105 protein-coding genes and 1 pseudogene (2 of these 106 only partly in view) are annotated in these 115,343 nt (G+C 44.4%); 15 read left to right on the top strand and 91 right to left on the bottom strand.

What is annotated here, in order from left to right:
- The 3 genes from AC58VC_RS18105 to AC58VC_RS18095 all read right to left on the bottom strand — a co-directional run.
- Positions 1-552, bottom strand: the start of a protein-coding gene (locus AC58VC_RS18105; protein WP_497370196.1) for an extracellular solute-binding protein. 1,077 nt of this gene lie to the left of the window's left edge; 552 of the gene's 1,629 nt are visible here — the first part of the coding sequence; its start codon is at positions 550-552; its stop codon lies beyond the left edge, outside the window.
- 324 nt (positions 553-876) lie between these two features.
- Positions 877-3,990 carry an exo-alpha-sialidase gene (locus AC58VC_RS18100; protein WP_497370195.1) on the bottom strand — a complete coding sequence of 1,038 codons (3,114 nt, stop codon included), beginning with the start codon at positions 3,988-3,990 and terminating at the stop codon, positions 877-879.
- A 14-nt stretch (positions 3,991-4,004) separates the two neighbouring features.
- Positions 4,005-5,861 (bottom strand): exo-alpha-sialidase, encoded by a 1,857-nt coding sequence (locus AC58VC_RS18095; RefSeq protein WP_497370584.1) that lies wholly within the window; start codon positions 5,859-5,861, stop codon positions 4,005-4,007.
- Positions 5,862-6,308: 447 nt separating this feature from the next.
- Between AC58VC_RS18095 and AC58VC_RS18090 the strand changes: the two genes are divergently transcribed.
- From AC58VC_RS18090 to AC58VC_RS18075, 4 genes are all read left to right on the top strand, one after another.
- A complete protein-coding gene (locus AC58VC_RS18090; RefSeq protein WP_497370193.1) occupies positions 6,309-6,530 on the top strand; it encodes a sigma factor in 222 nt (73 codons plus the stop codon).
- Positions 6,531-6,543: 13 nt separating this feature from the next.
- Positions 6,544-6,837, top strand: a complete 294-nt coding sequence (locus tag AC58VC_RS18085) for a hypothetical protein (protein ID WP_497370192.1) — start codon at positions 6,544-6,546, stop codon at positions 6,835-6,837.
- A gap of 74 nt (positions 6,838-6,911) precedes the next feature.
- The gene (locus AC58VC_RS18080; protein WP_497370190.1) at positions 6,912-7,355 is read left to right on the top strand and encodes a carboxymuconolactone decarboxylase family protein; all 444 of its coding nucleotides are present in this window, start codon (positions 6,912-6,914) and stop codon (positions 7,353-7,355) included.
- Between the two features lie 117 nt (positions 7,356-7,472).
- Positions 7,473-8,636, top strand: coding sequence for an S-layer homology domain-containing protein (locus tag AC58VC_RS18075; protein ID WP_497370188.1), 1,164 nt, complete (start codon positions 7,473-7,475; stop codon positions 8,634-8,636).
- 74 nt (positions 8,637-8,710) lie between these two features.
- Here the strand turns inward: AC58VC_RS18075 and map are convergent, their stop codons facing one another.
- The 17 genes from map to AC58VC_RS17990 form a co-directional block, all read right to left on the bottom strand.
- Complete coding sequence (map, locus tag AC58VC_RS18070) at positions 8,711-9,457, bottom strand: type I methionyl aminopeptidase (protein WP_497370187.1); 747 nt, start codon at positions 9,455-9,457, stop codon at positions 8,711-8,713.
- Positions 9,458-9,462: 5 nt separating this feature from the next.
- Positions 9,463-10,065 (bottom strand): TetR/AcrR family transcriptional regulator, encoded by a 603-nt coding sequence (locus AC58VC_RS18065; protein ID WP_497370186.1) that lies wholly within the window; start codon positions 10,063-10,065, stop codon positions 9,463-9,465.
- 177 nt (positions 10,066-10,242) lie between these two features.
- Complete coding sequence (locus AC58VC_RS18060) at positions 10,243-10,473, bottom strand: hypothetical protein (protein ID WP_497370185.1); 231 nt, start codon at positions 10,471-10,473, stop codon at positions 10,243-10,245.
- 26 nt (positions 10,474-10,499) lie between these two features.
- The gene (locus tag AC58VC_RS18055) at positions 10,500-11,078 is read right to left on the bottom strand and encodes an LURP-one-related family protein (protein WP_497370184.1); all 579 of its coding nucleotides are present in this window, start codon (positions 11,076-11,078) and stop codon (positions 10,500-10,502) included.
- A gap of 144 nt (positions 11,079-11,222) precedes the next feature.
- Positions 11,223-11,765: a DUF2812 domain-containing protein gene (locus tag AC58VC_RS18050; RefSeq protein ID WP_497370183.1), complete on the bottom strand. Its 543-nt coding sequence runs from the start codon at positions 11,763-11,765 to the stop codon at positions 11,223-11,225.
- Positions 11,758-12,108 (bottom strand): PadR family transcriptional regulator, encoded by a 351-nt coding sequence (locus tag AC58VC_RS18045; protein WP_497370182.1) that lies wholly within the window; start codon positions 12,106-12,108, stop codon positions 11,758-11,760. Before AC58VC_RS18045 ends, AC58VC_RS18050 begins: the two co-directional genes overlap by 8 nt.
- A gap of 196 nt (positions 12,109-12,304) precedes the next feature.
- Positions 12,305-13,039 (bottom strand): ABC transporter ATP-binding protein, encoded by a 735-nt coding sequence (locus AC58VC_RS18040; RefSeq protein WP_497370180.1) that lies wholly within the window; start codon positions 13,037-13,039, stop codon positions 12,305-12,307.
- A gap of 23 nt (positions 13,040-13,062) precedes the next feature.
- Positions 13,063-14,691 (bottom strand): ATP-binding cassette domain-containing protein, encoded by a 1,629-nt coding sequence (locus tag AC58VC_RS18035; protein ID WP_497370179.1) that lies wholly within the window; start codon positions 14,689-14,691, stop codon positions 13,063-13,065.
- Positions 14,688-15,680, bottom strand: a complete 993-nt coding sequence (locus AC58VC_RS18030) for an ABC transporter permease (protein WP_497370178.1) — start codon at positions 15,678-15,680, stop codon at positions 14,688-14,690. Before AC58VC_RS18030 ends, AC58VC_RS18035 begins: the two co-directional genes overlap by 4 nt.
- Positions 15,667-17,307: an ABC transporter substrate-binding protein gene (locus tag AC58VC_RS18025; protein ID WP_497370177.1), complete on the bottom strand. Its 1,641-nt coding sequence runs from the start codon at positions 17,305-17,307 to the stop codon at positions 15,667-15,669. Before AC58VC_RS18025 ends, AC58VC_RS18030 begins: the two co-directional genes overlap by 14 nt.
- Positions 17,308-17,336: 29 nt before the next feature.
- Positions 17,337-17,942 (bottom strand): hypothetical protein, encoded by a 606-nt coding sequence (locus AC58VC_RS18020; protein ID WP_497370175.1) that lies wholly within the window; start codon positions 17,940-17,942, stop codon positions 17,337-17,339.
- Complete coding sequence (locus AC58VC_RS18015) at positions 17,939-18,586, bottom strand: phosphate starvation-inducible protein PhoH (RefSeq protein WP_497370174.1); 648 nt, start codon at positions 18,584-18,586, stop codon at positions 17,939-17,941. Before AC58VC_RS18015 ends, AC58VC_RS18020 begins: the two co-directional genes overlap by 4 nt.
- On the bottom strand, positions 18,583-19,107 hold the full coding sequence (locus tag AC58VC_RS18010; protein WP_497370173.1) for a hypothetical protein: 525 nt from the start codon (positions 19,105-19,107) through the stop codon (positions 18,583-18,585). The genes AC58VC_RS18015 and AC58VC_RS18010 overlap by 4 nt, the downstream gene beginning before the upstream one ends.
- A gap of 482 nt (positions 19,108-19,589) precedes the next feature.
- A complete protein-coding gene (locus AC58VC_RS18005) occupies positions 19,590-21,893 on the bottom strand; it encodes an S-layer homology domain-containing protein (RefSeq protein ID WP_497370172.1) in 2,304 nt (767 codons plus the stop codon).
- 48 nt (positions 21,894-21,941) lie between these two features.
- Positions 21,942-23,507 (bottom strand): DHA2 family efflux MFS transporter permease subunit, encoded by a 1,566-nt coding sequence (locus tag AC58VC_RS18000; protein ID WP_497370170.1) that lies wholly within the window; start codon positions 23,505-23,507, stop codon positions 21,942-21,944.
- 11 nt (positions 23,508-23,518) lie between these two features.
- Entirely contained in the window at positions 23,519-24,835 is a 1,317-nt protein-coding gene (locus AC58VC_RS17995) for an efflux RND transporter periplasmic adaptor subunit (protein WP_497370169.1), read from the bottom strand.
- Positions 24,836-24,855: 20 nt separating this feature from the next.
- Positions 24,856-25,515 carry an HlyD family secretion protein gene (locus AC58VC_RS17990; RefSeq protein ID WP_497370167.1) on the bottom strand — a complete coding sequence of 220 codons (660 nt, stop codon included), beginning with the start codon at positions 25,513-25,515 and terminating at the stop codon, positions 24,856-24,858.
- 273 nt (positions 25,516-25,788) lie between these two features.
- Here AC58VC_RS17990 and AC58VC_RS17985 point away from each other — a divergent pair, with 273 nt between their 5' ends.
- Together AC58VC_RS17985 and AC58VC_RS17980 are read left to right on the top strand one after the other, a co-directional pair.
- Entirely contained in the window at positions 25,789-26,367 is a 579-nt protein-coding gene (locus AC58VC_RS17985; RefSeq protein WP_497370166.1) for a TetR/AcrR family transcriptional regulator, read from the top strand.
- A gap of 168 nt (positions 26,368-26,535) precedes the next feature.
- Complete coding sequence (locus AC58VC_RS17980) at positions 26,536-28,350, top strand: PAS domain S-box protein (RefSeq protein ID WP_497370165.1); 1,815 nt, start codon at positions 26,536-26,538, stop codon at positions 28,348-28,350.
- A 65-nt stretch (positions 28,351-28,415) separates the two neighbouring features.
- Here the strand turns inward: AC58VC_RS17980 and AC58VC_RS17975 are convergent, their stop codons facing one another.
- Together AC58VC_RS17975 and AC58VC_RS17970 are read right to left on the bottom strand one after the other, a co-directional pair.
- Positions 28,416-29,039 (bottom strand): hypothetical protein, encoded by a 624-nt coding sequence (locus tag AC58VC_RS17975; RefSeq protein WP_497370163.1) that lies wholly within the window; start codon positions 29,037-29,039, stop codon positions 28,416-28,418.
- Positions 29,040-29,296: 257 nt separating this feature from the next.
- Positions 29,297-29,890, bottom strand: coding sequence for a CBO0543 family protein (locus tag AC58VC_RS17970; protein WP_497370162.1), 594 nt, complete (start codon positions 29,888-29,890; stop codon positions 29,297-29,299).
- A 795-nt stretch (positions 29,891-30,685) separates the two neighbouring features.
- On the opposite strand from AC58VC_RS17970, the gene AC58VC_RS17965 reads away from it, so the two are divergent.
- Positions 30,686-31,837, top strand: coding sequence for an MFS transporter (locus AC58VC_RS17965; protein WP_497370161.1), 1,152 nt, complete (start codon positions 30,686-30,688; stop codon positions 31,835-31,837).
- A gap of 281 nt (positions 31,838-32,118) precedes the next feature.
- On the opposite strand, the gene AC58VC_RS17960 is transcribed toward AC58VC_RS17965, so the two are convergent.
- The 22 genes and pseudogenes from AC58VC_RS17960 to AC58VC_RS17855 form a co-directional block, all read right to left on the bottom strand.
- Entirely contained in the window at positions 32,119-33,027 is a 909-nt protein-coding gene (locus tag AC58VC_RS17960; protein WP_497370160.1) for an SDR family oxidoreductase, read from the bottom strand.
- A gap of 110 nt (positions 33,028-33,137) precedes the next feature.
- A complete protein-coding gene (gene pbfA, locus AC58VC_RS17955; protein WP_497370158.1) occupies positions 33,138-34,502 on the bottom strand; it encodes a (R)-1-hydroxy-2-aminoethylphosphonate ammonia-lyase in 1,365 nt (454 codons plus the stop codon).
- A gap of 737 nt (positions 34,503-35,239) precedes the next feature.
- Positions 35,240-35,557, bottom strand: coding sequence for an NIPSNAP family protein (locus AC58VC_RS17950; RefSeq protein WP_497370157.1), 318 nt, complete (start codon positions 35,555-35,557; stop codon positions 35,240-35,242).
- Positions 35,558-35,599: 42 nt separating this feature from the next.
- A complete protein-coding gene (locus tag AC58VC_RS17945) occupies positions 35,600-36,553 on the bottom strand; it encodes an aldo/keto reductase (protein WP_497370155.1) in 954 nt (317 codons plus the stop codon).
- A gap of 63 nt (positions 36,554-36,616) precedes the next feature.
- Positions 36,617-37,813 carry an MFS transporter gene (locus tag AC58VC_RS17940; RefSeq protein ID WP_497370154.1) on the bottom strand — a complete coding sequence of 399 codons (1,197 nt, stop codon included), beginning with the start codon at positions 37,811-37,813 and terminating at the stop codon, positions 36,617-36,619.
- Between the two features lie 90 nt (positions 37,814-37,903).
- Entirely contained in the window at positions 37,904-39,787 is a 1,884-nt protein-coding gene (locus AC58VC_RS17935) for a hypothetical protein (RefSeq protein ID WP_497370153.1), read from the bottom strand.
- A gap of 118 nt (positions 39,788-39,905) precedes the next feature.
- Positions 39,906-40,370 carry a RidA family protein gene (locus tag AC58VC_RS17930; RefSeq protein WP_497370151.1) on the bottom strand — a complete coding sequence of 155 codons (465 nt, stop codon included), beginning with the start codon at positions 40,368-40,370 and terminating at the stop codon, positions 39,906-39,908.
- A gap of 87 nt (positions 40,371-40,457) precedes the next feature.
- Positions 40,458-41,495 carry a serine hydrolase domain-containing protein gene (locus AC58VC_RS17925; protein ID WP_497370150.1) on the bottom strand — a complete coding sequence of 346 codons (1,038 nt, stop codon included), beginning with the start codon at positions 41,493-41,495 and terminating at the stop codon, positions 40,458-40,460.
- Between the two features lie 4 nt (positions 41,496-41,499).
- Positions 41,500-42,657 (bottom strand): M20 family metallopeptidase, encoded by a 1,158-nt coding sequence (locus AC58VC_RS17920; protein ID WP_497370148.1) that lies wholly within the window; start codon positions 42,655-42,657, stop codon positions 41,500-41,502.
- 23 nt (positions 42,658-42,680) lie between these two features.
- Positions 42,681-43,934 carry a threonine synthase gene (locus tag AC58VC_RS17915; RefSeq protein WP_497370147.1) on the bottom strand — a complete coding sequence of 418 codons (1,254 nt, stop codon included), beginning with the start codon at positions 43,932-43,934 and terminating at the stop codon, positions 42,681-42,683.
- Between the two features lie 54 nt (positions 43,935-43,988).
- On the bottom strand, positions 43,989-44,825 hold the full coding sequence (locus AC58VC_RS17910) for an ABC transporter permease (RefSeq protein ID WP_497370146.1): 837 nt from the start codon (positions 44,823-44,825) through the stop codon (positions 43,989-43,991).
- A gap of 26 nt (positions 44,826-44,851) precedes the next feature.
- A complete protein-coding gene (locus tag AC58VC_RS17905) occupies positions 44,852-45,769 on the bottom strand; it encodes an ABC transporter permease (RefSeq protein WP_497370144.1) in 918 nt (305 codons plus the stop codon).
- Positions 45,770-45,795: 26 nt separating this feature from the next.
- Positions 45,796-47,337 carry an ABC transporter substrate-binding protein gene (locus AC58VC_RS17900; RefSeq protein WP_497370143.1) on the bottom strand — a complete coding sequence of 514 codons (1,542 nt, stop codon included), beginning with the start codon at positions 47,335-47,337 and terminating at the stop codon, positions 45,796-45,798.
- Between the two features lie 40 nt (positions 47,338-47,377).
- Positions 47,378-48,487, bottom strand: a complete 1,110-nt coding sequence (locus tag AC58VC_RS17895; RefSeq protein WP_497370142.1) for an amidohydrolase/deacetylase family metallohydrolase — start codon at positions 48,485-48,487, stop codon at positions 47,378-47,380.
- Complete coding sequence (locus AC58VC_RS17890) at positions 48,484-49,470, bottom strand: ABC transporter ATP-binding protein (RefSeq protein ID WP_497370140.1); 987 nt, start codon at positions 49,468-49,470, stop codon at positions 48,484-48,486. Before AC58VC_RS17890 ends, AC58VC_RS17895 begins: the two co-directional genes overlap by 4 nt.
- A gap of 17 nt (positions 49,471-49,487) precedes the next feature.
- Positions 49,488-50,453 carry an ABC transporter ATP-binding protein gene (locus AC58VC_RS17885; RefSeq protein ID WP_497370139.1) on the bottom strand — a complete coding sequence of 322 codons (966 nt, stop codon included), beginning with the start codon at positions 50,451-50,453 and terminating at the stop codon, positions 49,488-49,490.
- 367 nt (positions 50,454-50,820) lie between these two features.
- Positions 50,821-51,459: a helix-turn-helix transcriptional regulator gene (locus AC58VC_RS17880; RefSeq protein ID WP_497370138.1), complete on the bottom strand. Its 639-nt coding sequence runs from the start codon at positions 51,457-51,459 to the stop codon at positions 50,821-50,823.
- Positions 51,460-51,879: 420 nt separating this feature from the next.
- Positions 51,880-53,046, bottom strand: coding sequence for a Gfo/Idh/MocA family protein (locus AC58VC_RS17875; protein WP_497370136.1), 1,167 nt, complete (start codon positions 53,044-53,046; stop codon positions 51,880-51,882).
- Between the two features lie 2 nt (positions 53,047-53,048).
- A complete protein-coding gene (locus AC58VC_RS17870) occupies positions 53,049-54,221 on the bottom strand; it encodes a glucose 1-dehydrogenase (RefSeq protein ID WP_497370135.1) in 1,173 nt (390 codons plus the stop codon).
- A gap of 50 nt (positions 54,222-54,271) precedes the next feature.
- Positions 54,272-55,261 carry a Gfo/Idh/MocA family protein gene (locus AC58VC_RS17865; protein WP_497370134.1) on the bottom strand — a complete coding sequence of 330 codons (990 nt, stop codon included), beginning with the start codon at positions 55,259-55,261 and terminating at the stop codon, positions 54,272-54,274.
- Positions 55,262-55,299: 38 nt separating this feature from the next.
- Positions 55,300-56,094 carry a sugar phosphate isomerase/epimerase family protein gene (locus tag AC58VC_RS17860; protein ID WP_497370133.1) on the bottom strand — a complete coding sequence of 265 codons (795 nt, stop codon included), beginning with the start codon at positions 56,092-56,094 and terminating at the stop codon, positions 55,300-55,302.
- A 300-nt stretch (positions 56,095-56,394) separates the two neighbouring features.
- Positions 56,395-56,791 (bottom strand): annotated as a pseudogene (locus AC58VC_RS17855) (VOC family protein).
- 473 nt (positions 56,792-57,264) lie between these two features.
- Here AC58VC_RS17855 and cyoE point away from each other — a divergent pair.
- Both cyoE and AC58VC_RS17845 read left to right on the top strand, forming a co-directional pair.
- Positions 57,265-58,191, top strand: coding sequence for a heme o synthase (gene cyoE, locus AC58VC_RS17850; protein WP_497370131.1), 927 nt, complete (start codon positions 57,265-57,267; stop codon positions 58,189-58,191).
- A gap of 132 nt (positions 58,192-58,323) precedes the next feature.
- On the top strand, positions 58,324-59,316 hold the full coding sequence (locus tag AC58VC_RS17845) for a LysR family transcriptional regulator (RefSeq protein WP_497370130.1): 993 nt from the start codon (positions 58,324-58,326) through the stop codon (positions 59,314-59,316).
- A gap of 228 nt (positions 59,317-59,544) precedes the next feature.
- Here AC58VC_RS17845 and AC58VC_RS17840 read toward each other — a convergent pair whose 3' ends face one another.
- From AC58VC_RS17840 to AC58VC_RS17815, 6 genes are all read right to left on the bottom strand, one after another.
- Positions 59,545-61,008, bottom strand: coding sequence for a sulfatase (locus tag AC58VC_RS17840; RefSeq protein WP_497370128.1), 1,464 nt, complete (start codon positions 61,006-61,008; stop codon positions 59,545-59,547).
- Positions 61,009-61,050: 42 nt separating this feature from the next.
- Positions 61,051-61,917, bottom strand: coding sequence for a carbohydrate ABC transporter permease (locus AC58VC_RS17835; protein ID WP_497370127.1), 867 nt, complete (start codon positions 61,915-61,917; stop codon positions 61,051-61,053).
- A 23-nt stretch (positions 61,918-61,940) separates the two neighbouring features.
- Positions 61,941-62,873, bottom strand: coding sequence for a carbohydrate ABC transporter permease (locus tag AC58VC_RS17830; protein ID WP_497370126.1), 933 nt, complete (start codon positions 62,871-62,873; stop codon positions 61,941-61,943).
- 83 nt (positions 62,874-62,956) lie between these two features.
- Positions 62,957-64,261 (bottom strand): ABC transporter substrate-binding protein, encoded by a 1,305-nt coding sequence (locus AC58VC_RS17825; protein WP_497370125.1) that lies wholly within the window; start codon positions 64,259-64,261, stop codon positions 62,957-62,959.
- Positions 64,262-64,493: 232 nt separating this feature from the next.
- Positions 64,494-66,098 (bottom strand): helix-turn-helix domain-containing protein, encoded by a 1,605-nt coding sequence (locus AC58VC_RS17820; RefSeq protein WP_497370123.1) that lies wholly within the window; start codon positions 66,096-66,098, stop codon positions 64,494-64,496.
- Entirely contained in the window at positions 66,095-67,900 is a 1,806-nt protein-coding gene (locus tag AC58VC_RS17815) for a cache domain-containing sensor histidine kinase (protein ID WP_497370122.1), read from the bottom strand. The genes AC58VC_RS17820 and AC58VC_RS17815 overlap by 4 nt, the downstream gene beginning before the upstream one ends.
- Positions 67,901-68,049: 149 nt before the next feature.
- Between AC58VC_RS17815 and AC58VC_RS17810 the strand changes: the two genes are divergently transcribed.
- A complete protein-coding gene (locus tag AC58VC_RS17810; RefSeq protein ID WP_497370121.1) occupies positions 68,050-68,835 on the top strand; it encodes a hypothetical protein in 786 nt (261 codons plus the stop codon).
- Positions 68,835-69,323, top strand: a complete 489-nt coding sequence (locus AC58VC_RS17805; RefSeq protein WP_497370119.1) for a hypothetical protein — start codon at positions 68,835-68,837, stop codon at positions 69,321-69,323. Before AC58VC_RS17810 ends, AC58VC_RS17805 begins: the two co-directional genes overlap by 1 nt.
- A gap of 90 nt (positions 69,324-69,413) precedes the next feature.
- On the opposite strand, the gene AC58VC_RS17800 is transcribed toward AC58VC_RS17805, so the two are convergent.
- From AC58VC_RS17800 to AC58VC_RS17785, 4 genes are all read right to left on the bottom strand, one after another.
- Positions 69,414-71,357 carry a PAS domain S-box protein gene (locus tag AC58VC_RS17800; RefSeq protein WP_497370118.1) on the bottom strand — a complete coding sequence of 648 codons (1,944 nt, stop codon included), beginning with the start codon at positions 71,355-71,357 and terminating at the stop codon, positions 69,414-69,416.
- A 255-nt stretch (positions 71,358-71,612) separates the two neighbouring features.
- Positions 71,613-71,729 (bottom strand): YjcZ family sporulation protein, encoded by a 117-nt coding sequence (locus AC58VC_RS17795; RefSeq protein WP_497370117.1) that lies wholly within the window; start codon positions 71,727-71,729, stop codon positions 71,613-71,615.
- A gap of 149 nt (positions 71,730-71,878) precedes the next feature.
- On the bottom strand, positions 71,879-72,517 hold the full coding sequence (locus AC58VC_RS17790; RefSeq protein WP_497370116.1) for an HD domain-containing protein: 639 nt from the start codon (positions 72,515-72,517) through the stop codon (positions 71,879-71,881).
- A 100-nt stretch (positions 72,518-72,617) separates the two neighbouring features.
- On the bottom strand, positions 72,618-73,010 hold the full coding sequence (locus AC58VC_RS17785) for a DoxX family protein (protein WP_497370115.1): 393 nt from the start codon (positions 73,008-73,010) through the stop codon (positions 72,618-72,620).
- A 252-nt stretch (positions 73,011-73,262) separates the two neighbouring features.
- Here AC58VC_RS17785 and AC58VC_RS17780 point away from each other — a divergent pair, with 252 nt between their 5' ends.
- Positions 73,263-73,832, top strand: coding sequence for a YdeI/OmpD-associated family protein (locus AC58VC_RS17780; protein WP_497370114.1), 570 nt, complete (start codon positions 73,263-73,265; stop codon positions 73,830-73,832).
- Between the two features lie 218 nt (positions 73,833-74,050).
- Here AC58VC_RS17780 and AC58VC_RS17775 read toward each other — a convergent pair whose 3' ends face one another.
- From AC58VC_RS17775 to AC58VC_RS17710, 14 genes are all read right to left on the bottom strand, one after another.
- Positions 74,051-75,064: an aldo/keto reductase gene (locus AC58VC_RS17775; RefSeq protein WP_497370112.1), complete on the bottom strand. Its 1,014-nt coding sequence runs from the start codon at positions 75,062-75,064 to the stop codon at positions 74,051-74,053.
- Between the two features lie 317 nt (positions 75,065-75,381).
- Positions 75,382-76,554 (bottom strand): YibE/F family protein, encoded by a 1,173-nt coding sequence (locus tag AC58VC_RS17770; RefSeq protein ID WP_497370111.1) that lies wholly within the window; start codon positions 76,552-76,554, stop codon positions 75,382-75,384.
- A gap of 74 nt (positions 76,555-76,628) precedes the next feature.
- Positions 76,629-77,756, bottom strand: coding sequence for a HupE/UreJ family protein (locus AC58VC_RS17765; RefSeq protein ID WP_497370110.1), 1,128 nt, complete (start codon positions 77,754-77,756; stop codon positions 76,629-76,631).
- Positions 77,757-77,842: 86 nt separating this feature from the next.
- The gene (locus tag AC58VC_RS17760) at positions 77,843-79,711 is read right to left on the bottom strand and encodes an S-layer homology domain-containing protein (protein ID WP_497370109.1); all 1,869 of its coding nucleotides are present in this window, start codon (positions 79,709-79,711) and stop codon (positions 77,843-77,845) included.
- A gap of 95 nt (positions 79,712-79,806) precedes the next feature.
- Positions 79,807-81,717, bottom strand: a complete 1,911-nt coding sequence (locus AC58VC_RS17755; RefSeq protein WP_497370108.1) for a metallophosphoesterase — start codon at positions 81,715-81,717, stop codon at positions 79,807-79,809.
- 172 nt (positions 81,718-81,889) lie between these two features.
- Positions 81,890-82,963, bottom strand: coding sequence for a HupE/UreJ family protein (locus AC58VC_RS17750; protein WP_497370106.1), 1,074 nt, complete (start codon positions 82,961-82,963; stop codon positions 81,890-81,892).
- 169 nt (positions 82,964-83,132) lie between these two features.
- Positions 83,133-84,482 (bottom strand): ABC transporter substrate-binding protein, encoded by a 1,350-nt coding sequence (locus tag AC58VC_RS17745; protein ID WP_497370105.1) that lies wholly within the window; start codon positions 84,480-84,482, stop codon positions 83,133-83,135.
- 40 nt (positions 84,483-84,522) lie between these two features.
- Positions 84,523-85,692, bottom strand: coding sequence for an efflux RND transporter periplasmic adaptor subunit (locus tag AC58VC_RS17740; RefSeq protein WP_497370104.1), 1,170 nt, complete (start codon positions 85,690-85,692; stop codon positions 84,523-84,525).
- A gap of 24 nt (positions 85,693-85,716) precedes the next feature.
- Positions 85,717-86,547, bottom strand: a complete 831-nt coding sequence (locus AC58VC_RS17735; RefSeq protein WP_497370583.1) for a carbohydrate ABC transporter permease — start codon at positions 86,545-86,547, stop codon at positions 85,717-85,719.
- Positions 86,548-86,606: 59 nt separating this feature from the next.
- Entirely contained in the window at positions 86,607-87,488 is an 882-nt protein-coding gene (locus tag AC58VC_RS17730; RefSeq protein ID WP_497370103.1) for a carbohydrate ABC transporter permease, read from the bottom strand.
- 21 nt (positions 87,489-87,509) lie between these two features.
- Entirely contained in the window at positions 87,510-88,619 is a 1,110-nt protein-coding gene (locus tag AC58VC_RS17725; protein WP_497370101.1) for a sensor histidine kinase, read from the bottom strand.
- Positions 88,612-89,307: a response regulator transcription factor gene (locus AC58VC_RS17720; RefSeq protein ID WP_497370100.1), complete on the bottom strand. Its 696-nt coding sequence runs from the start codon at positions 89,305-89,307 to the stop codon at positions 88,612-88,614. Before AC58VC_RS17720 ends, AC58VC_RS17725 begins: the two co-directional genes overlap by 8 nt.
- A gap of 14 nt (positions 89,308-89,321) precedes the next feature.
- Complete coding sequence (locus tag AC58VC_RS17715; protein WP_497370099.1) at positions 89,322-90,188, bottom strand: M15 family metallopeptidase; 867 nt, start codon at positions 90,186-90,188, stop codon at positions 89,322-89,324.
- An 82-nt stretch (positions 90,189-90,270) separates the two neighbouring features.
- The gene (locus AC58VC_RS17710) at positions 90,271-91,176 is read right to left on the bottom strand and encodes a helix-turn-helix domain-containing protein (RefSeq protein WP_497370098.1); all 906 of its coding nucleotides are present in this window, start codon (positions 91,174-91,176) and stop codon (positions 90,271-90,273) included.
- Between the two features lie 122 nt (positions 91,177-91,298).
- Here AC58VC_RS17710 and AC58VC_RS17705 point away from each other — a divergent pair, with 122 nt between their 5' ends.
- Both AC58VC_RS17705 and AC58VC_RS17700 read left to right on the top strand, forming a co-directional pair.
- Positions 91,299-94,208 carry a family 78 glycoside hydrolase catalytic domain gene (locus AC58VC_RS17705; RefSeq protein WP_497370097.1) on the top strand — a complete coding sequence of 970 codons (2,910 nt, stop codon included), beginning with the start codon at positions 91,299-91,301 and terminating at the stop codon, positions 94,206-94,208.
- A gap of 198 nt (positions 94,209-94,406) precedes the next feature.
- Positions 94,407-94,964 carry a DUF420 domain-containing protein gene (locus AC58VC_RS17700; RefSeq protein ID WP_497370095.1) on the top strand — a complete coding sequence of 186 codons (558 nt, stop codon included), beginning with the start codon at positions 94,407-94,409 and terminating at the stop codon, positions 94,962-94,964.
- 87 nt (positions 94,965-95,051) lie between these two features.
- Here the strand turns inward: AC58VC_RS17700 and AC58VC_RS17695 are convergent, their stop codons facing one another.
- The 14 genes from AC58VC_RS17695 to AC58VC_RS17630 all read right to left on the bottom strand — a co-directional run bounded on the left by AC58VC_RS17695 (position 95,052) and on the right by AC58VC_RS17630 (position 107,882).
- Positions 95,052-95,273: a hypothetical protein gene (locus tag AC58VC_RS17695; RefSeq protein ID WP_497370094.1), complete on the bottom strand. Its 222-nt coding sequence runs from the start codon at positions 95,271-95,273 to the stop codon at positions 95,052-95,054.
- A complete protein-coding gene (locus tag AC58VC_RS17690; RefSeq protein ID WP_497370093.1) occupies positions 95,266-95,820 on the bottom strand; it encodes an RNA polymerase sigma factor in 555 nt (184 codons plus the stop codon). Before AC58VC_RS17690 ends, AC58VC_RS17695 begins: the two co-directional genes overlap by 8 nt.
- The gene (locus AC58VC_RS17685; protein ID WP_497370091.1) at positions 95,817-96,527 is read right to left on the bottom strand and encodes a hypothetical protein; all 711 of its coding nucleotides are present in this window, start codon (positions 96,525-96,527) and stop codon (positions 95,817-95,819) included. The genes AC58VC_RS17690 and AC58VC_RS17685 overlap by 4 nt, the downstream gene beginning before the upstream one ends.
- A gap of 133 nt (positions 96,528-96,660) precedes the next feature.
- Positions 96,661-96,861 carry a cold-shock protein gene (locus AC58VC_RS17680; RefSeq protein ID WP_497370090.1) on the bottom strand — a complete coding sequence of 67 codons (201 nt, stop codon included), beginning with the start codon at positions 96,859-96,861 and terminating at the stop codon, positions 96,661-96,663.
- A 112-nt stretch (positions 96,862-96,973) separates the two neighbouring features.
- Positions 96,974-97,537: an SF0329 family protein gene (locus AC58VC_RS17675; RefSeq protein WP_497370089.1), complete on the bottom strand. Its 564-nt coding sequence runs from the start codon at positions 97,535-97,537 to the stop codon at positions 96,974-96,976.
- Positions 97,538-97,631: 94 nt separating this feature from the next.
- A complete protein-coding gene (locus AC58VC_RS17670) occupies positions 97,632-98,153 on the bottom strand; it encodes a GrpB family protein (RefSeq protein WP_497370088.1) in 522 nt (173 codons plus the stop codon).
- Between the two features lie 37 nt (positions 98,154-98,190).
- Positions 98,191-98,355 carry an aspartate/glutamate racemase family protein gene (locus AC58VC_RS17665; protein ID WP_497370087.1) on the bottom strand — a complete coding sequence of 55 codons (165 nt, stop codon included), beginning with the start codon at positions 98,353-98,355 and terminating at the stop codon, positions 98,191-98,193.
- 164 nt (positions 98,356-98,519) lie between these two features.
- Entirely contained in the window at positions 98,520-99,371 is an 852-nt protein-coding gene (locus tag AC58VC_RS17660; RefSeq protein WP_497370085.1) for an aldo/keto reductase, read from the bottom strand.
- Positions 99,372-99,476: 105 nt separating this feature from the next.
- Complete coding sequence (locus AC58VC_RS17655) at positions 99,477-101,033, bottom strand: extracellular solute-binding protein (protein ID WP_497370084.1); 1,557 nt, start codon at positions 101,031-101,033, stop codon at positions 99,477-99,479.
- 89 nt (positions 101,034-101,122) lie between these two features.
- Positions 101,123-102,265, bottom strand: a complete 1,143-nt coding sequence (locus AC58VC_RS17650; protein WP_497370082.1) for an enolase C-terminal domain-like protein — start codon at positions 102,263-102,265, stop codon at positions 101,123-101,125.
- Between the two features lie 67 nt (positions 102,266-102,332).
- Positions 102,333-103,214, bottom strand: coding sequence for a carbohydrate ABC transporter permease (locus AC58VC_RS17645; protein WP_497370081.1), 882 nt, complete (start codon positions 103,212-103,214; stop codon positions 102,333-102,335).
- Between the two features lie 15 nt (positions 103,215-103,229).
- Positions 103,230-104,189, bottom strand: coding sequence for an ABC transporter permease (locus AC58VC_RS17640; RefSeq protein WP_497370080.1), 960 nt, complete (start codon positions 104,187-104,189; stop codon positions 103,230-103,232).
- Between the two features lie 187 nt (positions 104,190-104,376).
- Entirely contained in the window at positions 104,377-106,686 is a 2,310-nt protein-coding gene (locus tag AC58VC_RS17635; protein WP_497370079.1) for a helix-turn-helix domain-containing protein, read from the bottom strand.
- A 191-nt stretch (positions 106,687-106,877) separates the two neighbouring features.
- Positions 106,878-107,882: an ABC transporter substrate-binding protein gene (locus AC58VC_RS17630; protein WP_497370078.1), complete on the bottom strand. Its 1,005-nt coding sequence runs from the start codon at positions 107,880-107,882 to the stop codon at positions 106,878-106,880.
- 263 nt (positions 107,883-108,145) lie between these two features.
- Here AC58VC_RS17630 and AC58VC_RS17625 point away from each other — a divergent pair, with 263 nt between their 5' ends.
- A complete protein-coding gene (locus AC58VC_RS17625; RefSeq protein WP_497370076.1) occupies positions 108,146-109,015 on the top strand; it encodes an SDR family oxidoreductase in 870 nt (289 codons plus the stop codon).
- 79 nt (positions 109,016-109,094) lie between these two features.
- Here the strand turns inward: AC58VC_RS17625 and AC58VC_RS17620 are convergent, their stop codons facing one another.
- The 9 genes from AC58VC_RS17620 to AC58VC_RS17580 all read right to left on the bottom strand — a co-directional run.
- Positions 109,095-109,790 (bottom strand): DUF421 domain-containing protein, encoded by a 696-nt coding sequence (locus AC58VC_RS17620; protein ID WP_497370075.1) that lies wholly within the window; start codon positions 109,788-109,790, stop codon positions 109,095-109,097.
- 144 nt (positions 109,791-109,934) lie between these two features.
- Positions 109,935-111,128, bottom strand: coding sequence for an acyl-CoA dehydrogenase family protein (locus tag AC58VC_RS17615; RefSeq protein ID WP_497370074.1), 1,194 nt, complete (start codon positions 111,126-111,128; stop codon positions 109,935-109,937).
- Positions 111,129-111,293: 165 nt separating this feature from the next.
- Positions 111,294-111,581, bottom strand: coding sequence for a hypothetical protein (locus AC58VC_RS17610; RefSeq protein ID WP_497370073.1), 288 nt, complete (start codon positions 111,579-111,581; stop codon positions 111,294-111,296).
- Positions 111,550-111,891: a hypothetical protein gene (locus AC58VC_RS17605; protein WP_497370072.1), complete on the bottom strand. Its 342-nt coding sequence runs from the start codon at positions 111,889-111,891 to the stop codon at positions 111,550-111,552. Before AC58VC_RS17605 ends, AC58VC_RS17610 begins: the two co-directional genes overlap by 32 nt.
- Positions 111,892-112,089: 198 nt before the next feature.
- The gene (locus AC58VC_RS17600; protein ID WP_497370071.1) at positions 112,090-112,428 is read right to left on the bottom strand and encodes a hypothetical protein; all 339 of its coding nucleotides are present in this window, start codon (positions 112,426-112,428) and stop codon (positions 112,090-112,092) included.
- Between the two features lie 61 nt (positions 112,429-112,489).
- Positions 112,490-112,951 (bottom strand): NUDIX domain-containing protein, encoded by a 462-nt coding sequence (locus AC58VC_RS17595; protein ID WP_497370070.1) that lies wholly within the window; start codon positions 112,949-112,951, stop codon positions 112,490-112,492.
- A 167-nt stretch (positions 112,952-113,118) separates the two neighbouring features.
- Positions 113,119-113,577, bottom strand: coding sequence for an NUDIX domain-containing protein (locus AC58VC_RS17590; protein WP_497370069.1), 459 nt, complete (start codon positions 113,575-113,577; stop codon positions 113,119-113,121).
- A 172-nt stretch (positions 113,578-113,749) separates the two neighbouring features.
- Complete coding sequence (locus AC58VC_RS17585) at positions 113,750-114,298, bottom strand: HAD-IIIA family hydrolase (protein WP_497370068.1); 549 nt, start codon at positions 114,296-114,298, stop codon at positions 113,750-113,752.
- Positions 114,299-114,600: 302 nt separating this feature from the next.
- On the bottom strand, positions 114,601-115,343 hold the 3' portion of the coding sequence (locus AC58VC_RS17580; protein ID WP_497370066.1) for a class I SAM-dependent methyltransferase. It continues 64 nt past the right edge of the window; 743 of the gene's 807 nt are visible here — the last part of the coding sequence; the start codon falls outside the window, past its right edge; the stop codon is at positions 114,601-114,603.

The following is a 115,343-nucleotide window of genomic DNA, read 5'->3' as shown; positions in this document are numbered from 1 at the left end:
ACGGATCATCGAAAGCTGGCCGCCAACCCCCTGCCAATTTGCTACAAGCGGGAATCCATAAAGTTTCCCGTCAATTTTGTTTTTATTGATTTCTGGCTGCTGGGAAATGACTTTCTTCAGATTAGGCATTTTGTCCAAATAAGGAGTCAAATCAAGAAAGGTTCCCGTGTCGGCAAAGTTCTGAATATCATCTTGTTTGACGAGCATAACATCAGGCAGTGTATTCGTTGCGATCAACGTTTTCTTCTTATCATCGTAGTTGCTTTGAGGGACACTTTGGAGATTTAGTTTGACATTTTTGCGCTTTGCAATTTCCTGAACGGCTTTGGAATTAGCCACAATAGCTTGCGAAGGGTGTTCGTACCTCATCCAAGTCAGCGATAGTGGTTGGGCCGCTGCTTGTGTGCTTGCCGCACCGGCTGTAGTTGCCGGAGTCGAAGAATTATTAGTTGAAGTCGGTGAAGTGGTTGAACTGCTTCCACAACCGCTAAGCACACTTGATAGCACAAGCAATGAGCCAGTTACTGCCATAATCCCCTTTTTTGATTTCATCGAATAAATCCTCCCATGTAATTGGATTGCCTTACACGAAAGATCATAGCACACCATTTTCGCACAGATGAACGTCCAATTCGGCGTTTAAAGTGCCGTTTTTCCGCTTATGGTGCGATGATTCATTTCTCCGCTATGATGCAAATAGTCGTAAAGCACGGTAAAGGTAGCAAGAGCTCGCGGGCGGGAACAGGACGGCGTCGATTGCGCCCAAGGTGGTTTCCACGGAACGGGTCGGGACAGTCAGTTGCCCACGCATCTCCCGCTGCACAAAAAAAGGATGTCCCCAACCAAGCCTAGGACACCCTCTTGCAAAACTCGATATTATTTCAACATTTTTAAAACTCTATAAACGATGGTTGCCACTTCTGCTCTTGTTGCTTTGCCTTCCGGATTTATCAAGCTGTCACTGCCTTCAATAATACCCGCTTCCACGAGTAAAGCCACGCTTTCTTTGGCGTACTCCGCAATGCTAGAGGCATCCTTAAAGGCATTTAGTTCATCTATGTTACCTTTTGGCAACAACTTGCCTGCCTTTTGGAGAGCTCTGGTAACAAGCACCATCAAATCTTGTCTGCTAATTTCCCCAAGTGGATGAAACGTGTTACCGCCAGCCCCTTCTGCAATCCCCAAAGCTTTACTAATGCCTAGAGCTTCATAATAGTAATCGTCTTTATTCACATCATCAAAGTTACTGCTGATGTCCGCCTTCAGCTTAAGCGCCCTGACAACCATTGTCATAAAGTCGGCTCGCGAAATATTTCTCTCAGGCGAGAAGGTCATCTCTGAGGTGCCGTTGACGATTCCTTTGCTTGACAACTCTTCGATGGCTTCTTGAGCCCATAAATAGTTGTCATTGACATCTTTAAATACAGATTTTGGAGTTGTCTCTGGCTCCTTCGTTGGTGGATTAACAGGAGGCTGCTCAGTTACAGGCGGCACTTGAGGCGGAGTCGTTGAGTTGCTGCTGCCAGTGCCACTCCCGCCACTGTTACTGCTGCCACCGACGCTGCTTCCTAGTACTTTGACGACTGCTGTTCCAGACGCTACGTTGCTTCCGTCAATCACTTTTGCAGTAATAATTGCGTTACCAACACTCAGGGCTGTAACTTCCCCTTTATCATTCACCGAAGCAACTTTCTCATCACTTGAACTCCAATTGATTGATTTAATATTAGAATCATCTGGCGTTATAGCTGCTGTCAAAGCACTTGATTGACCTTTTTGAAGCGTGACTTCGCCCGGTGTGACGATAACGCTTGCCGCAGGTATTCTTACATCTACATTAGCTGCCACAGTAAAGTTACCGTCAAGTGTTTTCGCAGTAATTACAGCAGCTCCTTTATTAACAGCCGTGACAATTCCATTCGTATCCACTGTAGCAATATTGGCATCGCTTGAGCTCCACAGAACCGTCTTATTCGTTGTTTGACTAGGGAACACGGTAGCCATTAATGCTTCAGACTGCCCCTTGAACAGAGCAAGATTTGTTTTATTTAATGCCAAGCTTTGAGCCGCAACCGAGTTTGGATCATGATAGAGATACACTCTCAAAGGTGCTTTGAAAAATGGCAGCATCTCGCTTGTTACACCCAGCGGAAGTTTGGTCTCATCAACAACGCCGGTAAGGTTGCTAATGAAAGTATTCAGTTTATAGTTCGCTTTAATAGCAGCAACATCCCAATTCACTGGCAGATCAACAGAAGGAAGAACACCATTCTCTGCCCCCGGTTTATAGGAGGTATAGGCTTTAATTGTAGCTGGGAAAAGGGCCTTGATCGCACTATCGGATGCCATACTGATGTTGAAAGAGGCAGGAACTGCAATTTCACGATCGATGCTTTCATATTCCCTGATTATGTTTACCGTATCACCTTGCTTAATCCAGTCCTCGGTAACTCTCGCAAATGCAATATTCTTATAACCACCCAAAGATTGGTTGGCAGAGTCCATATCCAACGACGAGAAGAACCGGCTGAAGCTGATCAGAATATCCCCATTATGTGCTTGAGTGATGGCCGGATAATGGTAGCTGCCCACACTGCTTCTTGTATCCAGGGCAAGATGCCTTCTGTATTTCCACGTTTTTCCTTCATCATCCGAAAGTGCGACAGCCAACGTGTTCCGGTTCGATTCCGTATCTACGTGAACGAATGCCCAATTGCCATTCTTAAGCTGCAAAAGGTCGTGCCCTACACCCGGGTCCTGTAGTTCTGGAACATCCTTGACCGTTGACCATGTCAATCCTTTGTCTTTAGACTCCGATGCCACTACACGATAAGGTCTTGGACCATTGTCTCGCATATAAGCCACAATCGTGCCGTCTGTTCTTTGTGCCATCGTGGCCTGAATGTTGGCGACACCTACAATGGGCTCACTCATCTCCCAACGAACTGAGTTATCCGCAAGAGGTTTGGAAGGCTCATACTCTGTGAAAGCCATTATGCTCATTTCCAACATGTCCGAATACAGAGGCAGCAGCAAACGAACTTTCCCGTTGCCTAAATCGACTGCAAACGGCTTATCTTTGGTTTGCCAGCCGAGTCGACGGGCGTATGGATAACCGGAACGAGGTTCAGTAATTGTATCCGCTACTGTCGGAGCATACAGATATTTGGTCGGGTCGCCGCCAATTAACTGCATGGTCTGTGTAACCAAACCATCAAATTCGGCTTCATTTATCTTCCGACTCATACCGGCTCCGCCATCTGCCACTGGTTTGAACAGATACTCTTTTTGCTCATCAAGCTTGGCTTTTACCGTATTCACGAAACCTTTGGCTAACTCCTGGCGCGCTACAAGCGGTGTTGTCGCCCAAGAAGGTCTTGATGCTGCTCCTGCTCTATCATCGATCGACAGACTGATATGATCGTCCGTGCTTTTCGGATCGACTACACCGCCAATGTTTTTACCGAGTTTAATCCCAACATTCTCTGAAAATGTCCAATTCGGCGCTTTGTTTCCAACCTCTTCAAGCTCATAGCTGCCTTTCTCGGCATAAGCATATCTGGGCTGGGAAGTTTGCCATCTGCCCGCCAATACGGGATACCAGAAAAACCACAGACGTTCGCCGGAATCCACGTATACGACAGGATTAATATCAGCGATATCTTGCGCATCAGTTACTTCGAACGGCTTCATCCATGTTTTTCCGCCATCCGTTGAACGTGCTCCCATAATCCGTGTCGTTGTTGCATCGCGTTCGCCATTTCCCTGGAACCATACACACAACAACTCTCCGCTTGGCAATTCTACAATACTGGAGCCGTGTACGTGGTCGCCTGTAGCACCATTATCTTTAATTGGATTAAAAATACTTACCGCTTGCTCGGACATGTTGAATGTTCCCGTACTAGCAGCCAAAGCAGGAATTAGACTTGTTGCAGAAATCGCTATACAAACAGTCATTGAAACTAGTAGCTTGAATTTACTATTCATCTGCATGACTCCTTTCATTGGGTAACATTAACGATGAATTTATAAATGGTTCCGTATTTATTGCTGACCGCAGTTATCATGGCAGTTCCTGGTGCTATTGCATTTACGATACCTGTTGTGGGGTTATTCGTAGCGACAGCAGGCATGTCTGAAGTCAATGTCAGTGTATCGATTGCTGCATTGGACGATTGTCCGCCTATCGTTAGATTGTAAGTCAGTTGTGTAGTGTCTCCTACTTTCAACTCAATAGTTGGCAACATGGTCACACTGTCAAAAGACGGCGAGCTTCCAGCACCGTAAGTTGCTGTTATAACAGAATCAAACAACGTCCCAATCTCGCTGTTTGCAATTTTAGAGAAGCCAATCGTTCTGTCTTCACCACCTGATGCAGGAATTTTATAGGTATAATTCAGCAGAGCATTCCCAGCCCTATCAACGAGAACCGATGGATATTCATAGCTCTCACCATTATTCATGCCATCCTTCATCATGATCGACTTCCAAGTCAATCCTTCATCCGAAGAACGCAATAAACTGAAAGAATTTCTATTGCCATCTTGCTTTGGCTTAACAACACTGCGTGCGGTTTCTTGATTCGACGCTAACAACCAGTCGCCATTTGGCAGCTTGGAAAGTTCAAAGCCACCGTCATTTTTCAAATAAGGATCGACTTTTGGAACAGTCCACGTAACTCCGTAATCCGTTGACTCCGAGTATGTCGTGTGCCACGCCATGCGTCCGTTTCTGCCATCTAACTTACCGCTTCTAAAGTAACCGCGAATCGTGCCATCATTTTTTTGAATCAGCGAGCCTTGAATTGTACCTGATCCTACAATAGGGTCGCTAAACTTCCAAGTGATGCCGTGATCATCGGTGTACGCGCAAACCGAATTCGCTAATGAATCTGAATACAAAGGCAAAATTAATCTTTTGGTGACGCCATCTGCAAGTGTGACTTCAATCGGTTTATTTTTAGTTTGCCATCCAAGTCTGCGGTAGATAGGTCCCCATGTATTGACATCATTGTCTGCTCCAGAAGAACGTTCAATTGAATTTTTAATAATTGACGGCTCTTTTACGGAGACTCCCGTGGTAAGCATGGTGACGATTTCATCTGTTCTGCCCGCATACACATCGTCGTAAGGCTTCGCAGCATTCAAGTATGAAACGTACTCCTTATACTTATTTCTCATTTGGACAACAAAACGATCTGTTATAAAACGAGTCCCGCCGCCAAACCTTGTAGTGACTGGTACATACTGTGACGGGTCCAGGTACGTTGCAGCAGTCACAGAACTTGGATTTACAAACTTAATGTCAGCACCCTTAATCCCATAGGTCCACTGTCCATTTGAGTATTTGCCCTCGCCAAACATACCTTCACCAACATTGGTGTACATGGGCTGTGGATAGTGCCACTTCGCGTTGCCGCCACTACGAACGGCATATTCATAGTTGCCCATGTCGGCGTACATAAATTTAGTTTGCGTAGATACCCATTGGCCATTGTAAATAACACCGTAGAACAACCATAACCTTTGTTGACTATCTACGAATAGAACCGGGTTGTTATCTGGGAAATCCCAAGTATCATACACAACGAATGGTTCAGTCCAGGTTTTCCCGCCGTCTTTCGAGCGAGAACCGATTAGTTTGGTTAAATTTCCATCTCTTTCTCCATTTCCGTTAAACCATACAGAGAAGAGTGTGCCATCTGGCAGTTCTACCATCGTGGAACCGTGATTCGCAATCTTGTCGACGGGCATCATTGCAGAATGACTAATGCCCTGAGGCGCTGCCGCATCCGCAACTACTGCATTAAACATGCTGAAAATTAACACGAAAACTAATAGTAGGGTTACATGTTTCATCTTCTTCAAACGGGGTCACGTCCTTTCATATTGTTAATAAAAGCTACCCTTTAATGCTTCTTTTTCACTTTTGTATGCGTTTATATAATTAATCTGTCAATCAACTTCCCCAATTTTCATTTCATAGAATAAAGCCTCCCATGTCATTGGTTTGTCTTACATGAGGAGCATAGCACACCGTTTTCGACCATTTGAATAGCCAAATTGGCGTTAAAAGTTCCGTTTCTCCGCTATTTGGACCATGATTCATTTCTCCGCTATGATGCAAAAAGTCGCTATAGTGTTATAGGCGTCCTTTTGCATACCAGTCTTTACAGGTTTAAGAGCGTTATGGTATGAATAAATCATAGATGCAGTTACTAAAAATACGGAGCAAGGGACAAACACCTGCCAATGGAACAATATTATTGGACTTAAAAAAAACTGCTGTTTTCAGTTGCCTACCGGATGCTTGGCTCTGTTTCCGATGCGGAAGACATGATGCAGGATATGTTTATTTCACTGCAAACAATGGACACTGAGCACATTATTAATATGAAATCGTATTTAGTTAAAATGGTGACCAACCGCTGTTTAAACGAACTGCAATCTGCGTGCAAACAGAGGGAGCTCTATATTGGCCCCTGGCTGCCGGAACCGCAGATTCAGGGCTTCGGCCAAGGATTTTAACGCGTTCGTTACTATGTTAAGGGAAGATGCTGTGCTAGTTTCAGATGGTGGAGGAAAACGAAGGGCGGCTATTCGGCCAATTCTGGGCAAAGAGCGAATCTTTGCTTTCTTCACGGGTATAGTGGCCAAAGGATCGCTGCGTGGAGAGTGGCGTCCGCTGACTATCAACGGTCAAGCCGGTCTTTTACTTAAGCAGCAGGGGAAACCTGCCTATCTCATATGTTTTAATTGGCATGCAGAAAGTGAGCAAGCACAGGAAGTTTATCTGTATGTGAATCCGGAAAAACTGGAGAAATTAAATTTTTAATCCATGTGTCACAAAAGTCCCTCTTTATTTGTCCTATGTGCGATCGACAATTTACTGATATGGAGGAGATACAGATGGAAGTAAGATTTCATCATAGCAAAGCTAACCCAGAAGCTATGCAAACCATGTATAAACTGGAAGGTTTCATCAAAGAAAGCGGCCTGGATCCTGTCTTATACGAATTCATCAAAATCAGAGCATCGCAAATCAATGGCTGCGCGTATTGCCTTGACATGCATACCCAGAAAATGAGCAGTCTAGGGGAAACGGATCAGCGTATCCATTTGATTAGCGTATGGCGCGAATCTCCGATCTATTCGGACCGCGAACGCGCAGCATTGGAACTTACCGAACTTGTAACGACCATTTCCGTGCAGGGAGTTCCTGATGGCACATATGAGCGTGTTCGGGAGCATTTTAATGAGCAGGAGTATGTGACTCTCATTATGGCAATTAATACGATTAATGCCTGGAACCGGATTGCAATTGCTACGGGTATGTTCCCTGGTTGTGTGTAAAAGACTGCGAGACGTCCATTAGGACGTCTCGTTTGTTTCTATTGTAAACCATGCAACAATTCCAGCCTGTCAATCGTCTGAGATATTGAAGGTAAAAACTCAACGAGGTGATAGAACTTGAATTCCCTAAAAAAGCTTATAAGCTTATCCGCAGCTGCCGTTTTGTCCCTTTCCTTAGCCGGTCAAAGTTTTGCAGCAGCCTCAACGTTCACCGATTTGGAGCAGGTTGCTGCCAAAGATAAAATTATTTCTCTGCAATCGCAAGGTCTCGTATCAGGAGTCAGCAGCGATCTGTTTCAGCCCAATGCACCATTAACCGCCTCCCAAGGTGTTCAATTGATCGTTAAGGCGCTAGGTCTGAACCTAAGCGCTATAAGTTTTTTTAAAGCGCCCCTAGCAACCGACTATTTTGCGAAAGCAGACAATGATGCTTGGTATGCGCAAAGCCTAATTATTGCGGCAAATAATGGGTTGGATCTTCATGCTGACCTTGATCCAAACCAGAAATGGACGAAGGAAACCTTTACGAAAGAATTGCTCCTTGCGCTCGAAGGCCACACTATTATGCACATGATGAAGCTCCCGCCAATCGAGATCAAAGACAAGGCCGAAATTACCCTGGACGCTCTCGGATCGATCCAAGCCGCTATTTACAAAGGCATTACAGCGCTTGACTCTGATGGCAATTTCCATCCACAAGCGGATATTACACGCGCGCAAGCCGCTGAGATGATTTATAATTCGCTCAAGTACGTCCACTCTGCTTCGAATCAGAATCCGACACCTCCGGCATCCGGTTCAACTGGCGATGCGCCAAGAGATGGAAACAGCCAACCGATGATACCAGTCGTTGATCCAACGGGTCAAGTTAAAGCCAATTCGATTGTATATGAGAATACCGAATACGGTTTCCGTTTCACGCTTCCTGACAGCTGGAAGGGTTACACGACTGTAACCGACAAGTGGGAAGGTCTTTCCATTGCGGATTCGCAAGTTGAGACCATGGTGGAAAGCGGTGCGAAGATTAGCATCCGCCATCCCGAATGGACATCCGAACAACCGAGACAAGATATCCCTATTCTCGTCTTTACCATCGACCAATGGAATGAGCTCCAGCAGGAAAAATTCCATATCGGCGCAGCTCCAATCGGACCTAGCGAGCTAGTCCGCAATGACAAATACGTATTTGCGCTTCCGGCGCGTTATAATTTTGCCTACCCGGAAGGCTACCAAGAAGTAGAAGATATTCTAAAGAGTAACCCGATTCAACCGATTTCTTAATCAAAAATCTATATGTAAACAGACACAAGGCTGCCGTATGCAACATCAATCGGCAGCCTTGCTGTGTTTGAATGCTATTGTTCGGTCAATATGATCGGGCCATCCGCCGTAATGGCGAGCGTATGCTCGTACTGTGCGGAAAGCGAGCCGTCAGCGGTTCTGGCGGTCCATCCGTCGGCATCAATCGTCATTAATGCTTTTCCGGCATTTAGCATCGGCTCGATTGTAAAAACCATCCCTTCCTTCAAGCGGAATCCTTTGCCCGGATTCCCGACGTGGGTATAATTAGGTTCCTCGTGCATCTCTCTTCCTACGCCATGACCGAGCAGATCGCGCACTACCGAGAATCCATTGCGCTCGGCATGGGTTTGAACCGCGTGCATCACATCGCCGATTCGGTTGCCGACAACAGCTTTTTCAATACCAAGATATAAGCATTCCTTCGTTACCCGCATCAGTTTACGGGCTTCTTCCGACACCTCGCCGACCGCATAACACCATGCGGAATCACCGATCCAGCCATCCGCTTCCGCGACGATGTCGATTTTGACGATATCGCCTTCCTTGAGTGGCTTCTGGTTCGGAAAACCATGTGCAATGACGTCGTTGACAGACGCACATGTCGCAAATGGATAGCCGTTGTAGCCTATCGTATAAGCCTTGGCGCCATTCTCCTTCAGGAACTGCACCGCGAACGCCTCGATATCGAGCGTCGTGATACCTGGCCGGATCATGCCTGCGATTGCTTGATGAAAAGCGGCGACGATTCGGCCGGCTTTTCTCATTTCTTCAATTTCTGCTCTCGATTTCAGGATAACCATACCATTCATCTCCCCTTTGACTGTATGCCTGAAAAAATCATATCGACGATTCCATCCACATCCATCTCGCTGCGCATATTGTGGTGGATGTTCAATGCTGTGTAGCCAACAAGCGAGCCAAAGATCAGATTAGCTGTTTTCTCCGCCGATTTGGAACCGATTCCTTCACGAATCATTTCCACAAACGGCATATAGATCCGTTCCTGAAAGTCGCCAAACAGCTTGCTGAACCGGTTTCCCGGGAAGTGATGAAAATTATCCGCAACCGTTTTAAGCAAAATAAATACAGAAGGATCCTGGATGCACTTCGTGAGGAGCAGCCTGGAGAACGACTCTGCTTTAAGCAAACTGCCGCAGTCCCCCGTCATAGCGGGTAGTACAGCTGACTCCGTTCGATTCAAGGCATCCCACAGTAAATCTTCCAAAAGCATGTGCTTACTTTTGTAGTAATGATACACGGTTCCGTAGCCGAGTTCTGCTTTGACCGCAACATCACGTATTTCCAATTGAATGCCCTTCTCCAAATAAACTTCTGCAGCCGCTTGCATAATTTGGTCCATCCGCATCTCTCGGATCGCATCATTTTGTTCTTTGGTACGTGGTGACATGGCGCCCCTCCTTTTTTAGACCTACTGTCATGTCAATATAAAAATAATATACATCATTTCGAAGTAACGATCAAGTGCTTCAATCGCCTGTTGTTCAGATATAGCTTTATCCCGTAGTGCGAAAAAGCCGCGATTTACGCGGCCTTTAATGAGATCATGTTTTTGTCAGTCTAGAACTTAACTCAAGTTCTTCATGCCCCGAAGCCAATCATAGAAACCATCATCGAAAAAGAGATCAGGGATATATGTCTGAGTATACGTGCAATTAGGGCAAAGTAGAACCAACCCTTGTTCAAGCACTTTGGGGTATAACTTCTCGTGTTTACTGTTGTTTCCGCAAGTAAGAGGATGCACTCCTACTGCCTGCTGGTAATCCTTAATACGTTGCTTCACGTCTTCTTCGTTCATTTTAATCCCCTTTAACTATAACACTTCTATCCCTGATTGCCCTCGACGGCGATCAGTAACACCGCGGCGGCAAGGCCCAAGCGGCGATCCAGTTTGTCGCTCTGGTCAGCCGAGAAATCAAGGTTTAGTTTTTGGACGAACGGGTTGAAATTTTGTTTGAACTCGGCCACTTTGGTTCCGTTCATCTCTACATGGTAATGCTGAGGAATCAAATTCGTCAGGAATCTTCGCAAAAGAGCAAGCAGCACGTTATCTTCCTTAATCAATCCGATTACCGATTCACTTGGGTTCAAGATCGCCCATTCATCCTTGAGGATCGACTTCATCCCTTTGCGTCGCAATGAGCCTAACTTGATCCCAGTTTCAACATCAACTACGTCGAAGACTGAGGAAAAATCAATGACGCTACGAGCTTGCATGCTGATCAAACAATCTTGCATGGTTTCATCTCCGTATATTCGGATGTCTTCCTTCAGCTTGAAGGCTTTCATCTTCGAGAAGAGAATTGGCTTTTCATTCACATCGAAAATATCGATTTTAGCGCCAACTAAAGATAGGATCTGTTTTCTAACCACGAAATTATGATGATTGAATTTCGGATTCAAATCTTCGCCCCCTATACTCTGAACTCTACTGACTCTTTATTCATTAAAATTCGACAGAATTAGGCAAAACTCCTTTTGTCCACGGGGACGAATCGAAAAAGCTACCGATCGCTCGGCAGCTCCCTTTTTTGCTGTCATCGAATTTTACCGGATCCGCCTGGACCTCCAAAGAAAAGCGCCATAAGTCATAAGGACCGGGACAAGTAAGACGACACTCATGGCACAAATTGCCATGAAAATATTGGAGATCACACCACTCCAGGCGAGCATTTTGGACGTATATTGAATGATCCACGAAGCTACGGCAACTATTGCCAGTACGATGAACATAGACTTCAGAGGCTTTGCTCCACCGCGATATTTCTCGTATAATGTCTCGTTATCCGAATGGATCGGTTTTGTACCTAACTTGGCTTTAAATATATGAATGGTATTGCCAGATGAGCAAACCGGCTCCCAGCCCCCGGCTCGGAACATGTCATAATAATCCTCTTGATCGGCTTTATTCAAATCCTGAATATCCATGGAATATTGAAGAGACTGCGGTTCCCCTTTACGCAGCGTGTACCCGAGGAATGCAAATGATTCGAGCAGCCAACCTTTCTCAGCCCATTGGCTTAATTTCCTCATATCCTTCTCCTCCGTAAATGCCAAACCGCCTGACAGGACATATCGCGTTTTACTCATTCGTCTTCGCCTCCCATACAGATTCTAGTGCGATCTTGCCATGGTGCGCCATTCGTGCCCTTCGCTCTATCTCGTTAAGCGTGATCGCTTTTCCTTTCTCTGTTGCGGTATACGTCTTTCTACGTTCCGTGTCGCTCTCATCGAGCAAAATATAGTCGGCTTCCTGCAATTTCTTGATTAACGTATACATGGTTGCAGAGCCGATCGTCACTTCCCCATTCGTAAGTTCTTCTTCAATGTACTTCATAATCCCGTAACCATGCCTGGGCGTTAACAAGGAAAGCATGATGTAGTACGCAGAGTCGGTCAACTGCTCAGCTGTTAGTGAATTGTTTCTAGACAAAGCATCACATCCGTTCTTTATGTCCATTACTAATATATCCATTATAGATATATCCATTAATGATATAGTACTCATTTTATTTTCTATTGTCAATGGGCGTTTCCCAGTAAGCGATAGCAGGCAAAATGAAACGGCCTCAGTCCCGTGAAATCCAGGGCTAAGGCCGTCTAATTCAACTTTATTTATTCGTATTATACTATCCGTAAATCCCAGCTCTAAGCAGCGCTCGTGTATACGCCGTCTTCGGCTCATCGAGTAGCAGCCGTGTCTCCCCCATCTCCTGAATGACGCCGTCTTTCATGACGGCGACCCGGTCGGCGAAGCCAGCAATCGTCTCCAGCCGATGCGTAATATACAGGATCGTCATCCCTTCCGATTGCTTTAACAACAGCAAAAGCTGCTGCAGCTCATGCTCCGTAGAAGGATCAAGCGCCGATGTGATTTCATCGGCCACAAGCAGCTGCGGCGACATGGAGAGCGCTCTCGCCACAGCGATTCGCTGCTTTTGCCCGCCGGAGCATTCGAACGGGTACCGCTCGAGAAAATTAGCGGAGAGCTTCACCTTGTCGAGCAGCGCCTCGGCTCGACTGTAGGCTTGCTTACGCGGTAATCCGCTCAAGCGCAGCGGTTCGGCGATAATGTCTTTGTTACGCCAGTAAGGATTCATGGAGCGGTCCGGATTCTGAAAGACGATCTGCATGCGTGAGCTTGGCACGTTCTTCTGGTCATTCTCCCACTTGATCGAACCGGTAGTCGGCTGCTGCAGACCCACGATCAACTCGGCCAAAGTCGACTTGCCCGAGCCGCTTTCTCCGATCAAGGCGAAAATTTCGTTCTCCTGTATGGTGCATGTTACGTCATCTACCGCCTTGACAATCTGATCCTTTCGGCTACCTCCATAATGTTTGGACACCCTCTCTAAGTGTAACATTGTGCTCCCCTCCCGCCAGTTGATTAAACCGAAACAGCTTGCTGAAATAACGGCTTCCCGTTATGTAAATAGCGCTGCTTCTGCTCGCCCTGAAGCTGAACACCGTCTTGCAGCACGATGATTTGATCCGAAATATGCAGCGCCGCAGGCAAATCATGCGTGATGAGCAGCAGCGTTAGCTGATGCTCTTTCACCTTGCTCACAAGCAAATCGAACACTTCCCGCTTCACAATCGGGTCCAAAGCGCCCGTCGGCTCATCGGCAATGAGCACCTTCGGTTTATTTACAAGCGCCAGCGCAATCAGGGCTCTGCTTAGCATACCGCCGCTTAATTGATGCGGATATAAAGCTAAGACATGCTCACCGAGCTGCACTTCAGCCAAAGCTGCAACAGCAGCCGCACGCTTCTCTCCTAAGCTCATCTGCAGCCGCATCGTTTCATAGAACTGCGAGCCGAGCGTCATAATCGGATTAAAGCTGCTTCTCGGATCCTGGAAAATATAAGCAGCATCTCCCCATCGCTGCAGGGTACTTGGCTCACCATCAGACTGATAAATGGCATGCCCATTCACCACGATACTTCCGCTCACCGATTCGGTAGGCGTTAAGCCATAAAGGGTGCGCGCCATCGTTGTTTTACCGGAGCCAGACTCCCCCACCAAGGAAGTGATTTGACCCTTTTTCACCTCAAAGGAGATTGGATAAATGATCGTTTTCGCGCCATAAGCTACTTTCAAATCACGAACGACTACAGCGTGTGGTTGATCTTCCTCGGGCCGCTGCGGCAATGACGTCCTTCGCTTAACCCGGCGTTCTTTGCCAGGAAGCTCAACTCCGCTGAGATTCACCGTCACTGCTTTTTCCCCAATCAGCGCAAGCGCAATGGTCACAAATAGAATAACCAAAGCAGGAGGCACAATCATCCACTGCCACGCATCGTTCAAAAAGGTTTGCGTACGCGAGAAAGCGTCCTGAAGCATTTTACCTAGAGAGACCGTGCTCGGATTCCCAACACCCAGAAATGACAAGCTGGCTTCCATCGCCACCGCCGATTGGAAAGCGATAATAAACTTCGTACGTACCAACGGCCAAATGAAAGGCAGCAGATGATTGTAAAGCACATACCAAGTCTTTCCCTGATAGAGCTGGGCGGCTTTGACAAATTCTCGCTCTTTTAACGAAAGCACCGAAGCTCGAATCAGCTTCATATATCCCGGCCAAGTAAGCAAACTTAGGGTTAAAATGAGCTGCCATGTCCCCCCTCCAGTAAAAGAAGCGACAATGAGAATAAGAAGCAGCGATGGCAGCACTAGCATCATATTCGCCAAACCGTTGATCGCCAGCCCCAGTTTGTTGGAATAACCAGCTAGCAACCCCAGACTGGCACTCAAGAAGGTGCTGATGATGGCGACCATGAGGCCTATATAGAGCGTAGTTCTTGTCCCATGCAGAAGCTGGCTAAAAATATCCTGACCGATGGCATTCGTTCCCAGCCAGTACGATTTGGACGGCGGCAGCAGCCGCTCTGCATCAATGGCAAAAGGTGAAACTGTGTGGATCAGAGGCCCAGCAAGGGCAAACACGACAAACAAACCGAACAACAGCATGCCCACGCGCTGTGACGCCGTAAGTTTGGTCAGCCATGACTTCATCTCTGCACACCTCTATTCCCAGCAATTCGCGGATCCAGATAAGGGTATATCAGATCAGCGATCCAATTAAGTAAAAGTACAATTAGCGTCATCATCAAAAATAAGCCATGCAGCAGTGGATAGTCACGCCCTAGAATGGCTTCCTGCAGCAGCTTACCAACACCTGGGTAAGCAAACACCGTTTCCACCAGAATGGACCCGGCCATCAGCGCACCCATCCGAATGATAATCAGGGTGACAAGCGGCAAAGCGGCATTGCGGGCGATATGCCGGAATAGGATGCCAGTGGTTCCTATACCTTTTGCCGAGGCAAATTCAATATAAGGTTCATGGCGGACACGCACCGCCTCATTGCGCATAAGCAAATAAATGCTCGCTACACTGCCAAGTGTCAGGGTAAAAGCTGGCAGCACGGCATGCCGAGCGATGTCCAGCGCATGATCGAGCCATAGATCAGACCGCATAAAGGCGGTTTTGGCACCGCTCAGCGGGAACCATTTTACTTTGACGGCCATCGCGATAAGCAGCACCATTCCGATGAGAAACTCGGGAATCGTGCTTAGGCCCAGCATCGACAAGAACAAACTGCGGTCAGCCTTTCCGGGATAACGCCAAGCCGAATACAGCCCTGCCAGCAGCCCGATGACGATTGAACATAAGCTGGCGATCCCTAGAATAAACAACGTCCACGGCAAACGTTCCAGAATAATGTCATACACAGGCGCCTTATATAGAATCGAGGAACCGAAATCAAACGTAAAAAGGCCTTTCAAATAGGCTAGAAACTGAGAGCCTAGTGAAGCGTCCAAATGATAATACTGCTGCATCGCTGCCTTTTGCGCTTCCGTCAAAAATACAGCGCCTTCTTCGCCGCCGCCCGTAATAGACTCAATGGGCCCCCCCGGCAGGAGCCGAGGAAGCCAGAAATTGAGTACGATCACAAATACCAGAACCAAAAGGTACGAACCGGATTTGTTATTTTTTGGCATGGATTAAGAACGCCTTATTTTCCCACAGCGGCATGCCGTCCGCGATTCCGCCGTACGTATTTTTCCAACCGTCGAACTTATCTGCTTTATGAATCTCATAGAACGGGCGGTGATACAGGACAAGCGTAGGCAGCTCTTCCGCTAAAATATCCTGCATTTGATTCACGATCTCATGACGTTTGGTTTCATTCATTTCTTGCATTTGTTGATCCGCAAGCTTGTGGAACTCATCCAGCTTCAAGCTTTTCCCGCGCGATGAATAGGCATTAGCTGCTTTACCGGAGAACCACAAGCGCAGATAATCGGGGTCTCCGCTCGCGCCGACATGACCTGTTATCGCAATATCATACTTATTCTCACCCAGCGCCGTAGTGAATGCGGCCGTATCCAGCTGCACCAGAGTTAATTCGATACCTACTTTCTTCAGCATCTCCTTCATCATCGTCGCATCCGGCATCGCCGAGGAAGTCATCAATTTCAGCTTCAGATCCTCACGAACCCCGCTCGCATTTTTCTTGTAGCCAAGCTCATCCAGTATTTTCTCTGCTTGGGCCGTGTCATAGCCGTACTGCTTCACTTTGGCGTTATACCAAGGAGAATCGGTCGGCACCACACCAGCGCTGCCTACCATCGGCTTCCCACCTGTAACTTTGGCGGAAATTTCTTCACGGTTAAGCGCATACGCCAGTGCTTGACGCAAGCGTTTGTCACCCAGCTGAGGATGCTCTAAATTGAATGAAATACGCACTACGCTGCCAGTCGGTTCACTCTTAATCGTCTTGAGTCCCGCTTTCTCAGCGGTTTGAACGTCGGCATAGCTAGCACTATAGGTCTCATCAATTTCACCGTTTTGAAGCGCCAACAATTTATTCGATACAGTGACATAAGCGATTTCCTTCACCAACACCTGACCTTTGAAAAAGGTATCGTTGGCCGTGTACAAATACTGACCGGAAGCAGAGTCATACTTGGTCAATTTGTACGGACCTGTTCCAATCAATGCGGCGGGATCGCGGTATTCTGCTGGCTTCGTAACCTTTTCCCAGACATGTTTCGGTATGATTGGCACAATACCGACTAAGTCGCTAAGGAATGGGGCGTATTTATTATTGAGTGTAAATTTCACAGTCAAATCGTTTACTTTTTCAACGCTTTTAATTTGTCCAATGTCGCCGTTCCAATTAAACGGATACGTTCGGTAGTAGCTGAAGCTGAACACGACATCGTCCGCAGTGAACGGCTGATCGTCATGCCACTTCACATTCTCCTCCAATTTAAACGTGTACGTTAGGCCATCGCTGGATACTTCCCACGATTTGCCCAGCCAAGGGATGACGCCTTTGTCATCTTTCCAGGTTAACGTATCGAAAATAAACGAGTTGCGCAGGTACCCGAAAGGACCTGACGAGCTAAAAGCAAACGGAGACGGATAGCCGCTATTGCCGCCTGAGATTTTGAGCAGATCCACCGTCTTTGCCGCTGGAGCCGCAGCGCTAGCTGCCGGAGTTGCTTGGGCCGGGGAACTGCTCGCTGCAGCACCCTCCTGTTTGCCTGACGTACATCCAGTCAGGAATGCAAGTAAACTTGCCATCGTTAACGCTGTAAGTTTAATTTTTGTATGCAACATGCTTCTATTCTCCTCATCTTAAGTTCTTGTTAAATGCGGCCGTTTGCTAGCCATGGCAAAAAGCCATCTAAAAATCGTTCCGTAGCCGGCATAAAATATGAACCGTAATGATACTCCGGATCTAGCGTCGTCATCACGAGGGTTCCCGGTGTGCTTTGCTTGTCCACGTAAAGGATGGAACCGTCATGATCGATATCAATCAGCGACTCGACCGTATGCTCGGGAAAGAAAGCGCCGTGATAATGCCAGGTTGCATCCTCCAGCTCAATATGGCTGAACAGATCATGACCCGGACTGCTCACAACCAGCCCGCTTTTGGCTTCGGGTTCCAGCCACCACCAGAAATTGGTAGGTCGATGCTCCCAGCGGTGACCACTGAACCAATCGTGAGGCTGTGCGCCCAAGGCCACCACAACCTTACCACTATTCAGAAATTCATGAATTTGCGGCATATGATGCGCCACCAATCCTTGATGAATCTGCGAAGGAATGATGAGCACGTCGAAATCATGAAGGTTGATCTCAGTCAGCTTTGGCAAATACAACAACTCCGTAATGTACTGGCGATATTTCGGTTCTGTAAAAGAACGATGCTGATGCGAGCTGCCTGTATAAAGTACCGCGATTTTTCTCATAGGTAGGCCCTCCTTAGCTGCAGCCTCTCATGCTCTTCATACAGGAAGCGATGGAACTGCTCCCCGATTCGGCTGGCACTTGTATGCGACTGGCGATAATTGAGAAGATTGCGGCCGGCATGGACGATGATGGTACCTTTACTACTTTGGCGGTCGATATACGTAATCGGCTCTTCTCCGGCGAGCCTTAGCAGGATTTCTGCCCCTTCCGGCACCGGATGGTGACCACGGCTGAAAAAACCCGCAACCCCTTTGTTATACGTAATGTCTTCGGAAAGCACGCCTTCAAAAATCGGATGATCCCCCACTGTAATCTGATAGTCATGGTGGCTATGTATGGTTTTCGGGACAAAAGACGATGCCCCCGGAATCCAGGAGCGGAACAAGTGCCCGCCGAAGAACAAAATATTCCCATGGTCTAAAAAAGCGCGAATCCGAGCTTGTTGCTCAACCATGAGCTCTTGATCGATAAACTCGTCGATGATGAGGAACTTGTGCCCCGCTCCAAGCAAGTCGTACGAAGGCAGGTCATATTGGTCCAGCACCTTGGCCCCAGGATTACTTTCTCCTACGCGAACCGTCGTCTCACTGAAGATGGCACCCGAATCTAGTAATAAGAAGTCAATTGCTGCAAGCTTGGTCATGACAGGCGTTTAACCTCTAACAGCTCATCTTGCGGCAGTGCAAGGGCCTTCTCACACAAGTCAGCCTTTAGTTTTTCATTGGCTGCTTTGTCCTCCGGAGTCATCGTGCCTTCTCTTCCCTTTTTCAAATAATCATAGAAGACCCCCGGCAGGAAGTTCTCTTTCAATGCCACTTCTACGGAAGACCCATGCGTATCGGAAATGACAAATGCATACGACTGTGCCCGATGCGGATCATATTGGGCTACTGGATAATCGACATCGACGAGGTATGCGCCTCGTGTTGCAGCACGTGTCGTATATTCGAAGGCATCTCGAAAGCCCGGTCCAGCATGACCGGAGCGTACGGTGAGCGAGCTCCGCTCCGGAGACTCTTCCCCGTATAATTCTTGCAATGCTGCTTGTACAACACGGAAACCTACCCCAATAGCCATCAAAGCCAAATTCCCGTGATAATTGCGAAGCTCAACAAATTTCAGGGTTAAAGCTTCCCCACGATCTTTAATTACTAACGATGACATGCTCTCATCCACCCTTTTCTTTATATTGATAATGATTATCATTATTACAATGTCTTTATTATACTACAGTGAAAATGATTATCAACGTCATTTAAAGGCAATTCTTTTGATTTATATGTCGTTTCTATGAAGACATAAATTGGGTTATATGCAATTGTCAACCTTGTGGACAACCTCTTTTGCGTGAAGGATGATTGGGGAGGGGAACTACGGGGCGCTATTTTGCCGAAAACAACCATTTGAGTGGAAAAAGGGGAACTATGATCCTCTATTTCGCCAGCATGAGTGGAAATTGTGGGAATCCGGGAGGAATAAGACCCTGTAGTTCCCCACGGCCGCAGAATAGTCGACTTTTTCCTAAATAAGGGAATAGAGTTTCCCTAAATTTAGAGCGCAGCATCAATGAGTTCGTCCAGCTAAACACAAAAAGAGGCAATCCATTCGTCATTTCCATGACTTAGGAGACTGCCTCTTCTGTAAGCTTATTTCAATTCTGCTATGAGCCTATCCACTTCACCAGTTGGTGTAGTGATGGTTTCATACACTTTAATGGATATATGGGACTGAATCTGATCTTGAGTGAGATTGCTGAAGGTCAGCATTTGGTTACCACTTACCAAACGGTTTGACCCGGTAAAAGGAAAAGAACTCGAGCCCAAAGTTCGTCCTAAAGAATCAACTAACTCAAACTTCAACTTGGAAAAAGCATTGTCGAGAACCACTTCAGATTCCCGCTGCATGTCCATATCCAAACTTAATTTATACGTGTATGAGAAGCCAGTCGTCCCCATCGCAGTCAGCTGCGATAAAGTCCAGTTTTTCAGATTGAGTTTGAATGGATACAATGAAATGTTGTTATGATCGTTATCCGTCTGAACACTTACAGGATAACTGGCAATCGTAGATTTGAAAGCTGAATTGGATAACACTTCTTGCACATGCAATTGGAATAGCTCACTCTGGTCCGTGGCTGGAAGTGTGAACCCGTAGCTGACGACGATCCCTGTTCCTGGAGCTATATCTGCTGCGCTTACAGTCTGACGATTTCCTGCGTAGGCATTGCCCTCTTTACCCGCTATTTCCGCTCCAAAAGCCGGAACCGGAATTGGCTTATCACTTTTATTAAAGAGTTTAAATTTAGCTACTCCCGTTCTATTTCCTGTTTCTTGATTATCTGTTACGTGCAGTTCTTCCAGCGAAATAGTCAGATTCGGACTAATAAAATCATTCCTTGGCGTAAATGCCATCGGTGTACCAAAATCATAACGGCTTACGCCAGATCCTGTAACAGTACCTTCGTTCTCAGGGAGTCGGAATCCTATGCGACCTGTGAAATATTGAATCGGTGCCGTCTGCCCTTGTTTCAAGAAGTTCTCCGGTGAAAGAATATAGAGAGCTTCTAGTATCGTATTCGTATCCGTTGTAATCGCAAAATGAATGGACTTCTTGCCTCCTGCATCAAGGCTAATTGGAGCCTCCTCCACTCGCTTGCCGATAAAGGATTGCCCCTCCGATTTCCCGCTCAAGGTAAAGTCCGGTATTGTTTCTGCATAGCTTCCTTGGTTTTCCGCTTGAATTTCAATGATATAGCTAGGTGTTTGACCTGTAAACTGCTTAGATACCTTTACCGCTGAATATTTCAAGCTGGAATTGATGCCAGGAAGAGCGAAACGGGTTCCCCAATCACCTAATCGGGTTGGATCTTCTATTTTGGCGTCTTTACCACGCCATACGATGGAGCTGATATTAGCGTCTGCTAATGGCGTTTCTAGCTTAGGATATACTTTTTGATCAACTTTTACCCAAAGAAGATTCGTCAGCTGCACATCCTTATTCACTCCAATATCTGTCATATAACTTAAAGTCACACTACCCTGAGGAAGTATGGAGGGAGAATTGCTTGCGCTCGCTTGGAGGGTATAAACTGTGCCTTCCGTAGTTTGGATGCGCAGATCATAATCTGGCATTCGAGTTGTAGATCCTGATGTGTTATTTAATGTAATAACAACTCCTACTCTCCAACCGTCTGACGATTTTTCTTGGGTAACACTTTTGATTTGAGCCTGCGTATTTTCTGTCAGATCGTAAGCTGTTAGTGCTTCTACCGGGAGGTCTTTTATAGCCGGAGCCGGTGTCACAGGTACATACTGACGTTTCGCTTCATAAGAAGAAGTAACCAGCAGCTCTCGGGTTGCTGGAGAACTGCCACCGAATGTACCATCAATTTGGTTCCCCAGCAAATTCATTTGTAGAGCCAGGTCGGCATACCCCTTGGCCCAGCTGGATATCGTGCTGTCATTCATCCCTGCATTCGACTTCACTTCAGCCTCTTTATTCAAACCTCGGATCAAGAATGCGGCTAATTGTTCTTTGGTTACCTCACCTGCAGGATTAAAGGTGCCAGCGCCAAAACCATCTGTCAGATTAGCTGTTTTCAATGCTTCAATATATGGAAGTGCATAGCCATTGGCAGGATCAGCAGCGCTCACATCGCTGAAGCTGGAGACGCTACGTGAAGTGTCCACCTTCAAATTGAAAATCAAAGCAGCGGCCTTCGCGAACTGGGCGCGGTTCATTTTATCATGAAGACCAAACACACCCTCGCCCACCCCATCAAAAATCCCAGCGGCAATCATTGCATCAAATTTGGCTCTCGTTCCAGCATCCAATTGACTCAAATCGTTGAAGTCTACTGAGGATTTAGGAGAAACGGCGCCTTGTGCTACCGCAGATAACAGGGTAGAGGCCATACACGTGCTGATAATAACAGATAAATACTTCTTCATTGTCTAGTGCCTCCCCAAAAATTCGATCTTCCACCTCATGCGTGGCTGCTACTCTTTTACTTCAACTGGCCTTTGTTTTCGCTTTATAAAAAAGAGAACAAAAGGAATACATAGGAAAGCCGGTAGGGCTGAGATATAAAAAGTATCTGCGATAGACCTAACGAAGGCTTCCTTCTGCATGAAACCGGCCAGGTAGGAAGTCGCTGCGCCTGTGGCCGTGGCCCTATCTACCGCCCAAGCATAAATCTCCCCCGTGATTGCGGATACGGTGTTGTTTGCCATAACGGAATCCACAGGTACGCTTTCGGAAATGTGCTGGTAATGTACGATCTGTCGATTGCTCATAATAGCAGTAAATATCGCAATTCCAAGCGATCCCGCCACCTGACGAAGAACATTGGAAAGCGGCGAGGCGTTACTGATTTGTTCCGGAGCCACCGCGTTCATTCCCGCCGAGGTTAACGGCATCAGGCAAACGCCAATGCCAATTCCCCGAATGGTTAATAAGGCATTCAGCCAATGATTCGGCGTATCCGTCGTCAAAAGATGCAACTCCGCGGTAGTTATACCTAGAATAGCAAGGCCTGCAATACAAATTGAGACAACCCCGAATTTCTCTACCAGCTTTCCGCTGATCGCCATCATCACCGCCATTGCAATCGATTGTGGCATCAAGAGAATTCCCGTCTGCATCGCATTAAGCCCTTGAATGCTCTGCAAATACACAGGGGCTAAGAAAGTTCCGCCCATCATTGCCATCATAACCAGACTGCCCGAAATGACACTAATCGTAAATTTAACATTTTTGAATAAGTTCAAGTCCAGAACAGGCTGTTTGGCTCCAAGCTCCACCCAGATCAAGAGCAATAAACTGCAGAGAGCAATAAATAACAGGCTGACAATGAACAACGAAGTCCAGCCTTGGGACTGCCCTTTGCTTAAAGCCAGCAGCAGACTGCCGAAGAAAGTCATGGACAAGATGGCCCCGGGCGTATCAAATTTCAATCCTGTTGTGCGAGGTGACTCTTTCATAAGAATCTTGCCTAGCACGACAGCCAGTATTCCAATCGGCACATTAATGAAGAATAGGAGCCGCCAGCTGAAATTCTGAATCAAATAACCTCCGAATGTCGGTCCTAGCGCGGGGGCCACCATGGCTGCAATCCCCCATAACCCCATGGCCGTGCCTGTTTTTTCCTTCGGAAAGGTTGTGAAAATAATGGACATTCCGACGGGCATGATGAACCCGCCGGCGAACCCTTGAATGATCCGAAATATAATCATGGTATTGGCGCTCCACGCCAAGCCACATAGCACAGAGAATATAGTAAACCCGGCTACTGAGTAGATAAATAAATTCTTATTCCCGAATCTAGCACCTAGATATCCGCTCATAGGAATAACCATTGCGGAAGCCAGCGTATACCCCGTAATAATCCACTGCATGGTTGTGAGATCCGAGCCGAATACGGCAACGAACTTATTCATCGCCACGTTCATTAAGCTGCTATTCAATACAGCAACAAAGGTACCTGTAACGATAGCAATAAGCGACAACCACATCTGGCCATTGCCTTCTGATTTCTGCTTTGTAACCACCGATTCATCGGCCATCGGAGCGCCTCCTATTCGGCTTTTACCTTCGTGCCCTCAGCCAAGTTATCTGCAGGCTTCACGATGATTTGTTGACTTGCTTTGATGTTGCCGTTAGGCATTACATAGAGCCAATCCTGGTTTTTCTCTTCTGTTTTCACTTCAACGAGATGCGCTGTGCTATTGTCTGCGGTGAACAGATACTCTTTTTGATCCTTTTTGATCACTGCACTTTTCGGCACTTCAAGACGACTTTGCTGTGAAGCATTCAGTTTGACCTCCGCCACCATCCCGGCAAACAACAAGCCATCTTTGTTATCGACTTTGACCTTAACAGGAAATGAGTTGCTGTTTGTGTTCGCTACCGGACTGACGAATGAGATTACGCCCTGAAAACTCTTATCCGGCACGTTTTGTACGCTAACGTCTACGGTCATGCCTTCTTTTACTTGTGTAATTTGGCTATCCACCACACTAAGCTCTACTTGGACTTGATCCATATTAACAAGCGAGAGGATCTGCACCCCGGCTTGTGCCAACTCACCTGGCGAAATGCCTTTCTTTACAATAACGCCGTCGATAGGAGCCGTAATTGTAGCATTGCTCAGCCCACTGTTCGCAAGCTCAAGAGTCGCATTCAGTCGCTCAACATCCGCTTGGAGCGCTTTAATCGTGTTTTCTGTCGGGCCGACTTTGGCAAGCTCCAGCTTGGCTTCGGCTCCTCTCAATTGTGCTTCGGCAGCTTTCTGCGCGCCTAAAGCCTGCTCGTAACCTGCTTTGGCCTTTTCATATTCGAGCGTTCCTTTATCCAAGTCATCTTGAGATACACTAGAGCTGCTCTCGAATGAATTGCGAAGACGATTGTAGGCGCTAGTAGCAAGCTCCAAACCTGCTTTAGCCTGCTCTACGGCCGCTGTCGTCTGCTGGTAGGCACCACCTGCTGCATGAATTGAACTCTGAAGTCCTGTAATCTCTTGCTGACGGGCACCCGCTTGCGTATCGGCCAATTTCGCCTGAGCTGCGCTGGTTGAGAATTCGGCTTGTTTGACCTGTTGAGTTAATTCGCTGGTCTCTAACTGTACAAGCACATCCCCTTTTTTCACCTTGCTGCCCTCTTGCACACGAACTTCAGCCACTTTACCGGATGCCTTCGAAACGATATTAATGCTCTGATCAGGAATTATTTTGCCATTCAGGCCCGCTGCTGCGCTTTGCCCCAACGTGATTACTTGAACAGGAACGACCGACGCTGCTGATTCTTCTGCTTCTATAGCCCCGCATGCGGGTAGAATTGCAAGGGTAGCAAGCATAAACACAGCGGGAACTATTAATTGGTTTAATCGATTCATTTGAACTGGCTCCTCTTTATTTAATTGCTCTTCAAGTGAATTTTGATATTTGTGCTGATTCCCGGCAATAGTTCAAGGCCTTGATGGTCTTCAATCGATATTTTGATAGGAACACGCTGGGTTACCTTGGTGAAATTACCGCTTGTGTTCGTTGAAGGGAGCAACGAGAAGGTGGACGCTGTAGCCCTGCTTATTTCTTTTACCTTCCCCGTCAACATCTTGCCTGGAAAATTATCCAATTTAATATCAACTTTTTGCCCTTCATGAATCTTGTTGATGGCGGTTTCCTCTATATTGGCTGACACAAACAGCTTATTGGGATCTACAATCATCGCTACTGCTTGGCCAACCGACGCCACTTCGCCAGTCTTGACCAAAGTCTTGATAACCGTGCCTTCTATAGGAGATCTTAATGCCGCTTGGTCCATGCTGCTTGTGGCCAAATTGTTACTATCCTGTTGCCCGACAATCTGATCGGCAAGAACATGCGCACCTTCGTCGACCTGCAGGGAGGTCACCTTGCCGGTAATACGTGGCATCACTTTGTAGATATCGCCAGCCAGTCGGGAATCCTCGGTAGAGATGAAGTTCTGACCTTCATACCAGAAATATCCGGCAATACTGCCTCCACCAAGAACGATAACGGTTAAAATCACATACAACATAAGTTTTCGTTTCATGTTTTCTCCTCTTTCTTCTTTTCCATATGTCTTTTAACATTTGTTCTTAACAATCGTTTTTAACGATCGTTAAACTCTATGGAGGTTATTATATGACCTCATTATTAGAGCCGTCAATGAAAATTTTTCCGACAACCGATTCCACAAAAATGAAATGGCCCGCGATCCTTTTTGAGGAATCGCAGGCGTTTGACTAAAGTGATATTCTCCTTTAAAATTCGTTAGAACAGGTGTTGCTAACAACTGTTAAACGGAGGTGCAGTTGATTCCTATATGAACAAACAAGAAATCGATGTTAAACACAAAATTATCATATCTGCTAAAAAGCTGTTCTCCGAACAAGGCTACGAAGGGACGAGCGTCAGAAAGATTTGTGACGAGGCCGGTGTTTCATTGCCGCTGATTTCGTATCATTTCGGAGGTAAGGAAAACGTATTTCTCGCCATTCTTGAACCGCTTGAGAAACTGCCCTTTTCTGCCGAGACCGGAGATCCCAAGCAAGATTTGCAGAATTATATCGAGGTTATGATTGCTTTTTATCGGCAAGAACGGGAAATTTCACAGATCATTAGACAAGAACTAGCCATGAATAGTACAAGAGCGGACAAAATCATTACGTTTATTCAAAACTCTACAAATAAATTAAAGAGTATTCTGGAGAACGGACGGGATCAAGGCATTTTTCAATATGAATCCATCTCCAATGCTTTGCGTTTCATCCTTGGATGCATGAGCATGATCTCAGTCTCCAATACAGGGATGCTCGAAGTGATCATTGGAGAAAAAGACGTCGGCGACTATCCGATTGAGAAAGAAGTTGTTGCATTTATCTACAAGGGAATTAGGAGTTAGCAGCTGCCCCCTTATACAAAGAGCCTCTACCACTTGGGTAAGGGGTTCTTTGAGCACGATTAAACTTTTCTCCATGATGAATAGAATCTATTTCTCAAAAGGAAAAACACCTCTCTTTGTCCAATTATTTTAATATGAATCTTACGTGGATTAGGAGGATTTATGGCAATGAAACTAAATATTTCACAGCCCGAACTGTTCTCTCAAGTATTTGAATATTCTCCAATTGGTATGGCATTACTCTCAGCTCAAGGAAATTGGCTGCAAGTGAATTCATCCTTATGCCGAATTACTGGTTATTTGGAATCAGACTTCCTTGGCATGACCATTCAAGACATCACTCATCCAGAGGATTTAGAGACAACACGGCAGGTAAGTAATCAATTTCTAGATGGCAAGATCGATAGCTTCCAGATGGAGAAACGTTTTATCCACAAAAATGGTTCCACCGTATGGGTATTACTGGCCATCAATTGCATGAGAGACAATAATAGACTGCCCTTACTTTTTATTACTCAAATAAAGGACATTACGGAAAGAAAGCTAGCTGAAGAAGATCTTAAAGCGAAAACAGAACAATTGGAATCCTTTATTGAAAATAATGCAGATGCCATTTGGATGATCGATGGAGAGGATACACTTTTAGAAGTGAACCCTGCCTTTGAAACGCTATTTGGTTGGTCCGCTGAAGAAGTTAAAGGCAACAAGCTGCCTATCATTCCTGACTTTCTCAAGGATTCCATAGACAGAATTCACCAAGGAATTAAAGCGGGAGAAACTGTTGTGGGTTTGGAGACAACCCGCCAACGCAAAGACGGCATATTAATCCATGTGGAGGCAACACTATCCCCCCTTCGGGATCGTGGTGGAATGATCATAGGAATCACAGGGATTTGTCGAGACGTTACAGCTAAAAAGCTTGCCGAAGAGGAACTTAAAGCTAAAACAGAGCAGTTGGAGTCGTTCATCGAAAATAACGCGGATTCCATTTTAATTTTCAATAACGAAGGTTTTGTTCAAAGAGTAAATGAAGCTTTTGAACATATTTTCGGATGGTCTAAGGAAGAAGTTACTGGCGTTCAATTACATCTCCTTCCTTTCATTCCTGCTGAATGCTTAGAGGAGTTCAAGCATAGTCGTGAACAAGTGCTAACTGGACAGTCTGTAAATGGCATCGAAACGAAGCGATTACATAAAAATGGGGATTTGTTGAACGTGGTCTTAACCGCTTCACCTATTTTTGATGGTAAAGGAAATCAGATTGGTTGGTCCGTTATCTTTAGGGATATTACGAAGTGGAAAATTGCGCAAGAACACCTTCAGAATTCAGAGAAACTATCGGTAGCTGGGCAATTAGCCGCTGGAATCGCTCATGAGATCAGGAATCCTATTACCTCTATCAAAGGATTCATTCAATTAATGAAATCAGGATTTGGAGATAAGCCCATCTATTTCGATATTATAACCTCCGAAATCGAACGGATTGAATTGATTCTTAGCGAACTATTAATACTGGCGAAGCCGCAATCCATTAAATTTGAGAGAACAGATATACGCGTGTTGTTAAGACAAGTTATGACGCTTTTGGACTCACAAGCGATCCTAAACAATGTTGAATTTTTGGCTGAGTTCAAGCCGGGAGTTACCCATCTTTACGGCGATGAAAATCAATTGAAGCAAGTTTTTATCAATTTCATCAAAAACGCCATTGAATCCATGCCGAGTGGCGGTAAAATAACGATTGAAGTCAATAGCGATAATGAGCAAGAGATGATCATTCGTCTGGCTGACCAAGGCTGCGGGATTCCCAAAGAAGTTCTCTCCAAATTAGGGCAACCTTTTTATACAACCAAAGAAAATGGAACAGGGCTAGGTTTTATGGTGAGCAAAAAAATCATTGAGAATCACTCCGGCACAATCAATGTTGAAAGTGAAGTAAATGTAGGCACAATCATTGAAATAACACTACCTTTTTCCTGTTAACTACCATGCCAGCTCGTAGCAATCCGAAGACCGACTCAACCACTTGAGCCGGTCTTTTCACAACCTTATTTCTGATCTTCTGATCGTAAGAATCGCTGCGTAACCTTCATCAAAATTAGCCCGACCCATAACCCTATTGGAGCACAAATCATAGGAAGCCATATCGGACCAAGCAGCACATTTTTTATACGAAACGTTGAGGAATACATCACACCGACCGTAACCAAGTAGGCTGAGAAAGCGAATGGCATACACATTAATGGCCTTTTTTCACCCATCGCCTCTCGGTAAGCATCCCACATAGCAAAAAAGTAGAGACAAGGATAAAACATTAACCACTGATAATTGGTTAGTTGCGTTGCTTTCTCCGTATTCCCTTGAAAACTTAACATAATAGCTGTATTAAAGTTAGATTGGACATTGATTAATATTTCTAATCCAATGAAAAGAACACCTTTTGCAATCTTCCCATCCAAAAGTTGAGGGAATCCTGGCAGTGCGATGCTCCATAAAATTTTCTCAAGTTCATCTTTTGTCATAGGGGTCTCTTCTTTATTTGATTTTACTGCTTTATTAGTTGTTTGCGGTCCTCCATTTGCATATTCAGTTGATCTTTTATAGATGTTTTGAGTAACGACGGTTAATCCCTCATAAATATCCATCACTTCGCCTTGCTTTGTTAAAACCAACAGGTAACAATCCCTTGTTTTTCAAACAAATCAATAATTTTACTCACATAATGATCAAGATCCTGCCATAAGCCCCCCCCTAATATTTCTTGCTTCATGATCTTCCGTTTTCGCTATGAAGTAATCCAACACCCGAAGAATAAGCGTTTTTGCTGATAAGTAAGCCACAGCGTCCCTAGCTCTGATGAGCTTATTAAGTCTGCTTTCTTGATCATACATTCATCTCCATTTCCAGTGCAGCCCTCCGGAGCTCTCCATCATCTTATTTTCTTCTTGTTTCTGTGATTAAAATTTATGACCAATTCCCGATCGACATCAAAGTGGAGCACGTTGCTCTGCGTTAGGTCAACGAACCCTTTCACAAGAATTGCAATGGCAACTAATACGATTAACGACTTCCAATAAGACCATCTCACCAAATCATACATGTCAAGTGACACAAAGATGGGCTCACCGACATACGCAATAACTAGCGAAACCACTACATCAGCAATCAGGAAAGATTTCCAGGTAGCAAACTTCTGATACATATACGCAACAATAGAAGGAACAACAAAAAAGTCGACGGCATTTAAGTTCTCAGTAAATGGTATCAGCTGATGCGGGTATCGCCACAAGTCGAAAAACTTGCCGACTTGGTCCACCGCCCCAACGATGAATAATCCGGTCATGAAGGCCAGTACGGTGCTGAGTGTCCTTTTTCGATCCATAAAGACGAGTAGCAACGCAACAAAAAGCACATTCACAATGACGATGATCCACCACTGAAATGAAAATACATCATGCTGCTGCCACCAATCGAACTCCATTCGGCTCTCTTTAATGTTTAATTCATCTATTTCATTTGGCATATCTTTCTCCCTATACATTTCAAACTTAAATCCATGTTCCTTATTATTAAACAGGAAGACAAAAATATGTATAGTTGGGAAATATTATTTTCATTTGTGCTACCCAGAACAAAAAAAGAGTCCCGCAGCAGCAGGCTGGGGATCTCAGGTTTATATTCATTTAATCGGAACTTACGGAATAGAGCATGGTCCAACCGTTGAAATGTTTTATCGACTCTGTAAACAAATATATCATCTCAATTAAGGAATAAATGACCACCCATAATCCAATAAACCGAGGTATATCAACATAGTAGAGAAATACAACATTGTTGAGTGATATTTTTGCCAGTTTCTCCAATCTCCCAAACGCCATGCCGCAACAATAAATACGATAGCCAAAGTAATGAATAGCATTGGATTACCTCATAACTTTGAAATCTTTTAGTTTTTTCTGTTAGGGTTCCCCAACCCATTTTTACGTATACACTTTCCATACTTATCTATGACAGCCAATTTGTACTGACAGCCGCGGGCCCCATACCTCCATTACGTACCGATAGGTATTTTATAATATTATTTTGCTAGGACTGTTTTGTCAACGTTCTTAATCCATTCAGCCTACCTTATCAAGAAAATCCTTGACAGTCCTCTTTTTTGAAAGTTATATTAAGTGGGTATCATTTCATACTCATCGGTATGTTATACACCTAATTTGCTACCGTGGACCAAGGAGGCGTTATTACACTGGATTCTACAGGAAAAAAGATTGAAACAGCACAAAAAGCGCTTATAGCATCAGCACCTGCATCTTTAATGTCTCGCAATGTTACCCTTTTATTTGCAATCGCCTGCGGACTGGCAGTCGCCAACATCTACTACGCACAACCCTTGCTAGACGATATTTCGAACGAGTTCGGTATTACTCATTCAACCGTCGGCCTTGTTATTACAATCACCCAAGTTTGTTACGCACTTGGACTGCTATTGCTTGTGCCTCTCGGCGATCTCTTAAATCGACGTTGGCTGATCACTGGACAGATGCTAGTATCCGTTCTGGCGTTGATAGCGGTTGGTACCGCCCCTACCAGCCTATTATTATTCATAGGCATTGCTGCTGTTGGATTGCTTGCCGTACTAACACAGACACTCGTTGCGTTTGCGGCTACTTTGGCTGCACCTTCCGAACGTGGGCGTGTCGTCGGTGTTGTGACAAGTGGAATCGTAATTGGCATTCTACTGGCGCGAACTTTCGCTGGCGTATTAACGGATTTAGCCGGTTGGCGTTCTGTCTACCTTGTTTCCGCGATATTAACGTTCATCATGGCATGTGTATTGTTCCGGATATTGCCGCATTATGTGCAGAAGATAGAATCAATTTCCTACCTGCAGTTGCTTCGTTCTATGCTCATGTTGTTCGCACAAGAACGAGTCCTACGAATCCGTGCTGCACTAGCCCTACTGATTTTTACCGCTTTCAGTATATTGTGGACTTCTCTGGTATTGCCTCTCAGCGCTCCGCCGTTTTCTCTTTCACATACAGCGATTGGAGCATTTGGTCTCGCTGGAGTTGCTGGGGCGTTAGCAGCAGCGCGAGCAGGTCATCTTGCCGATCGAGGGTTAGGGCAGAGGACCACCGGCATGGCACTTACGCTGTTACTTATCTCGTGGTTGCCAATAAGTTATACGCAACATTCGCTTCTCGCATTAATCGTTGGTATTGTCCTTCTTGACCTGGCCGTACAAGCCGTACATGTCACCAACCAGAGCATGATCCTAACTTTGCGCCCCGAGGCACGCAGTAGGCTTACTGCCGCTTACATGATTTTCTATTCCATTGGCAGCGCTGCCGGTTCAATCGCATCTACCACAATCTATGCTTACTCAGGCTGGAATGGAGTGTGCTTGTTAGGTGCAATTGTTAGTGCCTTGGCTCTTCTATTCTGGGCATTGACTCGTCGCCCTTAACCAAACATTTTCCGCATAAAAACAATCCACTTTCGAACCGCGAAAGACATATAGCTATCCCTCCACCTGATCATGGCCAAGTGCCACGGGATTACCGGCTCCTATCATCCAACTATCGAATCTCTCTAATGCATGGAAGACACCTATGAACATCGAGCTTCTGGGACAGGCATCGATTGCACTCAGAATCTATGCCTTAAGAGTAAACATGTAAAACCGGGCCCACAAGGGTCCCGGTCCTTATCCACTTAGCCGCCGTACCCGTTATCACTTAGTTGGGGTCACGAATATCGGATCAAACCTCCATTCACATGAACGACTTGCCCTGTGACATACATAGATTCATTAGCTGCAAGGTATACGTAGGCTGGTGCTATTTCGAAAGGTTGTCCTGCACGGCCGAGCGGGCTATCAGTACCTAAAGTGGCTACACGTTCTTTTGAGTAGGTGCTAACACTCAGTGGCGTCCATGACGGACCAGGAGCGACTGCATTGACCCGAATCCCTTTCTCAGCCAAAGACAGTGACATGCTGCGAGTAAAACTTACTATTGCGCCTTTCGTTGCAGAGTAATCAATGACATCCTTGTTTCCTTCGTAGGCGACTCTTGAAGTTGTATTGATGATGGAACTGCCTCTTGTCAAATAGGGTAAAGCCGCTTTAGTCAAATAAAATAAGGGGAATATATTAGTCCGAAATGTATTTTCAAGTTGTTCGTCGGAAATGTCCATTATACTGCCTGTAAAAGGATGAACCGCGGCATTATTGATCAAGATATCCAGTTTATTATAATGACTCAGCGTTTGAGCTATTATATCTGGTGAACTGGCTGGAGCACGAAGATCTCGTGCCAAAAGCAGACAGCGAACACCAAATTGCTCCACATAATTTTTGGTCTCTTCCGCATCTATATGTTCATTCAAATAGACGATAACTAGGTCGGCTCCTTCTTTCGCATATGCGGTTGCAACCGCACGTCCAAATCCGCTGTCGCCTCCAGTAATGATGGCTACCTTCCCTTTCAGTTTGCAGCTTCCCACATACCCAGGGTAATCAAATATAGGACGCGGCACCATGAGATATTCGAGACCAGGCACCTGATCCTGATGCTGTGGTGGAAAGGCTATTGGCTCCTGTATGACCTTCGTTTGATAACCAAGGAAGGGGTACACAGGATAGGAGAATTGCATGGTTAACCACCTCCGAATAATTGTATGCGAGCTGAGCCACATCTAAATCTATTCATGAGGGTTAAGAGATATGTGATTAATAGTCACAAATTATAGTTACCATTCGGGAGTTATGCCAGCTCGGCAATGCTCATTTCCAGAATATCCAGAGCTTCCTTTAGTTGATTTTCCGTAATAATCAAAGGAGGTGAAAGCGTAAGGACATTTCCCTTGGAAACTTTGAAATTAAGCCCTCTTGCCAAGCAGTTATACATAACGCGCTCTGCCTCTTGCACGGCAGGTTCCTTACTCACACGATCGGTTACGAGTTCAACAGCAACAAGTAAACCGATTTGACGAATATCTCCGATAATGGGATACATCTCCATCATGCCTTCCAAACGTTTCGCCATGAGCTCTGCGAGATGGTTGGCATGCTCCAGAAGATTCTCTTCCTCGATGACTCGGATGGTCGCAAGCCCTGCAGCTGCTCCTACCGGCGATTTCTCATGCGTGTAATGCCCGATCGACATTTGCTGCGCTTTGTTCAATTCTTCCTTCATGAGCAAAGCCGCCATAGGGAATACGCCGCCGCCCAAGCCTTTACCCAGCACCATCATGTCCGGTTCAATCCCGTAATGCTGGTAGGCGAACATTCTCCCTGTTCGACCAAACGCCGTTGCCGTCTCATCGACGATCAACAAAGCGCCATAACGATCGCAGAGTTCTCGAAGCTTCTTATAATAAGCGACAGGTGGAATTTGCACATCCGTGTTTCGAATGGTTTCAATGACTACGGCACCGATCTCTCCATCCTGTTCAAGCACATACTCAATAGGCTTCAAACATAAGGAGTGCGCTTCATCTTGACAGCCAAACACACAGCGATATGAGTTAAAAGGGATCACATGCTCAGCGCCAGGAAGTAATGGTCCTAAGCCGCGGCGGAAAGTTCCCTCTCCGCCTACTGATATCGCATCTAGCGATGCTCCGTGAAAGGCCCCCCACATCGATAATGTTTTGTATTTACCTGTTACTGCGCGTGCAAGCTTAAGCGCCATGCCGATGGCGGATGTTGCTCCTGGCGCGAAGAGAACTCTTTGCAAGGCTCCGTCTGTTAAAGCAACTAATTTATTAGCAAGCTCAATAGCAGGCAAATTCGTATATCTTCTCGTGCAAAAAGATAGCTGGTCCAACTGCTGTTTAACAGCTTCAATAACAGCCGGATGGCCAAAACCAAGCTGATGCACGTTATTTCCATGGAAATCCATTATTCTGCGTCCTTGACTATCTTCTACATAAATCCCTTCACACGAAGTGAGCACATTCAGACAAGGTGTAGACAACGTTTGGTGCAAAAAGACATCCTCGTCCTCTTGCAAGCTAGCTCGTGCTGCTTCATCAATATGAGCTGTCCACCATTCGCTCCTTGCTTCCGTTAAATTAATATCGCCTTCCGTTTTCATGAATGCGAGATGCTGTTGTTTGGTTGGCATATGTCACCTCAAGTTGGATTTGGTTGTTTCTATCCATATATCTTACACTGCGTTTGTTATCTCAATATTAAATACAAGTAATAATACGTGTTTTACATTTGTTTTATTTTGTTTTAATTGCGAAGTTGAGAAATAAAAAATGAGGTAATCGCCGCTTGGCAGCAAAGCTTTTTTTTGTTACAGGCTGTTGTGGCGTTGCCGTCACCGCCTCTCTAGTTACATCAGTACTGGGCTTCCGCGGCTGTGAGAGGAAGAGAATAAGTCGCTACTCCTACATCGTTCTATGTTGTACTTTGTGCAACCATTTAGCTGTAATTGGGCCTCAGCAAGCCTCTATATTGTACATTGTGCAGCCATTTAGGCACTAAACCGCTTACATCTCACCTTTTCGCAATAAATGGTTGTATTTTGTGCAATGAAAGACTGCATTCGCGGTCAGACCACACCATTATGTTGTATAAAATACAACGCAAGCCTTCGACTTTGCTGATCTGCCGTCCCTTTGCCTAATTCCTCACGTTTCGCATAAAATCGGCAGCATCGGCTGAATTAACTGGAGAAACTCCAGTAAATCTACCCGCACCCTGGTAGCCATATTTAACTGGAGAATTTCCCGTTATTCCCCCCACCAACCTGCATTAAATAAAGGGTAAGCTTCGCTTGTCCCAAACCATATAAATTCATATATGTAAAAAAAAACCGCCCAGTTCTCCTCGCGGAAGCCGGGCGGCATTCATCTATCCTTTAAAATAATCCGCTCTTTTCATAAAAATCTGTTCGACGGATTCAACAATTTTTCCGTCCAGCTCGGATATTCGTTTCACTTCGTTCCACTCCTTGTCCTGCGAGAAAGCTTCCCATTGTCTTGTCCGTTCTTCCATGCTTTCGTATTTCATCGTGTAATATAGCTTAGGCTGCTCCTCTAAATCCTCCCAGAAATCACACACCTGCATGCCAAGTCTGGCAAAAATACCAAGCGTATGTTCAGAAAAGCGCTTACGAATCGCATCGATTCTTCCTGGATGAATGGTATAGATTCTTAATTCGTAAATCATTCGTCATTCACCTCCGATCGCCTAACATTTTTTTACTCTATTTTAAAACGGAGGTGAATAGATAAAATCTTTACTTATAGCATCAAGCGATTTCAGAACGTCCTCCGTAAGTTCAAGGTTAACCGCCTTCACATTCTCATCAATTTGGTATTCGCGGGTCGCTCCGGCGATAACGGTGCTTACCGCAGGTTGGTGCAACAACCAAGCCAGCGAGAGGGCCGTGGCTGATGTACCGATCTCCGCAGCAATTTTGGCCACCTGTTCACCTAGCTCCACTCGGGCGGAGTTCACACGCCGCACAAAATTAGGGTTCATGTCCAATTGGGATCCGCTTGGTACAGAACCTCCAGAATATTTCCCTGTTAGAATCCCTCCTGCCAGTGGAAAATATGGAATGATTCCGATCCCCTGATCCACACAGAATGGAATCAGCTCCCTTTCCACACCACGATCAGCCAGTGAATATCCGGGTTGAACCGAAACATACTTGATCAGATGCTGACTTTCGCTTATGGCTAAGGATTTCATCATTTGCCACGCTGCATAATTCGAGGCCCCCACGTACCTCACTTTTCCGGATGTCACCAGATCATCCAATGTACGGAGAGTCTCGTCAAGCGATGTCATCGGATCAAAAACATGAATCTGGTACAGGTCAATGTAGTCCGTTCGCAAGCGGCGCAAACTACTTTCCAGTTCCTTCAGAATGTGCTGACGCGAGGAACCTCTAGTGTTAGGACCTTCTCCTAGCTTAATACCCACTTTTGTCGCAAAGAGCACTTCATGCCGTCGTCCTTCAAACGCTTCTCCAATGATCTCTTCCGATTTCGTGCCTGTATACACATTGGCAGTGTCAATGAACGTGATCCCATTGTCAACAGCGTGATGCAGGACTCGAATCGATGTGTTTTTATCTGCACGTCCACCGAATGCATTTGTACCCAAACCTAGCACCGAAACTTCCAATCCGCTTGTCCCTAAATTCCGATATCGCATAACAAATCCCTCCAGGTAATCGTTTTTATAAACTTTTTATAGCAGGATATATTTAGGTCTTTATCATTGCTCGATGACTATCGAATTCCTCATATTAGACCGTCTTTCCCTGTACAACACCATTCCGATGATAAGTAACGATAGCGCAACAAGAACGCTTGGGATAAAGAATATTCTGGGCGTTATCCCCTGAATGAATAGAGGTAAGAAATACCCGATTAAAGAAGCCGTCTGCGATATGAACACGTATAAGCTTGCCCCAAAACCGGTTCGGCTTAAAAACATCCGCTGCACATACCCCATAGCAACTCCGTAAAGAATCGAAACAAAGAAAGAATACAACGGCTGGACGACAAAGAAAACGGGAAGCGAGGTACTGCTCGTATAAGTTAAATAAGTGGCGAGCGCGAAACAACCGCCAAGAAAAATAATCCTCTTACTCCCGTACCGTGCCGCCAAATATCCGCCCATTGTCATGAAAAACAGCTCGAATACCGCCTGCGCGCTCCATATATAAGACATAATCTCTGGCTTGCCGAACAGCTTTAATACGACAAGCTGTAAATATAATCCTCGAATAGCATCGGCACAAGAGAGCATAAGCAGTGCAACCAGCATAACAAGGGAGAACGGTTCTCCTTTGACCACTTGCTTTGCTCCCAGTTCCCCCGTTGATTCCTTATACAACAGTAAGAGAACCACCAAACACACATAACCTGCCATATTGCCCCATAGTACACCTTTAAACGTTGCAATGAGGAAGATGTTCGCTCCAAGCAGCAGCCCCGCAAAAAATCCAATACTATAGGAGGCACGAAGCCATATTTGGGCCATCTCCACAATGTCACCGGCGCTACGGGCAAAATGATTTCTAGCCATGCCAAACAGTTGCCCCATAATCAATCCAGACGGTGCAACGGTGATCGTCATTCCAATGAGTGCACTCTGAAAACCAGTGGCATTCATATAGATGAACAAACCCATTATGCAAAGTAAGGCCGCAAATACCGGTAGTTGCTTCTTCTTTTTCAAACTGTCGCTGATCCAACCAACTGTAATCGTAATGACGATATTGCAGAACAGTGATACCGCGAAAACAACAACAATCTGTCCTTTTGAAAGCCCAATGCTCTCGTTGAGATATACAGCGTTCATAGGTGCTAAAATGCCTGTTCCTATACCGTATAGAAATAACATAGTAAGCAGCGTTCTTGCTCCGGGGATGGAAACAAACTTGCGAACATCACGAATAATTGGCATGAACACCTCTTGGCGATCCCTAATTAGTTCTAACATTAATTATAAGTAGTCATTCCTGTTATGAGAAGGAGTGAATATTTGTAAAGTAAGTTACCTTATTGTTACTTGCAAATGGCGTAGTACTTCCAAACGAAATGCGGTGGGCCAAGCTACAAGCCACTGGGAAACATCAAATGCGTCATGCCCCCATCTCGTGTGAAAGTAACCCTCGTCCTGACTTCCGGCGGGACGTCGTTTCTCCATTATGATGGTGTCACCATCGGAGATGCCAATTATTGCATTGGCCCATACTGCTTTTGCCCGCTCTCGCCATGTAGGATTATTCGTTAACTCAGCTAGTGTCAGCCAATCTTCCACAAAAGAAAGCGCATAGGGATCGATATGATGATGCTGTGTCGAAACGGAAGTCCCGCCGAAGGTATCATACTCTAATCGCCCCAACTCGCTATCTTTGTCGTAACCAACCGTGTGGTGCCACTGCCACGTAGCAAGATACCACGCAGCATGTTCCGCCCACGTCAGATAAGTTCGATTTGCAGTCGCCTTGAAGAGGCACAATCCGGATTTCAATAGCGGGATGGCCGATTCCTTGTCAATACAGGAAGTGTCAAGCGCTCCAGCCGTTGTATATCCGTTCTCCAGCAGCTCATTCATGTAGAATCGGCAGCCGGATTCAGCCGCTTCCAAGTAGGCCAGTTCACCCGTTAACTCATACGCCTTAACCAGAGGCGGCACGAGAAAACATCCAACCGTTCCTTCCGGATCGGCTAACGTTCCGTCATTCCGCCATGATTTGCCGATTCTCCCCTCTGGTGCTTGAACGCTTACAACGAAATCACAGATACCTAACGCTACCTCTCGATAGATGGGGCGATTCACTCCGCACCTTGCGGCTAACTGTTCCGCCTCAAATAGGTTCAGTGCCGCTGTACCCAAATTACAAGCATCCTGAACTTCCGCCTCTCCTCTCTTGTGGAGTAAATAATCATAATGACAATGGATCAAACCGTTGTCCAAACGGCCTTGTTCTACCCACTGGTCTAATACCGCAAGTCCGCGGCCTAAGGAATCGTGATTCCCGGATCGCAGGTAATCGCTAATAAAAGAGTTAGCCAGCGAAGCATTTTGCCCACACCAACCAATCTCATAATGCCTTACCTGCTGCCAGTCCCCATCTTTCCATGTTCGACCAATTGTAAATCCGCTGAAATCTCCATCTATTTTCCACAGACCATTCCGAGCATAATCTATGGAAAGCTCCCAGATCCTCTGCGCATCCATTCCTCGTTTAAGTGGTTCATCGTGTAGACGCCAAGCAAAGTCAAGCATTCGACGCCACGATACACGCGGGCGTTCACAGCGTTCAACCACTAAGTAAGCAGTGGCTTCGAACGTCTCCCCAGGTGACAGATGTAAAGTGCCACGATATGCTTCTGAGTAAGTGTCCCTGTAGGAATAAGTGAACGGCGATTCTTCCTCAGGCCAAAGCAGTCGATGAATAACTTGTCCAGATACTCGCTCAATCGAACATGAAAACCCTTTCATATCTTTAGGAGGCTCCCCGAAAAGTGCAATAGACCAGCCGTTGCCTTCTGAATAAGTCGCTCCCGGTACCGAAGTCCGATGCCAAGCGAATGTCCAGGGTTGTCCATTCTTGCTTAGCCCTTTGGGTTCCAAGCCTCTTCCCCATTCATTTCCATTGTAAGAGACAGCCGGAATCATATAATACTCGGGTTCGTAAGCCGTACCAAAGTCCATGCTTAATCGGCATGTCCGGGATGCCTTCCCTTGATTTACAAAAGTTCGACTCCAGCGAAATACACCTTCTTCGATCTCTTCCAAAGCATCCTTCACTTCCAAAGTAGCATCTCGAATTGGTAGTATCGTACCAATGACTTGCCCTTTAGAAGTTAAACACATGACTTGATCTTCTTCTCTTAATTGCCATTCATAATGAGCTCGCATAATGACCATCATCTCCCTTTGTCATTGCCGCTTCCAATAACATCGTAATGTTTATGCCACATAGAATGCAAGCAAAAAGAGGAGCCGCTACGCGACCCCTCAGTTATCTTTTTCCAGCCGTCTCAACCTAGGATTTGATTTGAACGATCATCTCAATTTCCACAGGGGTGTTAAAAGGTAAATCCGACGTGCCTATGGCTGATCTTGCATGTTTACCCTTTTCGCCAAAAACCAACTCCAACAGTTCCGATGCCCCATTAATGACATACGGTTGGTCCGTAAATCCATCGGCACTATTGACAAATGCCAATAACTTCACAATTTTATCTACTCGATCCAAATCACCCAAATGGGCTTGTAATACACCTAGAAGGTTAATCATTGTTTGCCGGGCTGCTTGTTGTCCCTGTTCGATCGTCAGATCCCTGCCTAGTTTTCCTTCAAAAATAAGTTTTCCATGATCACGGCAATCATTACCTGACGTATAGACCAGATTGTTAACCGTTACTGCTGGAACATACATGGCTACAGGAACACCTGGAACTGGCAGCTCAATACCTAATTCTTTTAATCTGTTTGAAATTACACTCATGGTTGTCCTCCGTAAATTTCTATATTATTTTATCTTAATCCAAATAATTTATTACATAAATGTATAATTATATAAATAATATGTTAACTACGACAGAAAAACTAAGTTGTGGAAAATGGAGCGAATCCTTTTGATAGCCGTGTTGGAACGAGTTGGATGTACGCGATTCGTCAAAAGTACGGCAAACACATCATTTTCTGGGTCCATCCATATACTGGTCCCCGTAAAACCGGTATGCCCATACGAGGACATGGAGAACAAATCACCCGCAGGAGAATCATGACTGTCCTTACCTTGCCATCCGAGCCCTCTGGCCAATCTTAAAGATGACGTCTGATTGTTAGTCATCAGTCGAACCGTCTCTGGCTGTAAAAAACGGCCTTGTGCCGTTTCTCCTAACCGGAGCATCGTTTGGCATAGCCGACTCATATCCTGGGCTGTGCTGAACAAGCCGGCATGACCTGCAATTCCTCCCAATACAACAGCATTCTCGTCATGAACTTCTCCGATGACGGTCGTACGGCGCCATTCGCAATATTCAGTTGCAGCAATGCGAGGGTGCAAATGTACGCCCGGATTAAACAGGGTTTGGTTCAACCCTAATGGCTCCAATACCATCTGCTTAAGCACGACATCCAGACTGGCTCCAGCAATCGCTTCAATGATTTCCCCCAATATCATGTAACCTTGCGAGGAATATTCCACATCGGTGCCAGGCGCGTATCGCAGCGGAAGGTTCCTCACAGCAGCCAACAGCTCCTCTTTCGTAGGCGATTTCTGATATAAGGGCTGCTGTCCAGGTATCCCGCTAGTATGCGAGAGCAATTGACGGAGCGTAAGGTTGGCTTTATCCGTGTCTTTGTAGCCGGGCAAAAAATGAGCAATCCCATCATCCAAATAACATTCACCCTGCTCTAGCATGACCATTAAAGGCAGCACGGCGATTGGTTTGGTCACGGAAGCCAAATCCCATATACTATCGGGTTGTACCGCTGGTCCATTCCAAAAGAGCGTTCCTACCGTGCCCTGCTCTGTCACGCTGGTTGAACTTCCAAAGGCATATGCTGCACCGGAAAATGCTTCCTCATCACGGGCCTTCTGCAATAACTGAGTTATTCTGCTCATTCCATCACCTACCTATAAATTGTCGGGCAATGCGTTCATATATTTGTACCGCCTGTTCAACTTGAGCAATCTCGACAAATTCATCAGGCGCATGTGCCTGATCCAAACTGCCGGGTCCCAGTATGATCGTTGGAATGCCGGCAATTGTGACTAGCTTGCTCATATCGCAGCCCGCCCTGAAACCATGCGGTGTTTGTGGTTTCCCCACTACATGTTCAACCGCTTCAAGGCCGGTACCAACAATCCTGTGCGTTGCCAATGTTTCGGAAGGAATGGTCGCCACCACAACTTCAATAGGGTCCAGCGTAAGCTCGGGTATTGATATTTTCAACGCATTCAGGATATCTTCTAGCTCGCTATCCGCATCCGCATGTGTTTCACCAGGAATCAACCGACGGTCAATGATGATTTCTGAATAGTTAGGAATCGTATTTTGACGAGTTCCACCGTGTATCATCGTTACTACCGCACTGCCTGGTCCAAGCCGTGCATGGGGAGTAAGCGATAGTTTATCGTTCAGTTTCTCATACGCCACAATAAATTTTGATGAATGGATGATTGCATTGATGCCAAGCTCCGGCTGTCCTGAATGTGCAGCACGTCCACGGAAACGTAACTTCCGCATATAGGTGCCTTTATGCGCAATGGCAACATCCAACCCAGTAGGCTCGCCTACAACCGCACCATTCGCTTGAATTCCTTGCTGAACCAAGTGGAGCGAACCGAGACCCCCGGATTCTTCCCCCATCACTGCGGTAAGAACTAACTTGCCGTTCAGGTTACTCGGATCGTTTGCGATGTTTTCCAAAGCGGCCATCATACTAACTAGACTTCCTTTGGCATCACTAGCCCCCACGCCATAGAGCTTGCCTTCATCCAGACTTAACCTCGGCTCAAAAGGCGGACTTGACCACACTTGTCCCTTGGGAGAATTAACATCCATATGGGTATTGAAAACGAGACATGGACCAGGACCGTAATCCAGTGTAATGATCACATTGTCCTTTCCAGGTTCGACCGTTTGCCGTACGACTTGTGCACCGAAGCTCTTCGCCCATTCCTCCAACCAATCAGCTACCTCAGCAACTTCGCCAGGCGGATTCGGGGTAGGATGCGATATGCATGTCATTAATGCTTTAATTACAGGGCTTGGTTGCTGCACGATATCATCTCCACCCTTGTAGTCTACTTCCATAAATCGGTCAAAAGCTTGTTTAAATCATCGAAGTTCGCGTTCAATTTTAATTCCGATTCCGCTATTGCCTGTTGAATGACTGACGGCTGCTTCAAGCCGCTTCCGGTAATGACGCATACGACACAATCATCCGGCTTAACAAGGCCATTGGACACAGCCCTCTTTAACGCCGCAAGCGAGGCGGCAGAAGCAGGTTCAGCACATATCCCTTCGTTGCCCAGCCACTGCACTGCTTCGATAATCTCCTCATTGGTCACAGCCACCGCAAACCCGCCTGAATCATAAACAGCATTCAGCACCCGGCGCCCTCCTTGAATCGGAGCATCGGCCGCAATACTCTGAGCAATCGTTTGGGTAGGATCACCATGTTTCTCTGCATGTCTTGCTCCGTGCTTGAACGCTTGGACAATCGGCCCCGTAGCACTCGGCTGCACAGCAACCATCTTGGGGAGTGAATCGATCCACCCCAATTGCTTCAACTCACTAAATCCTTTCCAAGCTCCCCAAATACCTCCGCCTGTACCAACGGGGTGAATCATCACGTCTGGAGCCTTCCAGCCCAATGCCTGACTGATTTCGTAAGCATAGCTCTTCATTGCTTCGTGCCTTGTCGGATTAATAAAGTTCACAAACTGATATAAACCTAGATCCCTCACCGCTTGCTCAAGCATGGCTGAAATATCCTCCATACTTTCAAAATGTAAAGTAGCCGTATGAGCTCCATACAAACCGATTATCGCTTTCTTGATCGGGTTGGCTAAATATTCAACCAGAACAGTTGCATCTAGTCCCGCTCGACTTGCGTACGCCGCAAACGAAGCTCCCGCATTGCCGGAGCTGTAAGTCAGTCCCCGTGATATTCCTAATTCCTTGGCAAAACTAACTGCCAAACTAAAACCACGATCCTTAAAGCTGCCTGTAGGCATCAACGCATCATTTTTAAAATACAGCTTGGACAGTCCCAGCTTACTTCCGGCGTATACAGATGGTAGCAGCGGTGTGCCGCCTTCACCCATTGTTACAACATTAGCACCATCCTGCAGGGGGTAAAATTCATGCCAACGCCACATGGAGGGCTCGCGAGAATCAAATAGCTTCGGCTGCAGTTCACGCTTCATACGGTCCAAATCATACTGAATTTCCAGCAGCCCGCCGCAGCTTGGGCATGTATTTAAAGGTTGCAGCAATTCAAATATCTCTGTGCAATTATCACAGGCATAATGGGTTGCATAAGACCAAGTCATCTGCTTTCTTCCTCCTTAAAGCTTTCTCTCCGAAAGCGCTGCTTAACTTCTTCTTTAACGCCCTTTGGCTTTCGGATTCAGTTTATCTCTCCAAATATCACCCAAGATATTAATGGATAACACAATTAGCATAATGGACACGCCCGGAAATACAGAAATCCACCAAGCTGATTCCATATACAGCTGCCCTTGATTTAGCATGTTACCCCAGCTGGGTACACTGACAGGAACACCAAGTCCAAGGAAGCTCAGTGAAGATTCCGCAATAATAGCAGACGCCACTTGGAACGTAGCAATGGTAATAACAGGCGAAAAAATATTCGGAAGTATATGCCGAAAGAGCAAACGGAAGTCACTAACGCCAATCGTTTGCGCTGCGACGACGAAATCACTGGATCGTATGCTCAAAACCTCTGAACGAATAACCCTTGCGTAGGGCACCCAGCCCGTAATACCAAGTACAATGATCAAATTATTCAAGCCGCCACCTATGACTGCTACGATAGCAAGCGCCAATAAAATCGTAGGAAAAGCCAATTGGATGTCTGCGATCCTCATCATGACGTGATCCAATGCGTTGTAGAATCCAGATAACAAGCCTATGATCGTTCCCAACACACCTGATATTACGACCGCTGCCACACCTACCAGGATTGAAACTTGACTACCATAAATAATTCGGCTTAATAAGTCCCGTCCCATATTATCCGTGCCCAGCCAATAGCCATCTTCGGAGCCGCTGAGCCAAAACGGCGGTTTGAAACGCATTAATAAGTCCTGTACATTCGGATCATGCGGCGACAATTTTGTTGCCGTCACCGCCATAATTAGAAAGCCTCCAAGCACACACATCGATAACCAATTAAACAGACTGCCATATTTCCCGTTCACGATTCGTTTTAACGTAAGTATCCCCCCTATTTATATTGGATACGAGGATCAACAAGCGAATAACAGATATCAACAATCAAATTAACCAGTACAAAAATAGCAGCCAAAATGATGATTGCTCCCTGAACCAAAGGATAATCGCGGTTATAAATGGATTGCACCAGCAGTTGTCCGACACCTGGCCAAGCAAACACAGTCTCTGTTACTACGGATCCTCCCAATAATGCTCCAATCTCCAAACCGACAATTGTAATGATCGGTAGCAGACAATTGCGTAAAGCATGTTTCGAAATGACAACTACTGCAACCAACCCTTTGGCTCTGGCTGTACGAATATAATCAGAATCGAGAGCTTCAATTAACGATGCCCTTAATAATCTAGCAACCAGTGCCAATAGATGAATGCCAAGTGCAAAGGCAGGCAGCACGATGTGACTGAACCCGCCAATACCTCCAGTCGGGAATATTCTCCAATGCACGGAGAACAGTAAGACCAGCAGAATCCCTACCCAGAAAACAGGCATGGATTGACCAAATACAATTAACGACATAATGCCTTTTTCGATCACGGTCCCCCGTTTAATGGCCGAAATAATACCGGCAGGAATAGCAACGACAAGAGAGAATAGCAAGGCTGCTCCGGCGAGTTGTATCGTCGCCGGCATCCTTTCAATAATAAGTTGTAACGTATGTTCACCATAACGCAGCGAAACTCCAAAATTTAAATGCAGCAGGTTCATCAGATAAATGCCATACTGCTCAATGACTGGTTTATCCATGCCTAGCGAATGCCGTAGTGCTTGCGCCTGTTCAACCGTAGCATCAGGAGTCAGCATAATGGCTACCGGATCACCGGTTAACCTAGTAATTAGAAATACGACCGTCGCTACCCCGAATAACACGAATATGGCGTAAAAGCAGCGACGCAGTATATAAGATAGCAATAGATATCACCTCCGCAGCAGACAAATCATTTAATGGACGCTTTGTACATGGACAAGATGCCGACCGGATTCGGTTTCCATTCGATATTGTTGCGGATTCCGTAAAGGCCATTTGTTTGATATAAATAGACGAATGGAGCATCTTCTTTCAAAATCGTTTGCAACTTCGTGAAAGCCGCTTGTCGCTTTTGTGGGTCGATGGTTTGCTCTTCTTCATCGATCAGCTTATCAATCTCAGGGTTAGGATATCTGTTGTAACGTCTGTCACTCTTAAGATACGATTGAAAATTACTCATCGCGTCCATGGTCCAGCCTGTATTACCGATAAAATACATAGGTGAAGTCTTTTTAGCTACCAAATTAGCCGTCAAGGTTTTGCTGTCCATTAAGTTGAGCTGCACCTTAACCCCTATTTTCTCCAGCTGGGCCGCAATAACTTGAACGTTGTTTGCTTCCAGATTATCTGCATCCAGCGTGATAGCGAATCCTTGTGGATAACCAGCTGTCGCCAGCAACTGCTTGGCTTTCTCAATGTTGTATTCGTATGGAGTGATAGCCGGGTCATATCCGAAGTTTTCCTTAGGAATTAGCGTAGAGGCGCGTGCAGCATTACCGTCCAATACGGTTTTAATGATCGTATTCACATCGATGGCATAATTGAGTGCCTGACGAACTTCCTTCTTAGCCAAAGGTCCTGCTTTTGTATCCAACGAAATATAGAATGTTCGAATACCAGGACTCGAAACAACTTTAAGTTCTGTTTGACTTTTCAGCTGTGTAGCCACATCGGGCTTGATGCCTGATGCAATATCCACTTCACCGGCTCTTATTGCAGCCGCCATATTGGAAGGATTCGGAATTATTTTGAAGACTAGTTTTTTGAATTTGGCAGCTCCCTGCCAGTAGTCGGCATTGGCTTCCATCGTGATTTGACTATCTTTTTGCCAAGAAACAAATTTGAATGGACCTGTACCCACAGGATTTTTCGCGAAATTCTCATCGCCTTTTTCCTTAATGTACTGCGGAGGGACCATCGTTCCGCCGAACAATGTCATCTTGTTAGGGAGTATCGGATCGGGACCATCGGTAATAATTTTGACAGTTTTGGCATCAACAACGATAACCTCTTTAACGGTTTTCAGCTCAACAATCGGTGATTTCGTTTCGGGATTATTAAGACGATCAATACTGAATTTCACAGCATCTGCATTGAACGGCTCCCCATTATGAAATTTCACACCTTCTCTAAGCTTAAATTCCCAAGTCGTATCGTTCAGTGCCTTCCATTCGGTAGCTAGTGCTGGAGCCAATTTGTTATTCTCATCACGTGTTACTAGCGTATCAAACATGTTAATAAGAATGCCCATATCCGGTATTTTACCTTGCTTTTGAGGGTCCAGTGTTCCCGCGTCAATTTCTTGCGCAACCGTTAACGTATCCTTAGCTGGTTTGGATGATACGCTACCAGCTCCTTTGTCAGCAGGAGCAGAGGAGCTGCCATTTGAGTTCGTACAAGCCGATAAAACGATTATCAAACACATGGCTGCCAGTAAAAGCTTTATTTTCACAATAATTCCTCCCCGAATGGTCTTACTGAATTTGCTGATCCTACTGCGTCTTACATGCCGTATATATACCTGCAGTTATCACTGCGGAAGGCTTAATGAATTGTTCAGGTACAAGTATATTTCCTTGTGAATCGCGATAATCGCGCCCATCCGGCCGCTGACCATCAACCCGAAATAAAGTAGCTCGATCCAAACTTCCATTAAGATTACACCAATCGTTCAGCTGTAGAATCTGTGATGGTGCAGTCGTTACTGAGGCAATGACCTTCTCGAGCGGCATTCCGCAAGCCAGCAATTTGGTCATTGTTGTTGACAGGTCATAAACTGGACCTCGGATATTGCGAATATGTACATCTGTGCTAATCGTATCCGGAGCGAATCCGGCAGCTATGGCATTACGGCATACCTCATTATTGAAGCTTGCCGCACCATGACCCACATCCAGCTTAACGCCTCGATCGATGGCTCTCAGGAGCGCCTTTCCCGGCTTGCCATCTTTAAGCCATGGATTTCCTATTTTTGCATGAAAGCAATGGGTAATAACATCTCCTTCGTCCAAAAGATCCAATACACCATCAATGAGAGGCGGCGCTTCACCGATATGTACCATAACCGGCACGCCAGCCTCGAGAGCTGCAAGCTTGGCCAGTTGAAGCGGTTGAAGTCCCATCGATCCAACAATAGCACCGCTTGAACGAACTTTGACACCACAGACGAAGTCTCGATTATCGATGATAGCTTTTACCGTTTTATCTACATGGATATAGTCTAAAGTCGCAACTTCTCTGAGGTGAACCAGACCAATTGAGCTGATGTTGAGCCACGCTTTAACTTCCGTCTGGAAGGCAGGAGCTACATACTTCTGCAGCCCAGGCAAAGTCGCTTCGCCAGCACTCCCTGCATCAACAACCAAATGAACGCCGGTCTCAATTCCTACTTCATCAGCTGTTACACTGAGGTTAGCGACACCATCATATACGTGTGCATGGAGATCGATCCATCCGGGACTCAAATAAAATTCAGGCTCCTGTGAGGAAAGGTCAGGGATCGAACGATCTAGTCGATAGCCTTCAGCCGTCTTCTTCAGCAATGCCATGTATGTCTGTTGGTGCAAAGGGTCTATAACTTTTACAAGAATCTGATCTTTCATGACTGTACACCTGCCGTCTCATATAAATGACAAGCTGCGGAATGTCCTGGGACTATTTCTTGCAGCTGTGGCCTTACTGATTGACAAACCTCCATAACCTGCGGGCAGCGTGTATGAAAGGGACAACCTTGCGGGGGATTAGCGGGACTCGGCACTTCGCCTTGTAAGATTATTTTCTCCCGTTTAACTCCTCTCTTCGTATTTGGCGAAGAAGATAACAGCGCCTTCGTATACGGATGGAGCGGCCCTTGGTACAAGCTATCCTTGTCTCCGATCTCCACCAAATGCCCTAGATACATGACACCCACACGATTGCTAATGTGCTTGACTACAGATAGATTATGAGAAATAAACATATAAGAAAGGTTAAATTCTTTCTTCAATTCGGTCATTAGATTAAGAATCTGCGCCTGAATGGATACATCCAGAGCCGAGACCGCTTCATCTGCCACAATTAGCTTAGGGCTTAGTGACAATGCCCGTGCAATGCCGATCCGCTGCCGCTGCCCACCAGAAAACTCATGCGGATATTTATGTAAATCCTTCTGACGTAAACCAACCAGATCAATTAATTGATTGACCTTCTCGGAAGCTTCACTCCTGTTCATTATGCCGTTTATAAGCAGTGGCTCTGCTATAATGTCGGCAACGTTCATCTTAGGATTCAAGGATGCATAAGGATCCTGAAATACCATTTGGAAGTTTCGACGCGTGCGGCGAAGATTCTTACCGTGCATCTTGGTGATGTCCTGCTGATCGAATAAAATGGTTCCTTCCGTCGGTTCAAGAACACGCATAATCATTCGACCCAAGGTCGATTTCCCACAGCCTGATTCCCCAACAATACCAAGCGTTTCGCCATATCCGATTTGAAATGAAACGTCATCTATCGCCTTCACATGTCCGATTGTTCGGCGTATGAGTCCAGCTTGGATCGGATAATATTTTTTGAGATTAGAAACTTCTAATAGCTGATCGCTCATTATATCTATCCTTTCTGTTAGATTAAATCACACCTAGCAAACTGGCCGGGCTTCACTTCGCGAAGCTCAGGCATTTTTTGTATACAGGAAGGCTGTGTCCATTCGCATCGTTCCGCGAATCGGCATCCTGCTGGATACTTGGATGAATCCGGTACCGTACCCGGAATTGAATACAGCATCTCTGTTTCTTCATCCAGCGAGGGAATGGATTTCAACAGTGCTTGGGAATACGGATGAAGCGGATCCTCAAACAATGAATCGGCTGATGCACTTTCAACCACTTGGCCCGCATACATAACAACTACGTGATCCGCGATTTCAGCTACTACACCCAAATCATGGGTGATCATCATCACCGAGGTATCGAATTCATCACGCATGCGCTTCATTAGCTCAAGCACCTGGGCTTGAATCGTCACATCAAGAGCCGTTGTAGGCTCGTCTGCGATCAATAGCTTAGGCTCGCATATCATCGCCATGCCGATCATTACACGTTGGCGCATGCCACCGGAGAATTGATGCGGGTATTCCTTCACAATATCCGCCGCCCTTGCTACACCAACGAATTCAAGCATTTTGATGACTAATTCCAGCGCTTGCTGCTTCGTTATTTTACGGTGTCTGAGAAGAACCTCGGACATCTGATCGCCAATTGTTAACACCGGGTTCAGCGATGTCATCGGTTCCTGGAAAATCATCGAAATATCATTTCCCCTAATCGACGATAGTTGATTCTCCGTCAACTCAAGTAAATTTTGACCACCAAACCAAATTTCCCCGTTTACCACACGTCCATGCGGTCTTGGAACCAACCCCATAATGGATAAAGACGTCATACTCTTCCCGCAACCAGATTCCCCGACGATACAAACAATTTGCTTCGGATAAATCGTGAGATCAATACCATCAACAGCATGTACCTCGACCTCACCCTTGACAAAATAGGTTTTTAAATTCTCAACCGATAGTAGTGGCTGAACCATCAAGTGCCTCCTTTATCCATCATTCACCATAATCCTTACCGAACCTCATCCACCTCGGCGATATTAAGATGCCGTGTAAACGGCATTCGTGCAATTAAATGAAAAATTTTTAGATCATCTAATTTTTTTTCTTTTTCATTACTATAGACAAAAAAAATATAACCGTCAATGGTTTTTTCTGAAGAAAGCCCTTCCATTCTTATTTAATCTAACACAAACATCACATAAAGTTCACTTAGATAATGATCAATACTAGAATGATTGTTTTTTGCCTTAATTATGTTAGGTTTCATGCCATTTATTTTCGAATTAACTATAAAACCCCAACCAACTTATGTGAAGTTGATTGGGGTTCATCATTTAAAACTTATTTTACACGGACCTCATCGAGTAAGTTGTACAGTGTAAATTTAGAGATATCCAAAAACTGGCACACCTTATCTCCGGCCTTCTTAATAAGGAAAGCTCCTCGTTTATCCAGAAATTGAACAGCTTTCTTCTTATCCTCTTTTCCCATGTGGGAAACTGGTATTCCTATTTCGTTATGGCACTGCTGAAGCAAGTATTCCAGTAAATCACTTACATCGTTGACGAATACTTCTTCTGTTTCTTGATCTATGCTGTGCATTGTAATCGATTTAAGTGCTTTTTCAGCCATAATCAAATCAGAAATATCCATATTTATGCAAATAGCCCCGATGGTCTGCTCATCTTTATTTTTGAGGTAAATAGATGTTGATCGCAGGATTTTGCCATCTTTCGTCTGCGTGACATAGTTGTAGCGATCACCGTCTTTGTCAGTGCCTCGCAGCACCTCCAGCCCAAGATTGCTCCCACAGTCGCCGACTCTTCTTCCGGTAATGTGAGAGTTCTCTATACCTACAATCGTATGCTCGTAATCACCAGTCAAATCATGAAGCACCACTTCACATTTATCCCCAAATTGAGTTGCAATTCCTTTGATGATTTGCTTCAAGAACCCTAGTTCATCGTTTATGTGTTCCAATCCTATCACTCACCTTAAAAAAAATAATATGTCATGAAAAATTTTTATTTATGCATATTCTAAACGCATTCTTGCCATTTAGCAATATCATTCCTGCAAACAAAGAAATATTTCATGAAATGCCAACTGAGGATAGGAACATTCTCCCCGTCTTTTTACTTCTTATACGACACCTTCTCCGTAAAAGGCTTTATTTCATCCACTTCAAAATTGTTTCCAACTCATCAGTAAGATAGAATTCCAAGCAATTCAGAGGGTTTTGTAAGTTTTTTGAAGTCTTTCATTCTTTCACTTATGTTTGTAGGAACAAACCATGTAGCCTGGTAAGCCAACATTCCGGCCTTGGTAGCACCATCCAAAAGTAAAGAGCATAGCAAAAAATCGCTATGCTCTTATATAGGGATATCTACTACTATGAAATTAATTCATGTCGGCTATAGATACCCAACGCCCTGTCTGAGCGGATTTCTGCACAGCTTCGAGCACAATTTGATTTTTTAGACCATCTTCAAAATTGGGGGTAGGATTCGTGTTATTGGCGATGCCATTCATCAGTTCTGTGAACAGATTTATAAACGTATGCTCATAGCCGATAATATGGGCAGGTGGCCAGTAAGCTCCCGCATACGGATGAATCTCTTCCTGGCAATTAATGTAACGGAAGCCTTGCATGCCAGGTTCGTCTTCGGCGGAATAATATTGCAGCGTATTCATCTGCTCCATATCCCAACGGATCGAACCCTTCTCGCCATTGATCTCGAAGCGGTTCCCGTTGCGGTTTCCACCAGCAAACCTCGTAGCTTCAAATACGCCGACAGCTCCATTCTCAAAGCGGGCCATGAAGATGGATGCATCGTCCACATCAACAACGCCAAGCTCTCCTCCCTTGACATTAGCACTTAAGCCGCCACTCATTTCTCCAATCGGCCGCTCCTTGATGAAGGTTTCCATCATCCCGTTCACTTCCTTGAATTCCCCTACCAGAAAGCGAGCAAGGTCAAGCGAGTGGGCAGCGAGATCTCCATGCGAACCGGAACCACAAATCTCTTTTTTCAAACGCCAAACCAAAGGGAATTTCGGGTCCATAATCCAGTCTTGCAGGTAATTCGCTCTAATGTGATGGATTTTCCCTAGTCTTCCTTCATCAATCAGCTTCTTCGCGTACTGAACCGCCGGAACAAAACGATAATTGTGGCAAATCATATGAATGACTCCCGCTTTATTCACTGCCTCCAGCATCGTTTTCGCTTCTTCCACACTCATGGCAAGCGGTTTCTCGCACAAAATATGCTTACCGGCTTGTGCAGCGGCTATTGCGATTTCCGCATGAGCATTATTCGGAGCGCCGATATCGATCAAATCAATATCATCTCGTTCGATCAGTTTGCGCCAATCCGTTTCGTAGGATGCCCAGCCTAGCTTCTGCGCTGCCGACTTCACACCTGCCTCGTCGCGTCCGCAGATCGCCTGCATCACCGGCACCCCGTCAGTGTCAAAATAAAAAGGGACATCCCTGTAGGCGTGTGAATGGGCCTTGCCCATGAATTTATAGCCGATCATACCAATACGAATTCGCTTTTTTTCCATCGTCATACATCCTCCTCGGATAGTCTGATAGGAATACGATTGTTTGTTAATTTAGAAGTCCACTCAGAAGGAGGAATCAGATCAACAACTGCTTTAATTGTTATATTGTCAAAATCAATATTCGGCACTTCTTCAATAGACAGCCGGTTTGTTTGAAGCATCCCGAGCATGCCGGGATATTGCTTTTCAATGTCACGAAGACGATTGATCGCCGTTTCAAAATCGTGATGCGACGCGTTAACAGATCCGATGACACATTTATTTTTAATAACCATTTCTCGATAAATATGATCACTAGGAAGCTCTAGACGACCGTTGCCCGGGGTAACGCCAAGAAGCGCCAGGATCCCGTTATTGTTTAGCAGGGGAATTGCTTCATACCCAAGAGGGGCGTGCCCACTACATTCCCAAATCATATCGAAGCTTTTGCCCAATTGCTTCAAGTACTCCGTCAGTCCGGAAAAAAAAGTTCCGTCAGTGGAGGAATCGGCTTGCTGGTAATGCCCGCCGATGCTACGGATGATAGTCGCGTTCATGCTCTCAGTGTCCGATTTGGACCATACATACGTATCAAGTCCCATAGCTCTGCATGTCAAAGCCGCCAAAATGCCGAGCGGACCAGAGCCCGTAATTAGCACGGTTCGCGGCTGCCAAATCATGCGCTTTTGAATCATCATCGTCTGGTTCCATACCTTCTCCACAATACTTTGCGGTTCTACCAAAACGCCATATGACATGCACTCATTGGGAACTCTGACGATGTATTTAGCATTCTCTACAACATACTCACATAGAAAGCCATCAGCCCTAGCAATTCCACGCTCTGTATAATTGCCGGTTTGACAAAAGTCCTGCCGTTCATTACGACAATTAGCGCATTCTTCTTCACCGCATGGTCTTCTTACCAACGCCGTTACAAGATCTCCCGGGGAAAATCCAGATTCCACGCTTGATTCCGCGACAATACCTAGCAGTTCGTGCCCGATAACCATTTCCGACTTGCCGTTAGGGTATCTCGCAAAGTTGTCAACGATGATTTCCCGGTCAGTTCCATCGATTCCAACGCAGAGCACCCGTATGACTACGTCCTCAGGGCCAGTCACACTAGGCCTTGGGACATTCTCCATGGCAACTTTCACTCGGGATTCTTCATCTCTAATTGTAATCGCTCTCAAAACCATCACTCCTTAAGTCCCATTATATATGGAGTTAAAATGATTATTGATTATAGATGGATCACTTGACCGCCATTCGCCGCGCTCTTCCAGGCTGCTTCCGTTAAACGCGCAATCTTCAAACCACAGCTAGAGGGCGCAGCAGCTTCATTGACTCTTCCGAGAATGAGATCAACAAAATCTCGATTGGGATCACTGGAAGCCGGAAGAACTTCTGATACTTCGACAAGCTCTCTTTGGCCCTCTTTGGCGACGAATAGGCTATTATTGCGGAACAATACGGTACCCTTTGCGCAGTGAATAGATACGTCCTCATGCCAACCTATACTGGCGCTTCCGACAACATTGAATGTCGCAATGGCACCTTCCCGAAAGCGAACAGTGACGGCTGAGTCGATATCGACTTGTGTGCCACGGTTGTCAATGAAAGCAGTCACACTTTCCGGTTCGAGACCTGTCACCCAAAGCACAACGTCAAGAAGATGGCTTCCGGAGTCATTCAACTGCCCGCCGCACGATAATGCAGGGTTTTGCCTCCACGTACCTGTCGTACCCTTTAGCCAACTTTGTGCCTGATAGGCGCAAATGAAATTGATTTCCCCAAGTTCTCCGCTTTGGATCAAGTCGTGCATATAGATGTACGGCCCCATCAGGTGACGCTGGTAGGCAACTGCTAGATGCTTGTTGACATTAGCTGCATGGGCAATGATAGATTCCGCGTTTTCGGAGCCGTCGACAAAGGGCTTTTCCATCAGTACATGCAGTCCACCGTCCAAGCATGCTATCCCTTGTTCATAGTGCATGCTATGAGGAGAAACAATAATGGCAGCATCGGCATTTGCCTGTGAGATAGCCTCCCGGTAGTCCGAATACACCGATATGCTCTTCAACTCGGGAAATCTCTCCTTCACTTGTTCGACTGCTGCAACTGATGGATCTGCCAACGCGACAATTTCAGCTTCCGGTAATTGAAGTAATCTTCGAATGTGCTCTCTTCCCATTCCACCTACGCCAATCATTAAGAAACGAACTTTTTCCATGTCATATCCCTCCACAAAAATATAGTAAAAGTCTTTCATTAATTGCTAATTTGATAAGTATGGGTTATCGATTTCAATCCGATCTTAGCGACTTCCAATGGGCTCTTCGTACCCCAATCTTCCACAAACAATTCCAACGACAAATGCCCTCTATATCCGATATCGTATAGTGTGCGTGCAAGTTGTTGCGAAGGCGCACAGCCAGCGCCAGGAAGGACGCGATCCTGATCGGATATCACATCTCTTGCCAGCACTTCGGGATAATCGTTCACATGCACGATGCCTATCCGCTCCCCGTTCAAGCAGGAGAGGCTTTCTATGCTGCTTCCGCCCGTATACATATGAAACGGATCCAGCAAAATTTGCGCATCAGGCACGCCGCTTTCCATCGCCACATACACCGCTTCGCTTAAACGGGACAATTTGGGCGCCCTGCCCCAGAATTCCAAATACGGCTTGATCCCGATCTGGCGGGCTAATTCCGCAAGCTTGGCAAAACTTTCTGCCATGCTTTCAAGAGAAACATGCTGCACATGACCGAAAGGAGGAGTGGCTACTGCCACACAGCCAAGTTCCGCTAGCATCGCCATTTCCTTCTCCGCTTGCACGAACGCCAGTTTTCTTACCTCTTCGTTTTCATCTGGCCATGCAATAAAAGAGATCGCATTAACAACCGTTATACCTGTGTCCGAGATGTACCTCTTCAATTGTTGGATCGTACTTCCGTTTGCCAAATAGACCTCCAGATCTCTGACCCACAATTCCACGCCGTCATAGCCGGATTCGGCAGCAATTTGAACCTGATCTTTAACGTCTAGATTGAAAGGAAACAAGGTTGACGCATTAAGCGCTGTTTTAAATGGAAATATCGTAACTTTTCCCCTCCTGTGATGAAAATTACTCGTTAAGTACAAGGTATTATAAATACTGATCCGACAGACCCCTTATCTTGAAAAAATATTGTGCATTTGGGGGGTTGTACAAAAAGAAGGAGAGCAAGCTTCCACCCTCCCCCTCATATTCTAACGATAACACTGTAATAGAAACCAGTTGCTCTCATTGTATCCGTTTTCATTTATATCCCGAAAGAAGGTAATTTTTGTTTTTAGTGTGTTATTTTTGTATGTTTAGATCTAGATAAAATTTATTTGCCATGAGACTCCGAAACGGTCATTCAGCCAACCAAACTTTTTACTGAACCCATAATTACTTAATGACATTAGCGCTTGTCCACCTTCGAGAAGTTTCCCATAAAGCTCATCAATTTCTTCCTCCGTATGACAAGAAACGTAGATCGAGAACGAAGGTGTAAATGTAAATTTATGTTTGACATAACTATCAATACACATAAACTCTTGCTTTTTTAATGTGAAAGTAGCCTGCATGACGGTTCCTTCTTCTCCAATGTTCATTAGCTCCATACCGAACAATGCTTGTGATTTCAGAATCCTCAATAAGCGAAGTATACCAGTTCATCGCTTCTTCAGCCTTGCCATCTTGAAACATTAAGAAAGGAATTACCTTGTCCATGATATGCTCCTCCTTTTAATTTTTCACTTTATATTATATCCTATCCTTAATCAAACAGCCTTATATAACAGAAGACCTAACTACTTTGGTATTTTTTTCACCAGCAGAACACTCAAATAAATAACCGCTGGAACTCGGATCGCCTATAGTATTGGAAAAAAACCTTGGGGACATGGCCCCAAGGCAATACGCGAAACTAACTCAATTAGAGGTTACTTATTTCTTCCCTGTCGACATCGACGCTACAATTTGCATAAGAGATGCGTTATCGACATCTTGTTCCGCATACAACTCATACGTAACAGCGGCTCGTCTCTCGTTTTCCTTTTTCACCATGAAAATAACTAATTCACGAAAGCGACAAAGATTTATGACAGAATCATGAGTGTTTGTTGAAGCTAGGCACATGAGCGCCACCTATATGATAACCTAAACCTATAGAAGGTAATTACCTGAAAGGGTGTGTTAGCGACATGCAAATACAAGGCAATACGGTTAGCATCCAAAGTGCTCCAATTTCGATCACGAAGGTATTATTCGAAACGATTAAGATTGGGATTATTAAGTCAAACCTCATCGCAATGATCGCAGGGCTTAGTATGGCGTTGTTCGTACATCGAATACCGCTATTCGATAAAATCGGTAACATGACATTAGCACTAATCGGATCTTCTTTGGTGATTGGAGCGGCCGGTATCTTTAATAATTTATACGACCGGGATATCGACCGCCTTATGGAACGGACGAAAAACAGGCCAACGGTTTCTGGCATAATAGATATTAGGAGCGGACTGATCATTGGTATTTGGATCGCGATCGGCGGCCTAGTGGCACTCTATATTGCATCGCCGCTATCTGCTTTCGTAGGCTTTCTGGGGCTATTCTTATATGTCGTGCCTTATACCATGTGGACAAAACGTAGAACAATCTATAATACGGAGGTTGGGAGCTTATCTGGAGCGATTCCTCCGCTCATCGGTTGGTCTGCAATCTCACCGGATATTCTACATCCCCATGCTGTTGCGCTGTTTCTCTTGATGCTTATTTGGCAGATGCCTCATTTCTACGCAATCGGGATTAGGCGCATGGAGGAATACCGGGCGGCTAACATACCGATGCTGCCGGTCGTCAAGGGTATTCGTCGAACTTATGTGCAGATGAACGTGTATCTGGTTGCACTGTTCCTAGTCAGCTTCTTGTTCTGGTCCTTTAATCCGTACATCGCCGTAGCTAATGCGCTACTGAGCCTGGTCTGGTTGATTCTGAGCATCAGCGGATATCAACGGAAGCAGGAGAACAAGTGGGCCCGTTCGATGTTCATTTTCTCGCTTAATCACATCACAGTGCTTCTAATGATGATTGTCTGCTACTCCCTAGGTGCTCCATTGTTAGGGTATTGATAACAGGATGGCTGGGGGAACACCGGCCATTCTTCTCCCCAACAAAATACAAGAGCTCAGCGTTACCCATTCGTTGGTAATGCTGAGCTCTATTTGTTTGCAGATTTTCTCTTCTATTTACGCTTCCTCCTGATGTTTAATCATATTGCATGCTATCTATTAGGATGCCGTGTGACAAAGTCACGGTTTGATAGTATCGAACCTGCTATTATAGTAGCTGTATATACAACAGAAATTTCGCAAGAAGGAGTAACTATGGTTGATTTTGAATGGTATCGAAGTTTTATCTGCATATTTAAACATAATTCCGTTTCGTTAGCCGCTAAAGCACGGATTATGACGCAACCGGCGTTAAGCCAGCATCTCGCCTCCCTTGAAGCCGAAGTTGGTGAACAGCTATTCACTCGTACAACGCGAAAGCTCATTCCAACTGAACGAGGAAAACAACTGTATTCACTTCTCGCGCCTTATATCGATATGTTAGAAGAAAAGACGCAGGAATTAAGAATAAATCCTTCCTCTACAACAAAAACCATTAAGATTGGTACAACTCAGGAATTGTTTACTGAGAAAATTATGGCACATCTATCTAAAATGAATTTGAATACGATCACCTATTTTCGCGATGCTGATGAATTATTGGAACTTCTGAGAGAAGATCGTGTAGATATCATCCTAACGAACATAAAGTCCACGACACCTGGTATTGAATATTTACCGCTTAAGGAAGAGGAGTTTGTTGTTGTTGCTCCATTCAAAACCGTTGTTCCTGATTTTACGCATTTAAAAGATATGGAGCAATGGCTGCTGCAACAACGTTGGATCAGCTATGATCTCGAACTTCCCCTTATTCGAAAGTATTGGAAAGAATTTTTCAAGGCAAGTCCCCAGATCATTCCGGTTCATGTCATTCCTAACCTGCATTTAATTTTGAGCGCGATTGTAGAAGGTGAAGGACTAAGTGTGCTTCCAACCTACATGCTGAATGATAATGAAGTGACAGAACCAAAATGGCGAATAGTTAGCGAACAGATGATTGTTCGTAACGAATTATTGGTTGGATTCAAATACAAGCATAAGCATCAGTCTTTCATCAATGAATTCTTACATTATATAAATGATTAAACTTAACGAGTGGTCTCTCAAAATGAATTGTATAACTGTTTATATTGTTTACCCCGAAGCCGCTATTCACTCATACAAATTACCCCCTCCAAAGGTACAAGAGAAATGCATAAACTTTATTAACAGGGATAGCATAAGACTAGTAGCTGTTAAGAAGATAAAAAGAGCAATAAAAAAGCGAAAGCCTTGAGATGCCAGGCTTTCGCTTTTTTCTAGGTTCAACTGCATCTACAATCCGAGTCGCTCGAATTGTTCTAACGGCGTATCCGCTTCGCGCATACTCTCTTTCAGCAGTCTAATCATACGCGCCTCCAATTCGGCGTCCTGAATCGAATGCTGCTGCTGATAATCTTTGGATAGATCATAAAGCTTCGTCTCCATGACTTGACTGTTCGTCGCATAAGACTCACCTTGCCGGCTCACGGGCACTTTAAACAAAGGAAATCGCGTATATGGCAAGAAACGGCCCGTTTCAATCAACTCTTGCACCTGATTGCCCAAATAAGAACGGAAGGTTGTCGGCATTGCCGTATACGTAAAACACGGATGATTATCTGCTGCTCGTGGAGCTCTCATATAGGTATAGTTGCCGTCTGTTACATTCACCGCCATGCCGTGATAACCATAGATCGCCGCATTGCGGACCTTGTCCATTCGGCCCTCAAGAAGTCCCCTTAATGAATGACCCTTCACTTGATCCGGAATCGCCACATTCATGTAATCAAGGATCGTTGGCATTACATCGATGTTTTGCGTGAGCGCACGGATTCGTGTACCGTTATGCTCGCTGCCAGGGACGTGAATCATCATGGGAATATGTGCGAGCTCGTTGAACACATGCATCTGGTTTTTACCCATTTTCTTGTGCTCACCCAATAAGAAGCCGTGATCCGTTGTGAAAATAAGCAGGGTATCCTCCCATAACGCCAAACGGTCCATCGTGTCCAGCAGCTTGCCAAGCCAATGATCAATCATGGTAAGATTAGCTGCATATCGTTTGCGTACATGCGCAACCGCCTCTTCCGGCACATCTACATCCCCGTAATTAGGCCAATTATAAAGAGGCCCCTTGTAATCATCTTGATACAGATCCAGATAATGCTTCGGGCAATCGAAAGGTTCATGGGGATCGAAGGCTTCTACCATCAGGAAATAATTGTCCTCCTCGCTATTGCGCTCCAGCCAGTCGCAAGCAGCTCGCATCGTTCGCGGACCAGCATAATCCTCCTCTTGCAGGAACCTCTTCCGGTTTCGTTCATACTGAGTTCTGACCCTACCGTAATGCTCTTCCGGTACTTCCGGCTCGCTTACGGTTGAATGCCAAGGATCGTCCTCCTGTCCGCGATGAAAGTCCCATGTCGTAAAGGATTGGCAGTAATTTTCCCCGCCGGTAGCGAAATAATGGTAGTGATCGGTTACGATATGGCTGAAAACCCCGCCTTTCCGCAGGACATTTGGCAACGTTTCATCGAACGGCTCAATACCACCCCAACCTTTTTCCAGAAAAGCAGTTCTTCCCGTCAAGAGGTCTCTTCGCGCTGGCATGCAGGGCAGTGATCCTGACCAATGCTGATCGAAAACAACGGATTTCTCTGCAAGTCGTTCGATATTCGGGGTCTTGACCCAATCCCCTCCATACGTTGGCAGCAGATGCCGATTGAGCGTATCCAAAAGCACGACAATTGTATTCATAGCAACCTCCCCTCCAAGATTCCTTTAGATAAATTCGTCATTTTAAGCTTTAAGACCTGTGGTTACAATACCTTGTACGAAATATTTTTGGGCAAACAGGAACAGAAGCATAAGCGGGAGTACAACAAGCGTCGTTGCCGCCATTAATAAATTCCACTCCACACTGGTTTCCCCGCGAAACATCGTCAAGCCCAGCTGTACGGTTCTCATCTGCTCCGAGTTCGTCATAATAAGCGGCCACATATAATCATTCCAGGTCGCCGTTGTTTTGAAAATGCCCAGTGTAGCTAGTACCGGCTTACTTAAAGGCAGATAGATTTGGTAAAACACCCGCAAGGTGGATGCTCCATCAATTTGTGCTGCCTCATCCAAGGCCCTTGGAAACGTAAGGAAAAACTGACGGCATAGAAAGATACCGAACGAGCCTGCCACAAACGGAAAAATCAATCCGGCATAACTGTTTATTAATCCGATGCCTCCCGCTCCGAATAGATCGTTGCCTCCGGCTAACGGAAACATTTTCATCATAAGGAAGGTTGGAATCATGGTTACTTGCGAAGGCACCATAATACCGATTAGTACGGAAAAGAACAGGATGTCTCTTCCAGGAAACCGCAGTCTAGCAAAAGCGTAGCCAGCCATCGAGTTTAGTACAAGACTAGCAATCACCGTAATCACTGTCACAACAAAAGAATTATAGAAATAACGGAGCCACTCCCCTTTGGACATGGCAAGCACATAATTCTGAAACATCCATTTATGTGGAATAAATGAGAATGTAGGTGATTGTATTTCTCCCATTGTCTTGAAGGAGGTAACCACCATGAGCATGAATGGAAAAAGCATCAGCAGAGCAACCGCAAGCATAATGGTCGATAGTAGGATTGTGATGCCCATCTTACTTTTCAAGCGAAATCCCTCCTTTCCTTCTCTTAGTCCACATCTAGATCATCACCTTGATTACCGTATTTGAAATTGACGATTGTAATCACAAGCGTAATGGCAAACAGCACCATAGCCATCGCCGATGCATACCCCATCTGGAAATCTTGGAAACCACGCAAATAAATTTGGTGCACAACGGTAGTCGTCGAACCCATTGGCCCGCCGTTCGTCAGAATATTCACTTGCTCGAAAACCATGAAGGAGTTAATACACGTCATAACAAGGATAAAAAAGGTCGTAGGCTTGAGCATCGGAAAGGTAACCGACCAGAACTGCCTTAGTTTGGAGGCTCCATCCATATGTGCCGCCTCATATAAACTAGAGGGAATCGATTGCAATCCCGCCAAATAAATAATCATCGTATATCCAAGTGATTTCCAGATGCTCATGATCACAATAGCGAGCATGGCTGTTTTGGGATCATACAACCACTGGACCGGATCGAGGCCAACTGTTTTGAACACGCGGTTCATAATCCCCAGTGAAGGGTCATAAATCCAGAGCCAAATCATAGACACAGCCACCATGGATGTTACGTTAGGCACATAGATACTGGCTCTAGCAAATACCTTGCCGAAGATTCCTCCATTCAGCAGAACAGCCAGAACGAGTCCAAGCGCAATTTGAGGCAGTATCGTCCAGAATGCGTACACTAGGGTGTTCGCCATAGCTTTGGCGAACATGCCGTCATGCAGCAATCGCGAATAATTTTGCAGACCAATAAAAGAAGGGCTGCTATAGAAGTTATAATTTGTAAAACTATAATAGAAGCTAATCAATAGTGGAATAAAAATAAAGGCAAAGTAAATGACATACCCAGGAGCAATCATGGCATATCCGGCATAATCGTAACGCAATCTGCGGAGCGATTTATATCGGCCTAAGCCTCCTTGGGCACCTGTCGTTGCAGTCGGCTTCATGGGAAACCACCTCGTTTCATCAGGTTGAACGTAAATCGCCTGCCCGTAGACTGCAAGCAATCTTCACGCAGGCGATTCAGATCCTATTTGGAAATTAGATTTGGAAGCTCCTTGGTCAACTGAGCCGCAGCATCCTTCATCGCTTGCTCCCCTGTTTTCTTCCCATAATAGGCTTCTTCTAGATTTAGGCTAATAAACTCATACATCTTGCCGGAATACGTCACTTTCGCAGCGCCTTGTCCATACGTCACGGCATCGAAGATTGCACCATTCATGACTGGATTTTCTTTAATATAATCGTCTTTCAAAGACTTCCTGACGACAGGAGTCCCCAATTCCTTATATCTGGCCCATGTCTCTTCCTTGGCCATGACAGTCTGCATAAATTCAAAGGCCAGGTCTTTCTGTTTGCTTTGTGAGCTCATGAACAACAAACGCATGCCAGCGAAGGTAGACTTCATTTTCCGAGAAATCGGACCTGATACACCAATTTGCCCATTGAGCTCAGGATGATCCTTCTGTAAATTCGTGAACGCAGCAGGGCTATCATAGGCTATCGCCGCTTTTCCGTTCGGGAACAGATTCTCATTGGATTTCGTTGAATCGTTCGGAATCGTAATTCCCTTTTTCACCATATCGATTAAGTATTGTGTAGCCTCAATGGATTCTGGGGAATCAAATAATGGTGTGTTATTCTCCGCATCAATAATTTTGCCGCCATTTTGCAGAACAAAGGATTGCCATAACGTCCATCCGGTCGCCGTCGGAATACCGAAACCCGCCATCGTTGTTGTCGCTCCATCCTTCTTTGTCAGCTTTTCCGCATATTGGGTCAGTTCATCCCAATTGGCCGGCGGCTTCTCAGGGTCCAGTCCCGCTGCTTTGAAAAGATCCTTACGCCACAGCAGAACCCTTGGATCTGGGATGAAACCTATGCCGTACAGCTTCCCTTTGTAGGTACCCGTATCTACGACACTTTCCAGCATATCGCTTTTATCAGCCCATTTGCTTGTGTAAGCATCCAATGGCTCATATTGTCCCAAATTAGCCCGCTGCGCCAAGGATGCCAGTGTGTAAGACAACACATCCGGCGACGTTCCGCTAGCATAAGCGGCATTCAGTTTCGTTTCCATATCTGAACCGAAAGGAACTTCGCTATACGCCACTTTCACCCCTTGATGTTTCGTCTCAAAATCGCTGATCACACGTTTCCAATACGCATTTTCCGCAGGATCCGTACCGGCTCTCCAGAAAGTGAGCGTTTTGCTTCCGCCGCCTGCTCCATCGCTCTTCTTGTTTAGCTGCTCCGTACTGCTGCTGCAACCGCTGAGCAGGATACTGGCCGACAGGATAAGCCCGATCCCCCCGGCAACCCATTGCTTTTTCATAATCGAAAGCCTCCCCTTGTGGTTCATCTATCTAACAACTTCATTATAAGAAATCGGGAATGGGTGATAGTGAAACTGGTTTCCGTTCTTTTGGAACAAATGCATGCTTCTCGAATCAGTCGTACTGAGCTTCACAGATCTTATACAAAATTATTCCTTTGATATGCAAAAATAATCCGATAGGAACTTAGGTGCACAAAAAAACACCGCATTCAAGCGATGTCCAGCGAGCTTAAGCTCTATTATGTAGCTCCATGTATTCAGATGGGGAGATTCCTGTGTATTTTTTAAACAACTTGATAAAATAACTAGCGTTCGCGTAGCCCACTTGCACGGCTGTCTCCGAAACTTTCAGCGTTTTTGTACGCAATAAGTTCATAGCCTGCTCTAACCTTACTTGCATCAAGTACTCGTTGAAATTCATCCCCGTTTCTTTTTTGAAAAGCTCACTGAAATAGTTGCGGCTCAGGTGAACATGGTCGGCCACTTGCTGAAGCGAGAGCTCCTCTGAAAAGTGTCTTTGAATAAAATCACAAGCATTCTGTACAGCCTCTCCATATTTGCGCCGATGCAGTTCAATCCACTGCACAATCGTATCCACCATTTGCTCCGTCCAACCTCTGAGCTCCCGAAAAGTTTTCAGCCTCAGCACCTCCATGTGCGCTTCGCTATACAACAGATCAAGTTTCGTCGCTGGCACCTGATAGGCTCTTGCTTTATTTACCATGGCATAAGTTAGCTCAAGCGATAGCGCCCTGGCCTGTTTAGCGTTCAGTGCTTTTTGCTCCGTCATGTCGTTCATGAATTGCTTGCAAGCTTCCGAAACCTCTCGAATTTGGCCCAAATCCAAGAAACGATGAAAGGTATCAGGCACAGGGATTGTATCAGCTTGACCATTAGAAATCGGAGGCTGAGCATACACAATGCTGCGATCCTCATAAAATAAAGGCAAATGTAGCGCCTCTAATGCCTCTCTTGCTTGCTCCGGCAGGAAGGAAAGTCGGCTGTAAGTCGTACTGATGCTTATCGCCGAATGTAAACCAATGAATTTCCGCAAATTTTCCGCTACACGATTAGCCAACAGCAGTAAAGACTCCCTTTGAGATTTCATACTCGTGCTCTTGATATTAACCAGGAGCATCACCACATTTTCCTCATAGAGAAAAGAGCATCCATTGCCAGCTTCATTCATCAATGTCTCATTGACAATATTGGTTACCGCGAGAATTCGCAAATCTTCCTCTTGAATTTTCAGCTCCGAGCTCTGAAGATCGCCTAACGCAAGTACCGTCAAGTTCCTCTCTGTCAGTCCAGTGCCGAACAGCACCATTTTATCGTGAAAATCATTCAACTCCTGTTGATTTCCTTGCAGAAGCTCCTTGAAATATGCTGTGCGAAGTGCCAGTTGGTTTTGATTCAACAGACTGCGCAGGGAGTTGATTTCGACCAGCTTGCTGTGGTCCAGTTCAATATCCTTCCCAATCTTTTGCAGCACCTCGCCTAGGCCCTGAAGCGTAATTTCTGCTTTAAGAATGTATTCGCTTGCTCCGAATTTGAGCGCCTCGGCGGCGAACTGAAACTCATTATAGGAGCTGAAAATAACGGCCCGAATTCTCGGCATTTCCTGCTTCAAACTCTTAATCAGTTCAATACCGTTCATACCTGGCATTTTGACATCCGTCACGACCAAATCAACGGTATGCGACCAGCAAAAATCTATCGCTTCTAGACCATTTGCGGCTTCTCCGGCAATGCGGTTAGGCTCGCCTAGCTTGGCAACGGTCATTTGAAACCACTCCCGAAAAATCGGTTCGTCATCAACAATGAGAATATTCATCTTGCATTCGTCTCCTTCCACTTATACCACGCTGGTATAAGAACCATTACCTTCGTTCCTACTCCCACTTCTGATTCCACCGTTAGTCCATATTTCGAGCCGTAGTACAGCTGGATTCGTTCATGTACATTCCGCAAGCCCCCACGATGGGCTGCTTGTCCATCCCCAGCATACTCATCTAAGAACACGCCAGCTTTACTGGTTGATTCCATTCCTACACCGTCATCCCTGATTTCAAACAGGATATCTCCATCTTGCATGTCCCCTTTGATCCAAAGCGTTCTCTTCCCGAGCTTCGGCTCCAGCCCATGAAAAATCGCGTTCTCGACAAGCGGCTGCAGGATTAACTTGATCGTTTTGAACGGCATAATCTCGTCATGAAATTCATACTGAACCTCCAGCTTTTCACCCTGCCGGATTTGCTGGATGTACATATAATTGTGCAGCATACTGATTTCCTCTTCGATCGGTATTAACTCATCATGCTTGGAGATCGATTGCTTCAGCAGCTTAACCAAAGCCACTATAACGGAATCGACTTTGTCAATGCTGTGCTTATGAAGCATGAATCGTATCGAGGTTAGCGTGTTATACAGAAAATGCGGATTAATTTGCGATTGCAGCGCCTGAAGCTCGGCATGCCTCTTTTGCTGCTGCTCAACCGTAATCCCTTGCATCAACTCATTCAATCTAGCGACCATCTGATTAAACTTACGCGTTAACAAACCAATTTCATCTTCCTGATGAATCGGAGTACGAACGGACAGATCCCCAGTCTCTACGCGAGTGAAATCGCGATACAGCCGTTTGATCGGTATAGCGAGTCGTTTGGCCATCACATAAGAGGCCCCGATGGCAAGTAGGACAACGATAATAAAAACAATAGAGACTATTAGTTGTATTCGATTTAAGCTGCTAAGAACAACTTTTGTCGGTGTATAAGAAACAAGTTTCCAACCGGTTTTGCCGATTGTCTGGAAAGAAATCAATTGCTCCGTATCATTCTCGCGGTCTACGAAATAACCCGACTCATACTGCTGAATTTTCCAGTAATAGGAACGGTCCTTTACATTCGTCAAGATCTTCCCGTCTGCCTGGGAGGAGATCACACGACCATCGTCACCGATGATCACAATCTCCCGCTGCTCGCCCAAAGCACTTTCATATAAACTCCTTATTGTGGTTGCGTTTACACTAATCATGACGAGACCCGTAGGAGCGCCAGTTTCAAAACGATTACTGATTCTTACGGCGTGAAAGGTGCTACGACCGTCCTCTGTCGCCATAAGTCCAGGGATCGGCTCCGTAATCCAGAGAATACGTCCCTTTGCCTCAGCAGCCATTCGGAACCAAGGTTCGTTTACAATATCTCGGATTCGGATATTCTTATTTAGCGGATTCGTGGACTGTTCCAGTCCGTTCAGGCCAAGAAGCGTAACATGATATTGGAGCTTTCCGAAGGAATAAATCGAATTCGTAAGCAGCCTGTCAAAAGCAGCACGAAGATGCGCTTCTTCATAGCTGTTTTCCGTAATTTCCGTCGTAAACGCATGGTTAATTTCGTCATTGAGATAGAACGTGTTAGAAACCGCGATCACATCATCCAGCAGCATATCTGTCTTCTCGGCAATTTGACCAAGTGTTTTGAGATTCGACTGACTCACTTGCGATTCTATCGAATTTTTGGAAATTTGCAGCGTAATGAACCCAAAGACACCGAGCGGAATAAGGATGAGGCATATTGTCGATATGAGAAACTTATTTTGAATGCTGCTTCGATGGATAAACCATTTTCTTAGCATCGGCGACCCCCTCGTACATAACCTACACATTATTACCTGATGATACACGATAAGACGAGCGTATCAAATACTTTTATCCGAATTGATATTAAGAATTAGGAAATAATAACAATTGCATACTCTCTTGAAATGGCAAAGGGGCAACAACGATGAATAACTTCAGGAACAAATATAGAAATCGCTATTATCAAGCCAACGTTACTGCTTTCGGTACAATTCAACTCCACCAGCGAAATCCCCTTATCGTCGGATTATGGTCCGTCGCTTTCCCTGGATTCGGCCATTTTTTGGTCCACAAATTTATAACTGGCTTCGCCATGTTTTTTTGGGAATTTTTTATCAACCAAATCACCCATCTGAATACGGCAATCATGTATACGTTTAACGGCGAGCTAGCCCAAGCAAAGGATATTTTAGACGAAAGGTACATCTACCTCTATATTCCTGTTTATTTATTTGCTATATGGGATAGCTACCGGGTTGCAATCGATGAAAATAAGATACACCTGTTGGCACAAAGAGAAAACGCTAAGTACACGACTTTCACCATGAACCCTTTCGGAAATAACTTTCTAGACAAAAAAGAACCATGGATCGCTTTGGCTTGGTCAATGGCCTTGCCAAGTCTTGGACAACTCTATATTCATCGACTCCTAGGCGCTTTTTTGCAAATGATTACGACTATTATTGTATACCTTAATTCAAATCTGGTCGAAAGCATTCACTATTGTTTACTAGGGGACTTTTTGAAAGCCAGAGAAGTAGTCGATCCTCAGTGGTCCCTCTATTTTCCGTCGATCTATTTCTATGGCTTATATGACGCCTACTCAAATACGGTTGAATTAGTAAAACTTTTTAATCGGGAACAAGCAGACTTTTTGAAAAGACATCATCAATCAGAGCATTTTGTATTACATAAAGGAGAAAAAGTGTAATGGACATCCAGTTCTTCTCTACCTTTCAGCATACACATTTCGTCGAGCTTGCCATTAGCAAACTAAAAGAAAATGAAATCGATGATATCTATGCAGTTCCACTAGATAATCGTCAGGTAGATACCAAACTGCTTGATACGATGCACGGTATGGATGGAACCTCATTGATTGATATTGGGCTCATACTTGCCATGATGTGTGGGACGATAGGGGTAGCTAGGGGATTTGTTCTGGACTGGGGACCCGTGGTTTGGGGACTAATTGGAGCGGTTGGTGGTTTTATTATTGGTTTTGTATTCGATGTAATCAAGACCCACCATAGACGTAAGAAGATAAGAACTGCGAAAACTAAGCTTAGTGAAGTGATCATCATTGTTCAGTGTACGAATGAACAGTCCCAGTTTGTAGAGATGACCTTATGGAACAACATGGCACTTGGGGTTGCCAAAACACGCATGCAAAGTCTTGAGCGGACACAAGAAAGCTAATAAGTACGGAATCATCGCCCTAAAAAAACAAAGAGCAATTACCACGTGGTAACCGCTCTCTGATCATGGAGCTATCGCTCAACGTTAGACCTATGCCTTCCTCTTTTCAAATCTTTCAATGATTTCTGATATCGCGTTAATGCTGATCGGCTTGCTGATGTAAGCATCCATGCCTTCAGCTAGATATTTCTCACTATCGCCCTTAATTGCGTGAGCTGTCACTGCCACTATGTACGGGCTTTTCTTACCCTTTAACAGTTCATTGATTAACTTCGTGGCCGTTAACCCATCCATCCAAGGCATTTGAATATCCATAAAAATGATATCATACGGATAACGTTTGACAGCATCTACTGCTTCTTTGCCGTTATGTACTAAGGTTGCTTTGTACCCGAGTTTCTCTATCATTTTCTTTATTACAAGTTGATTCACTTCATTGTCTTCTGCAATTAGAATTTTCAAGGATTGTTCCTTTGAATTTTCGACCATGTCATCCTGTTCACACTGCCTATCATTTTGCGATGAGTCAGAATGATCCGATGGAATCCGAAAGCTGGCTGTGAACAAGAAAGTTGATCCTGTTTGTTCAGTGGAAGCTTCATGCCAGATTTGACCATCCATAAGCTCAACTAGCTTCTTACAAATAGCTAATCCTAAGCCCGTGCCTTCTGTTTTCCGAGTCATAAAATGATCTACTTGATAAAAGGGTTCAAATAAATGATCGACCTGATCTTTCGGTACACCGATACCTGTATCCCGGATTGCGAATTGAAGGCGCACCGTATTCCGTTCTTGCGACAACGTTTCAACGCTAATCGAGATCGCTCCGTTAGGCGTGAATTTTATGGCATTGCTGACTAAATTCATCAGGACTTGTCTTAACTTCGTCATATCTCCATGAACCAGGTTAGGAACCTTAGGAGAGACTGATGTAGTGATCTCTAGATTTTTCTCAAGAGCTTTGGACATTACCATGTAAAGCGTTTCTGTTAACATAATTCTCACATTCAGGGGTTCTTCCATTAATTCCGTCTTACCGGATTCAATTTTGGAGAAGTCCAGAATGTCGTTAATAATCGTGAGCAGCGTGTCGCCACTTTTTTTAATAATTTGTACATATTCAATCTGCTCTTCATCCAATTCCGTCTCCAAGAGTACATCCGTCATACCGATAACGCCGTTCATAGGCGTACGGATTTCATGACTCATCATGGCTAAAAACTCACTTTTAGCTTTATTCGTCTTTTCAGCAGCTTCTTTTTCAATGATCAATTTCTTCTGTTCTGTCATGTCTTTCGCTATGATATAAAAGCCCTTAGTCTGAGCATGGATGATGATTGGAGCTAGTGTTACCAACACTTCAACGGAATGGCCATCTTTGTGCTGAATGAAAGTGATGTCTTTTTCAACTTTTTCGATATCTCCATAGTCGTTTAAAGCCAAAAGCAAATTGATTGAATTTAATTCGCCAATTAATTTAGACATTCTACTGCCTATTAACTCTTCAATGAGATATCCGGTCATCTGCTGAACCATCTTATTGCCATTTATAATAATGCCGTCCAAACCGAAAGAAATAATCGCATCGTGGTTGTATTTCTTTAACGACGTATACCGTTCGATACTTTCCTGCAGCTTGAGTTCTGCTAGCTTATTCTTGGTTACATCGATGAATTGGGCAATAAAATATAAGGGCTTCCCGTCATGATCATCACGAACCAATGAAACATGTACAGAAGTCCAAACGATACTTCCAGTTTTATGAAAGTACCGATTTTCTAATTCAAATGAAGGAATGGTGCCATCGAGTAGTTCTGTTACTAATCTACTGGTGTTGTTTTTATCATCAGGATGTCGGATATCTTCTAGCGTAAAATTCTTGAAATCTTCTTCCGAATAGCCGAAAATCCTGCAAACTGCCGGGTTAACGTTCATCCATTTTCGATCCAGAGAGATCAAAGCGATCCCAATCGGAGCATTGATATATATATGTCCAAATAACGCTTGGGGGTCAAAAAACTTCAAATCCTGCATCCATCCATACCTCCTTTTGTATTAACGCGATAGCTACTCATATTTTACCATAGAATTGGTACCTGTCCGTTAGCGTAATCCTGTTCCATGAAAAAAACCGCGAATTTCGCGGCTTTTCATGGGTCAATGTCTTGTCTACACGTTTACCATACAAATGTCATAGTAACAATAACCAAAAGAATGAAGAGAACCAAAATTGCGGCTGCGCTTGTGCTACCTGCTTCATACCCCATAGTTCATATCCTCCTTTCTGCCTTACAAGCTAACTGACGTCAGAATGATAACCAATAAGATGAAAAGGACAAGGATGGTTGCTGTCGACGTATACCCTCCACCACAGTTTCCAGTAGATGACAACGCGGTGTAACCCATAAAGAGCTCCTCCTCTTGTTAAGAAAAATGTAACGACTGTATAGAGTACGAATTAATTAGAACAATTGCTTGGACGGATTCGTCGGGTGCCTACTACAAAGAAAAGACAGCCGCGCAATCTGGCGGGCTGCCTAGTGGAATAGATTGATTTACTCATCCCATTTGGAATGCAGGACGTGATGGCAAAAGTTGGGGCGTTTATATCCCGGAAGCAGCAGTTCGCACACGTCAGCGTTAATCGTGCCGTATGTCGTTTCAGGCTTGTGTTTGAAGCCTTCCATGAATGCATGTAGGATGTTTTGTTTGAACTGGTTTCGAGGAAAAGCCTCGACGACTTGCTGCCGCACTTCATCTGAGATGAGGTCGAAGTTTTTCCCAACCACATCATAACCGACACCAAAATTCATAAGTGCCACTTCTGGTTCCTTATATTCGGCGATTCCGATGGATGTATGCAGGGCAACAGCATCCCATACAAGCCGAATGGAATCTTCTGGAACACCGCGACTTTTAAGAAAATCACGGGCAGCATTAGCTCCATCGACCTCAAAGCGTTTGTCCGCGCTTCGGAATGCGGGAGTAAGCCCGATATCGTGGAATAGCGAACTAATATAAAGCAATTCTGGATCGTATTTAATTTGATTCAGGTTAGCCTTCATCACAGCAAACAGATAGACTCGGTTCGAGTGGTTCCACAGAAGGTCGTCGCCATGCTCGCGCAATAGTTCAGCAGCTTGGGCAGCTAGTTTACTATCGGGAATCTTGATGTTAGCGACTAAATTCGTCATCGATAACTTTCCTCCTATTCGTTCGTTAATCTTCCTTTCCATATTTCTCAATTGTCGGAACAAATATGCAGAGCAATTCACGCTTCTATCTACACCCGATCTATTTTTGCAATAATAACAATTTATGCACTTGCTCATTCCTCAACCAAATGCCTCCCCAAACCAACACTGCCAAATAAACAGGAAAAAGGATGGTAGAAAAAAGTGGGGCATCCAGACGTACCTGTGTCGCAATCACACCGCCAAAATAACCGGTCAATAACATCGCACCTATGATCGCTGTACGAGGTAATGTATAAAGAATAGTTGCAAGAAGTCCGAGTATGCCAATTAAATAAATATGATGCTCTTGAAAACCAAGTGATACGGTAGAATCAACAACAAATGCAGGTTTAAATAATTTCATGATACTGTCTAACAGCATAAACAGAATGGCTATCCCACTCATCACTCTTCCTGTCCATAGACGGCCTTTAGAACTTGTTCTTGTCATCGTCAATCTCTCCCTTATAGTTAGTTACCTATTGATTCTAAAACTTTAGTACATGAGTGATACATACAATCCTCGTTCGAAAGTTACTGAAATTGCCCACCTATGAATAACGACGAGTGAACAATCATGAAATCGACAAAGGACGTATTTTTTTATTGTGCTTTTATAAAAAGTGACATACACCTGTCACCTTTAATAAATTATACTACATTTGAAGTGTACGCAATCAAAGTGGGGGGCCATGTTTCATCTATGGAAATTGAACATCTAATTCCAACAAAATCGAGAGAAGATTTGAGGATTTGGCTTCATGAAAATTGTAAGACTGAGAAATTTTGCTGGGTTCTGGTTAGTATGAAGCCCCGCCCTGATAGGTTGTTATATTTGGACGCGGTCGAGGAAGCTTTGTGCGTTGGATGGATCGATGGAGTCAAAAAGAAAGTATCTGAAACTGAGATGGCTCAGAGACTATCTCCTAGAAGCAAAAAAAGCTCATGGACTGAATTGAATAAAGAACGCGTCTGCCGCCTCGAAAAGTTGGGGTTAATGAGAGACGAAGGAAGAGTAGTTCTTCCTGATAGGGATCACTATTCTTTTAGAATAGATAGAGATATAGAGCAAAGGCTACAAGAGGAAAAGCAAGTATATGATAATTATATGGCATTTCCGGATCTTTATAAAAGAGTTCGGATCGACACGATACAAAGCATTAAGAATCAGCCAGAGTTATTTAAGAGCAGATTAGACAAATTCATAGCAAATACTAGAGAAAACAAAATCTATGGTCAATGGAATGATAATGGGCGTCTACTAGATTATTAAGATACTCTGGGCAACTTTTTCAGTGGCCATACCCCTATAGACTATTAATAATATACCAAACAAATGTTCCCCTTGGCGAGGGGAACCACATCTTTTTATTATGCAAATCTGACCGTTACTTTAATAAAAAGAAGGAGCAGCTATCGCTTTGCGATCTGCTCCTTGTATGATTTAACTTGCGTTTTCCGTTAGTGAAACAGGTAACTTTGGTTACAGACTTAGCGATTGTACCTTAGTGGCAGCGGCGCGTTATGCGATACCAATTCTTGTTCACGCATTTCCTGCCAAAATTCATCCGGAATAACAGCGTTCAATGCTAAATTGTCCTCTACGATTCGTTCAGGTCGGCTAGCTCCAGGGATTACAGCCGCAACTGCCGGATTGGCCAAAGAAAATTGCAAGGCGGCGGACTTGATACTAATTTGGTGGCGATTCGCAATACTTTTGATTCGCTCAACTTTCGAAATGATTTCCGGCGAAGCTTTCTGATACTCGAAGTGGGTACCTCCAGCCAAGATGCCGGAGCTGTACGGGCCTCCAACAATAATATCCACACCTTTTTTAGCGGCGGTTGGCATCAATCGTTGCAAAGCATACTCATGATCCAGCAACGTGTAGCGGCCAGCTAGCAAGCTAACGTCCGGGTTCGCTTCTTCCAGTTCCAGAGTGATTTCAATCGGCTCTACGCGGTTCACTCCAAGTCCCCAAGACTTAATGACCCCTTCTTCACGCAGACGCGTTAGCACGCGAAACGCCCCAGTTCTGGCGATTTCATATTGTGAAAGCCACTCATCACCATAGAAGTCCTGAGCGATATCATGAACGTAGACGATATCCAGGCGATCGGTTTTCAATCGTTCTAAGCTCTGCTCGATAGATCGCAGGGTAGCGTCTGCACTGTAGTCGTTGACGAGCTTATTCTTGCGTCCGAATTCGAACAGTCCCCCCTTCTCACCTAAGTCGCGCGAAGCTGGCTCTTCCAATTCGTCTAAAATGACGCGCCCCACTTTTGTACTTAATACATATTCGTCGCGGCGGCGTTTCGACAGCGCTTCACCAAGACGGATTTCAGCCAAACCGGCGCCATAGAATGGAGCCGTGTCGAAATAACGAATGCCCTGCTCCCAAGCAGCATCCACTGTTGCTATTGCTTCTTCTTCCGGGATGTTGCGAAACATATTGCCAAGCGGCGCAGTACCAAATCCCAGTTTCCCCTCCAGATAACTTAACATATTATAATTCCTCCTTTTAAAATCAATGTGATCTGATCTTTATTCTAGCTTGACTCTATCTTGCTTATTTCTATGTGAGTTAATACTCACGGTAGCTGCTAGTAAACATGGTCTATCCGTTTGTTATTATGTCGCATATTAAATTCTAATGGAAGTACGTACTTTTAAGTATTATAGGAACCTTGAAGTATCATAGGTACTTGCAAGTAGCTATGATACACGCGCATGTTTTTGAGGAAAAGCGCAAAGAAACCAGCAAACCCAAGGGTTCGCTGGCTATTTCTTGATGACTCTTTGTCCATTGCTCGGACCTTCGTCTATTCAACTACTGGAGCAAGCTTTTCCTTCTTTTCAAAATTAGGAATGATCCGTGAGGAAATAAAGGCGACAATTGGTACAGTAAGCACAACCCCAAAACATCCGGTTATTCCTTGGATTACTTCAACGGTGATCATATTCATGTTCAGCAATTGATTACTGGACACCTGTGAAACATATATGATCATCAGAGAAGCTAGTGTGGTTCCTGTGAAGGCAAGAATCAGGGTATTGGCCATGGTTCCCATCATATCTCGTCCGACATTAATACCGGACATAAACAGTTCCTTTTTGCTAAGATTAGGATTAGTTACATATACTTCATAAACGGATGAAGCAATAGCTATGCCTACGTCAATAATGGCACCAAGCGAAGAAAGTAAAATCCCCGCGAACAGCAACCCCTTAAGCTGCATACCGGTTTGATCGGCAACAACGATTAAAATCTCGACTTCCGGTGTGCTATACCCTGAAATATGGGCTAAATTACCGGCTATATAAGCAACGAGTCCCGCGATGATCATCCCAACTGTCGTTCCTATGATGGCAGCGACAGACTTCGAGCTCCAACCGTTCAATAATAGCAAGGTAACGCAGGTTGTTAGGATAACAATCAGTACAGATGCAAGTATGGGAGAATACCCTCTATATAGCATAGGGATGAACAAGTAAATAATACAAGCAAAAGTAAATACGATGCCAGCCACCGACATTAAGCCTCTCTTTCCGCCAAGCCACCACAAAGTAGCAAAAAAGAGTAAAGTTAATGTTAATAAAAGTGGAGCTCGATAATAGCTGTACACGCTGACCAGATAGTTTTGAGCATCCGCCGTGTCGACACTCACGATAAGCGTTTGTCCTGCTTTTGCAATAACGTTTAAGTAGACACTTACGTTGTTGGTAATGGTATGAACGGTACCTTTATGCTCTCCGGAAAGAATTTTAACCTCGAGTTCCTGAGACCCCGAATATAAATCCCCTCTTGAAGAATCTTTGACCAACTCCTCGCTAAGTACCTTCACTACCTTTGCTTTTTCATATTTGGTATAGGATGTATCACCATGTTCATTGTACTTGGCTTCGGGACTATGATTAAAGAAATACATAAATAGACTAACGAGTACTAGAAACAATACAAAAAGAACAACTCTTACTTTCTTTGATTTAAGCATTTGAAACCTCCAAATTAGTAGCTCTGTAGTTGGATACCGATTCTAGCCTATGTTTGCCCCAGAGGTTTCCTTCATTAAATAGTCATTACCCGCTCCAGCAGCCAAATGGCTCCTAAAATAAGAGCGACACTTGAGCAGGCGACAACGATGCGTCTTGCATATTTATAACGGTGCATGAGGTAGAGCAGCGGCACAAGCAATCCGACGATTAAGATCTGAACGGTTTCAATTCCCAGGTTAAAGCTGATCAAATCAACGGCCAGTTCACTTCTCGGAATGTTCATTTCCTTCAATATATCGGCGAATCCCATTCCGTGAATAAGCCCGAACAAGAAGGTGAGCACCCAGCGATGGCTAACCGTGGGACGCCTGATATTATCAATGGCGACATAACAAATACTAAGCGCAATTGCAGGCTCAACAATCATAGGAGGTACATTAATGATGCCCAGAACCGTTAAAGTTAGGGTGCAGCTATGAGCAATTGTAAAAGCAGTAATCATAGTCGCATACTGCTTAAGTGTTTGGCGTGCAATCAGCAGGGAAAACAAGAAGAGCAAGTGGTCATAACCACCCAATATATGGCTCATACCCAGTTTAAAAAAGGAAAACCAGCCGTTCATTGAATTTGGTTGTTCGGATTCAAAATCCTTGTCCGTCACGGCCATGTTCCATGTTCGGAAATTACCGGATAAGGCTTGTGTACTTTTTTGATCACCATGATTGATCGTTAACAGGTTAACGTAATTCGTTTTCGCATCATTCGTATAAAGATTATCGATTAAAGATACAGTCATCGAAGGTGATGCCGGAGGATAAACGGCTTTCAACACCAGCTTGGTTACGTCACCTTGCTGTTCAAGACCGAAGCTCTCCACTTGTGTCCAAGCCTTTGGTTCCCCGTTCATGTTAAAGGTTAGATTCTCTTTTAAGGTGGCTTCCATGCGTTCTTTCACTGCGCTGAACTCTTCTTGATCCAGCTTGTTATCCGAGTTAGTATCACCATTCATTAGCTCTATGACAGATAGTTCGTCCAGGGTATAGATCATCTCGGTTTGTGATTGGGTCAGCGTCAGCGTCGTGTACCCAGCACTATAGGCATGGGCATAAGCGGCTTGCGTGAAAGGAAACACCAGCAGCACTGATACTAGCGCCAATAAGCACACTATTGTACGCCTAACAGGAGCATTAATCTTGATCATATATTTTCCCTCCAGAATTTTCATAATAAAGACAAAACCCTCCCCTATCTGCATTTAGAGGAGGATTCTGTCATTCCGTTTGCTGCTTATTTAGTTAAAAGTCTCTCAATCACAACGGCTGCTTGAGCACGTGTCGATGAATCATTGGGTGCAAAGTTATCATTGTAACCAACTACGATGTCTAGACTTGCGGCTAATGCAACACCAGCGGCAAGAGAGGAATTAATTGAGCTGCTATCTTTAAATTTACTTAATAACGCGTTAATGTCTGTCTCATGCTTGTAGCCTTTGACAGCCACGAGTGCATTCGACGCAATTGTTGCCATTTCCGCACGGCTAATTTTTTCATTTGGTGCAAATTGCTCATCCGAACGCCCATGGATGATTCCAGCTTTGGCAGCAGAAGCAACTACGGACTTAAACCAATCTCCATCGTTTACATCATTAAAGGATTCGGTAGCTGTTTCATCGTCCAAGTGAAAAGCTTTTACAATCATCGCAGCGAATTCTGCGCGTGTAACTTCAGCATTTGGCGCAAATTCGCCTTCGCTTCGGCCTTGTACGATTCCTTGAGCAGCTGCGATTCCAATTGATTTACCTGCCCATGCTTGAACGTCAGCAATATCTTTAAATTCTACTTTGTTCTCAAAGATGGCATAAGTAGAAAATGATTTGCGTTCACCCTCGGAGTAATTGCCTTCTGCGTCATAACGACCGCCATAAAACTCCAATTTACCGTCAACGATTTTGGCTAGAGAGAATAAGTCCGAATTCAATCCTTGCACCGTAATCGGTAATCTGATGATAACAGGTTTCGTAAAGGTCGCGTTTGTGCCTGAGCTATTCATAAACTCAAAATTGTATATATCTGATGCCATTTTTAAGTTTGTAACTAAGTTTGCTGCTGGTTGTTTTTTAATAGTCAGCGTAGTAATCCCCGTAAATTGATCTACATCAACGGCTAAGGAAACGCCATTTATTTTAAACGAGATCGCATCAATTCCAGCTTCCTTGGCTTTCGTTACTAGATCAGCAATAATTGGGATCTCTGCATTATTTACAGTTTGTGTACCTAAATCAAGGGTTGCAGTTACTTTAACTTCAGCATTTGGATCAAATGCTTTTAATTTATCACGCATAATCGCTGCTTGATCCTTCATTGTTTTGAACAAATCAGTGTACGCGTTGGCATTTAATTCAACCTTGGCGGTATCACCATCCAGTTTAACCGAACCGGAAATATTCAATGTCGATTGTTGTTCTATCGCCTTTTCAACCACATCGATTGCCTGTTTAAGTGCTGTTTGTGCATTGCCCCCATTGTTTTTGGCGGTTAATAGCTCGTTCAGTTTTTGGTCCGCATTTTGAGTAATTAAAGCGAGTTCTTGTGGGGTAATCGTTGTTACAGGAGTAGCGGATGGCGCTGATGCCCAAGAACCTCCTCCTCCTGAGGTGTTAGGTGGGTTGCCAACACTTTCCCTGTTCACATTTAGAACAAGACCAGGTGTTATACTTTCCTTTGTTGCCCCGCCGCTTTCGGTCGTTGTTGTTACATTGGTTTCTTTCATCGTTACTTTCGCAGGATCATTGCCCGTATAAGTAAATGTCACATTACAGATGTTTACTTTTCCGTTGTATATATTTTTGGTATCAAAGAAGCCAAAATAATGAACTCCGTCTTTTTCTGTGTCCACTTTATTTTCGCTAGTAATGGTACTTGTGTAATCTACTGATTTAATTTGGATATTACCTTCAAGTCCTAAACCAAATTCAGCGCCGCTAAACAACGCATTGTTCGTAACAATGATGCCCACTGAAAATTCGTTTGCATTGGTGCCGACAGTAACACTTGGCTGTGAAAACTCTACACTTTGAAGACTAGTAGCAGCAAATGCAGCTGTTTGTAAGGATAGGATGCATATAAGAACGAAGACTGCCATCAATTTCATTTTCATTTTCTACAAGGCACCTCTCTAGTTTAAAATCCAGGAAAAGGCATAAAGCCTTTTCCTGTGAAGGTCTATCAATGAATATCTAGGGGTATCAATGATTATTCAAGAATCTGCCTTAAGATTAATGTGAAGTCCGTAATATCAACAACATTATCCGTATTGATATCTGCAAACTTAACAGCATTCCAGTTTGCATCAGTTGAAGTAGCTCTGTAATACTGTAGGGCTTTGGACAAGTCGGAAGCCGTTAATAGACCGTCGTTATTAAAATCGTAATAGCTGATAACGGAGCCTGTCTTCCCAGTGATCGTAGATTTCGTATCTTTATTTAATCCAACCGAAGAAGTAATTGAGCTGAGAAGATTTAAATCTGCTGACGCCACTTTCTGCGGTCCTTGAACTAGCTCAAAGGTAAGTTTAACAACATCTGTGGGTGCAATTGTCGAGATAGCTGTTGTTAAGCCAGCCACAACCCTAACGGAGTTACCTTCTAATTTGCTGTCAATGACTCCAGCGTTAGGAGATACTAGCTCAGCTTTCTTAAATTTGATTCTTGTGCTGTCAAAGCCGAAAGTTGCATCTACGGTGTTTACATTATTACCATTTGTAAGGGCATAGTAGTATTCAAAAGTAGACGGATGAACATCTTGTGTTTGTTTAGAATATACTTTAGCTTCTGTATCCTTAACCAATCCATAGGAATCAACGACTTCCATTGTATCGGTTCTAAACGTTTTAACCGTAACGCTTGTTGGACTTACATCAATCATAGAGAAGGTCGGAACACGAAGCTGACTTCTAACTGCGGAGTAAACTTCTGGTGTTGTTTGCAAGGAATAATATTTACTACCACTTGATGAGTTGGCCGTGATGTACGTAGAACCTGTAGGGTTTACATCTCTTCCTTGGCTGTCAACAAGCTGATTTTTTTGCGGTTTGTCACCTTTCATAACGAACGTTCTAACATAAGAGTGGTCATGCCCCATGAAGATCATGTCGATATTCAGCTCATCAAACGTTGGGAAAAGGCCTGCTCTCAAATTTGTAATAGAAGACTCTATTGAGTGAGTACCCGCTCCATAAATATCATGGTGGAAAGAGACAAACTTCCATTTGGCATTTGGAACAGCAGCCACGGTTTCTTTCATAAACTGTACATGTGCCGCTGCGCTGCTATTGTTTGTATTCAATACCATAAACAAAGTGTCGCCTTTGGTGTAATAATAGTCGCCTGGGCTAACCGTCGTGGCACCTAAAGTAGACTGGTTCGGCTGGTTGAAGTGATAAGAATAATTCGCACTGCCATCGTGGTTACCAACAACCGTTGCTATAGGTAAACTTTTTAGGAGACTTGGACTTAGGAAAGCATCATACTGGGCTTCACTGTTATTCGTTTCCACCTGATCACCAGCGGACATAATAAAACTTGTTTTAGGGAACATAGCATTCGCTTTATTCAGAGTGTTAGTCCAACCATATGTATCATTGGTTACACTACCTGACGAACCGATTTGCGGATCTCCTACAAACATAACGCTGTAGTTGTATGGATCTTGTGATGAAAAGTAGTAAATCGGACTCCAGTTGGTGCCGTCTCCTACTCGGTACGCAAACTCGGTATTAGGTGTAATACTTGTAATCGTTACTTTGTTGGAATAATAAACATTCGATGAAACTGTCGCTGCTTCGGAAGTCGTTCCTGTGAAGGTAACAGCGTTAGAACCGCTAGGGAAATTACCGCCTACCACGAGAGCCTTATAAGTTACTTGGACTTTGGCAGCGATCGGATTTACGTTCGTATAATACGTTACATTCATTTCGGATTCATTTTTCCCCGGATTGAGTACAACGTCTGAGATAGCATAACTGCTTGCATCTGCACTGACGACTGAATTCAGCTTAAATTTATCTGCAAATCCAGACGGCAGAAGAGAAATGACTAATAGAAGGGCTAAGACTAGTACAGTAATTGTGGTAAGTCGTCTTTTGGAATCAAATAAACTAAACATATATGAACCACTCCTATAAGATGATAGTGCCTCACCGCGCGGTTAATATTTGAAGGCACTCCTTATACTGTAACTTAGAACTGTAAAGAGAAATATATTTTTACGTGTGTTAATTGTAAACGTAAAGTATACAGTTTATGGTAACAATGAAAATTTTCACGGCTTAGCGAATTTACGCTAGATAGCTCCTAATAAACGCTATTAATCCGAGTAATGCGAGTACAATTAAAATAGCAGGAATCGCCCACTTGATTTTGCGGATCGCAGAAATCAGTGGATACAGAATCAGCACAATTACAGCTAAACTGATAACAATCCCTGCACTATAGGCAATTAATGAGAATGCAACGTGTTGTCCATGGCTGCTCATTCTACGCAATACCTCAGCAAAACCAAAACCATGAATCAAGCTAAAGCAGGTTATTAACCACAAATTTTGTTCCTTGTTCTTGTTGAACAGCATGTTCAGAGCGACATATAGAATACTAAGTGCAATGCCAGAATCTACAAATTTAACCGGAAGCGTCGGGATAGGTAGACTAGCCAAAATCAAAGTCAGTAGCTGAGCAGCTGCAAAAATACCTGCAAATACTAGTAGCTGCTTCCTAGATTTCACGCCGATAAGCAGACCCAATAGAAACAACAGATGCTCAAAACCTAGCAACAAGCTTTCATAACCAAGTTGAAAAAATTCACTGATGGCATGTCCAAAGCTCAATTGACCTACTTGAACCTCACGTAGATCTTTCACTAACACAGCATTATGTTTAAACTCACCGAGCGCTAAGGTTACATAATTGACATGCCACTCATCCATATCAAAAACCAAGTCATAATCCAATTTAAAATGTTGAGGATTAGTTTTCACTGGGTACTCCAGGATCGCTTCGGCAAACGGCTGATTGTCCTTATCGAAATAGGTAAGCTGTGTCAGCTTTCCATCGAGCTGCAAATTATCAGCAAATAATTTGATTTGGGAAAGCAGATAAGCTTCCACTTCCTTTTGCGAATTGGCAACGAATTGATTTAACACTTCAGGGGTCGTGAACTGTCTGTTCGGATCATTTTGTGTTGCTCCTGCACGCATATCGTACATATCGAGTTGCAATTTGTACGTTATGACGCCATCTTTCATTGAAATATCCGAATAGGCCACGCTGTCACCGTCATGAGCAAAGGTAAGAGGAACCCATAGCATGAATAATACGAACGATAATGTAAATAAACTAAACCACTTTCTCACCATTTCTATACCCTCCTGATCTGCTGCTGAAATACCTATGCTAACGTCTGCTTATCAATATAAGCCCATTATGTTAGAGGAGAGTCTCGATCATATATATTTATTGTGAAGGTGAATCATTGTTAGGTAAAAAAAAGCCTGCAGCTTTTTCGCCGCAGACTTCATTTTTTTGCTACTCGTTTAAAAAGGTTGTCACCTTGTTCTGGATTAGCTTGGCTACTTCCTCCGCAGACTTTTGTCCGTTAAAGAAGGATGAGACCTCTGCATTTAAAATGGCATACACTTCCATGTCTGGTGACTGATAGCTACGTGCTGTATCAATCATTTGTTTGAACTGCGTAAATTGTTCGTCCGACACCTTGGGTACTTTCCCGCTTGAAAGCTTGTACGTTCCACTTTTAACTTGCTTCTGAATCTCGTTCAGCTGCTTCTCATTCACGGATTTAAGCAGTGAAAATCCTGTTCTTCCTGGCAAGGTTTGCACTTCATCGGATAATAAGAAGGCAATAACCTTCCAAGCCTCCTCTTTAGCCGAGGAATTGACTTGTACGGCAAACTGGGATGCAGAGCTAACCCTCGCTCCGCCCGTTTGTTCTGGTTGTTGCAGCAGTTTCGGATTGGAGAAGATTTCATACAGACTCATTAAACCTTCTGGCTTTGAGATACCATTTGAGGAATAGAAAATAGAAGCTCCCTCATCCCCCGTCATGATTTTATCATCATACATTTTCTTAACTTGGTTCATCAATCCGACGAATACAGGAGAGTCGATCTTTGCCGTTTTCGTTGAAATATCAACGAACTCTGAGTATCTTCCCACAAACAAATCTATAAAGACGCTTTCTGCTGGATAAAACGCTAAACCGTAGCGCCGCTCTTTGCTGCCCTCTCCCAGTTTCTTCACCGTATTCTCAAAATCCTTCCAGGTCCACTTCTTATCGTCAACATTCGTGTTCTTAAGAATGTCCCCATCTCCTGCAAAAACACGTAAGTTGAACCCTAAAGGCATGGCATACAGACTACCACTGCGCTTCAATACATCCAAAATGTTCGTTTGCAAATCGTTTTTATTTAGCGTTTTGTCTTGCTCTATGGCCCCATCCATGTTCAGGAGAAGCTTTTTGCTCACATAATCTTCGATAGGCAAACTGCTTATTTCGAAAATATCCGGACCTTTCCCTGATAGCAAGGCTGTATTTGTCGTGGTTTTATATTTTTGATTATCTTCTGTAAACTGAAATGCCAGATCAATATCCGGATACTTTTCTTCAAACTTTTTCTCTACCGTCTGAAAAAATCCGTATTCTCCCGACTGTACAAAATAATTCGAAGGATCAAGCGATCCTGACATCGCCATAGTCACGATCGTTTTCCCCTCTTTGCTTACCGGCTTCTTCGTATTTGACAACGCCTCGCTTGCCGGCTCCTTCGTATTTGACAAACCTTTGTTGTCTCCCGTACTGCACGCGGTCATTGAAATTGTTAAAATACCAATAAAAATCATATACATACATTTTTTCATCGAATGATTCCTCCTATAATGATCTTTTTTACTTGCTTAACTATTGCAAACGAACACGGTTTCCGTCTTGTAAAGGCTCGCTACTTTCCATAATAATCAGGTCATCCATATAGAGATTATCCGCTTGAATCATTGTTTTTTTGCCATTCGCTTCACTGGATCGAATTCGGACTTTACGGGCTATATAGCTATTGCCCAAAGTCCCCCTCATCTCTTCAATTTTATATACAAATGTGCCTTCAGAGTCCTCATGAATTGCCTCATTAGATAGGACCAATCCTTCTTGCTGTGAGCGCTTCTCCAATTTGACCTCGACCTTCTCACCCCCTCTCAGCTCGGAATCAGCAATCCTTATGCGAAGAGACTTCTGCGGAATTGGTGGGGTAAGTCCTGTTTCTCCACGTGGGCTCCCGATAAGAGGTTCTGCAGGGGTCATTTCATCAATCGTGCCGTCGATCATACGGATTTGTTGAGCTTGTTCTGTGTCTGCACTGGTATGTACCTTGACCTCAACCTTATCTCCGACCGAAACCCCCAGGCTCGAAAGCAGCGTTGCATCGGCAGAAATATCCAAGCGATATCCTAGACTGCTATTCGAGATAAGAGCATCCGGATCTCCCGTTGACGCTACCCCTTCAATAGCATTCAATTTATTAATAATCCCATCGTACGGAGCGATCATCTCCCGTTGGTTAGTCAGACGATCTCTCAACTCGTTAATTTTACGTTCCTGGACGCCCTGATCCAGTTTAAGCGTTTCAATATTACGTCTTGCATTCCGGATCTTGAATTCATCCCCTTCCGTGTTCAACTGAATGAACTGATCTTGAACATTTTGCAGCTCGATTTTCTGCTTTTCTAAGTAGGCAAGTTGATCTTCCAATTCTCGTTCGGCAGTTGTACTGTCATAAATGATTAGCTGTTGCCCCTTCATCACGCGATCCCCTTCTTTCACGAGAATCTTCCTAACTTTCCAATCGGCAGGGTTCGATAATCTCATTTCGGCAAATGGTTGCAATATACCACTACTTTCAATCGTAAACATAAGACTCCCGTTAACCGCCTTTTCTGTTCGCACTTTCGGCAAGGTCAATGATTGCAACGTGTTACTGAATAGCGTAAAAAACAGTAACATTCCCATAAAAACAATGAATACAATTTGAATGATTCGGGTGCGCCTGCGATCACCCCGCTCTTTTTCTAACTCCATCTGACGTCTTTCACCTCCTATTCATCACCCCTTAATGCCCGACAATTGAACACCTTTAATGAAATACGTTTCCGCATACAGAAACAACAGTACCATCGGAGCCATGTAAAGCATCGACGCGGCGAAAGCAATCCCCTTTTCAGCAGTCACATTGGATAAATAAACCGATAGCGGCTGCTTGAATGGGTCGTCCAAAAAAATAAGCGGCTGCTCCACCATGTTCCAATAATCGACGAACAAGAGGATAACCAGTGCAGCCAAACCCGGTTTGATCATCGGAATAATAATCTTGTAAAAAATTCGCAAATGCCCAGCTCCATCCATCTTTGCCGCTTCGATATAGGCATATGGAATACCCAGCATGAACTGCCTAAGCATAAATACACCGAAAGCTGCGAAAATACCAGGTAAAATAATCGCATTCCTACTGTTCAGCAGCCCAAGCTTATCCGCCATAATGTAATTTGGCACTAGCGTCACTTGGAATGGCATGAGCATCGTCAAGACATAGACGAGGAATAAGGGTTCTCGGCCACGAAATTGCAGTTTGGAGAATGCATACGCAGCAAGTGCTGCTACGAGGGCTTGCCCTATGATGATCGGCACTACCAAAAATACCGAATTCCAGAACATCGTCAAATATCTCGGGCTGCTTACCAACACCTTGCCGTACTGCTTCAAGGTCACTTGATCCGGCAGCAATTTTGTATTCACAAACGGATTTGCTTTCCCTGCAACTACTTTGTTCATCTGTCCTATCGGTCCATAATTGGTACCAAGTTCTTGATCTGACATCAGTGAATTCGTGAAAGTAATCACAATTGGCATTATTAACAGGACTGCAATCGCGACCATGACGGCCGTTAACGCACTTTTTTTCAATATGTTAGTAAATAACACAACCTGCTCCTCTCCTATTCCATGAACTGCCGATAGCGGCGTTCAAGCGCAAGCAATCCAATGACGATCAGAATAATACAGCCAGCCATCATGGTCGCCGCCGCAGTCAGCTTCTGAATATTCAACGTCGTGAACATGTTATTCATATAGTGCTGCATCATGTATATACTGTCATGCGGATAATCACCTGCAATCAAATACGTTTCCCGGAATACTTTAAACGAATTAATAATCGACATGATAACTACAAAGATTATTGTGGTTGTTAAATAAACCATTGTAATACTGCCAAACTGTCTTAAGCGCCCTGCGCCTTCCATATTGGCGGTTTCGTAATAATCCTTCGGGATTTGCTGCAGTCCCGCCAGAAATAAAATCACGTTATAGCCGATGTTCTTCCATAAATAAACGATAATGATGACATTTCGGGCTGCATCGGTCTTCATCCAATCTACACGCTCAAATCCGAAGCTGCTCAGCCAGGCGTTCAGCGAGCCGTTCCAATCGAACATCATTTGCCAGATCAGAATAATGGAAGCGACAGGAACAACCAGTGGCAGCACATAGGCAGTTCGCAGCCATTTGCGCAGATAGATATTCTTACTCAGAAGCATCGCCAACCCTAGCGACAGCACAAGGATAAGCGGTACGCTGATCGCACTAAAATAAAACGTATTGGATGCCGCCTTACGGAAGGATTGACTAGCAAGCAGCTCACGGTAATTATTTAAACCTACAAAATGCTTGTCTGCCGTACCGCTCGTAAAAGAATAGAACACTCCCATGGCGAACGGGATCAGATAAAATAACGCGAATCCGAAAACACTCGGCATGAGAAATAGCAAAGCCGCTGAACCATCCTTTCGAATCCATCTTTTCAATAAATCCTGGTTCATCTTCGCAACCTCCTCCCATTATTACTCCAGACCTTCGGATACTAAATTTTGCGGAAAGCGGACTTCGAAAAGCGTGCAAATTAAATTGCTTTGAGCCAAAATTGTGCCTCGATGCTGCGTGACAATATTTTTCGCAATCGATAAGCCAAGGCCGGAGCTCCCCTCTTGATGCGTGCGTGCTCGATCGCCAGTAAAAAACATATCGAAGATGTACGGCAGCTCTTCCGGAGGAATGCAATCTCCGTAATTAATGACTTGAATCACAACATCTTCTACGTCCATATGGCAGTTAATATCTATAAATTGGCCATCATTTCCATAGCGAATAGCATTCGTCAACAGATTTTCAAATACGCGTGCCAATAGCTCTCCATCACCCCAAACAGTCAAATGCGGCATCACATTCAAGCGGGTTGTTAGGTTGTTTTTCTCAAATGCAGGGTATAATTCCTCGTTTAATTGAATGAGAAGCTCGCTTAGATCAATTGGTTTTTTTTCAATGGTAAGCTTCCCGTAGTTCATTCGAGTTATTTCAAACAGCTCATCAATAAGCTTTTCTAAACGTTGAGCCTTCGTAAATGCAATACTCGTATAGTGTTTGATTCGCTCTGCTGCCAGTTGATCGTCCTGCAGAATGAAATCCAAATAACCTAATACGGAAGTTAGCGGCGTACGCAAATCATGAGCCAGATTCAAGACTAATTGTTCTTTGCTGGTTTCAGCAAAGTCCCCTCTCTCCAACGCTTGCTGCAATTTCTCACTTGCCAGATTGATATCCCTTGCAATATCCCCAAACTCATCTTTGGATGGAATACCTATACGACTGTTGAAGTTGCCATTCGCAAGCTGATTAATTCCACTGGATATTTCATTGAAATAGGCCGCATATCGTTTGGTGAACAGAAAGAAAAACAAATATGAAAGAGGGATGAAAATAAGCAAAAAGAAGTTGATGTCCCCAATATCTCTTATGAAATAACGAATAGTCGTCAACGGATTTTCGAACTTGGTCGTATAATAATAGATCTGCAGAGCTTTATAGAGTAAATAGGTAATAGTAGCGGAAACTAGCATACTCAAGCCAAAAAGTTGGATCATTTTAAAGCGAAAGCTTTGGAACATTTTAGCCATTAAAGGTATACCCCACGCCCCAAACTGTTTTTATCAGTTTATTCCTATGCAGATCTTCGCCAAGCTTCTTCCGCAAAGTACGAATATGTACCATAACCGTATTGCTGCCTTCATAGTAGGTATCACCCCACACCTGTTGAAAGATGTTTTCCGCACTATAGATTTTCTTTGGATAACTGACTAACAGATACAAAATATCAAATTCTTTTGGCGTTAATTCAATAAGCTTGTCGTAAAGGATTACCGTGCGTTCTTGGGGATAGATGACCAGTCCGCCTGCCTCTAACATAACTCTGTCCGGTTGCGTTGATTGATTAAACAGCTTGGAACGCCTCAACTGAGCATTAACACGAGCAACCAATTCCATGGGGTTGAACGGTTTGGTCACATAATCATCTGCTCCTCTAATTAGTCCGGTAATTTTATCGAGGTCGGTCGCTTTGGCACTTAAGAAAATGATTGGCAAGTGATGTTGCTCTCGAATCAGCCTTGTAACTTCATAACCATCCAGCTCAGGCATCATAATATCTAAAATCGCCAAATCAATAGAATGAGTCAGAACAGCAGAAACAGCTTGCTGACCATCAGATACTTTCAAGCTGCGATAGCCCTCTTTTTCCAAATGCAACTCAATCAGATCGGCAATCTCTGTCTCATCATCCGCTATCAGAATTGTGATCGACTTCATTCTTCCCACCCCAATCAGGAATGCGTGGTCACAATGACCCCATCCATATTGTTGCCTGATATCTCGTAGCGACCATCCGTCGGCACAAGGATCATTGTGTTATTAGCAGAGACAGGATAATAAGAAATCTCATAGGTTTGATTATTTATAGTAGTCGTGATGGACTTCTGTTCTTTCAAGTAATCCAGATACTCTTCCAGGACCAAATTCTTTTCCTGCATAATTGCGCTGTGCGGCAAACCAACATATCGAAAATGCCAGGGCTCAGACTGGATACCTGTGATTGCCGTTTTGTCACTCGGATAACGCAAGATAAATCCGTAGTCCCCTGCGTTTTTTTTCAACCACTTGCCTTCGGGGGCTCGGCTCATCTCCGCTTCCGTTGACCCAATATCAAGCGATAAGCCTAAATTATGCTCGCTATAACCTGCGGGCAAGGCATATTCAGGACCCATTTGTTGATAGAGCTTATTTTGTTCTTTATTGTCCCGATATCCGCTGCTGATTAAAAATCGGCTAACTCCATCATTTGCTGCGGCTCCAATCATTGTTGTGAATTTTTGCACTAAGCTTGGTGATAGCTGAATCGTTTTGTCCAGCACAATGAATCCATTCATCAACTCCTTATTTTGAAACAGATTGACCGCATCGGTCGCTTCACCTCCTGAAGGTACAGGATGATCTTTATTGATCAATAACAAATTACCTTTATAAATCTGAGCTTTAGCTACTTTGATAGCATGATTGTTCTTTTGAGAAGTCACCTCTTTCGTTTGACTATCTACTTCCTGAGATTCCGCGTTAAAAACTTTCGCTTTTAGCTGAGCAACTCCACAGCCAAGCACGACAAGTATGACAAGACAAAAAACCCATTTCTTCATCCTTAGTTCCTCCTAACCCTTCATGCACTTTAGGATAAGGAAAACTAATTAAGAAAAAATGGGGTTAAAAATAAAATTTTTCTTAAACTTCTACTTTGTAGTAATTGTTAGACGAATAATAGCTCCTGTATTGCGTCGGTGTCATCCCCGTCTTTTTCTTGAACAGCTGATTAAAATATTTAATATCCTGGTACCCAACCTTCTGAGCGATTGAAGACACCGTGCAGTCTGTTGAAACTAGCAGACGGCAACTTAATTCAACACGTAGTTTATGTACGAAATCCGTAAAGTTCATTCCGGTCCGTTTGACGAATCTACGCCGAAACTGTCTTTCGCTTAGACCCACCATAAGGGCAAATTTACCTATTTGAAGTGGCTCGGCGACCCGATCGCGTATCATGTCGATGACATGATCTAGCTCTACATCCGTGCTGTCGGATAAAGACAAATCTGAATCACCACTTTCACACCTCCGAATATGCATAAGAATTCTAAGCAATTCCAGCTGCATCATCTGCAAATAATCTGGCCGTTTCCGCACAAACTCTTCGAATAACGTATTGAACATAGACTGGATTGAACCATCTCGATCTTTCCAATGAACCCACGTCTGCTCTGGATACGGCGCTGTAAGTAAGTGAATCATGTCTCGATCACCAGCAAAAAAATCAGCAAGTTTGCAAACAAACGTCGAACCAAACAAACAGTTGTAAACGATCAATTGATTGTTTCTGGACTGTGCGCTTGCCGGACGGAACACATGTGATACCCCGATCGGCAGGAAGAATAAATCTCCCTTTGCTACGGGCAGTGTCTGTCCTTCGATATAATGAAATCCGCTGCCTTCGCTAACGTAATTGATTTCGACAAACTCATGGTTATGCTCCGCAAGCTCGAACGACTCCGATACTCTGTTAACGAAAATCGGTGCATCTGGTGTCAAATACATGCTCGATGGTGTTGTTTCTATATGTCTTTTTGCACGCATGGCGCCATCTCCTTTCCAATGTCCGAATACCCCCTATATTTCGTCCTCTTCGACACCTGTTTGATGTTGATTCCTAGTTTATACTACATATAAGAAAATTGCATCTGGAGGTTATTTCATTAATGGCAAACAACAAGCAGTGGCAAGCCCAATGGATCTGGTCTGGAGGAGAAGAAAGTCCACGGAACGAATGGCGGTGCTTTCGCAAGCAATTTCAACTTCGTGGAGAACCTATCCAGGGAGAAGTCCGTATCAAAATTACAGCAGATTCCCGGTATGTTTTATTTGTTAATGGGGCCCAAATCGGACGCGGTCCTGTTCGTTCTTGGCCGTTTGAACTCGCGTACGACGAATACGAAATCGGTCATCTGCTTCATACAGAATCAGACAACACAATCGCAGTGATGGTCATGCATTATGGGGTCCCCACGTTTCAATATTTACGCGGCCGCGGGGGCGTTCTGGCTCAAGTTGAACAGACCGCTCGAAACGAGCACAACGTCATTCTTGCAACCGATTCCACTTGGTCAACGGCTATTCATGCCGGTTACGACACCTGCTCCTCCCGAATTTCCTGTCAGCTTCCGTTTACCGAAGTAATGGATGCAAGGAATTGGGATGATTCCTGGACGAGTTCGGGCTTGGAAGGCGCGGGCTGGGAGCCCTCATCTGTTATCGGCTCGGCAGGCATGTTGCCATGGACTCAGCTTGTTGAACGTGATATTCCCCCGTTGACCGAAGAACGCATATATCCTGTCCGTATCGAACGTTTGAGCAGGGTGAAGCCAAGATCATGGGGAGTGGCACTCGACCTGCGCAATCATTTCGTTCCTGACAGCGAAAACCACGCCAACAATGTACGGTTTTGCGGGTATTTATCCACCGTGATCCGTACGAAGAATCCGATTCGCGCTACAATCGGAATCGTCGACAACGGACGTCTGTTCGGGCCCTGCAGCCTTAACGGAGTTTGGTATGGCGAAGAAGCATTTCATGGTAGTAGCCCTGAACGGTACTTGGACATTCAATTGGCTCAAGGGGACAACTTTTTCATGATGGATGTACAAGGAACGACTCACGGACATGCTTTCCATTTTGCAATCGATAGCGACGATTGGTTTGAAGTTGTCTCCCCGCTTGAACATCGACCTGACAGTGCGGGCTCTCGGTCGACATTTGCAACCATTGGCCCTTTCGATCATATCGAAATCATTGATCACAAGCCCGAACGCCAGATCAATTCGTCCCATCCGGACTACTTACGAGCCAAAGGCATCGCACGTGCAGCCGAACTCAGCGAATTCGAAGCTTGGGTCAAAGAGGTCGATAACAGATACGTCAGCAGTGATGATGTTTTCAGTGGGTGCGTATGGAAAAAACATTCGGTACAGCTGCCGGTTCCATATGCCCTGCAAAATGCGGTCATCGCCAACCAAACAGCCGCTACCGTTCCCATTTATCCAGGTGAGCACACTGAACTGATTATCGATTTTGGTAAGGAGTATTCCGGGTACATTGAATTCGAGGCGGAAGCAACGGCAAATACCATCATCGACTTTTACGGCTTCGAGTACATGAGAGACGGATGGATCCAGCATACTTACGAACTTGATAACACGATGCGCTACGTATGCCGGGAAGGCCGTCAGACGTATTCGTCCCCGATTCGGAGAGGATTCCGCTATTTAATGGTCGTGATTCGGAATGCCGACGCGCCAGTCAAGCTTCATTACGTCTCTGTGCTGCAGAGCAACTACGCCGTTGCGGAAATCGGCCGCTTTCAATGCTCCGACCCGCTGCTAGGCGAAATTTGGGAAATCAGTAAACATACGACGCGTCTTTGCATGGAAGATACGTTTGTCGATTGCCCTGCATTTGAACAAGCCTTTTGGGTAGGCGATGCCCGTAATGAAGCGCTTGTGAACTATTATGTGTTCGGCGACGATGCGATCGTAAAACGGTGTTTGCGTCTCGTCCCCGGCTCGCAATTTCAATCTCCCTTGTATGCGGACCAGGTCCCAAGCGGATGGAACAGCGTCATTCCGAACTGGACCTTCTTCTGGGCGATCGCCTGTCTCGAACTTTACCAATACACGGGTGACAAACAATTCGCCGAACAAATATGGCCTCATGTCCGTAATACGCTTGATCATTACCTGGAAAGGCTTGATGCAAATGGCCTATTAAATATGAAAGGTTGGAACTTGCTTGACTGGGCTCCAATTGATCAACCTCGTGATGGCGTTGTCACCCATCAAAACATGTTTTTCGTCCAGGCGTTGCGCTCTGCTGCGCTGCTTACGGAGGGGTTCGATGTGAAAATCGCCGAACGGTACACGTCCTGCGCCGACCGTTTGAAAGAGGCTATCAATGCATTTCTTTGGTCAGAAGATCGCCAAGCCTATTTAGACTGCATCCATAGCGATGGCGAAGTGTCGAAGATATTCAGCATGCAGACGCAAACAGTCGCTTATTTGTGCGGCATTGCGGACGGAGACCGCTTAAGCCGACTGAAAGCATATATTGCTGCTCCACCTTGTGATTTCGTGCAAATCGGCAGCGCATTCATGTCATTCTTTTATTATGAGGCGCTCGCTAAACTCGGCAGATTCGACATTATGCTGGAGGATATGCGTTTGCAGTATGGACAAATGATTGACAACGATGCAACGACATGCTGGGAAATGTATCCCAAACCGCCGGAAGAACGTCCCCATCCGAATATGCTGACGCGCAGCCATTGCCATGCCTGGTCAGCTGGTCCCGGATATTTCCTCGGCGCTTTCGTCCTAGGAGTCCGAGGTCTGAACGAAGGCTGGTCAAAAGTCATGATTGAGCCGCAAATCGCAGACCTTTCATGGGCAAGAGGAACAGTCCCGCTCCCTCGAGGCGGCAGAGTCGACGTTTCATGGCGTGCGGATCGGCTAAATAATAAGCTGCACATCAGAATCGAGGCGCCAAAGGATTTGGATCTCTCCATCGTCCCACCTCCCGGTTATGAGGCAGTTGTAGAATTAATTGAACTTGGATGACACTAAATTTACATCAATGATTGATAAGATCAGCCCTAGCGATTAGATCGTTAGGGCTTGTTTCTGATAGTTTATTTGAAGACGATAAATCGTCAATAAGATTTCGCTATTTGGACATCAACGTCTGATTGCTGTTGGACAAAACTCGCTTATAATGAAGCCATTACCATGTGTTAGGAAAGGAGATCTTCGATTTAAATGAGCGAAAACTACCATACACCACGGCAAGCTGGCAACAAAAATTATACAGCTGCCATCCTCACCATCTCATTGGTCGCAAATATCGTTATTTTACTCTTGTTCTTCTCACCGATTGGCTACAAGGGGGAGATCGAGTTCGACCTTACCATCTTTCCAAGAATCAATGGGTTGTTGAACAGCTTCACCTTCATCTTCCTGCTAGCCGCGTTGATCGCGATCCTACGGAAGAACGTAAAGCTTCACAAAGGGTTCATTCTCGCTGCTTTCTCTTCTACACTTTTGTTCCTTGTCTCCTACTTAACGTTCCATTACATGTCTTCGGAGACGGCGAAGTTCGGTGGCGAAGGCATTATCCGGCCGATTTATTTCTTCATTCTGATCTCTCACAGCATTCTGGCCGCTATCATCGTGCCGCTCGCCTTGTTCTCTCTCGTATGGGGATGGACTAACCAGTTGCATAAACATCGTAGAATTGTCCGTTGGACGATGCCAATCTGGCTATATGTCAGCTTAACCGGGGTTGTCGTGTTCCTAATCATGGAACCGTATTATTAAGGGGAATCGAAGACCGATAACAAAAAAGAGACCCACAGCAACGGGCTGCGGGTCTCAAGTTTATATGTTAAAGGGGGTCAAGTTTTATTAGATTGCCCGAAAGGTATTCCATAGTTGGAAGGAGCTGCCCACGGCTAATTGACGCCACCAGTCATATCCCAATTCATCGGAAATGACGAAGATTCTCTCGTACAGCTCATCCGCTTCTTTTTGGGACAATTGGACCTCGAGCGACCACTCCGTTAGCAGCTGATTTAACCAGTCATCTGTATCAGTGGAAAGAATCAAATCCTTGAACTCCTCATTCATTCGATTTACTCCCTTCCACCGCAGCCAATTCGTTCTTTTGAAGTCCCATCCTTGTGGCAAGAAGTGCCCGAGCCTGTGATATTTTATAGCGTACCGTACCTGCTGGCATCCCGAGCGCTTCTCCAATCAGTCTGCTGTTCATCTCCCCGACGACTTTCATCAGCAGGATGTAGCGAAGCTCCTCCGGAAGCCCGGCTAGGGCCGACTCAAGCTCGCGATACCGCTCGCGGCCAGCAATCAGCTGAGAGAGATCCCCAATCACAGCACTTTTCCCATTGTTCTGGACGCGCAGCCCTTCCTCCGCTTTCTTCTGGTTCGAAGACTTCCGGTAGTAATCTTTCACCCGATTGGCCGCAATGGAGAAGATCCAGTAGATACGCTGCGCTTCGGGGATTCGTTCAAGAGCCTCCATCCGGTTCCATATCCGCAGGTATATGTCCTGCAGCAGATCCGCAGCGGCATCTCTACTCCCAGTGCGTCCCAGCAGATACGAATAGACCTGCCGAGAATAGGCGACGTATACATCGTGAAACAAGTCCTTCCTCATCGCTCACTTTGGGCTGCTGCATCCTCTATCCCCACAATGTCACCTAATTTAACGACAGCTAGGAGTTGAAGCAGCGGAACGAGCTCCTTCGGAGCTCTCAGTTCGCCTATCACGACTAGTTCAGGAACTTTCTGTTTAAGTATGGTCATATCGATATCCGAGCCGAATTCAAAATTCCCGATAAGGATCATCGTCATCGGGTAGTCGATAAGTTCAAAGAAAGCCTTCGAGAACGTATCATTCCCAATGAACAGTCTGGGCGTTTCCCCCGTATAATACACGATTTGGCCGTTGAGTCGTGATACCGCACCTACCAATGCACTCTCCACTTTTTTGGGAGCGACAATTTGTCCGGCTACAATCACCTCTTTGAATCCGACTTCTTTGATCTCGGAGGTGATGATGATCTGGCCGGCAATGACGAGCGTGTCTTCGGGAGAACCCGAGCGGTTTGCAAACGCTTCACCATCCACTGTCAGTTGCCCGGTCAGCTGTTTAATTTTCCCTGATGTCGGCGGAATTGTCACCGTCATTCCGACGTTTCTCTGCGGAATTCTCATCAAGGTTCCAATCAACGCTTCTGGAGCGATAATAACACCGATGTTTTGAATCCGCATCACGGCTGCCAAATCATCCGGCTTCATATCGATTAAATTTAACATACCCAAATTCTCGATCTTGGTCCCCATTCCTTTTACCTCATCCATTGCATGCTCCTCCAATCGCTAGCGAATTGTTCTACATCTAGATAAACGCACGACTTCTTCAAGTGTTGGGATCTCGTGCAAAATAAAAAGCCTGCTCTTGACATATAGTCAAGAACAGGCTTGGATGTCCGTATTACAGTTTTACGACATTCTCCGCTTGAGGTCCACGTTGGCCTTTAACAACATTGAATTCAACGCGTTGCCCTTCGTCCAAAGATTTGAAGCCATCACCTTGAATAGCAGAAAAATGAACGAATACATCATCGCCCGTTTCCCTTTGAATGAAGCCAAAACCTTTTTCCGCATTAAACCATTTGACAGTACCTGTTTCCATTTGTATATAACCTCCAAAGTTTAAATGCCCCAACAAATCCGGACTATTTCGCTAGTATATCTCAAATAAGACGCAAAATCTGTTGGAATTTGTCTTATAAAATAGTTATTTTTCATAATGTACGAAGTCGTAGTTCGAAAAAATACTGTACAATTGGATGCTTTAACTTCATCTTCTCGGTCATGTTTAGAATTCGTTTTTTTCCAACTCGCCTGTCAATCAAAGCTAGAATATTCAATAAGATATCATTACTCTCTAGGCTTTCCTCTATAGAAATGGATAAAAACTTGGTAGCTATAACGATAAAATTTGATTTACTTAATGATGATTGTGCTGACAAAAGCTCCTTTGCATATTCCGCTATTTTTCTACTTCTTGCTATTACTTTTAAACGATCCTCCGGAACACTGCCTTTGGTACCTTTTCTGACCGCTTCAATTTCATCATTGTTGATAGGAATCTGGATATCTGGATCATTCTTAATTTCCAACTCGTTTTGATACCATCTGATTAAGGTATCACTCATATTGAGTATGTTCTTTTTATCTACAGCAATATAACAAAGTCCTGCTTTATCTGGTAAATAGCGGTAGCTGCTTGAAAGGTATTCAACCCTTCCATACAGCGCAGGACTGAGGAAACTTTCCAGATTTTGTTTCAATTTGCTCCAGGCCATTTCATTCTCCTATGTTTTATAATATAAAACCCCCGTTGAGGCACTCGTTCTTCTATCCATAATACAATAACCTCCACATTGATCAAAAACAACCTTAAACCCATTCCTTATTTTGAACTATCGCACGTTGTAGTATCTCTTTCACAAAAGCGCCCTTAGCATTCGTGTAGGCAAGACGGTCATTTGGGAATCGTTGTGCGAGTTCCAACTTTAAGTCGCCATATTTTTTGGCATCCTCTGGATGATTTCTTAAATAATCTCGAAAGAGGATATGACGCTTATATTCGGAGTTATCCATGGTACAGACGTATAGGTGATGCCAAGTTACATCAGTTGGAGGAATAAAAGCCTCTCGTCCCGCAGTTCCTAAATCGCCTTCATGAACATAGCCAATGGTGGCTAGCCTTTGAATAGCCTTAAGGACATCCGATTGCGTAGACACCACCACGTCGATATCTACAATCGGCTTCGCTGCTAATCCTGGAACGGATGTACTGCCAACGTGATCTATTGTGACTACAAAATCGCTTAAAACAGGATGAACAAATTCTCGTAACTGTTGAAACATTTGAATCCAACTAGGGTCATATTCAGTTACTATTAGACTGGTACCCATCCTAATCCTCCTGAAAGTAACAACATGTTATTACTGACTATATTTCTCTTAAAGCGTAATCAACAGCATATTCTGCATGAATCCTTGTTGTATCATAGACTGGGATACTACTATCATCTTGTGATAGGAGTATCGTAATCTCTGTACATCCAAGAATAACGGCTTCTGCCCCTAATTCTTTAAGACCTTTAATAACTCCCAACTCATTCCACCAATAAGACCTATTGTTTTCATCGAATTAAGCACCTCTAATTGTTATTTAATCTATTTTCGCACATACTGCATTCAATTGCAGCGATAGGCCGACTTTACTAGAAGACGGCAGCCACGGCTGCCGTCAATGATTTTCCAAGATTAATAAAGATCTCAATAGTAAGTGAACATTTGCCTAATATCGACCCTTCCCGAAAGATTCTCGCAAATGGCAGCATTCTTCTTGACTTCCTCGGCATTTCGCATACCGATTAAGGCGACATCGACATGAGGATTAGATAGCACAAACTGGATTAACGCTTGGGTATAATCAAAATTGTTTTCTGGATGAACCATCGCCATCCAACGTTGAAAAACCCCCGAAGTAAACGCTCGCATAACAGCAATACCCAGACCCGCTTTCTCCGCTTCAAGTAGGCTTCCAAAGGGTCTGTTCGGATCATACGGATGCTGCATGAATACATTGTAACAAATCTGCATGATATCAAACTGCCCACACGCGATGAAATCATAAACAGCTCGGTTCGAATCTTCACTGGTAAAGCCGATAAAACGAACCAAGCCCTCAGCTTTGAATTGCATCATTTGCTCCAATACCCCGCCATGAAAAACTTGCTGTACATCTTGATCCGTATAACTGGTACCGTGAAGCTGAAAAAAGTCCAAGTGGTCTGTCTGCAGACGCTTCAAACTCTGTTCTAGGGATCGCCGCAGTTCATCGGGATGACAAATTTTGGCCTTGCTTGCCAAAAAAACAGAATTTCGGCTGCCCTTCAAGGCGCATCCAATCAGCTCTTCGCTTTTACCGCTTCCATATCCAGGTGCTGTATCGAAATAATTAATGCCTGCTTCTAGAGCGGCGTCGATTGCTCCAATAATTTGGTTATTGTTCTCCGGCAAATCCGGATTGTATTCCCCCAAATAATTCCTTAATCCCGCTGGAGCACCGCCAAAGCCTATCCGACTTACCATTACTCCCGTTTTTCCAAATTCTACATATTCCATGTGTTTCACACTCCTTTGAAATGTTTATTCCCAACGTTTGTTAAAAAATAAAGAGGCAAGGAAATCCCTTACCTCTAGTACATATAAAATTCTTTTGGTTACATTTTACTTTTGAGCTAGCCGATTTTGGTACTCGACATTGAATTCTTCCGTAATCTTTTGGTAGTTTGCATCCTTCTTAAGCGTTTCAATATATTTATCCCAATCTTCCATTGTAATTTTCCCAATGATGACTTGTGTTTTCATGTCAGCGATTTTTTTCTTGTAGTCGGCACCCATCTTGATATCTGTATTAGAAACAAGACCAATCGCTGGATTACCAATGGAAATCTTTGCTCTTTCTTCTGTGATTTTCATGTTTCTCTGATAAATCTCTTTGGGCATGCCAGCCGCATACTGCCACAAATCAACGACAGGCGTACTGAACATTTTCCCCCACGTTGCAGTTCCTACGCTGTCCGCCACCGCTTTATCATTAGACACTTTTAAACCATCCGTAAGCGTATAATGAACATCTTTAATACCGTACAATGTTAAATCCAGCCCTTCACCGCCGGAACCGTAATTAACGAATTTTAAAATGGCCTTCATCTTCTCTTCCGGTACAGATTTCGGTATAGCCAGTACACCATTCATACCTGTACTTTGGGGCACGTAAGCTTTGCCTCCCGCTTTTGGAGCTAGGGAGATCATCGGCGTCCACTCTACCTTCGGGTCTTTCTTCCATTGGTCCATTGTATATCTAAATAGCGCCTCCGGAGTTTCATTCGTGATCCCGGCTCTACCACTTGTAGCGAGTTCCCAATATTGATTTTCTTTCAAAACCGGAAAGTCCTGCGGAATTAATCCTTCTTGGTACAATTTGCGTTGGTAGAGGAGTGACTCTTTCATTTCCGGTTCAAGATACATATTAACCAGCTTACCGTCAACGGCTTTCCACATGCCAACTGTCCCTAAGAATACTTCGTCTATGGTTGCTGATCCTCGCATCGTGTACCCGATCGTATCCTTCTTACCATCCGGCGCATTATCCTTAAACGCTTTCATCACCGTATAAAGCTCATCCATATTGGTCGGCATCTTAAGCCCAAGCTTATCTAGCCAATCTTTACGAATGTCGAAGAATCCGCCTCCATCCAAAGGCCGCCCAGCAGGAATTGCATAACTTTTGCCATCAATTTTGGTATTGCTCCACGTTTTTGGATTAATGGCCACAAGGTTCGGATAATCTTTGATATAAGGCGTCAAATCCCAGAATGCTCCCTGCTTCACCATTTGACGGAATAAAGCTGTAGTGATATCCGGAATTTTAATCAAATCCGCAATATCGCCGGCAGCCAGTGCCACATTAACGCGGTCCGCATAATCACTCCCCGGAATCCATTGCACTGTCAGCTTCGTATTCGTTCTTTTCTCGAATTCTTTCAGAACCGGATTATCCGCTCCCGGAGGCTGGGTTATCGTGAAGTCCGTCATGATTTTAATCTCGGTAGGCTTCGCTGGCGCTTTGGTCTCTTCGTTCGCAGTCGTTACTCCATCCTTCGCCGGGGCCGAAGAGGGCGATGAGGAGCAGGCTGCTGTAAGGGAAAAGGATACAACGATCGTAGATAAAACGAGAAGCGCTTTTTGTTTCTTTAACAATTTGGTTTCACCGTTTTTCATTTTTTAACTCATCTCCCATAAATTTAGTGGTTAGACCGGTTCACCTTGCCTAGATTGCGCTTACATAATCGGAGCTTTCATACCGTGCGTTACACTGTCCAGCCACTTTCACTAACTTTGCTTTCATAATAAGCATCGTCAATATGTAAACCGAAGCCAGGGGTCGAAGGCACAGAGATTTTACCCTCCTTAATGATATAACCTGAAGTGTCGATACCCGGAATTTGTGCCTCATCCCATTCAACAAACATGAACCCTTCGATGGCCGGATATACCTGAGCTGAAGCGAAGTTACCGTAAAAACCACCGTAATTGTGTGGTGCTGCTTTTACGCCGCTTTTCGCCAATCTTTTGGCTAATTTCAACCAATTCACAATGCCATAGTCCTTCAAATCATACTGAATAGCATCGATCAAGCCTTGTTCCGCCCACTCCACAATCGGACCGGCAGCTAACCCTTCACCGTCTGTGATCAGCACATTCAATTTCTCCTCGCGCAGCCACTCCTTCAAATTGCGGTAGAGCCTATCATCTTCGTGAAAAGCTTCCTCTATCCACAACAAATTAGACTGTGCTGTTTCTTTCAATACATGTTTGGTCAAGTTCAAATTGTACCCATTGTTCGCGTCAATCGAAATGTTACATTGGGAACCAACTGCATCCCTAATCCCGTTAACAATAGCAATATCTCTTTTGGTGCCTTCCATTAAATCCATATGCATGGCGCCACGGCCTACTTTAATTTTGAAACCGCGGAAACCTTCGTTATATCCTTCCATGGCTTCTTCCTGAAGCAGTTTGACCGCGTCCTGTTCAGAACTTAGATGCAGATCGTCGAAATACAAGGATGTGTCGTAGCAAGGAACAGTTAATGGAGATGTCCACTTTTTATCGCTCAATAGTTTATACACTGGAATTTCTCTTACCTTTGCAAGCCAATCAAACAGTGGGAATTGAATGCTTTCAAAACGGTCTTTAATCCATTGTTCCTCACAAAATATATCGCTTACCGAAGCTCCGATCATGGCTTCGGCTGCTTCCCGAGAGATGCGTGACCAACTGTAACCCACGATGCCCCCAATCGTAATTCGAACCAGAGGAAAGCTTACTTCTTTTCCATGTACACCAAGCCTTGCATTGCAGCCAGCCAGTCTCCTGCGTTCACCTTTCATAATCACCTGCTCGATTTTCTCAATACGCCAATTTTTTTCCAAGTCAGAAAAGTTAATCATTCTACTCTAGTCTCCTTTACGATCCTATTTATTTGTTTGACAAGCCTGCTGGATGAATCAGTTCTGATTATCCTTTAACAGAGCCTAACATAACACCTTTTGTAAAATGCTTTTGCAAAAATGGGTATACCATCAAAATGGGAATCGTTGACACGACAACTGCGGCCATCTTGATCGTTTGAGTAGGCAGCTGCTTATCCGAAGCCATCTCTACCGCTACTGCTCCGCCGACTGAAGTATCGGAGTCAATGAGCATGTTGCGCAGTACAATTTGTAAAGGCACCTTTGTAAAATCATTAATATACAGTACGGCACTAAAGAACGTATTCCAGTAGGCCACTGCATAAAATAACCCGAATGCGGCGAGCGATGCGACAGAAAGCGGTAAAATAATTCGGAAAAAGATGCTTAGGTCATTACACCCATCAATCATTGCCGCTTCTTCCAGCTCTACAGGAATGCTGTCAAAGAAACTTTTCATCAATATCACATACCAGCCGCTGGTCAACACGGGGACAATCAACGCCCACACACTGTTAATGAGACCCAAATCGCGGACCAATAAATAAGTAGGGATAATTCCCGGATTAAAAAGGATCGTAAACATGACCATGATCATCATGGCTTTCCTTCCACGCAGTCTTTTGCGAGAAAGTCCGAATGAGAAGGCAGATGTTACCATGAGGCTTAACATAGTTCCCACCGTAGCTAGAAAAGCGCTGACTCCGGTTGCACGAATGAAAGCGGATGTAGAAAGCAAGTATTCATAAGCACCCACACTCCATTTGCTGGGGAACAGGACAAAGCCATATTTCTCTATGTATTCACTTGGTTCCGTAAAGGAAACGATGAATACGTAATACAAGGGAAATAACGTAATAATGCCAATTACAACAAGCAGCAGGACATTCGCCATACCAAATATACGGTCTCCAAGGCTTTCCCTCATTGCATTCCCTCCTTTTTAGTACACACCCTCTTCGCCGAAGCGTTTGGCCAACCAGTTAGCCCCAACAACAAGGACAAGTCCAATAACGGATTTAAACAAACCTGCCGCTGTCGTATAGCTGAATTGTCCTTGCTGGATCCCATTTCGATACACATAGGTTTCGAAGACGTCGGCAACGTTTGCTACTGCGCCATTGGTCATCAAAAATACCTGTTCAAAACCAACATCCATGATTTGCCCTAAGCGCAGAATTAAAAGGATAATGATGACATTACGGATACCTGGTAGTGTAATATGCCACATTTGTCTAATCCGGTTGGCCCCATCGATCTTCGCTGCTTCATAAAGTTGCGAGTCAATGCCTGTAATGGCTGCGAGGAAAATAATCGTTCCCCAGCCCGTGTCTTTCCAAATATTTTGACCCGTAAGCAGACCCCAGAAGTAATTCTCGTTCGTCAAAAAATCAATTTTGGAAAAACCTGCATGCTCGAGCAGCATATTCACAATCCCATTCGATTGCGAAAGTAATAGAAAGGTAATCCCTGCGATAATGACCCACGAAAGAAAATGCGGTAAGTAGACAACCGATTGTATAACGCGTTTAAAATATTTGTTGGTCACTTCATTCATGCAAAGTGACAATAGGATAGGAAGTGGAAAGAAAAAGACCAGACTCAATAGGCTAATCATCATGGTATTACGAAACAATAGAAAGAAACTGGGATTTGTAAAAAACCGAACAAAATTTTCAAAACCTACCCAAGTGCTTTTCAAAACTCCCAAATAAGGTGAATAATCCTGAAAGGCTATAACCAGCCCCCACATCGGGTAATATTTGAAAATAAGAAAATACAGGATTCCTGGAAGAACCAATAAATATAGATACTTGTCACGTTTGAATTCGGACCACAATGAAGTCTTTGCCTTTCTTTGAATAAGTTGTCGCTGCTTTGCCTTCGTCACTTGGATATCCATGTACCAATCCTCCCTTACATTGCTAGTGATCAGCTGATGGCCTAAATTTAAAGCACAAGCTTAATGAGCGCAATACTAATAAATTATTACTATGTCTCGAAAAATTTCCGGCTATCGTCTTTTTTTGAAATGAACAAAAATGAACAAAAAAACCCTTCAGACAGGAGGAAGGGCTTTTAAATAGCAACTATTGCGTATGCTTTTCCCGATACTGCCGGGGAGTAATGTCCTCGCTCTTTTTAAACATTCGGATCAGGTAGGACGGTTGATAGTGCAATTGCTCCGCGATATCATTGATTTTCATATCCGTTGTAACTAGCAGCTCCTTACATTTCTCTATTCTCATTCGAACCATCGTATCGATAAAATTGATTCCGTTGATTTGCCTGAACGCTTTGCTTAGTTTGGAAGCGCTCATCTGCAACTGATCCGCATACATTTCAAGGGAAACATCCAGTAAGATGTCCTTCTGCATTTGCAAAAGCAGATTATCTATGATTTCTCTTAGATTGCTATCGTAGGTTATTGTTAACGTTTTGACAAAGGGCCGTATCAGCTTATATTGGAACCACTCCACGATTTGGTCAGGCTCGGACAACTGCATAAGTTGCTCATAGAGATGAACCCCGCCATATAAGGCGAAAAGGTTCACTTCGTGCTTGATAATCGCATTATGGATGGTTCCGAGCAGTTTCATCATACCTTGGTGAACCATTAATTCAGCGCTGTTATTGCTTTGCAATTCAAGCATGAATTGTTTGATGAGACGCATTGCCTCATCTTCAAGTCCCATACTGACCGTATGCACAATCTCTCTTTCCAGCTCAAAAGGGAAATGATTCTGACTCGTATTCGTCAACATGAACTGACTCATATCCAACACTTGATTTGACGTATGGTGATCACGAAACCGCAGTGCTTTTCGCGTCTCCTCCAGAATCTTGGGTATGTCCTCTATCGTATCGGATATTTTGCTCGTCACAATCGTAACCTTTAAACGCAGAACATTATTGATCGCCACGATGTAGTCGTGGGCAAGTTTGTTGAAATTCGCTTTAATCGCTTCATTCGAGCTGGTTGGATCTAGAACGAATAATACACCAATGGATAAGTCCTGAAAGTTAATGATATGAACCATATTTGCTTTCTCAGTGCTTAGCTCTTTAATAATATTAGAGGCCGCGAAAGTGACCAACTGAGCATCCCGTTCCGAGAATTTTCCACCTGATTCGGAAATACCGTGAAACTGTGCGACCATAATGGCAAACCTTTTATATGCAACATCCCAATCAAGCTGCTTTAATTTCTGAATAAGCTCGGATTCCGTGTGCGTGTACAAATTACCTTGCAAAAATTGCAGTAAGAAGCTCTCCCGGAGCGCAGGTATGGACTGCTTAATCTGAATAGAAAGGTCTTGCTCTACTTGAAGCTGCAGCTTCCATTGATGCTCGATATACGTAATTTCATTTTTCTCGTTCGACCTGTTAGCCCTAGAATTTTCAAAAAGACACTTTAACCGATAGATGGGATCATATATTTTGTTGGAAGCGAACCATGAAAGCATCAACCCAATTGTCAATCCAAACACACTAATCCAAAGAATAAGAGTGGACAAGGAAGTAACTGGCGCTATGATTTGCGACACAGGCGTGGCAGAGACAACCGTCCAATTACTACCTAACTTGGAAATCTTCCCGTACGATACGTTATACTTTTTATGATGCCAGTCGAATTTGAACATATTCTCATTGGCATTTTCCATGATAATTTGGCTTTTTAATGCATCTTCCAGGGTCAGCGACTCTTGACTATCTTCATGACTTGGCAGAGTCGTTAAATAGTCTCCATTTTCATTAAAAAGAAAAGCGACTCCTTCTCCTGAAACAAGCTTCTGAACCATTGTGTTTAATTTATTTTGATCCAAGTAAATAATGAACATCCCGAAGTTACCATACATTTGTCCACCTGGAAGCTTAATAATGATCGCTTTATTTATCGAGTCCGGCATATTAATCTTTTTTAAAGAATAATTCCAATAGATCGTTCGCTCTTTATCAAGTAGCGAATTCAACAGGTTTCGGTCCTCATCTGTTCGGACAGATTCAAACCCAGCCTCATCTCCGATGATCTTATCTGAATTACGCAAGTACAGGCTTACACTGTTAATAAGGGAATTCGATTCGGTTATTAGTGAAAACGATTTCATAAGTTCGTTTGTTTTTTGGAACTCCTGAACGAAATCCAGCTGCTTCAGTGTCTCGTCCAAACTCCGGTCGAAGGCAAGTCGCACAACAGAATGCTCCAGATTGGCCAAATAATCATTTAATTGCTGGATCGATGAATGCAGCTGATTCTGATGAGCCTTGTTCACTTCGGTTTCAATCCGATCGGTTCCGATATAATAAATAATGACGCCTATAAAAGCAATAGGAATGCAAGTAATCAGCAGTACAATGCCCAAATTTTTCCAAAATATAGTTCCTCTGCTTTTACTCATTTGCTTATTCATCCGTTTTTCTTCACACCTCACCGTCCGAATTTAATAACCTACACATTAATTTAATAATTCGTCACTTATGCAAATATTCCTCCAACAGTTCAGCTATCTACTACTTTATTAATCAAAACCAAAACAACAAGAAAGCCGCAATTTATGCGGCTTTCTTGACCAGAACATGGATAAAACAATTATTTCACAGACAGTAGACTTTTAGATATGAAATTTAGCTGTGCTTCCAGTGTTACAGGGTCATTGTAAGTATCCCCTTTGGGATCTAACTGAAAGACATTGCCTGCCTTAACCGCAGGTAGACCTTTCCAGAGGGAATTGTCATATACGATTTGGGGATTACTTGTGTCACCTGACCATGGGCAAGTAAAAATAATATCCCCAGAAAATTCGGGAAGTTTCTCCAAGGAGATGGAGGCCCACCCCGTTCCACTGTCAATGGCTGCCTTCTGTCCTTCTGGCGGTGCCTTCAGGCCAAACTCGCCATAAATAATCTCTCCTCCGCGGCCGTAATTGTGACCAAATACATACAGCCCCTTGGCATATGGGTTCAGAATAGAAACAGTCTTGTTGCCAACAGCAGCTTGAACCTGCGGTTTCAACTCGTTAATTTTTTTCCCCCACTGTTCAACCCATGCCTTTGCCTCTTTGTCTTTCCCAGTCAGTTTACCGAAATCCAGCATCTGATCTTTATAATTCTTTTTCCCAAATTCAATAGCAACGACTGGCGCAATTTGCTCTAGCTTATCAATGCCTTCTGTACCGGTGTATACGATAATCAGATCAGGGTTCAGTGAAAGAATCTTCTCAGGCGTAACGTCTTTGCCCAAGTTTTCTACGCCATCTAACATCCCTTTAAAGTATGGATTAGTCATTGCATTATCCAAAATACCAACCGGCTTAACTCCGAGTGACAAAAAATATCCCGTGTAAAAAGCAGTCGTATCCACAATTCTTTTAGGATTCTTAGGTACTTGAACGTCCCCATTACCAGCATGGAACGTGACCATCTCATCTTTACCAGATGAAGTCGGGGTACTAGCTGGAGAAGGCAATGAGGCAGCTGTTGAAGTTGCCCCCTTCTCTGCCGTACCGCCAGTTTGACCGCATGCGGCCAATAGCAAGGTCAGTATCAAGGTCAATACAAATAAAGTAGAAGATCCTATATTTCTTTTTAATTTCAATGTAATTCCACTCCTGTTTATTGATATTGATAATCGTTATCAATATAACATGTACTTTGTAGCTTGGCAATTCTTTTGTATGTCATGCAGCGATCGTGTGCCGGCCGCCTTCATGCCGTATTTGAACTTTGGTCACTGTTTCGTTATAGGTAAAGTTTGGTTATAAGTACATGTATGGGTAACCGTACTGATTGAAGTATGATGCACCGGCCTTGCACGAACCTGACTAAAAAATTTGTTTAGCATGGAAGGAGCCCTTAAACATGGCAACGACAATACAACCGAAACCTGTTTTCCCTCCCCAGCATCAGAATCAGCAACCAGGCATCGAATCGCAAATGAACCCGCAGCCCGAGTTTGACAATACCGCCTACAAGGCTGCCGGCAAGTTGAAGGACAAAGTCGCGCTAATCACTGGAGGCGACAGCGGCATCGGCCGCGCCATTGCGCTCGCCTATGCGAAGGAAGGCGCAGACGTCGTACTTGTCTACCTGAGCGAGCATGGCGATGCAGAGGAAACCAAGCGTCACGTCGAGAATGCCGGTCGCAAATGCCTGCATGTCGCAGGCGATATCGGTGACGAAAGCTTTTGCCAGCAAATGATTAATCAAGTGGTGCAAGAGTTCGGCAAGCTCGACATTCTCGTGAACAATGCCGCCGAGCAGCACCCGCAGGAAAGCATTGAGGATATTACAAGCGAGCAGCTCGAGAGGACATTTCGCACGAACATCTTCTCTTTCTTTTACTTAACGAAAGCAGCCATCAAGCATTTGAAAGCCGGAAGCGCCATCATCAACACGGCTTCGATCACGGCATATCACGGGCATGAGCAGCTGCTTGATTATTCTGCCACGAAAGGAGCGATCGTGACATTCACCCGCTCGCTATCGCTTCAGCTACATGCCAAAGGCATTCGTGTCAACGCGGTAGCGCCCGGCCCCATCTGGACACCGCTCATTCCTTCTACGTTCTCGGAGCAGGAAGTTGCTGCCTTTGGTGCGGCAACGCCGATGAAACGCGCTGGTCAACCAAGCGAGCTTGCCGCAAGCTACGTCTTCCTAGCCAGCGAAGATTCGTCTTATATGGCCGGTCAGGTGCTCCATGTGAACGGCGGTACGATCGTTAACGGATAAGCGGTGCGGCTACTTGCCCCCATTCCCGCTTGATGCACAAAAAAACCTGGCTAATGGAACTACGGCCAGGTTTTTTGGGCTAGACTTTTTTTACTTCCTTAAGCTGATAATACAAACCACTCGAATCTGACCATTCCGCGAAAAGTACGTGCTCATAATGCGGAATTCCGCTAAGCTGCAGAAGCTGGTCCACCCAAATCCTGTCTCGCCCGAAGCGCTTCAATGTATCTTCATTGATGTTGCCGTTTTCAATGATGTAGGCGGGAAGGCTGACGCTGCCCTGCTGGTCTTTTGCATTGCCGCTGATCTCTTCCGGTTCCTTCTGGCGCAGCACGCTGATGCTGCCATTCGTTTCGAACAAGGCATAGGACACTTCGCGCAGCGAGAAAATATTATTTTCCCGAAGCAGCATGCCCAATTGGGCGAAATCAAGATTGTTGCGCTTCATAGCCTTGAAATCAACCACACCGTCCCGGATAATCAGATCGGGCGTTCCCGCCGCATAACGGGACAGTCTGGGGAATCGGGCGATAAACTTCTCCAACCCCAGCGCTAGAAGCGTCCAGATAACCAGTGCAAAAAGTAGATGGCTAAGATGAATATTATCATCATAAATCGTATTGCCGACCAGTTCACTGAGCATTAAAGAGGAAACGAAATCAAAAGCGGTCAATTGGGAGATCTCTTTTTTCCCCAATAGTCTGGTCATGATCAATAGACCTATCAAAGCGACTGTAAGCTTGACACCGATACTTACATAAAGATTGGAATCCACCTTCATCTCTCCCTTTGGAGCCAATTTTTGTAATATCATCCGAGTAAGATCATCATTTGTAAAATCCTTTAGAGCTTTTATTTTTATTGGAAGACACTTTCTTATCAAACCGTGGCTTAATTTACATCCCCTTGCCATCGGCTTTTATGTATTCGTAAGTTTCACTTCATCCAAAGCTCTCTGCGCCAATCCGTTAACCACGATGTCGTCCATCGGCGGATTATGCAGTCCTGCCCGCACGTCGCGGTACATTCTCTCCAGTGGTAAACTGCGTGACAAACTCGCAGCACCGACGATACGCATCGCTGTATCTACAATCGAGATAGCTTGATTCGTGGCCACATGTTTGGCCAAGCCCAGCTCCGGCTTTAGCGCTTTGCGCCGCTCAGGTTCCCGGTCCCAGCGATCCGCAACCGAGTAAAGCACCGTGCGCGCCGTTACAAGCGCGATTTCCATTTCGCCGATTTGACGCCGAATATTCGGTAATTCAGCTATCGGTGTGGTCAAGCTGTTCGGTCGATACTGCTGCGCGAAGTTAATCGCAAAGCTTCTAGCCGCATGTGCAATCCCGATATAACAAGCGGGAATATGCAATAGCCAGCCACCTTCGTCGGGTCTGCGCTCCTCGCGTGGTGCTCCCGAACGATGAACAAGCTGATCATCTGGCACGAATACGTCTTCAAGCACCACATCGTGGCTCCCCGTAGCGCGCATACCAAGTGTGTTCCATGTTTCTTCTACACGTACGCCTGATCCGGAACGTACAAAAAACTCCCCGGTTTCCTCCGTGCCCTCAATCGCCGCCGAAACAGTAAAACATGTGAGTATCGGACTCAGCGTACTGTAGGTTTTCCGTCCACTCAGCAGCCATCCGCCCTCTGTCGCAACGGCCTTCGTTTCCGGTCTTCCCCCCCGACTCGGACTCCCTGTTGCCCGTTCCGTCGCCAAATGATTAATCAACGCACCTGTTTCCACCGACTCTCGGCAAAAACGTGCATACAACGTTTCCGGCCAAGCATTCGTAAAGCGAAGCTGATGCAGCAAACCAACGTGCCAGCCCACCGCAAGCGTTGTTGAACCATCGCCTCGCGCGAGTCGTTCCTGTGCAAGTACCAATTCGTATAGCGACGCTTCCTCTCCGCCGTAAGCCCACGGTACTGTCAACTGCAAGTAGCCTGCTTCACGAAGATCCGCGAAATTGGCGAACGGAAAGCTTCCCTCTGTATCATGATGTGCCGAACGATTCGCGAAGCGAGCGGCTAATCGATCAGATCGTTGCGCAATCTTTGCCTCTCGTTCATTACGAATATATATATCTGTTCCTATGCTCTCAGTCATTTCTCTCTCTCCTCTGCTTGAAAATATATTAGAATACTCGGAATTATATCGAGTATATGCTTGCTATTAAACTGAAAATATTAGAGACCTAAACTTAAGAAATTCAGGTAAAATAAAGGGCAGCTCCATGTTGTATGTATATTCAGCTATTATTCTTACGCTAGCTTAGGGCTTTGGTGGCCGATTGTATGGAATGTACATTGGTTTGATTTTTTCAATATTCTTTAGTTGTTCATCTGCTTTCCAGTTATCACTATGCTTAGTAGCTTGTAACAACCATTTCGCACCATGAGATAGCCATTCCTTGCGGTATGTTTCAAAGGTATATAGCATATCATCAACGCCAAACTCAAAAGCACAGCATACGCATACTTCAAATGATTCATTACCTTTTTCATCATAAGGATGCTTTTCTAATTCATCATAACCACATACTGGACAAATGTGTCCCATTTTTCCCTCCTATATTTGTTGTGATGATATCCTTGAATTTAATATCCTTATCATATAAAAAATCCATCCAGCCATCGGCTACTAAGACATTCTCAGCATTATAAAGCATAATATCTGAATACCTATCCAATGAACCATCTAAATAATTTAAGTTATTTCCTTCAACGCAACTGTCTGACCAATCAAACCGAAGCTTATCAATAATTATATGATAATTTTTCAAGTCACTTAATAATTGCCTCTCAACTTCACTTCTTAGGTTTGGACCCATACTAATAGAAAGACCTAGATCTTGAAAATTGGATTTCATATTTATCCCCACCTACTTTCTTGCAAACGCCGATCTTAATTTGAACATATTCTTCGTTCTTTACCATATTCCTTTTGGTGCTATCCTCCCCACTTTGTTGTGTAAATCTGCCGTTACTTGAATTAAGGGCTGCCTCGCGGCAGCCCTTTTGATATTGAACTATAGTTTCCGTTAGTTGAATTGATAGCTGTTTAACGACTAGATGTCGTCTGGAGCATCTCCTGCTTTACTCCAGTATTTTAACCCATCCATAGCTCTTTCTATATCATCCATATCATCGTTACCTAATGTGTTATCAAACTTTTCGGATAACATACCTCTAACTTTAGCAAGCCTATTCGTTACCTTCCTTTCATCAATGAAACGGCTGGTTTCCTTTTCATATTCCGAATTGTCTTGCTTCAACTCTCCTTCTTGATATTTTATAGCATAATAAGAACCCATCTTGTGTAATGATGTCATAATTAACTCAATCTCTTTAAGCACCTCTATTAATTCAGAGCCTGACATGCTTATTTGCTCATTTGCTTTCAGCATTTACTCATCTCCCACATCCTTTATTTGTTCAACTTTATTTCCCTTAGCACAATTATCTATTTCAATTATTGCTCTTAAAATATTGCGAACTAGCAAAATCTTGAATAATTATTTGGATCATTTCCATTGTCTTTTCAGGCAATTCATTTGATTTATAGAACTTATATTCTATTATTTCATTCTGATCTGGTCTAATTGTTCCACTATATTGATTCGAAACATAAGTAATTGCTATGTAATGTGTTTCTGTTCCTGAATTAGTTCTTTGATAAAATCTCTGACCGGAAAATACGTTATAATAGAGCATCTCCTCGATATTAATTTCAAGTTCCTCTAGTAATTCCCTTCTTATTGATTCTTCAACTGATTCCCCAGGTTCTAATAGTCCACCTGGAAGTCCCCATGAGTTGTCGTTATGTTTAACTAATAAGATTTCCCCTTGTGAGTTATACAAAATTATAGTTGGTCGAACTAGTATTAATGGGAAATTACCTACAAGTTTTCTTAGTTCTTGGATATACATTTTTAGTAAACTCCGTCGAATTTAGTTTTTATTTCCTCTGAGGTATTCGTTATCTATGTAAACTATCCTGCTCGTTACTTCAACAAAATCGGGATCGTCTGACTACTGCGATGCAGCTAGTGATCCCTATTTAAATAACGTTCCCAATTAGCTCAACAAATGGGTGTTTAAAATCTAAGTATATTTGTTTTCCCACTAAGCAAATCTTCAAAGACTGGTCTTTGAACTTTGTTTATTTGATCTAGTGAAATATCGTCAATATTCCAGAACTGCAATTTCAGCGATTCGCATAGTCCGTCTTGAAATTTTAAAGTATCCCCATCTTCAGATAAATGCTCATTGCAATCAGTCCAAGCATTGAAGAGAAACATGACGAAAACAACTTTGTTTCCATCAGGGTAAATATATTCCATCCTAGGTCCGCTATATACTGCGTAAAATTCACAATCCTTAACAGACAATCCTGTTTCCTCAATAACTTCGCGAATCATTGTCTCTTGGATAGTCTCACCTGGATTCATGCCTCCGCCTGGTAATCCCCAATCGCCATAATCGGATCTCTTCTGCAATAAAATCCTACCCTTACTATCTCTTATAATCGCTCCTCCGGTTACAACAATCCTCATTTACTGTAACTCCCTACTTAGTTAGTTATAGCTAAGTTAAGTATTCTTGGCTTTCATGAAAAGTCCTCTCAGGAAGTGAGACTGTTGAGGTAGTCTGCCAGTTAACGGGGTAAAGGGCTGTTACTCGGTAGCCCTTCACTTTTTAGCTATCGTTCTGCATTGGCTTAGCGAGTCATACCTGCTCTTGTTTGTAAATGTTACTAACTAACCAGTTTACTGCATCTAATAGGTCCTTCGCAATAAAATCTGGTGATGCTTGCTCGTACCATTTGTGACGGTGTTTTTCCAAAGACTGTTTACCCCAGCCTGTCTTTACTAGAATTCTTTTGGCTCCTACTGCAGCAGCTGCCAGCATATCTGTTGAACCCACATCGCCAATAACAGCGCAATGTGTCAGGTCTAGTTCATGATCAGCAGCAGCCTTCTGGAGCATCCCAGGTCGTGGTTTATGACACTCACAGCCTTCTTCTGGCTCATGAGGACATATATATGCTGCATCGAATCCATAACTATCAAATTCTTTTTGAAATTCTAATTCTGTCGCCAGTCCCTTAGATATGTTATGTTGATTAGTAAGGGCAAATATTTTAATTCCATGTTCTTTTAATAATTGCAATGCTGCTAGAGATGAAGGGAATAACTCAAAGTCTTGAGGATGAATAAAGTGACCGTTCCCACCTAATGTTCCATCACGGTCAACAAAAACAGCTTGAATTTTCAAAGGAATCCCCCTAATGTGTACTTAACATATATTGGGTAATTCTCTAAATCATTCGATTTATCCTGCCCCACTAGCATTGCCGCGGCGATCTGCTCCCCTAAATGTCTAAATATTTCTATTCTAATCATCATAAAATTTATCTAGTAAGTAGGCTTTCCCAATTATCTTCACAAGTTTTCCAATTCGTTTCTTTGAAAATGTTTTTGTTCTATACCAAGGCTGTACTGACCGTTCGTGAAGAGAAGGGCTGCAATGCTGCAGCCCTTCAGGTATTACCTATCACTCGTTCCAACGTCAACACGTTACATAACTCTAGCGGTTACAATGTGGTGGTAATTAATTACTTTCAAACCTCTTGGTGAAGCATTTTTATGATAGATGTCCTCTACGTCCTTTAAACATTCTCGCCAAACTACTTCTTTAACTATTTGGTTCTGTCCAAAGCATTTTTTTATTAAAACATCTTCAGGCCGTGTTAAAAACTCTACTTCTTCAATCACTTCGATATTAAAGTCAGTTAATCCAATGCTTTCCTTGAAATTATATTTTGTTTCTATGAGTTCAAGGTCAAATGGATTAATAGGTAATCGATGAAATAAGCCAGGGAAAAGGTCTCTCAATGCCCCCCCTGTTCCACCATGATATAAACCCATAACAATACCACCTGGTTTTGTTATTCTATTGGCTTCCTGGTACAACCAAGGTCCTTTTTTGGTATAGATTAAATCAAAAGAATTATCAGAGAATGGTAATCTAGTGTCAGCATTTACCCTCAAAAATTGAATTGATTCAGACGGTTTATTTTCATTCGCTGTATGAATAAACTCTTCTATTATATCGATTCCCACAACTTCTCTTGCCTTTGTTGCCCATTGATATGTAAATTCACCGTGTCCATACCCAACATCAAGAATACTAGACTCTTTTCCTATGTATGACGATAACTTTTTGGCAAATACCATTGCCGCTGTTGGTTCATCAGTTTCAGACTTCCAAGGGTATTTGTATTCCCCGATTTCGGTACCTAGTTGGGTATACCATTTCT

Source organism: Paenibacillus sp. J22R67, from assembly GCF_059692175.1.
This window is presented reverse-complemented; position numbering and strand designations above follow the sequence as displayed.

Bases quoted from the DNA above. Each gene is read 5' to 3' on its own strand.
- AC58VC_RS18100 (WP_497370195.1), bottom strand. From the start codon at position 3,990: ATGAATAGTAAATTCAAGCTACTAGTTTCAATGACTGTTTGTATAGCG.
- AC58VC_RS18095 (WP_497370584.1), bottom strand. From the start codon at position 5,861: ATGAAACATGTAACCCTACTATTAGTTTTCGTGTTAATTTTCAGCATG.
- AC58VC_RS18090 (WP_497370193.1), top strand. From the start codon at position 6,309: ATGCTTGGCTCTGTTTCCGATGCGGAAGACATGATGCAGGATATGTTT.
- AC58VC_RS18085 (WP_497370192.1), top strand. From the start codon at position 6,544: ATGTTAAGGGAAGATGCTGTGCTAGTTTCAGATGGTGGAGGAAAACGA.
- AC58VC_RS18080 (WP_497370190.1), top strand. From the start codon at position 6,912: ATGGAAGTAAGATTTCATCATAGCAAAGCTAACCCAGAAGCTATGCAA.
- map (WP_497370187.1), bottom strand. From the start codon at position 9,457: ATGGTTATCCTGAAATCGAGAGCAGAAATTGAAGAAATGAGAAAAGCC.
- AC58VC_RS18065 (WP_497370186.1), bottom strand. From the start codon at position 10,065: ATGTCACCACGTACCAAAGAACAAAATGATGCGATCCGAGAGATGCGG.
- AC58VC_RS18060 (WP_497370185.1), bottom strand. From the start codon at position 10,473: ATGAACGAAGAAGACGTGAAGCAACGTATTAAGGATTACCAGCAGGCA.
- AC58VC_RS18050 (WP_497370183.1), bottom strand. From the start codon at position 11,765: ATGAGTAAAACGCGATATGTCCTGTCAGGCGGTTTGGCATTTACGGAG.
- AC58VC_RS18040 (WP_497370180.1), bottom strand. From the start codon at position 13,039: ATGTTACACTTAGAGAGGGTGTCCAAACATTATGGAGGTAGCCGAAAG.
- AC58VC_RS18035 (WP_497370179.1), bottom strand. From the start codon at position 14,691: ATGAAGTCATGGCTGACCAAACTTACGGCGTCACAGCGCGTGGGCATG.
- AC58VC_RS18030 (WP_497370178.1), bottom strand. From the start codon at position 15,680: ATGCCAAAAAATAACAAATCCGGTTCGTACCTTTTGGTTCTGGTATTT.
- AC58VC_RS18025 (WP_497370177.1), bottom strand. From the start codon at position 17,307: ATGTTGCATACAAAAATTAAACTTACAGCGTTAACGATGGCAAGTTTA.
- AC58VC_RS18020 (WP_497370175.1), bottom strand. From the start codon at position 17,942: ATGAGAAAAATCGCGGTACTTTATACAGGCAGCTCGCATCAGCATCGT.
- AC58VC_RS18015 (WP_497370174.1), bottom strand. From the start codon at position 18,586: ATGACCAAGCTTGCAGCAATTGACTTCTTATTACTAGATTCGGGTGCC.
- AC58VC_RS18010 (WP_497370173.1), bottom strand. From the start codon at position 19,107: ATGTCATCGTTAGTAATTAAAGATCGTGGGGAAGCTTTAACCCTGAAA.
- AC58VC_RS18005 (WP_497370172.1), bottom strand. From the start codon at position 21,893: ATGAAGAAGTATTTATCTGTTATTATCAGCACGTGTATGGCCTCTACC.
- AC58VC_RS18000 (WP_497370170.1), bottom strand. From the start codon at position 23,507: ATGGCCGATGAATCGGTGGTTACAAAGCAGAAATCAGAAGGCAATGGC.
- AC58VC_RS17995 (WP_497370169.1), bottom strand. From the start codon at position 24,835: ATGAATCGATTAAACCAATTAATAGTTCCCGCTGTGTTTATGCTTGCT.
- AC58VC_RS17990 (WP_497370167.1), bottom strand. From the start codon at position 25,515: ATGAAACGAAAACTTATGTTGTATGTGATTTTAACCGTTATCGTTCTT.
- AC58VC_RS17985 (WP_497370166.1), top strand. From the start codon at position 25,789: ATGAACAAACAAGAAATCGATGTTAAACACAAAATTATCATATCTGCT.
- AC58VC_RS17980 (WP_497370165.1), top strand. From the start codon at position 26,536: ATGAAACTAAATATTTCACAGCCCGAACTGTTCTCTCAAGTATTTGAA.
- AC58VC_RS17970 (WP_497370162.1), bottom strand. From the start codon at position 29,890: ATGCCAAATGAAATAGATGAATTAAACATTAAAGAGAGCCGAATGGAG.
- AC58VC_RS17965 (WP_497370161.1), top strand. From the start codon at position 30,686: ATGTCTCGCAATGTTACCCTTTTATTTGCAATCGCCTGCGGACTGGCA.
- AC58VC_RS17960 (WP_497370160.1), bottom strand. From the start codon at position 33,027: ATGCAATTCTCCTATCCTGTGTACCCCTTCCTTGGTTATCAAACGAAG.
- pbfA (WP_497370158.1), bottom strand. From the start codon at position 34,502: ATGCCAACCAAACAACAGCATCTCGCATTCATGAAAACGGAAGGCGAT.
- AC58VC_RS17950 (WP_497370157.1), bottom strand. From the start codon at position 35,557: ATGATTTACGAATTAAGAATCTATACCATTCATCCAGGAAGAATCGAT.
- AC58VC_RS17945 (WP_497370155.1), bottom strand. From the start codon at position 36,553: ATGCGATATCGGAATTTAGGGACAAGCGGATTGGAAGTTTCGGTGCTA.
- AC58VC_RS17940 (WP_497370154.1), bottom strand. From the start codon at position 37,813: ATGCCAATTATTCGTGATGTTCGCAAGTTTGTTTCCATCCCCGGAGCA.
- AC58VC_RS17935 (WP_497370153.1), bottom strand. From the start codon at position 39,787: ATGGTCATTATGCGAGCTCATTATGAATGGCAATTAAGAGAAGAAGAT.
- AC58VC_RS17930 (WP_497370151.1), bottom strand. From the start codon at position 40,370: ATGAGTGTAATTTCAAACAGATTAAAAGAATTAGGTATTGAGCTGCCA.
- AC58VC_RS17925 (WP_497370150.1), bottom strand. From the start codon at position 41,495: ATGAGCAGAATAACTCAGTTATTGCAGAAGGCCCGTGATGAGGAAGCA.
- AC58VC_RS17915 (WP_497370147.1), bottom strand. From the start codon at position 43,934: ATGACTTGGTCTTATGCAACCCATTATGCCTGTGATAATTGCACAGAG.
- AC58VC_RS17895 (WP_497370142.1), bottom strand. From the start codon at position 48,487: ATGAAAGATCAGATTCTTGTAAAAGTTATAGACCCTTTGCACCAACAG.
- AC58VC_RS17890 (WP_497370140.1), bottom strand. From the start codon at position 49,470: ATGAGCGATCAGCTATTAGAAGTTTCTAATCTCAAAAAATATTATCCG.
- AC58VC_RS17885 (WP_497370139.1), bottom strand. From the start codon at position 50,453: ATGGTTCAGCCACTACTATCGGTTGAGAATTTAAAAACCTATTTTGTC.
- AC58VC_RS17875 (WP_497370136.1), bottom strand. From the start codon at position 53,046: ATGGAAAAAAAGCGAATTCGTATTGGTATGATCGGCTATAAATTCATG.
- AC58VC_RS17865 (WP_497370134.1), bottom strand. From the start codon at position 55,261: ATGGAAAAAGTTCGTTTCTTAATGATTGGCGTAGGTGGAATGGGAAGA.
- cyoE (WP_497370131.1), top strand. From the start codon at position 57,265: ATGCAAATACAAGGCAATACGGTTAGCATCCAAAGTGCTCCAATTTCG.
- AC58VC_RS17845 (WP_497370130.1), top strand. From the start codon at position 58,324: ATGTTTAATCATATTGCATGCTATCTATTAGGATGCCGTGTGACAAAG.
- AC58VC_RS17840 (WP_497370128.1), bottom strand. From the start codon at position 61,008: ATGAATACAATTGTCGTGCTTTTGGATACGCTCAATCGGCATCTGCTG.
- AC58VC_RS17830 (WP_497370126.1), bottom strand. From the start codon at position 62,873: ATGAAGCCGACTGCAACGACAGGTGCCCAAGGAGGCTTAGGCCGATAT.
- AC58VC_RS17825 (WP_497370125.1), bottom strand. From the start codon at position 64,261: ATGAAAAAGCAATGGGTTGCCGGGGGGATCGGGCTTATCCTGTCGGCC.
- AC58VC_RS17820 (WP_497370123.1), bottom strand. From the start codon at position 66,098: ATGAATATTCTCATTGTTGATGACGAACCGATTTTTCGGGAGTGGTTT.
- AC58VC_RS17815 (WP_497370122.1), bottom strand. From the start codon at position 67,900: ATGCTAAGAAAATGGTTTATCCATCGAAGCAGCATTCAAAATAAGTTT.
- AC58VC_RS17810 (WP_497370121.1), top strand. From the start codon at position 68,050: ATGAATAACTTCAGGAACAAATATAGAAATCGCTATTATCAAGCCAAC.
- AC58VC_RS17805 (WP_497370119.1), top strand. From the start codon at position 68,835: ATGGACATCCAGTTCTTCTCTACCTTTCAGCATACACATTTCGTCGAG.
- AC58VC_RS17800 (WP_497370118.1), bottom strand. From the start codon at position 71,357: ATGCAGGATTTGAAGTTTTTTGACCCCCAAGCGTTATTTGGACATATA.
- AC58VC_RS17795 (WP_497370117.1), bottom strand. From the start codon at position 71,729: ATGGGTTACACCGCGTTGTCATCTACTGGAAACTGTGGTGGAGGGTAT.
- AC58VC_RS17790 (WP_497370116.1), bottom strand. From the start codon at position 72,517: ATGACGAATTTAGTCGCTAACATCAAGATTCCCGATAGTAAACTAGCT.
- AC58VC_RS17785 (WP_497370115.1), bottom strand. From the start codon at position 73,010: ATGACAAGAACAAGTTCTAAAGGCCGTCTATGGACAGGAAGAGTGATG.
- AC58VC_RS17780 (WP_497370114.1), top strand. From the start codon at position 73,263: ATGGAAATTGAACATCTAATTCCAACAAAATCGAGAGAAGATTTGAGG.
- AC58VC_RS17775 (WP_497370112.1), bottom strand. From the start codon at position 75,064: ATGTTAAGTTATCTGGAGGGGAAACTGGGATTTGGTACTGCGCCGCTT.
- AC58VC_RS17770 (WP_497370111.1), bottom strand. From the start codon at position 76,554: ATGCTTAAATCAAAGAAAGTAAGAGTTGTTCTTTTTGTATTGTTTCTA.
- AC58VC_RS17765 (WP_497370110.1), bottom strand. From the start codon at position 77,756: ATGATCAAGATTAATGCTCCTGTTAGGCGTACAATAGTGTGCTTATTG.
- AC58VC_RS17760 (WP_497370109.1), bottom strand. From the start codon at position 79,711: ATGAAAATGAAATTGATGGCAGTCTTCGTTCTTATATGCATCCTATCC.
- AC58VC_RS17755 (WP_497370108.1), bottom strand. From the start codon at position 81,717: ATGTTTAGTTTATTTGATTCCAAAAGACGACTTACCACAATTACTGTA.
- AC58VC_RS17750 (WP_497370106.1), bottom strand. From the start codon at position 82,963: ATGGTGAGAAAGTGGTTTAGTTTATTTACATTATCGTTCGTATTATTC.
- AC58VC_RS17745 (WP_497370105.1), bottom strand. From the start codon at position 84,482: ATGAAAAAATGTATGTATATGATTTTTATTGGTATTTTAACAATTTCA.
- AC58VC_RS17740 (WP_497370104.1), bottom strand. From the start codon at position 85,692: ATGGAGTTAGAAAAAGAGCGGGGTGATCGCAGGCGCACCCGAATCATT.
- AC58VC_RS17735 (WP_497370583.1), bottom strand. From the start codon at position 86,547: ATGGTCGCGATTGCAGTCCTGTTAATAATGCCAATTGTGATTACTTTC.
- AC58VC_RS17730 (WP_497370103.1), bottom strand. From the start codon at position 87,488: ATGAACCAGGATTTATTGAAAAGATGGATTCGAAAGGATGGTTCAGCG.
- AC58VC_RS17725 (WP_497370101.1), bottom strand. From the start codon at position 88,619: ATGGCTAAAATGTTCCAAAGCTTTCGCTTTAAAATGATCCAACTTTTT.
- AC58VC_RS17720 (WP_497370100.1), bottom strand. From the start codon at position 89,307: ATGAAGTCGATCACAATTCTGATAGCGGATGATGAGACAGAGATTGCC.
- AC58VC_RS17715 (WP_497370099.1), bottom strand. From the start codon at position 90,188: ATGAAGAAATGGGTTTTTTGTCTTGTCATACTTGTCGTGCTTGGCTGT.
- AC58VC_RS17710 (WP_497370098.1), bottom strand. From the start codon at position 91,176: ATGCGTGCAAAAAGACATATAGAAACAACACCATCGAGCATGTATTTG.
- AC58VC_RS17705 (WP_497370097.1), top strand. From the start codon at position 91,299: ATGGCAAACAACAAGCAGTGGCAAGCCCAATGGATCTGGTCTGGAGGA.
- AC58VC_RS17700 (WP_497370095.1), top strand. From the start codon at position 94,407: ATGAGCGAAAACTACCATACACCACGGCAAGCTGGCAACAAAAATTAT.
- AC58VC_RS17695 (WP_497370094.1), bottom strand. From the start codon at position 95,273: ATGAATGAGGAGTTCAAGGATTTGATTCTTTCCACTGATACAGATGAC.
- AC58VC_RS17690 (WP_497370093.1), bottom strand. From the start codon at position 95,820: ATGAGGAAGGACTTGTTTCACGATGTATACGTCGCCTATTCTCGGCAG.
- AC58VC_RS17685 (WP_497370091.1), bottom strand. From the start codon at position 96,527: ATGGATGAGGTAAAAGGAATGGGGACCAAGATCGAGAATTTGGGTATG.
- AC58VC_RS17680 (WP_497370090.1), bottom strand. From the start codon at position 96,861: ATGGAAACAGGTACTGTCAAATGGTTTAATGCGGAAAAAGGTTTTGGC.
- AC58VC_RS17675 (WP_497370089.1), bottom strand. From the start codon at position 97,537: ATGGCCTGGAGCAAATTGAAACAAAATCTGGAAAGTTTCCTCAGTCCT.
- AC58VC_RS17670 (WP_497370088.1), bottom strand. From the start codon at position 98,153: ATGGGTACCAGTCTAATAGTAACTGAATATGACCCTAGTTGGATTCAA.
- AC58VC_RS17660 (WP_497370085.1), bottom strand. From the start codon at position 99,371: ATGGAATATGTAGAATTTGGAAAAACGGGAGTAATGGTAAGTCGGATA.
- AC58VC_RS17655 (WP_497370084.1), bottom strand. From the start codon at position 101,033: ATGAAAAACGGTGAAACCAAATTGTTAAAGAAACAAAAAGCGCTTCTC.
- AC58VC_RS17650 (WP_497370082.1), bottom strand. From the start codon at position 102,265: ATGATTAACTTTTCTGACTTGGAAAAAAATTGGCGTATTGAGAAAATC.
- AC58VC_RS17645 (WP_497370081.1), bottom strand. From the start codon at position 103,214: ATGAGGGAAAGCCTTGGAGACCGTATATTTGGTATGGCGAATGTCCTG.
- AC58VC_RS17640 (WP_497370080.1), bottom strand. From the start codon at position 104,189: ATGGATATCCAAGTGACGAAGGCAAAGCAGCGACAACTTATTCAAAGA.
- AC58VC_RS17635 (WP_497370079.1), bottom strand. From the start codon at position 106,686: ATGAGTAAAAGCAGAGGAACTATATTTTGGAAAAATTTGGGCATTGTA.
- AC58VC_RS17625 (WP_497370076.1), top strand. From the start codon at position 108,146: ATGGCAACGACAATACAACCGAAACCTGTTTTCCCTCCCCAGCATCAG.
- AC58VC_RS17615 (WP_497370074.1), bottom strand. From the start codon at position 111,128: ATGACTGAGAGCATAGGAACAGATATATATATTCGTAATGAACGAGAG.
- AC58VC_RS17610 (WP_497370073.1), bottom strand. From the start codon at position 111,581: ATGGGACACATTTGTCCAGTATGTGGTTATGATGAATTAGAAAAGCAT.
- AC58VC_RS17605 (WP_497370072.1), bottom strand. From the start codon at position 111,891: ATGAAATCCAATTTTCAAGATCTAGGTCTTTCTATTAGTATGGGTCCA.
- AC58VC_RS17600 (WP_497370071.1), bottom strand. From the start codon at position 112,428: ATGCTGAAAGCAAATGAGCAAATAAGCATGTCAGGCTCTGAATTAATA.
- AC58VC_RS17595 (WP_497370070.1), bottom strand. From the start codon at position 112,951: ATGTATATCCAAGAACTAAGAAAACTTGTAGGTAATTTCCCATTAATA.
- AC58VC_RS17590 (WP_497370069.1), bottom strand. From the start codon at position 113,577: ATGAGGATTGTTGTAACCGGAGGAGCGATTATAAGAGATAGTAAGGGT.